Annotated in this window: 110 protein-coding genes, 2 pseudogenes and 3 riboswitches (2 of these 115 only partly in view); of the genes and pseudogenes, 79 read left to right on the forward strand and 33 right to left on the reverse strand. The window is 44.4% G+C overall.

Annotated elements, in window-relative coordinates; translation table 11 throughout:
- A protein-coding gene (locus FOF60_RS04120) for a DNA topoisomerase III (protein WP_192469640.1) crosses the window boundary here: on the reverse strand, positions 1-159 show its start. 1,938 nt of this gene lie to the left of the window's left edge; only the first 159 of its 2,097 coding nucleotides appear in the window; it begins with the start codon at positions 157-159; the stop codon falls past the left edge of the window.
- Between the two features lie 155 nt (positions 160-314).
- Here FOF60_RS04120 and FOF60_RS04125 point away from each other — a divergent pair.
- Positions 315-746 (forward strand): annotated as a pseudogene (locus tag FOF60_RS04125) (NUDIX hydrolase); the annotation flags it as partial.
- Between the two features lie 69 nt (positions 747-815).
- Positions 816-1,220 (forward strand): GNAT family N-acetyltransferase, encoded by a 405-nt coding sequence (locus tag FOF60_RS04130; RefSeq protein ID WP_264647688.1) that lies wholly within the window; start codon positions 816-818, stop codon positions 1,218-1,220.
- 46 nt (positions 1,221-1,266) lie between these two features.
- On the opposite strand, the gene FOF60_RS04135 is transcribed toward FOF60_RS04130, so the two are convergent.
- Together FOF60_RS04135 and FOF60_RS04140 are read right to left on the reverse strand one after the other, a co-directional pair.
- Positions 1,267-1,584, reverse strand: a complete 318-nt coding sequence (locus FOF60_RS04135; RefSeq protein WP_192469639.1) for a YbjQ family protein — start codon at positions 1,582-1,584, stop codon at positions 1,267-1,269.
- 131 nt (positions 1,585-1,715) lie between these two features.
- Entirely contained in the window at positions 1,716-1,880 is a 165-nt protein-coding gene (locus FOF60_RS04140; RefSeq protein ID WP_192469638.1) for a hypothetical protein, read from the reverse strand.
- A gap of 199 nt (positions 1,881-2,079) precedes the next feature.
- Here FOF60_RS04140 and FOF60_RS04145 point away from each other — a divergent pair, with 199 nt between their 5' ends.
- The 3 genes from FOF60_RS04145 to cydB all read left to right on the forward strand — a co-directional run bounded on the left by FOF60_RS04145 (position 2,080) and on the right by cydB (position 5,297).
- Positions 2,080-2,691, forward strand: a complete 612-nt coding sequence (locus FOF60_RS04145) for a peroxiredoxin (RefSeq protein ID WP_225649760.1) — start codon at positions 2,080-2,082, stop codon at positions 2,689-2,691.
- Between the two features lie 235 nt (positions 2,692-2,926).
- Complete coding sequence (locus FOF60_RS04150) at positions 2,927-4,279, forward strand: cytochrome ubiquinol oxidase subunit I (protein ID WP_192469636.1); 1,353 nt, start codon at positions 2,927-2,929, stop codon at positions 4,277-4,279.
- Complete coding sequence (cydB, locus tag FOF60_RS04155; protein ID WP_192469635.1) at positions 4,269-5,297, forward strand: cytochrome d ubiquinol oxidase subunit II; 1,029 nt, start codon at positions 4,269-4,271, stop codon at positions 5,295-5,297. Before FOF60_RS04150 ends, cydB begins: the two co-directional genes overlap by 11 nt.
- Before the next feature lie 527 nt (positions 5,298-5,824).
- Here the strand turns inward: cydB and FOF60_RS04160 are convergent.
- Positions 5,825-7,639 carry a solute:sodium symporter family transporter gene (locus FOF60_RS04160; protein WP_192469634.1) on the reverse strand — a complete coding sequence of 605 codons (1,815 nt, stop codon included), beginning with the start codon at positions 7,637-7,639 and terminating at the stop codon, positions 5,825-5,827.
- A 175-nt stretch (positions 7,640-7,814) separates the two neighbouring features.
- On the opposite strand from FOF60_RS04160, the gene FOF60_RS04165 reads away from it, so the two are divergent.
- Positions 7,815-8,189 carry a DnaJ family domain-containing protein gene (locus FOF60_RS04165; protein WP_192469633.1) on the forward strand — a complete coding sequence of 125 codons (375 nt, stop codon included), beginning with the start codon at positions 7,815-7,817 and terminating at the stop codon, positions 8,187-8,189.
- Between the two features lie 75 nt (positions 8,190-8,264).
- Here the strand turns inward: FOF60_RS04165 and FOF60_RS04170 are convergent, their stop codons facing one another.
- Positions 8,265-9,746, reverse strand: a complete 1,482-nt coding sequence (locus tag FOF60_RS04170) for a methyl-accepting chemotaxis protein (protein WP_192469632.1) — start codon at positions 9,744-9,746, stop codon at positions 8,265-8,267.
- Between the two features lie 197 nt (positions 9,747-9,943).
- On the opposite strand from FOF60_RS04170, the gene motA reads away from it, so the two are divergent.
- The 7 genes from motA (at position 9,944) to FOF60_RS04205 (ending at position 16,787) form a co-directional block, all read left to right on the forward strand.
- A complete protein-coding gene (motA, locus tag FOF60_RS04175) occupies positions 9,944-10,738 on the forward strand; it encodes a flagellar motor stator protein MotA (RefSeq protein WP_192469631.1) in 795 nt (264 codons plus the stop codon).
- Positions 10,731-11,498 carry a flagellar motor protein MotB gene (motB, locus tag FOF60_RS04180; RefSeq protein ID WP_192469630.1) on the forward strand — a complete coding sequence of 256 codons (768 nt, stop codon included), beginning with the start codon at positions 10,731-10,733 and terminating at the stop codon, positions 11,496-11,498. The genes motA and motB overlap by 8 nt, the downstream gene beginning before the upstream one ends.
- 114 nt (positions 11,499-11,612) lie before the next feature.
- Positions 11,613-12,830, forward strand: coding sequence for an MDR family MFS transporter (locus FOF60_RS04185; protein ID WP_192469629.1), 1,218 nt, complete (start codon positions 11,613-11,615; stop codon positions 12,828-12,830).
- A 631-nt stretch (positions 12,831-13,461) separates the two neighbouring features.
- Positions 13,462-14,808: a nitrous oxide reductase family maturation protein NosD gene (nosD, locus tag FOF60_RS04190; RefSeq protein WP_192469628.1), complete on the forward strand. Its 1,347-nt coding sequence runs from the start codon at positions 13,462-13,464 to the stop codon at positions 14,806-14,808.
- Positions 14,805-15,269 carry a nitrous oxide reductase accessory protein NosL gene (locus FOF60_RS04195; RefSeq protein ID WP_192469627.1) on the forward strand — a complete coding sequence of 155 codons (465 nt, stop codon included), beginning with the start codon at positions 14,805-14,807 and terminating at the stop codon, positions 15,267-15,269. Before nosD ends, FOF60_RS04195 begins: the two co-directional genes overlap by 4 nt.
- Positions 15,266-16,084, forward strand: coding sequence for an ABC transporter permease (locus FOF60_RS04200; RefSeq protein WP_192469626.1), 819 nt, complete (start codon positions 15,266-15,268; stop codon positions 16,082-16,084). The genes FOF60_RS04195 and FOF60_RS04200 overlap by 4 nt, the downstream gene beginning before the upstream one ends.
- Positions 16,077-16,787 (forward strand): ABC transporter ATP-binding protein, encoded by a 711-nt coding sequence (locus FOF60_RS04205; protein ID WP_192469625.1) that lies wholly within the window; start codon positions 16,077-16,079, stop codon positions 16,785-16,787. Before FOF60_RS04200 ends, FOF60_RS04205 begins: the two co-directional genes overlap by 8 nt.
- Positions 16,788-16,909: 122 nt before the next feature.
- Here the strand turns inward: FOF60_RS04205 and FOF60_RS04210 are convergent, their stop codons facing one another.
- A complete protein-coding gene (locus tag FOF60_RS04210) occupies positions 16,910-17,542 on the reverse strand; it encodes a nitrous oxide reductase accessory protein NosL (RefSeq protein ID WP_192469624.1) in 633 nt (210 codons plus the stop codon).
- A 274-nt stretch (positions 17,543-17,816) separates the two neighbouring features.
- Positions 17,817-18,146: a helix-turn-helix domain-containing protein gene (locus FOF60_RS04215; RefSeq protein WP_192469623.1), complete on the reverse strand. Its 330-nt coding sequence runs from the start codon at positions 18,144-18,146 to the stop codon at positions 17,817-17,819.
- A gap of 225 nt (positions 18,147-18,371) precedes the next feature.
- Here FOF60_RS04215 and FOF60_RS04220 point away from each other — a divergent pair, with 225 nt between their 5' ends.
- A complete protein-coding gene (locus tag FOF60_RS04220; RefSeq protein ID WP_192469622.1) occupies positions 18,372-18,560 on the forward strand; it encodes a hypothetical protein in 189 nt (62 codons plus the stop codon).
- A 230-nt stretch (positions 18,561-18,790) separates the two neighbouring features.
- Positions 18,791-18,876: riboswitch (cyclic di-GMP riboswitch) on the forward strand.
- A gap of 29 nt (positions 18,877-18,905) precedes the next feature.
- On the forward strand, positions 18,906-19,034 hold the full coding sequence (locus FOF60_RS04225; protein ID WP_192469621.1) for an anti-repressor SinI family protein: 129 nt from the start codon (positions 18,906-18,908) through the stop codon (positions 19,032-19,034).
- A gap of 101 nt (positions 19,035-19,135) precedes the next feature.
- On the opposite strand, the gene FOF60_RS04230 is transcribed toward FOF60_RS04225, so the two are convergent.
- Positions 19,136-19,456 (reverse strand): helix-turn-helix domain-containing protein, encoded by a 321-nt coding sequence (locus tag FOF60_RS04230; RefSeq protein WP_192469620.1) that lies wholly within the window; start codon positions 19,454-19,456, stop codon positions 19,136-19,138.
- A gap of 294 nt (positions 19,457-19,750) precedes the next feature.
- Here FOF60_RS04230 and treR point away from each other — a divergent pair, with 294 nt between their 5' ends.
- Entirely contained in the window at positions 19,751-20,476 is a 726-nt protein-coding gene (treR, locus tag FOF60_RS04235; RefSeq protein ID WP_192469619.1) for a trehalose operon repressor, read from the forward strand.
- A gap of 118 nt (positions 20,477-20,594) precedes the next feature.
- On the opposite strand, the gene FOF60_RS04240 is transcribed toward treR, so the two are convergent.
- Positions 20,595-20,870, reverse strand: coding sequence for a late competence development ComFB family protein (locus tag FOF60_RS04240; RefSeq protein ID WP_225649759.1), 276 nt, complete (start codon positions 20,868-20,870; stop codon positions 20,595-20,597).
- 201 nt (positions 20,871-21,071) lie between these two features.
- Here FOF60_RS04240 and FOF60_RS04245 point away from each other — a divergent pair, with 201 nt between their 5' ends.
- The 14 genes from FOF60_RS04245 to FOF60_RS04310 all read left to right on the forward strand — a co-directional run bounded on the left by FOF60_RS04245 (position 21,072) and on the right by FOF60_RS04310 (position 39,202).
- A complete protein-coding gene (locus tag FOF60_RS04245; RefSeq protein WP_192469618.1) occupies positions 21,072-21,590 on the forward strand; it encodes a type 1 glutamine amidotransferase domain-containing protein in 519 nt (172 codons plus the stop codon).
- Between the two features lie 577 nt (positions 21,591-22,167).
- Complete coding sequence (gene ltrA, locus FOF60_RS04250) at positions 22,168-23,442, forward strand: group II intron reverse transcriptase/maturase (protein WP_264647641.1); 1,275 nt, start codon at positions 22,168-22,170, stop codon at positions 23,440-23,442.
- Positions 23,443-23,906: 464 nt separating this feature from the next.
- Entirely contained in the window at positions 23,907-24,656 is a 750-nt protein-coding gene (gene map / locus FOF60_RS04255) for a type I methionyl aminopeptidase (RefSeq protein ID WP_192469617.1), read from the forward strand.
- 183 nt (positions 24,657-24,839) lie between these two features.
- Positions 24,840-25,700 (forward strand): MurR/RpiR family transcriptional regulator, encoded by an 861-nt coding sequence (locus FOF60_RS04260; protein ID WP_192469616.1) that lies wholly within the window; start codon positions 24,840-24,842, stop codon positions 25,698-25,700.
- Positions 25,701-25,845: 145 nt separating this feature from the next.
- A complete protein-coding gene (gene gnd, locus FOF60_RS04265) occupies positions 25,846-26,748 on the forward strand; it encodes a phosphogluconate dehydrogenase (NAD(+)-dependent, decarboxylating) (protein WP_192469895.1) in 903 nt (300 codons plus the stop codon).
- A 126-nt stretch (positions 26,749-26,874) separates the two neighbouring features.
- Entirely contained in the window at positions 26,875-27,879 is a 1,005-nt protein-coding gene (locus FOF60_RS04270) for an ABC transporter substrate-binding protein (RefSeq protein WP_192469615.1), read from the forward strand.
- On the forward strand, positions 27,876-30,149 hold the full coding sequence (locus FOF60_RS04275; RefSeq protein WP_192469614.1) for an ATP-binding protein: 2,274 nt from the start codon (positions 27,876-27,878) through the stop codon (positions 30,147-30,149). Before FOF60_RS04270 ends, FOF60_RS04275 begins: the two co-directional genes overlap by 4 nt.
- On the forward strand, positions 30,121-31,461 hold the full coding sequence (locus FOF60_RS04280; RefSeq protein WP_192469613.1) for a sigma-54-dependent transcriptional regulator: 1,341 nt from the start codon (positions 30,121-30,123) through the stop codon (positions 31,459-31,461). The genes FOF60_RS04275 and FOF60_RS04280 overlap by 29 nt, the downstream gene beginning before the upstream one ends.
- Before the next feature lie 239 nt (positions 31,462-31,700).
- A complete protein-coding gene (locus FOF60_RS04285) occupies positions 31,701-32,660 on the forward strand; it encodes a nuclease-related domain-containing protein (RefSeq protein ID WP_192469612.1) in 960 nt (319 codons plus the stop codon).
- A gap of 388 nt (positions 32,661-33,048) precedes the next feature.
- Entirely contained in the window at positions 33,049-33,249 is a 201-nt protein-coding gene (gene tatA / locus FOF60_RS04290; RefSeq protein WP_192469611.1) for a twin-arginine translocase TatA/TatE family subunit, read from the forward strand.
- A 24-nt stretch (positions 33,250-33,273) separates the two neighbouring features.
- On the forward strand, positions 33,274-34,161 hold the full coding sequence (locus FOF60_RS04295) for a 4Fe-4S dicluster domain-containing protein (protein ID WP_192469610.1): 888 nt from the start codon (positions 33,274-33,276) through the stop codon (positions 34,159-34,161).
- Between the two features lie 12 nt (positions 34,162-34,173).
- On the forward strand, positions 34,174-35,466 hold the full coding sequence (gene nrfD / locus FOF60_RS04300) for an NrfD/PsrC family molybdoenzyme membrane anchor subunit (RefSeq protein WP_192469609.1): 1,293 nt from the start codon (positions 34,174-34,176) through the stop codon (positions 35,464-35,466).
- Positions 35,456-38,554 (forward strand): molybdopterin-dependent oxidoreductase, encoded by a 3,099-nt coding sequence (locus FOF60_RS04305; RefSeq protein WP_192469608.1) that lies wholly within the window; start codon positions 35,456-35,458, stop codon positions 38,552-38,554. Before nrfD ends, FOF60_RS04305 begins: the two co-directional genes overlap by 11 nt.
- A 21-nt stretch (positions 38,555-38,575) precedes the next feature.
- Complete coding sequence (locus FOF60_RS04310; RefSeq protein ID WP_192469607.1) at positions 38,576-39,202, forward strand: molecular chaperone TorD family protein; 627 nt, start codon at positions 38,576-38,578, stop codon at positions 39,200-39,202.
- Between the two features lie 110 nt (positions 39,203-39,312).
- Here FOF60_RS04310 and FOF60_RS04315 read toward each other — a convergent pair whose 3' ends face one another.
- Entirely contained in the window at positions 39,313-39,537 is a 225-nt protein-coding gene (locus tag FOF60_RS04315; RefSeq protein ID WP_192469894.1) for a DUF1128 domain-containing protein, read from the reverse strand.
- 96 nt (positions 39,538-39,633) lie between these two features.
- Positions 39,634-40,989, reverse strand: coding sequence for an alanine/glycine:cation symporter family protein (locus tag FOF60_RS04320; RefSeq protein WP_192469606.1), 1,356 nt, complete (start codon positions 40,987-40,989; stop codon positions 39,634-39,636).
- Positions 40,990-41,317: 328 nt separating this feature from the next.
- On the opposite strand from FOF60_RS04320, the gene FOF60_RS04325 reads away from it, so the two are divergent.
- The 3 genes from FOF60_RS04325 (at position 41,318) to FOF60_RS04335 (ending at position 43,113) form a co-directional block, all read left to right on the forward strand.
- Positions 41,318-41,680: a YtxH domain-containing protein gene (locus FOF60_RS04325; protein ID WP_192469605.1), complete on the forward strand. Its 363-nt coding sequence runs from the start codon at positions 41,318-41,320 to the stop codon at positions 41,678-41,680.
- A gap of 50 nt (positions 41,681-41,730) precedes the next feature.
- Positions 41,731-42,546, forward strand: coding sequence for a YihY/virulence factor BrkB family protein (locus FOF60_RS04330; protein WP_192469604.1), 816 nt, complete (start codon positions 41,731-41,733; stop codon positions 42,544-42,546).
- Positions 42,547-42,885: 339 nt separating this feature from the next.
- Positions 42,886-43,113, forward strand: coding sequence for a hypothetical protein (locus FOF60_RS04335; protein WP_264647642.1), 228 nt, complete (start codon positions 42,886-42,888; stop codon positions 43,111-43,113).
- Positions 43,114-43,328: 215 nt separating this feature from the next.
- Here FOF60_RS04335 and FOF60_RS04340 read toward each other — a convergent pair whose 3' ends face one another.
- Entirely contained in the window at positions 43,329-45,248 is a 1,920-nt protein-coding gene (locus FOF60_RS04340; protein ID WP_192469603.1) for a heavy metal translocating P-type ATPase, read from the reverse strand.
- A 192-nt stretch (positions 45,249-45,440) separates the two neighbouring features.
- Here FOF60_RS04340 and FOF60_RS04345 point away from each other — a divergent pair, with 192 nt between their 5' ends.
- Positions 45,441-46,379, forward strand: coding sequence for a DMT family transporter (locus tag FOF60_RS04345; protein ID WP_192469602.1), 939 nt, complete (start codon positions 45,441-45,443; stop codon positions 46,377-46,379).
- Positions 46,380-46,433: 54 nt separating this feature from the next.
- Here FOF60_RS04345 and FOF60_RS04350 read toward each other — a convergent pair whose 3' ends face one another.
- On the reverse strand, positions 46,434-47,612 hold the full coding sequence (locus FOF60_RS04350; protein ID WP_192469601.1) for an MFS transporter: 1,179 nt from the start codon (positions 47,610-47,612) through the stop codon (positions 46,434-46,436).
- A 151-nt stretch (positions 47,613-47,763) separates the two neighbouring features.
- On the opposite strand from FOF60_RS04350, the gene FOF60_RS04355 reads away from it, so the two are divergent.
- The 5 genes from FOF60_RS04355 to ggt all read left to right on the forward strand — a co-directional run bounded on the left by FOF60_RS04355 (position 47,764) and on the right by ggt (position 52,768).
- Positions 47,764-48,150: an OsmC family protein gene (locus FOF60_RS04355; RefSeq protein WP_192469600.1), complete on the forward strand. Its 387-nt coding sequence runs from the start codon at positions 47,764-47,766 to the stop codon at positions 48,148-48,150.
- Between the two features lie 220 nt (positions 48,151-48,370).
- Positions 48,371-48,988 carry a YczE/YyaS/YitT family protein gene (locus FOF60_RS04360; protein WP_192469599.1) on the forward strand — a complete coding sequence of 206 codons (618 nt, stop codon included), beginning with the start codon at positions 48,371-48,373 and terminating at the stop codon, positions 48,986-48,988.
- A gap of 155 nt (positions 48,989-49,143) precedes the next feature.
- Positions 49,144-49,977: a YfkD famly protein gene (locus FOF60_RS04365; protein ID WP_192469598.1), complete on the forward strand. Its 834-nt coding sequence runs from the start codon at positions 49,144-49,146 to the stop codon at positions 49,975-49,977.
- Positions 49,978-50,148: 171 nt separating this feature from the next.
- Positions 50,149-50,949, forward strand: a complete 801-nt coding sequence (locus FOF60_RS04370) for a YtxH domain-containing protein (protein ID WP_192469597.1) — start codon at positions 50,149-50,151, stop codon at positions 50,947-50,949.
- 133 nt (positions 50,950-51,082) lie between these two features.
- Positions 51,083-52,768: a gamma-glutamyltransferase gene (gene ggt / locus FOF60_RS04375; protein ID WP_192469596.1), complete on the forward strand. Its 1,686-nt coding sequence runs from the start codon at positions 51,083-51,085 to the stop codon at positions 52,766-52,768.
- A gap of 39 nt (positions 52,769-52,807) precedes the next feature.
- Here the strand turns inward: ggt and FOF60_RS04380 are convergent, their stop codons facing one another.
- Positions 52,808-53,311: a DUF421 domain-containing protein gene (locus FOF60_RS04380; RefSeq protein ID WP_192469595.1), complete on the reverse strand. Its 504-nt coding sequence runs from the start codon at positions 53,309-53,311 to the stop codon at positions 52,808-52,810.
- A gap of 233 nt (positions 53,312-53,544) precedes the next feature.
- On the opposite strand from FOF60_RS04380, the gene FOF60_RS04385 reads away from it, so the two are divergent.
- Together FOF60_RS04385 and FOF60_RS04390 are read left to right on the forward strand one after the other, a co-directional pair.
- Positions 53,545-53,676, forward strand: coding sequence for an SE1561 family protein (locus tag FOF60_RS04385; RefSeq protein WP_413632885.1), 132 nt, complete (start codon positions 53,545-53,547; stop codon positions 53,674-53,676).
- Positions 53,677-53,900: 224 nt separating this feature from the next.
- Entirely contained in the window at positions 53,901-55,454 is a 1,554-nt protein-coding gene (locus tag FOF60_RS04390; RefSeq protein WP_225649757.1) for a fumarate hydratase, read from the forward strand.
- A 106-nt stretch (positions 55,455-55,560) separates the two neighbouring features.
- Here FOF60_RS04390 and FOF60_RS04395 read toward each other — a convergent pair whose 3' ends face one another.
- On the reverse strand, positions 55,561-56,571 hold the full coding sequence (locus FOF60_RS04395; protein ID WP_192469593.1) for a DUF3231 family protein: 1,011 nt from the start codon (positions 56,569-56,571) through the stop codon (positions 55,561-55,563).
- 119 nt (positions 56,572-56,690) lie between these two features.
- Here FOF60_RS04395 and pdaA point away from each other — a divergent pair, with 119 nt between their 5' ends.
- From pdaA to rlmD, 3 genes are all read left to right on the forward strand, one after another.
- Positions 56,691-57,500 carry a delta-lactam-biosynthetic de-N-acetylase gene (pdaA, locus tag FOF60_RS04400; RefSeq protein ID WP_192469592.1) on the forward strand — a complete coding sequence of 270 codons (810 nt, stop codon included), beginning with the start codon at positions 56,691-56,693 and terminating at the stop codon, positions 57,498-57,500.
- Positions 57,501-57,840: 340 nt separating this feature from the next.
- Positions 57,841-58,701: a DNA-3-methyladenine glycosylase family protein gene (locus FOF60_RS04405; RefSeq protein WP_192469591.1), complete on the forward strand. Its 861-nt coding sequence runs from the start codon at positions 57,841-57,843 to the stop codon at positions 58,699-58,701.
- Positions 58,702-58,905: 204 nt separating this feature from the next.
- Positions 58,906-60,300: a 23S rRNA (uracil(1939)-C(5))-methyltransferase RlmD gene (rlmD, locus tag FOF60_RS04410; protein WP_192469892.1), complete on the forward strand. Its 1,395-nt coding sequence runs from the start codon at positions 58,906-58,908 to the stop codon at positions 60,298-60,300.
- Between the two features lie 33 nt (positions 60,301-60,333).
- On the opposite strand, the gene FOF60_RS04415 is transcribed toward rlmD, so the two are convergent.
- Entirely contained in the window at positions 60,334-60,888 is a 555-nt protein-coding gene (locus FOF60_RS04415; protein WP_192469590.1) for a TetR/AcrR family transcriptional regulator, read from the reverse strand.
- Between the two features lie 163 nt (positions 60,889-61,051).
- On the opposite strand from FOF60_RS04415, the gene FOF60_RS04420 reads away from it, so the two are divergent.
- The 9 genes and pseudogenes from FOF60_RS04420 (at position 61,052) to FOF60_RS04460 (ending at position 72,777) form a co-directional block, all read left to right on the forward strand.
- Positions 61,052-63,109 carry an efflux RND transporter permease subunit gene (locus tag FOF60_RS04420; protein ID WP_192469589.1) on the forward strand — a complete coding sequence of 686 codons (2,058 nt, stop codon included), beginning with the start codon at positions 61,052-61,054 and terminating at the stop codon, positions 63,107-63,109.
- 2 nt (positions 63,110-63,111) lie between these two features.
- Positions 63,112-64,899 carry a YhgE/Pip domain-containing protein gene (locus FOF60_RS04425; RefSeq protein ID WP_319801567.1) on the forward strand — a complete coding sequence of 596 codons (1,788 nt, stop codon included), beginning with the start codon at positions 63,112-63,114 and terminating at the stop codon, positions 64,897-64,899.
- A gap of 204 nt (positions 64,900-65,103) precedes the next feature.
- Positions 65,104-65,607, forward strand: a complete 504-nt coding sequence (locus FOF60_RS04430) for a ferritin (protein ID WP_192469588.1) — start codon at positions 65,104-65,106, stop codon at positions 65,605-65,607.
- Between the two features lie 333 nt (positions 65,608-65,940).
- Positions 65,941-66,324 carry a hypothetical protein gene (locus tag FOF60_RS04435; protein ID WP_192469587.1) on the forward strand — a complete coding sequence of 128 codons (384 nt, stop codon included), beginning with the start codon at positions 65,941-65,943 and terminating at the stop codon, positions 66,322-66,324.
- A 152-nt stretch (positions 66,325-66,476) separates the two neighbouring features.
- Positions 66,477-68,551 (forward strand): annotated as a pseudogene (locus FOF60_RS04440) (catalase).
- Positions 68,552-68,619: 68 nt separating this feature from the next.
- A complete protein-coding gene (locus FOF60_RS04445) occupies positions 68,620-69,249 on the forward strand; it encodes an NAD(P)H-binding protein (protein WP_192469586.1) in 630 nt (209 codons plus the stop codon).
- A 15-nt stretch (positions 69,250-69,264) separates the two neighbouring features.
- Complete coding sequence (locus FOF60_RS04450; protein WP_192469585.1) at positions 69,265-70,881, forward strand: FMN-binding glutamate synthase family protein; 1,617 nt, start codon at positions 69,265-69,267, stop codon at positions 70,879-70,881.
- A gap of 111 nt (positions 70,882-70,992) precedes the next feature.
- A complete protein-coding gene (locus FOF60_RS04455; protein ID WP_192469584.1) occupies positions 70,993-71,655 on the forward strand; it encodes an oxidoreductase in 663 nt (220 codons plus the stop codon).
- Between the two features lie 156 nt (positions 71,656-71,811).
- On the forward strand, positions 71,812-72,777 hold the full coding sequence (locus tag FOF60_RS04460) for an MBL fold metallo-hydrolase (RefSeq protein ID WP_264647689.1): 966 nt from the start codon (positions 71,812-71,814) through the stop codon (positions 72,775-72,777).
- 86 nt (positions 72,778-72,863) lie between these two features.
- On the opposite strand, the gene FOF60_RS04465 is transcribed toward FOF60_RS04460, so the two are convergent.
- Positions 72,864-75,923, reverse strand: a complete 3,060-nt coding sequence (locus tag FOF60_RS04465; protein ID WP_192469582.1) for an efflux RND transporter permease subunit — start codon at positions 75,921-75,923, stop codon at positions 72,864-72,866.
- Positions 75,924-76,256: 333 nt separating this feature from the next.
- Between FOF60_RS04465 and FOF60_RS04470 the strand changes: the two genes are divergently transcribed.
- Positions 76,257-77,006: a 2-phosphosulfolactate phosphatase gene (locus FOF60_RS04470; protein ID WP_192469581.1), complete on the forward strand. Its 750-nt coding sequence runs from the start codon at positions 76,257-76,259 to the stop codon at positions 77,004-77,006.
- A gap of 39 nt (positions 77,007-77,045) precedes the next feature.
- On the opposite strand, the gene FOF60_RS04475 is transcribed toward FOF60_RS04470, so the two are convergent.
- Positions 77,046-78,464: a glycoside hydrolase family 18 protein gene (locus FOF60_RS04475; RefSeq protein WP_192469580.1), complete on the reverse strand. Its 1,419-nt coding sequence runs from the start codon at positions 78,462-78,464 to the stop codon at positions 77,046-77,048.
- 241 nt (positions 78,465-78,705) lie between these two features.
- A complete protein-coding gene (locus FOF60_RS04480; RefSeq protein ID WP_192469579.1) occupies positions 78,706-79,191 on the reverse strand; it encodes a QueT transporter family protein in 486 nt (161 codons plus the stop codon).
- A 6-nt stretch (positions 79,192-79,197) separates the two neighbouring features.
- Positions 79,198-79,242, reverse strand: a riboswitch (PreQ1 riboswitch).
- Between the two features lie 181 nt (positions 79,243-79,423).
- Between FOF60_RS04480 and FOF60_RS04485 the strand changes: the two genes are divergently transcribed.
- From FOF60_RS04485 to FOF60_RS04520, 8 genes are all read left to right on the forward strand, one after another.
- Positions 79,424-80,269 carry a pirin family protein gene (locus FOF60_RS04485; protein WP_192469578.1) on the forward strand — a complete coding sequence of 282 codons (846 nt, stop codon included), beginning with the start codon at positions 79,424-79,426 and terminating at the stop codon, positions 80,267-80,269.
- A 67-nt stretch (positions 80,270-80,336) separates the two neighbouring features.
- A riboswitch (cyclic di-GMP riboswitch) is annotated at positions 80,337-80,420 on the forward strand.
- 89 nt (positions 80,421-80,509) lie between these two features.
- Positions 80,510-81,790, forward strand: a complete 1,281-nt coding sequence (locus FOF60_RS04490) for a DUF5667 domain-containing protein (protein WP_192469577.1) — start codon at positions 80,510-80,512, stop codon at positions 81,788-81,790.
- Positions 81,791-82,199: 409 nt separating this feature from the next.
- The gene (locus FOF60_RS04495; protein ID WP_192469576.1) at positions 82,200-82,325 is read left to right on the forward strand and encodes an FbpB family small basic protein; all 126 of its coding nucleotides are present in this window, start codon (positions 82,200-82,202) and stop codon (positions 82,323-82,325) included.
- Positions 82,326-82,345: 20 nt separating this feature from the next.
- Positions 82,346-82,744, forward strand: coding sequence for a sporulation protein (locus tag FOF60_RS04500; RefSeq protein ID WP_192469575.1), 399 nt, complete (start codon positions 82,346-82,348; stop codon positions 82,742-82,744).
- A gap of 52 nt (positions 82,745-82,796) precedes the next feature.
- Positions 82,797-83,411, forward strand: a complete 615-nt coding sequence (locus tag FOF60_RS04505; RefSeq protein ID WP_192469574.1) for a protein kinase family protein — start codon at positions 82,797-82,799, stop codon at positions 83,409-83,411.
- A gap of 279 nt (positions 83,412-83,690) precedes the next feature.
- On the forward strand, positions 83,691-84,539 hold the full coding sequence (locus FOF60_RS04510; protein WP_192469573.1) for an STAS domain-containing protein: 849 nt from the start codon (positions 83,691-83,693) through the stop codon (positions 84,537-84,539).
- Positions 84,540-84,651: 112 nt separating this feature from the next.
- Positions 84,652-85,104: a GNAT family N-acetyltransferase gene (locus tag FOF60_RS04515; RefSeq protein ID WP_192469572.1), complete on the forward strand. Its 453-nt coding sequence runs from the start codon at positions 84,652-84,654 to the stop codon at positions 85,102-85,104.
- Positions 85,105-85,256: 152 nt separating this feature from the next.
- A complete protein-coding gene (locus FOF60_RS04520; RefSeq protein ID WP_264647690.1) occupies positions 85,257-85,916 on the forward strand; it encodes a DsbA family oxidoreductase in 660 nt (219 codons plus the stop codon).
- 27 nt (positions 85,917-85,943) lie between these two features.
- Here the strand turns inward: FOF60_RS04520 and FOF60_RS04525 are convergent, their stop codons facing one another.
- From FOF60_RS04525 to FOF60_RS04535, 3 genes are all read right to left on the reverse strand, one after another.
- Positions 85,944-86,570 carry a nitroreductase family protein gene (locus tag FOF60_RS04525; RefSeq protein WP_192469570.1) on the reverse strand — a complete coding sequence of 209 codons (627 nt, stop codon included), beginning with the start codon at positions 86,568-86,570 and terminating at the stop codon, positions 85,944-85,946.
- A 166-nt stretch (positions 86,571-86,736) separates the two neighbouring features.
- Positions 86,737-87,459 carry a DUF3784 domain-containing protein gene (locus FOF60_RS04530; RefSeq protein WP_192469569.1) on the reverse strand — a complete coding sequence of 241 codons (723 nt, stop codon included), beginning with the start codon at positions 87,457-87,459 and terminating at the stop codon, positions 86,737-86,739.
- 509 nt (positions 87,460-87,968) lie between these two features.
- Positions 87,969-89,177: an MFS transporter gene (locus tag FOF60_RS04535; RefSeq protein ID WP_192469568.1), complete on the reverse strand. Its 1,209-nt coding sequence runs from the start codon at positions 89,175-89,177 to the stop codon at positions 87,969-87,971.
- 295 nt (positions 89,178-89,472) lie between these two features.
- Between FOF60_RS04535 and FOF60_RS04540 the strand changes: the two genes are divergently transcribed.
- The 4 genes from FOF60_RS04540 to FOF60_RS04555 all read left to right on the forward strand — a co-directional run bounded on the left by FOF60_RS04540 (position 89,473) and on the right by FOF60_RS04555 (position 91,244).
- Entirely contained in the window at positions 89,473-90,093 is a 621-nt protein-coding gene (locus FOF60_RS04540) for a cell wall hydrolase (protein ID WP_251614525.1), read from the forward strand.
- Between the two features lie 176 nt (positions 90,094-90,269).
- A complete protein-coding gene (locus tag FOF60_RS04545) occupies positions 90,270-90,563 on the forward strand; it encodes a hypothetical protein (RefSeq protein WP_192469567.1) in 294 nt (97 codons plus the stop codon).
- An 11-nt stretch (positions 90,564-90,574) separates the two neighbouring features.
- Positions 90,575-90,703, forward strand: a complete 129-nt coding sequence (locus tag FOF60_RS04550; protein WP_264647643.1) for a hypothetical protein — start codon at positions 90,575-90,577, stop codon at positions 90,701-90,703.
- A gap of 22 nt (positions 90,704-90,725) precedes the next feature.
- A complete protein-coding gene (locus FOF60_RS04555) occupies positions 90,726-91,244 on the forward strand; it encodes a GNAT family N-acetyltransferase (protein ID WP_192469566.1) in 519 nt (172 codons plus the stop codon).
- Positions 91,245-91,290: 46 nt separating this feature from the next.
- Here FOF60_RS04555 and FOF60_RS04560 read toward each other — a convergent pair whose 3' ends face one another.
- Entirely contained in the window at positions 91,291-91,737 is a 447-nt protein-coding gene (locus FOF60_RS04560; protein WP_192469565.1) for a GNAT family N-acetyltransferase, read from the reverse strand.
- Positions 91,738-91,873: 136 nt separating this feature from the next.
- Between FOF60_RS04560 and FOF60_RS04565 the strand changes: the two genes are divergently transcribed.
- From FOF60_RS04565 to FOF60_RS24540, 5 genes are all read left to right on the forward strand, one after another.
- Positions 91,874-92,506, forward strand: a complete 633-nt coding sequence (locus FOF60_RS04565; RefSeq protein ID WP_192469564.1) for a pyroglutamyl-peptidase I — start codon at positions 91,874-91,876, stop codon at positions 92,504-92,506.
- Positions 92,507-92,534: 28 nt separating this feature from the next.
- The gene (pxpB, locus tag FOF60_RS04570) at positions 92,535-93,251 is read left to right on the forward strand and encodes a 5-oxoprolinase subunit PxpB (RefSeq protein WP_192469563.1); all 717 of its coding nucleotides are present in this window, start codon (positions 92,535-92,537) and stop codon (positions 93,249-93,251) included.
- Between the two features lie 5 nt (positions 93,252-93,256).
- Positions 93,257-94,024, forward strand: coding sequence for a LamB/YcsF family protein (locus FOF60_RS04575; protein ID WP_192469562.1), 768 nt, complete (start codon positions 93,257-93,259; stop codon positions 94,022-94,024).
- A complete protein-coding gene (locus FOF60_RS04580; RefSeq protein WP_192469561.1) occupies positions 94,021-94,953 on the forward strand; it encodes a 5-oxoprolinase subunit C family protein in 933 nt (310 codons plus the stop codon). The genes FOF60_RS04575 and FOF60_RS04580 overlap by 4 nt, the downstream gene beginning before the upstream one ends.
- Before the next feature lie 342 nt (positions 94,954-95,295).
- Entirely contained in the window at positions 95,296-95,595 is a 300-nt protein-coding gene (locus FOF60_RS24540; RefSeq protein WP_413632886.1) for a CBO0543 family protein, read from the forward strand.
- 259 nt (positions 95,596-95,854) lie between these two features.
- Here the strand turns inward: FOF60_RS24540 and FOF60_RS04585 are convergent, their stop codons facing one another.
- The 5 genes from FOF60_RS04585 to rluF form a co-directional block, all read right to left on the reverse strand.
- Positions 95,855-97,063, reverse strand: coding sequence for an MFS transporter (locus FOF60_RS04585; RefSeq protein WP_192469559.1), 1,209 nt, complete (start codon positions 97,061-97,063; stop codon positions 95,855-95,857).
- Between the two features lie 15 nt (positions 97,064-97,078).
- Positions 97,079-97,525, reverse strand: a complete 447-nt coding sequence (locus tag FOF60_RS04590) for a MarR family winged helix-turn-helix transcriptional regulator (RefSeq protein WP_225649754.1) — start codon at positions 97,523-97,525, stop codon at positions 97,079-97,081.
- Between the two features lie 214 nt (positions 97,526-97,739).
- Positions 97,740-98,639 carry an ABC transporter permease subunit gene (locus tag FOF60_RS04595; protein ID WP_192469558.1) on the reverse strand — a complete coding sequence of 300 codons (900 nt, stop codon included), beginning with the start codon at positions 98,637-98,639 and terminating at the stop codon, positions 97,740-97,742.
- 12 nt (positions 98,640-98,651) lie between these two features.
- Positions 98,652-99,560, reverse strand: a complete 909-nt coding sequence (locus tag FOF60_RS04600; RefSeq protein WP_192469557.1) for an ABC transporter permease subunit — start codon at positions 99,558-99,560, stop codon at positions 98,652-98,654.
- 235 nt (positions 99,561-99,795) lie between these two features.
- The gene (gene rluF / locus FOF60_RS04605) at positions 99,796-100,509 is read right to left on the reverse strand and encodes a 23S rRNA pseudouridine(2604) synthase RluF (protein WP_413632887.1); all 714 of its coding nucleotides are present in this window, start codon (positions 100,507-100,509) and stop codon (positions 99,796-99,798) included.
- A 155-nt stretch (positions 100,510-100,664) separates the two neighbouring features.
- Here rluF and FOF60_RS04610 point away from each other — a divergent pair, with 155 nt between their 5' ends.
- The 8 genes from FOF60_RS04610 (at position 100,665) to buk (ending at position 110,962) form a co-directional block, all read left to right on the forward strand.
- Positions 100,665-101,099 (forward strand): SRPBCC family protein, encoded by a 435-nt coding sequence (locus FOF60_RS04610; protein WP_192469556.1) that lies wholly within the window; start codon positions 100,665-100,667, stop codon positions 101,097-101,099.
- An 86-nt stretch (positions 101,100-101,185) separates the two neighbouring features.
- Positions 101,186-102,256 (forward strand): lipocalin-like domain-containing protein, encoded by a 1,071-nt coding sequence (locus tag FOF60_RS04615; RefSeq protein WP_192469555.1) that lies wholly within the window; start codon positions 101,186-101,188, stop codon positions 102,254-102,256.
- Positions 102,257-102,452: 196 nt separating this feature from the next.
- Positions 102,453-103,754 (forward strand): DUF2254 domain-containing protein, encoded by a 1,302-nt coding sequence (locus FOF60_RS04620; RefSeq protein WP_264647692.1) that lies wholly within the window; start codon positions 102,453-102,455, stop codon positions 103,752-103,754.
- A 178-nt stretch (positions 103,755-103,932) separates the two neighbouring features.
- Positions 103,933-106,173: a sensor domain-containing protein gene (locus FOF60_RS04625; RefSeq protein ID WP_192469553.1), complete on the forward strand. Its 2,241-nt coding sequence runs from the start codon at positions 103,933-103,935 to the stop codon at positions 106,171-106,173.
- 257 nt (positions 106,174-106,430) lie between these two features.
- Complete coding sequence (locus FOF60_RS04630) at positions 106,431-107,555, forward strand: NADH-dependent flavin oxidoreductase (RefSeq protein WP_192469552.1); 1,125 nt, start codon at positions 106,431-106,433, stop codon at positions 107,553-107,555.
- Positions 107,556-107,877: 322 nt separating this feature from the next.
- Positions 107,878-108,948, forward strand: a complete 1,071-nt coding sequence (locus tag FOF60_RS04635; protein ID WP_225649795.1) for a Glu/Leu/Phe/Val family dehydrogenase — start codon at positions 107,878-107,880, stop codon at positions 108,946-108,948.
- Between the two features lie 20 nt (positions 108,949-108,968).
- A complete protein-coding gene (locus FOF60_RS04640; protein ID WP_192469551.1) occupies positions 108,969-109,889 on the forward strand; it encodes a phosphate acyltransferase in 921 nt (306 codons plus the stop codon).
- Positions 109,890-109,903: 14 nt separating this feature from the next.
- The gene (gene buk, locus FOF60_RS04645) at positions 109,904-110,962 is read left to right on the forward strand and encodes a butyrate kinase (protein ID WP_192469550.1); all 1,059 of its coding nucleotides are present in this window, start codon (positions 109,904-109,906) and stop codon (positions 110,960-110,962) included.
- A gap of 279 nt (positions 110,963-111,241) precedes the next feature.
- On the opposite strand, the gene FOF60_RS04650 is transcribed toward buk, so the two are convergent.
- The 5 genes from FOF60_RS04650 to FOF60_RS04670 form a co-directional block, all read right to left on the reverse strand.
- Complete coding sequence (locus tag FOF60_RS04650; RefSeq protein WP_192469549.1) at positions 111,242-112,180, reverse strand: ketopantoate reductase family protein; 939 nt, start codon at positions 112,178-112,180, stop codon at positions 111,242-111,244.
- A 154-nt stretch (positions 112,181-112,334) separates the two neighbouring features.
- The gene (locus tag FOF60_RS04655; RefSeq protein ID WP_192469548.1) at positions 112,335-112,487 is read right to left on the reverse strand and encodes a hypothetical protein; all 153 of its coding nucleotides are present in this window, start codon (positions 112,485-112,487) and stop codon (positions 112,335-112,337) included.
- A gap of 2 nt (positions 112,488-112,489) precedes the next feature.
- On the reverse strand, positions 112,490-113,941 hold the full coding sequence (locus FOF60_RS04660) for a carbon starvation CstA family protein (RefSeq protein ID WP_192469547.1): 1,452 nt from the start codon (positions 113,939-113,941) through the stop codon (positions 112,490-112,492).
- Positions 113,942-114,100: 159 nt separating this feature from the next.
- On the reverse strand, positions 114,101-114,832 hold the full coding sequence (locus FOF60_RS04665; RefSeq protein WP_192469546.1) for a LytR/AlgR family response regulator transcription factor: 732 nt from the start codon (positions 114,830-114,832) through the stop codon (positions 114,101-114,103).
- A gap of 3 nt (positions 114,833-114,835) precedes the next feature.
- Positions 114,836-115,343 carry the 3' portion of a sensor histidine kinase gene (locus FOF60_RS04670; protein WP_192469545.1) on the reverse strand. It continues 1,226 nt past the right edge of the window, so 508 of the gene's 1,734 nt are visible here — the last part of the coding sequence; its start codon lies off the right edge, out of view — the gene reads right to left on this strand; its stop codon occupies positions 114,836-114,838.

Below are 115,343 nucleotides of genomic sequence, written 5' to 3' on the forward strand. Positions count from 1 at the left end.
ATAATTCTCTGGCATCTTCAATTCAATCAAGTGGCCGAGCGCCCAGGTGACGATATATTGATTTCCTTCAAAATAACTTTTATGAGTTTTATTGCAGCCAAGTACACGCGCAAGTTCGCGGGCAACACTTGGTTTTTCTGCAAGTACTAATGATTTCATGTTTGCTCCTTTCAAAAAACAACAGTTTTACGTATGCTTTACTTATAATATCAGATTTATATAATTCCGGCTTCGGAAAGCTAAAGTGCCAAAGTAGGGCCCTGCGCTTATCTAAGTATAATGGAAACAACGGAATTTTTGTAATGGGGGAGAGCATGAGCGATTATATTAAAGAAATCCGTGAACTTATTGGGAGCAGGCCATTCATTCTGGTGGGTTCTGCTGTGCTTGTTTTTAACAGGGATTATGAAGTGCTGCTGCAGCTAAGAACTGATACTGGCAGGTGGGGGATTCCCGGAGGAGCGATGGAGCCGGGCGAAAGCTTTGAGGAAACAGCTCGCAGGGAATTGTTCGAGGAAACAGGGCTTCATCTTAAGACTCTGAAATTTTTGGATGTGGTTGCCGGTGAAGAGTATTATTTCCGATATCCAAATGGCGATGAAATCTATAACGCGATTGCCCTCTATGCTTGTGAGGAGTGGGATGGAAAGCTGCAGATGCTTGATTGTGAAAGCAAGGAGCTTCGTTTTTTTCCATTAAACAATCTGCCTTCGTTAACAGAGAGGCAAGAGCTGATTATAAAAAAGGTTAATGACAGCAGGTATCTGCCTGAATTCAGAGAAATCCATCTTAATGTGATTTTGGAGTGTGCCGAAGTGCTGGATCTGCAGAGAAAATCATACAAAATAGAAGCAGAGCTTATCGGTACAGATGAAATCCCTCCATTAAAAGAAACATTCGAGCAGCTTCAGGAGTGTGGCGAAACCTTTATTGGTTGTTATATAGAAGGCAGGCTCGCTGGGGCGGTCTCTTTTAAAAAAGAAGGAGAAGTAATCGATATCCATCGCATGATGGTTCACCCTGATTTTTTCCGCAGGGGAATTGCGCGAAAGCTAATTGCTAAATTAGAACAGATTGGCTGCTCTGAAATGATTGTTTCAACCGGGGCAGCGAACACACCAGCACTGAATCTATATCAAAAGCTGGGTTTTGAGCGCAAGCATGATTCAGTAGTGGGTAACGGACTGGTGATTGCCAATTTTAAAAAAGAGCGAATATGATTACTCTAAACAAAAGGACCCGGCAGCAGGCCTGGTCCTTTCAGCTTTACTCTTTAATTTTTACTGCGGTACCCGTAGCGATGCACATCATCATGCCTTCTCTTAATGTTTCAAAATCAAGGTCGACACCTATTACGGCATTCGCACCCAAACGGCGGGCTTTATCCTCCATCTCGCGAATGGCAATTTCCCGGCCTTCGGCGAGTTTGTTCTCATATGCCGAACTTCTGCCGCCAATCACATCGGTGACACTTGCCAGAAAGTCGCGCACCACATTGGCGCCCATGATAGCTTCCCCGGAAACAATACCCAGATAGTTCTCGACTTCTTTGCCTTGCAATGTTGAAGTTGTTGTTACGATCATGTTTATATTCCTCCTCAATTTTTTGTAGCCGGCTGTTAAAAAGCTGTGAATAACTACATATACGATTCCCTTTGAAAAAAGTTTCAATCAAAAAAAGAACCCAGCGATTATGCGCCAGGTCCTGCGATCATTTACACTTCATCTTCCTCTACGCGATTTTTGAATGCCTCCTGGACGACGAGGAATTCCTCATCTTCCTGTGCTTCGGTCTCAGGCCGCTTTGGTTTCAGTGCACCTGACGGCAGGTCGCCAGGATGGCCTTTTTTCTTGTGATTGAACTCTTTGCCTCTGCTCATTCATGAACCCTCCTTTCTTTGATAAAGCATAAGCTTCTGACACTTAGATTAGTGTCCAGCTCCAGCGCTTGTCGGAGCTGACCAAGGCGCTTTCGCTTTTCTTATCCAAAGTAGTTTTTCCTGTTGGAAGCTGAAATATAAAAAATCAATTGCATATGATTGTATAGAGATAAATTTTACTAAAGAAAGGGCGACTGAAATGGACGAAAAATTGTACGCTCAAGAGTTGGTTGAGTGCCCGACTGTTTTTTGCGCAAACCGGGATGACCAGGCTCCGCTTTTTACAGCAGATGCGTTGATAAATGGTGATATAAAAAAGATTAACCTTGAGGATTATCGCGGGAAGTGGGTTATTTTATTTTTCTACCCAAGCGATTTCACCTTTGTCTGACCGACAGAACTGGCGGCGGTCGCCGCTGTTTATCCTTATATTCAAGCTCTTGGTGCTGAATTGCTGGCCATCAGCACAGACAGTGTATATTCGCACAAGGTGTTTAAGGAAACTTCTCCATCATTGAAGAATGTTACGTATCCTATGGTAAGCGACAGGACACAGGTCATCAGCCGTGCTTACCGTGTTCTGGATGCAACGACCGGGGCCTGCTTCAGGACATCGGTTTTCATTGATCCAGAGGGCATTATCAGGGCAAAGCTCACATATCCAGGAAATGTCGGCCGAAACCTTCCTGAGCACGTAAGGATGCTGCAGGCTTTCGCGTATGCCAAACAAACAGGGAAGGGTGTACCGGCGAACTGGGTGCCCGGCCAGCAAGGAGTCAGTACAGACCCATCAAATATAGGGAATATTTAAGGCTTGCAGGTCCGGTTAAAGGGACCTGTTTTTTGTTATATAAAATTTGGATTATTAAAGACCAACTCAACAGTGGAGCATGTGCTTTTCTTGTCTGTGACCAGCATCACACTCAGTGGATAAAAATGTCACAAATTCTCTACAAAAATCTTCGATATCACTCACAAAGTTTTTTTAAAATAGAATTGAGATTATGTTAAAAATTTCACAAACATTAAATAGGGAGGTACCAAAGATGGATGAGGTCCTGATATTAAGCCGGATCCAGTTTGCTGTAACTGTGTTTTATCACTTTTTATTTGTCCCATTAACAATTGGTTTAGTTATTCTCGTTGCCATCATGGAGACAAAGTATGCGCGCACCCTGGACCAGAACTATAAGCGAATGGCCGATTATTGGGGAAAACTGTTCGCTATCAACTTTGTGCTTGGTGTGATTACCGGCATCACGATGGAATTCCAGTTTGGCACGAACTGGTCTGAGTACTCAAAATATATGGGGGATATTTTCGGATCACCACTTGCCATTGAAGCTTTGGTCGCATTTTTTCTTGAATCAACCTTCATGGGGATTTGGCTTTTCGGCAAGGATAAGTTTTCACCGAAGCTGCGGGCTTTTTCAATCTGGATGGTCGCTCTTGGCACGAATATTTCTGCGCTCTGGATCATTACCGCCAATGGTTTCATGCAAAATCCGGTCGGCTATGTCCTGAAGAACGGACGTGTCGAGTTGAACAGCTTCTCGGAGCTCGTCACCAATCCGTATGCCTGGTATATGTTTGTACATACAGTTGTGAGTGCCTATATTGTCGGGGCGTTCTTCATGATGGCCATCAGTGCCTACCACCTGCTCAGGAAAAACGAAACGGCATTTTATAAAAAGTCATTCAAATACGGTCTGGCAATGGCGTTGTTTTCTGCCACTCTGACGCCATTTATCGGCCACCAGTCGGGGGTGTTCGCGGCTAAAATGCAACCGGCAAAAGGAGCGGCTATGGAGGCAGTCTGGGAGACGCAAAAGGACATGCCATTCCATCTCATCCAGATTCCCGATCAGGAAAACGAGCGTAATGCATTTGAGGCAATCAGCATACCGAAATTGGGCAGCTTCTTCTACACCAACTCCTTTGGTGGGGAAGTCACTGGTTTGAAAGACATTCCCAAGGATGAACGACCGAACGTGGAACTGGTCTTTTACGCGTTCAGGGTCATGGTCGCTCTCGGAGTCTTTTTCCTTGTTGTTTCCTGGTACGGCTTGTACCTTTATCGGAAAAACAAACTGGAGAACTCACCAAAATACTTGAAGCTGGTCCTATATTCTGTACTGCTTCCATACCTGGCGATCAATGCCGGCTGGATGGTAGCAGAGGCGGGACGACAGCCATGGGTTGTGTACGGATTGATGAAAACATCGGAGGGTGTGTCGCCAATCGCAATGTCTCAGGTGGTATTCTCTTTGGCGGCTCTCGTCATTTTCTATACGGTTCTTCTGATAGCAGATGTTTATTTGATCATTAAATACGCGAAAAAAGGTCCGGAATCAGAAGTTAAATATGGCCTTAAAGGAGGCGTGAAGCATGTCTCATGATACACTGGCAATCATTTGGTTCGGTTTGTGGGGATTGATTTGGACGGTTTATTTTATCCTCGATGGTTACACGCTTGGTACTGGGATGCTGTTCCCGTTCATTGCTAAAAACCGCCAGGAGCGTAACCAGCTCCAGGAGGCTGTCGGACCGTTCTGGGGCGGGAATGAGGTCTGGCTGATAACAGCTGGAGGAGCGACATTTGCGGCCTTCCCGGCTGTCTATGCGGACATGTTCAGCTTTTTGTATACGCCATTGTTCCTGGTGCTGATTGCTTTGTTCATTCGGGCAATCGGACTTGAATTCATGCATAAGGACGACAACCCGCTATGGCAGGCAGCGTGCAAATGGGGCTTCTTCACCGGAAGCTTTTTGATCGCTTTCTTATTCGGCGTCACCTTTGCCAACCTGTACCGTGGTTTATTGATCGGCGCAAATGGTTATGAAGGGAATTTGTTCAGCCTGTTGAACGGTTACGGCATTTTGGGAGGACTGTTGTTTGTCTCCTTGTTCCTTCTATCTGGATCTCTATGGATACAGCTTAAGACAGCAGGACAAACTGCGGTCCGGGCTTACAGATTATCCCGGATTTTGGCTGGTGTGGCTCCAGCGATGCTGTCACTTTTCTTTCTGGCAACAGTGAACAGGACGCCCTTGCTGGATAATTACTCGCAGCAACCGGTCCTCTGGGTTGTGCCGGTAATCGCACTGGCTGCGATGCTCGCGGCAGTCTACTTTATTTTTAAAAAGAAAATCGGCTATGCTTTTACCGCTGTCTGCGTGACGATTTTTACCAAAATGGCCTTCGGCTTCGTCGGGATGTTCCCGAACATGCTGCCATCGAAGATAGACAATGCCTACAGCGTGACACTTTTTGATGCTGCAGGCAGCAAGCTCAACTTGACTATCATGTTCGTCGTTGCAGTCATTTTCGTGCCAATTATCATTGCTTACCAGTCATGGAGCTACACACTTTTCAAGGATAAAATCTTAAAGGAAAGTGCAAAAGGATATCAATAAGGAAAGGCGTCTGGGTGACCAGACGCTTATTAAATTTTGTGGAACGGGTTTCCAGCGGGGAGAGTTTCAAGATGGCTGATAGAAAGTGGATAATAGACATTTCCGGAGCATCGAGATCTTAAAATGTCTATTGGAAAGGATTTACTAGACATTTCCAGCAAAGAGCTGCCTCAAAATGTCTAATAAAAGGGGTTTAATGGACATTTCCAGCAAAGAGCAGCAGCAAAATGTCTAATAAAAGGGGATTAATGGACATTTCCAGCAAAGAGCAGCAGCAAAATGTCTAATAAAAGGGGTTTAATGGACATTTTCGGCAAGGAGCAGTCTCAAAATGTCTAATAAAAGGGGTTTAATGGACATTTCCAGCAAGGATCAGTCTCAAAATGTCTAATAAAAGAGATTTAATAGACATTTCTGGCAAGGACAGGCTACGAAATGTCTATTAACTATTCTCCTCGGGTTTAGTACGAATTCACCTGCATAAATAAATGAGACCTACCAGCACAATGATAGGTCTCAAAATACAATCAATATTCTGTTATGGTTGGTTTAAGTTTGGGTCTATCCAAGTTTTTTTCCTTGTGTGCTTTAACAGGATTTTCTGTCAAGAGATAACCAGCATAAGCTTTGTTCCACTTTTTGATTGCCAGATAAGATAGTAAGGCTGTTATCCCAAGTATACCTGCGATGATTGGCCAAAATGCTGAAGAAACATAACCCCCATCGTAGGCTAATCCAATTGGCGAGAAGACGATATACAAGATCGCTACAAGCGCTAGCAGGACAACAGATACAGGCAAGGAGTATTTCCATGGTACCATGTCGACTGCTGCCTCGGAGCGGAACGTATATGGCTTTGCTGTTGGTTTCCACAATCCGATAGCGATCATGATTGCCACTTCAACGACAAACAAGATTGCGTAAATGTGGATAAAATGAATTGGTATAGCAAAATCGAACAGATGCTGCGTACCCCAAACGAGCATATAGTAAGTGATCACGTGGAAGATGATCACGACTTTGGCTGCAAGCGCGGGTACTCGTTTTGTGAAAATCCCGACGAGCAGGATGACGATGATTGGAATATTGAAAAAGCCTGTGAACCTTCTGATCAAATCCCATAATCCTTCTGGTGCGTTCATCAGCAGCGGGGCGATACATAAAGATACGACAGCCAACAGTGTCCCAGCAATTTTACTTATCGAGATTAATTTACGGTCATCTGCTTCAGGGTTGAAACGTGCTTTATAAATATCAAGCGCAAACATCGTTGCTGCACTGTTTAATAATGAGTTGAATGAACTTAATACTGCGCCAAGCAGGACAGCCAGGAAGAAGCCGGACATCCAGGTTGGCAATACATCGGAAATCAACGCGGGATAAGCCAGGTCAACTGACTTCAGCCCATCTCCGTACATATGGAAGGCAATGACGCCGGGAATCATCATCGTCAGCGGCACTAGCAGTTTGTAGAATCCGGAAATCAAAACGCCTTTTTGGCCTTCTGCCAGGTTTTTCGCCCCAAGTGTACGCTGGATGACATATTGGTTTGAAGCCCAGTAGAATAAGTTAGCAAAAATCATTCCGGTAAAAATGGTGCCGAATGGAACGGAATCTTGCTTTGTTCCAATCGAGTTCATTTTTTCTGGGTTCGTAGTAGCGATTTGCTTCATCCCATCCCCGAAGTTTCCATCGCCAAGTGCAATCAGGCCTAGTATTGGGACAAGAAGGCCAATGATGATCAAGCCAATCCCATTCAATGTATCCGAAATCGCAACAGCCTTCAGTCCGCCAAAAATCGCATAGATGGCCCCGATGATCCCGATGATCCAGATGACAATCCAGACAGAGGCTTCATACGAGATGCCGAACAGCTCTGGAAAGTTGAAAAGCTGCAATACGGCAAGTGCACCTGAATAGAGCATCGAAGGAGCGGTAACAAGAATGTATCCAAGCATGAATAGAAGAACGGTATACTGTCTGACACCTTCATCATATCGCTTGCTCAGAAACTCAGGCAGTGTTGTGAAATTGCCGTGAAGATACTTTGGCAGCAAATAGATGGCCATGATGATGATGGCAAAAGCAGCTGTCACTTCCCAAGCCATGTTGGAAAGATTGGTACGGTAGGCTTGTCCATTCAGTCCTACCAACTGTTCTGCGGAAAGGTTGGTGAGCAGGAGAGAGCCTGCAATAAAGCCGCCGGTCAACCCGCGTCCGGCTAGAAAATATCCAGCTGAATCGCTGACTTCTCCTTTTGTCTTTACATACGAATACCATGCGACCAGCCCCATGAAAAAAGCGGCAGAAATCAGAGTAAATCCAATACCCCCAAAAATCATCTTGTCGACACCCCTTGATGTGTAATTATTTTACATACTAAATAACCTGCTTGCTAACTCTTTAAACCTTTAGTGTGTTAAAATAATATTTTCATATATTTAAATTAGAAATAATTGGATGAAAGTAATATACTAATAGTAGAAATGATGAATTTAATGGACGGGAGTGGTTCAGATGGATTTTTCCATGGTGGTGTCGGAGGATCGAATCAAGCGTGCATATAAGGACGGAGAGTTTGAAAACTTGCCTGGCTACGGGAAGCCTTTGAATTTGGAAGATATGTCAGCCGTGCCAGAGGACCTGAGAATGGCCTACAAGATGCTGAAAAATGCCGGTTTTTCTCCAGAAGAACAGAGGCTCAGGCAAGAAGTGATGTCCATCGAGGACCTGATCCGCACATGTGAAAATCCAGAAGAAAAAGACCGGCTGAACCAGGAGCTTAGTCAGAAGCTTCTAAGGTACAATAAAATCATGTCCAGCAGGGGAGCTAAAACAAACTCCTCTCTATTTAAAAATTACGAGCGAAAGATTGAAAAGAAGCTGTTATAAAATAAAGGGCCAGGCGGAGAAAACTCCAGCCTGGCCCTTCTGTTATTAAGATGTATCAATCAACCACGGATTTGCTTACGCTCCGAGCGTTTTGATTTTTTCAGCAGCGGCTGCTGTTTGGCTGACATAAGCTGCGATTGTCTGATTATCGTCGTTCAATGTTTCAATTGTTGCGTTCATTTCTTCCAGGCCTGCTGTTGCCTGCTCGATGATGGCCGCCAGCTCACGTGTTGAGGCTTCAACATCGCCTGTCTGATTTTTTACATCACTGACAGTCAATTCGAATTGGCTGAATTGGTTCGTCAATTCACGAAGGGTGCTGCCGACTTCTGTGAAGAAACCGGAAACCTCTCCGACTGCGGAACGGCTCTCTGCCAGCTTTTCACTGCTGTCGTTCATTTTTTCCAGAGCGGCTGAGTTTGTTTCATTAACAGAGGTAAGGTTCTCGGTAATCTGGATAGCTGTTTCTTTCGTCATTTCCGCCAGCTTGCGTATTTCATTTGCTACAACCGAAAAGCCTTTGCCAGCTTCACCGGCGCGTGCAGCTTCAATTGAGGCATTGAGCGCTAGCAGATTCGTTTGCTCTGTGATGTTGCGGATGTTGACGATGAAGCCGTTCGTTTCTTCGATCTTCTTCGTGAGCATGGAGAATGTCTGGCTGAGTTCGGAGATTGAAGCAGCCAGCTCTTTCATGTCGCCTTGGAGCTCGGTGAGTTTCACGGAGCCGCTCTCGGAAGCTTTTGCAGCCTGCAAAGTATTGTCAGAGAGCAGGACGGACATATCGGACATTTCATCCATTCTTTGCTTTGTCATTTCTGCATTTTCGGAAATTTGGTTGATCTGTTCCGTCTGAACCTGGCTTCCGGCAGAAATTTCATTTACAGCGATTTTCATTTCTGTTTGCGAAGACAGATGGGTCTGGATTTGTTCATTAATCTTACCAAGACTTTCAGTAACGACAAGAAGTTCACCATGGAGCAAAGCGCTGTGCTGTTCTTTACGGACCTTTTCGGTTTCTGAATCCGCAAGGAAGGTCTCCAGCGATTTAAAGGCATTCCTGTTCAAGCGGATCAAGACGAACAGCACGACGCCGATCAGAATATAACAAAGCAAGATTGCCGTGAAGGTGCTGCTTAAAAAATCCTGGTTTTCTGTAGCGAGCATGGTATTCATTACAACTGCAACAAGGCCGAGGCTGAATCCGGTAACAAAGATTTTTATATCGAAATGGATGGCTGAAAAGACCGCCAGGAACAGCAGGACGAGCAAAAATGCACCGTTGCCTCCAAACATTCCGATATAAAAGAAGTGATGGATGAAGATAGCTGCAAAAGCGGCATAAGGGAACAAGGACTCCTTCTTAAGCCATAGCTGGAATATCAGGAAAAACAAGACGAAAAATGCTAATTCACTTACATAAACCGCTGTTTTTAAAAATATTTCTTTTTCGATGATGGTGTATGCTGCGGTCGCAATCAAGGATACCGAATAGGTACTGAGCATCAAGACGTTTTTCTTTTTCGTATCCTGCCTGCGGAGAGTTTGAATAGCCTCCACGTAAAAGCCTCCTTAGATGTTCTTAGTTCTTTCTTATACTATATCGGCATAAGAAATCTGAATCTTTATTGTTCATGAAAATTTATTTTTACCGGCCATCGCTTAAGATTTTTAAAAATATGTCGAAATAAAAAGAGATATTATGAAGTTAAAATCTAAAGACACAAATAGAAGTAAAGCAGACAGGGGAGTCGTACATGGATAAGTCGTCGATCATTGGTGTCATATTAGCGATCATTGCGGTAGGAGTCGGGATGGTGTTTAAAGGCGTAAGTGTGAGCGCGCTTGCCAATCCAGCAGCGATCTTAATTATAATAGTGGGTACTGTCGCAGCGGTGACAATTGCTTTTCCTGCAAAAGAGTTGAAGAAAGTGCCCAAGCTTTTCAAGATCTTATTCAAGGAACAGGAAAGTGCCGACTTACCATCCTTGATTCGTTTATTTTCTGAATGGGCTCAGCTGGCACGGAAAGAAGGTTTGCTTGCACTAGAAGCGAAAACAAGTGAAATTGATGATGAATTTCTCAAGAATGGACTTTCGCTTGCGGTAGACGGCCAGAGCGCTGATTATATCAGGGACGTATTAACAGAAGAAGTGGAAGCGATGGAGGAACGCCACCTTTCAGGAGCGGCTATTTTTACCCAGGCTGGCACATATGCCCCGACACTGGGTGTTCTTGGTGCGGTAGTTGGTTTGATTGCAGCGCTGAGTCATATGGACAATACAGATGAGTTAGGTAAAGCGATCAGTGCAGCTTTCGTTGCAACATTATTGGGGATTTTCACTGGTTATGTTTTATGGCATCCATTTGCCAATAAATTGAAGAGAAAATCAAAGCAAGAAGCACAAGTAAAATACATGATGATAGAGGGAATCCTCTCAATCCTTGAAGGGGAAGCACCAAGAGTGATTGAACAAAAACTTGCTTCTTATTTGCCAGCAGGCGAACGGAAACTGATCCTTGAGGAAAGCGGCGTGGCGAAGGATGAGTAGGAAAAGGAAGAAGAAACATCACGAAGAGCATATGGACGAGTCCTGGCTGATTCCGTATGCGGATTTGCTCACCCTCCTTCTGGCACTATTCATCGTTTTGTTTGCGATGAGCTCGGTTGATGCCGTCAAATTCCAGCAGCTATCAAAGGCATTCAACGATGTATTCGCCGGGGGGACAGGGGTATTCGAGTTCCAGAGTCCGATGCCTGAAGGTCAGATGGAATCGCCGGACGTGCGCAAGGAAGATGTCGAAAAGAATGATCAGGATGAAATCGCCAAGGATCAAATGGAGCTTCTGGCCATCCAGCAGAAGGTCAACTCTTATATAAAAGAGAAAAGGCTGACAGATAAATTGGATACGAAGCTGACAGATGAGGGACTGCTGCTGACGATCCGTGACAATGTCCTGTTTGAATCGGGACGGGCAGAGGTCCGTACTACCGACATAAATATCGCCAACGAAATCGCGGACTTGCTGGTCATGGAGCCTCCGCGCAATATCATTATCAGTGGTCACACGGATAATGTACCAATCAGGACAGCCAGATATGAATCGAACTGGGAACTCAGCGTCATGCGTGCTGTCGAATTCATGAAGATCATTTTGAAAAATGAACAGCTTGACCCACGCTGGTTCAGCGCCAAGGGTTTCGGTGAGTTCCAGCCAGTCGCCACGAATGATACTGTCGAAGGCAAAGCAAGGAACAGACGGGTAGAAATTTTAATCCTTCCGCGGACTAGCAATAATCCGGGACAATAAGACGAACAACCGCTGCCATGTTACTTGGCGGCGGTTTTTATTTTTCAAAAGGTATTTTCATAAATTTGGATATTTGCTATGATTTAGGAATCCAAATTTACGAGGTAAAAAGAGATGAATAAACTTAATAACTATTACCGGCAATTCCACCCGATTGTCTGGGTGCTGCTGAGCGGGACTGTTCTCGCAAGAGGTTCAGCGTTTGCTACACTGCCGTTCCTTGCTATCTACCTTTCAAGGAATCTTGATTTGCACCCTGTTTTGATCGGGATCACGATTGGTATCAGTCCGTTATCAGGTGTAATTGGCGGCTTTCTGGGCGGCCAATTATCAGACAGATACGGCCGCAAGCCAGTCATGATAGGTTCCTTGTTTTCAATGTCGCTAGTCTATTTTGGCTTCATGGTTGCTGATACACCAGGCTGGTTCATTATCCTTAATGCATTGAATGGTTTGAGCGGGTCATTTTTCGAACCAACGAGCCAGGCGCTGATTGCCGATTTGACGGAAAAGAGCAAGCGAATGAGAGCCTTCTCTCTAAGGTATACAGCGATCAATATCGGAGCATCGGTCGGTCCGCTGCTCGGTGCCTATCTTGCAGTGGTTTCAGCTAAATCAGCTTTCATGGTGACAGGGATCATGTATTTCATCTATGTACTGATTCTGGCGCTGATGATGAAAAAATACCAGCTGGGAAATCCGGCAGGTGAAATGGCCTCTAAAGTCACGATTGCCAGCTCCCTGAAGATCATTAGCAAAGATAAGGCGTTAAGGTATTTAATATTAGGAACCATCATCATTAACTTTGGATACTCCCAGATGGAATCGAATGTTCCTCAATATCTTGAGTCTTCGATTGCGAACGGAGTATTCGTTTATTCCGTGATGTTGTCCATCAATGCAATTATGGTCGTGTTGCTGCAGATGCCGATCAGCCACTTTGCAGAAAAATTCAAGACGATGCAGGTGATGATGGCAGGAGCAGTCTTCCTGTCGGCGGGCATGCTGGCATTCGGGTTTGTAACGGGTTGGTATACTGGCATACTGGCAATCGTCTTCATCACAATAGGGGAAATCTTGATCTTCCCCTCTAGCAGCTATCTTGTCGACCAGCTCGCAACAGATGAACTTCGGGGAACCTATTTCGGGGCAGCTCAGTTCCGGAGAATCGGCCATTTTCTCGGTCCGATTGCGGGAGGATATTTATTGAATGAAGCAGGAGGAACTGTTTTATTCTCGTTCATCGCCCTTGCAGTACTCGGTAGTATCATCTTTTTCAATCAGGGGAACAAGATATTTGTGAAAACAGCTGCAACAGTCGTTAAAGGATGATAAAAAAGCAAGATTCCTTGTGGAATCTTGCCTTTTTTTTGCAGTCTCGCTGTATATCAGGCATTAGTGCCTCGAAAAGTTAGGTTGAAAGGGCAGTTTTTTTAGCGGGGGAACCTTTATATATCGAAAATTTAATTTATATAGCGACTTTTTTATTTATATAGCGAAAAACTCCATTTTATAGCGAATTTTTCAATATTATAGCGAAAAATTCTTTTTTATAGCGAAATGGTAATTGTATGTCTTAATTACCATCTTTCTGTAAAAAAGCCGCCGTCATTCGGCTTCCTGTTCCGGTGTATCCGGCTGGCACATTTTATCGATACCGACACCGATCACGAGCATCATAGCAATCGGAATGGAGAAGTTTAAAATATGAACAATAGTCATGTCCAAGTCCTCCCTTAACCTTAAAAAGGTTTACATATTAATAACATTATATTGCATTTGTCACAGAATAGACACATTTACTTTTGATTATTCTGAAAACTTCGCAATTCTACCGAGTTAACTTCTATTTTCACTATAATTCTCATTTTTAACTTCAACGATTCCCAACAAATATTTCAAGGTTTCATCACATTTATTTGCTAGTTTTAAAAAGAGAATAATGCCGGGAGGAGGCAGCTGTATGTGGAGGCTGAAAAAGCCATTTGCAATCTATATCTTTTTGCTTCTTTTGCTCGTCCCTGTTAATGCCTTTGCCGAAGAGTTCAGAGTGGAGAGCGGCCGATCGATCCAGAGTGCCGTCGAAGATGCTGGAAATGGGGATACCATCCTGGTCTCTCCTGGAGTATATAAAGAAAATGTGATGATCGATAAGGAAATCACCATAAAAGGAGAAGAAGGAGCGATAATTGATGGCGGCGGAAAAGGAAATGTCATCATCGTCACAGCTTCAAATGTGGTTCTTGAAGGACTCACGATCCAGAATGGCGGTACTGGTCAGGAAGACAGCGGGATCTTCATTAAAAAAGCCCATCATAATGTGATCAAGAACAATACATTGAAAAATGTCCAGAATGGAATTTATATAGCGAACAGCAATGAAAACAAGCTGCTTGGCAATCGCATTGCAAGCAATGAATCTCATTTCTCTGAGCGTGGGAACGGAATCCATATGTTTAAGGGAGAGGGCCATTTGCTGAAAGAGAATGAAATTGCCAAGGTTCAGGATGGAATTTATTTTGATTTTACGAAAGGCATCAAGCTGCAAGGGAATCACATCAGTGAATCCCGCTATGGCATGCATTTTATGTTCAGTGAAGGCATACTGGCGGAAAGAAACCATGTAGAAAAAAATGTGACCGGCCTCATGGTGATGGACTCAGCACGCATTGATTTTATTGAAAACAAGGTGACCGACCACTTTCACTTCCGCGGCTATGGAATCCTGATTTATGAAACAAAAGAGGTCCTCGTTGAGGGCAATGAAATACTTCGGAACAGCACAGGACTGTCCCTGGAATATGGGGTCGATACCCTGATCAACAGGAATCAGATTGCCGCCAATCAAGTTGGCCTTGAATTCATGGGAAAGAATGAAAATAACACTTTTTCCAAAAACAATTTTATTGGAAATGTCGTCCAATCAAAGATATCAGGGGAAGATATGAGGCTCGATGATGGAGTGAAGGGAAATTACTGGGATGACTACAGCAGTTTTGACCTTTCAGGTGATGGTGTGGGAGAAGAAGCATACAAGGCAGGGTCTCTGTACGATCGCCTTTTGCGCAAACAGCCTTACTGGCAATTCTTTTTTGAAAGTCCATCGATCAAGCTGTGGACCAAGGCGGAAGCGTTGTTTCCATCGTTTGGATCAGCAGATGTGTATGATGCCCGCCCGCTCATCGAACCAGTTATCATGCTTCAGGAAACCGAACAGCTCAGTAAAGACCGCGGAATCCCCGGAATTATAGGCATATTGTTTATTTTGTTCTCGATACTTGTCATTGTGAAAGGAAGGAAACTGCGATGATCAAAAAGCTTGGAGTTTTATTGATAATGTCAGCAGCGGTAATATCGGGCTGCAATAACAGCACGATGGAACCGGAGGAAATCAACCCGGAAATTGATGTGTGTGAGGTGTGCAATATGGGTCTTGCACATGAGCACTATGCTACTGAGGTCGTCACTGCTGATGGGGAAGTGTATAAATTTGATGATATAGGATGTATGGATGAATTCATGGAGATGGAGGCACATCTCAAGGAAGAAAATGCTTCAAAAAAATATGTGCGTGATGTGGACACAGGGGAATGGGTCGAGCTTGAAGAAGCCTTCCATGCGTACCACCCTGATTTCTGGACGCCAATGGCGAATGGTGTTGTCAGTTTCAAGGATAAAGAGAGCGCTGAAAACTATGTTAATGAACAGGGAATGGGCGAAGTGCTGGATTATGAGTCATTAGAGAATCATGAGTGGAGTTGGGAGCAATGAGGTACATCGCGAGGCAGCAAATGACCTTGATGATGAGAAGCCATTGGCTTGCCGGCTTTGGCTTATTGTTCTCATCCCTGGCTGTGATGGTCGCGTTCCTAGGCAATACCGGCGGGACTGGATTTGATGGTTTTAACCGGATGACGGCCAGCTTGCTGAATATCAACTTACTGCTGATTCCCTTGCTGTCTTTGCTGATCGGCAGCCTGTTTCTGTCAGGCGAAAAGGAAGACCGTGGGCTGCTACTGCTGCTGACCTATCCGATCTCGCCGTGGTCGGTTATCCTTGGAAAGTATGCAGGACTATTCGTTTCCGTCTGGTCTGTTTTGACGTTTGGATATGGTGCAGCCTTGCTCGTCATTTTCTTCGCCGGCGGAGGAGTCTCTGTTTCCTTGCTGATATTATTTTATCTATATTCAATCCTGCTCGCGGCTATCTTCCTGTCGCTGGCAATGATGATTGGCATAATCGCTAAAACGCGATTCCAGGCACTGGGGATAAGCCTGATTGTCTGGGCTTTCCTTGTGCTTTTCTATGAATTTATCATTATGGGATTAAGCATGTTCTTGATGAAGCAATGGCTGCTGACAATGCTGACTGTGTCCATCTTTCTGAATCCGGTGGAGTTGATCCGTGTCCAGTCAATTTTGTCGCTGGACGGAGCATCAGTATTCGGTCCGCGCTTATATGATCTAACTATCTGGGCAGATGGATGGATTGGGAAAACGTTGTTTGTACTTGCCGTTTTGCTCTGGACGGTACTGCCTGTCCTATACACAGTGTACAGGACGAAACGGGGGGTTAGTGATGAATAGCAGCGAATGGATCAGGATTGAAGGACTGGCAAAACATTATAGTGAGACGAAAAAGATTACCGACATTAACTTGACCATCAACAAGCCTGAAGTCTTTGCGTTATGCGGCGGAAACGGCGCGGGCAAGAGTACGTTGATTAAGATGCTTACAGGGATGATGAAACCAACTGCCGGAAAAATTCTGATGGACGGTAAGGTAATCGACCCGCAAAAACAAGGATTCAAAAAATTATTTTCCTATATGCCGGATGAAATGCTCTTTCCCCGCCAGCTGACAGGTTTGGAGATTTTGACCTTTTTTGCAAGGTTAAGAGGAATAACTGATGAAAAAGTTATGGAAGCTCTTAAGCAGGTTGGGTTATTTGAAGTACGAAATATGCAGATTAAACAATACTCTAAAGGAATGCAGCAACGTCTCTCACTGGCGCAAGCGCTATTGCCGGATGTCCCTCTTCGGATCCTTGATGAACCTACCAATGGGCTGGATCCATTGTGGGTGTTCCGCTTCAAGGAAATTATCCTGGAAGAGAAAAAGCAGGGCAGGACGATTCTTTTTACTACTCACATCCTTAGTCTCGTTGAGGAATTGGCAGACAGGGCTGCGTTCATGCAGGAGGGGCAGCTGCAGTATTGTGATTCAGTAACATCACTTGTAGAAAATAACGGTGTCTATACGCCGCTTGAAAAAGTCTTCTTTCATTAATTCTTGATTGTTTCCGGAGTTCGAGTGAAAATCGATCCTACATGCAATGCAAAAAAATCCCGGCGCTGATTTCGGCACCGGGATTTATTAAAGTGTTCATGGCCTTTCGAGACTCCACTAACTTAATGGCCGCTTTCCTCTTCGCCTTCGCCATCCATATCATTTTCCTGATCCTTATCCATATCCATGCTATCGCTGTTCATCTTCATTTTTTTCATGTAGCGTTCTTTAGAGATTTGGTCAATCTGTTCCCATGATGCCATTGCGGGATTCTTGCCGTTGTTTTCTGAAATGAATTTCTCGGCGCTTTCATTATCCTTGAAGAAAGCATAGCCATATTTCATAGGTGTTTTCAGATCTGCTTTCACAGGAATCGAGGAATTGGCATCGATCCATTCAGATGTAATGTAATCGCGTACCCACTTTTCTTCAAATTCGACATCATCACGCCGTGTGATATTCAACAGACATCCGGAGTCGTCAAAGAATACATACTCTCCGTCTTTCGTTTTGGCCTGAGCTGTAAAAACACCCATTGGGTCAGCTTCCTCGTATACCTTCATATTGCAGAAGGCACAAACATCATCAGCGCCGGGTTCATGAGGACCATCTCCATGATCATCCTCCTCGTGTTTCACTTCCGTTGCCGCAGTCTCCTGACCGTCTTTCTGCTCCTTTTCAGCTGCTTCATCTCCGCAGGCAGAAACAATTATCATTAAAAAGAATGCCATCATGACAGCAGATAATTTCTTCATTTTATTCTCCTCCTTTGATCGATTTATATCCTATCAAGGAGTTGTGATTAAAATGCGAAAAATCAATGGTGAAAACGTGATAAGCTCACTGTTTTTATGAATATTTTGTGACAATTATTCCACCATCGTATATGGTTTGCCAGATTGCAGTGGCTGAACGACTAATTATGTACTTTATTAGTTCAAACTATATCCTTTTGTGTTCCTGAAGCACAATGAATGTGAAAATAGATGGTCTAAAGAGCGAGCTTGCATTGTAATTTATATAAAAGCTTTACTGTTTATCCTGTTTATTCATGCTTTTAAACTTCATGAAATCCAGATAGTAAGCAAAGTCTTCCTTGCTGATTCCATTTTTTATTGCCTCATCAACGAGTCCAGCCCATTCCTCATCAACAGGTATCATTTGCTGTCCCATTAAATACTCAACCGTTGTATCAAGATTGTCTGCTAGTCTGGAAAGCACCTGTAGAGAGGGGTTTCCCTGGATCCCCCTTTCGATGTAACTGAGATAGGATTTGGACACATTCGCTTTTTCTGAGAGTTCGCTAATAGAATACTTTTTTTCAAGCCTTAAGCTTTTAATTTTCTCGCCTACGCTCATATGGGAAGCTCCTTTAATTCACTATTAATTCATTATAACGAACAAAACAGTTCTTTTAAAAATACAAGAAACTGAGATAAACGGAGTATTTTCTTAAAAAAGAACGATTTTTGTTCTTTTTTAAGAAAATTAGCCATATTTTAGACTTTTTCAGAATTGGTACAAATGAACTATACTTCAATGGAATAATGCAGCAAGTCACTTAAAAAAGGGGGCTGGATGGCCGTGTACAGAAAAAATTGTGATCGATGCAATCGTCCTTCGTTTAGCAGCAGCGAGGTTGGGGAGTGGCTGTGCCCGATTTGCGGAAATGATTTAACAAGGTATCCTTTCTTTAATGCCGTCAGCCTTGAAAAAGTGGCCATTTTATCAAACTGGAAAAAGCAAAGGTATAAGAAATCTACCCACCCATAAGTTTATGGGGGTAAATAAATAAAAAGAGTTCAACAATTAAAGATATTATTTGACAAAATATAGTGTTTAAATGGTTGTAATTTTCAGAAAAATACTATTTCTAGCTGTGATTTTGTAATTGTTTGGAAGAAAAAAGAAAAAAACCTTCTAATGCTGGCGACAAATAGTTACATGTTAAATATATAGAACAAGGTACAATGACATTGGGAGTTAAGAAGTGAGTAAAAAGATACAGAAAAAGGCAAACTTGTTGAAAAACTAGGACGCAAAGTCACGGATCTAAGGTGCAATCGACTATGATGGCCGGACTGCCTGGAATACTAACTGTATTTTGGGGGGAAGAACTTGATTAAAGAGCAGGTAGTTTTCGAAGAACTGGATACAGAATGGATGCAGCTTATAATGGAAGCATTAGAAATGGGAATTAACAAAGAAGAAATCAGGGAATTTTTAATGAAGACAAAAAATAGCTAAGTGATTTATACATAGACAGTTTAAGTGAAATCGAGCAGCTCTTATGGAGGTGCTTTTATTTTTTGCATGAAAAAGGACAGCCATTAAAGCTGTCCTTAAAATTATTTATTGTTGAGTCTCCATTTATTGAATTCCAGGAACTCACGGAATTGGTCTTTTGTGATTCCTGAATCCATTGCATCTTTTACAAGATTGACCCAGTCTGAATCCATGTTCTCTTTATCGGGCTGCTCATGAATGAGATGGTCCACCGGTACATTCAGTACTCCAGCTATCTTTTCTAAAAATTGGATTGAAGGATTTGTTTGAAGATTTCGCTCCAGGGAACTCAAATATGATTTGGCCACGCCAGCTTGTTCTGCCAATTCGGATAGGGACATTCTTTTCTCTTGTCGAAGTTTTTTGACGCGTTCACCGATCAATGTTATCCACACCTTATCAATTTATAGTTATATCATAACAAATCTGATAAAATAGTTCCATATTGAGAACAACTTATAGAACAATTATAACCAAACACAAACTATTTTTCGTCTGCTTTTATTAAAAAACATGTTGGGAAAAAACTCGTTGCTTTTATATCGGCCATTGAAGTGGTCAGTTGTACATCATTTTATGGATTGTTTATGAAAAATCCATACACAGTTGTCCATTGTATTCAAACGGACATAAAAAAGGTAAAATGGTAGCAATCAGACAAGGTACGGTGATGTTTTATGCAGAAAAAGTATTTATTGATCTATGAAGAAATTTCGAAACAGATCCAGGAAGGAGCTTATCCTCCTAAAACAATTTTGCCATCCGAAAACGAATTCGCGGATATGTACCAAACTTCGAGGGAAACCATCCGCAAAGCACTGAATCTGCTTGCTCAAAATGGATTCATCCAAAAAATTCGCGGCAAAGGTTCGCTTGTACTGGATTTGAAAAGACATCAGTTTCCGATAACCGGATTAATCAGTTTCAAAGAACTGGCGAAGAACATGGGCGGAAAAGCGAAAACGACTGTGGAAGAATTCACTCTCGAGCTCGCAGGCCGGGAAATTGCCAGGGAATTGAATATAGCTGATGATGAAAAGGTTTGGAAGGTAAAAAGAGTCCGGCATATTGATGAAGAACGAGTGATTCTCGATAAGGATTATCTCGTAGAAAGGCATGTGCCAGGACTGTCGAGCGAGAAATGCGAAAACTCGATATTTGAGTACATTGAAGGTCAGCTTGAGAAGAAAATCAGCTTTGCGAAGAAAGAATTCACGGTGGAGGAACCCAGTGGGGAAGACCGGAAGCTTCTTGATATGGAAGGATTTCATGCAATCGTCATCGTGAAAAACTATATTTATTTTGATGACGCGACCCTGTTCCAATATACAGAATCAAGGCACCGTCCCGACAAGTTCCGGTTCGTTGATTTTGCCAGACGGATGGATACACAGACTCTATGAAAAAAAGAAGCTGCCATTGATGCCGGATTAACCAGGCAATCAAATGGCAGCTTTTATTTTTAGTAAAGAAAATAGATATTTCACTTAGAGGCGTTCCCTGCTCCATGCATTCTTCTGATTAATGTTTCGGGTACTTCCCGACAAGATGGATGGCGCTTATGATTCTCTTATTGATCCAGGTCCTGTTTTCCTGGGTATTAAGCTGTTCATAGACCATCTTCCGGCCGTCTTCTGTAGTGACATAGTGACTTGGAAGAGTGTTCAGGCTGATGGCGATGATATCGTTCCGGCATTTCTGGCAATTGCAGAAAGTCTGGTAATCCGGGCTCATCATCAGCACATTGACAAGAGTCGAAACGACCTCTTCCATTACATTGATATAACTAAATTTCATGATGCCTCTCTCCCTATTGATGTCCTAAGTTAAATTATAGTTGAATGACAGAAATATAAAATCTTTTTTTTATCTTTGCTATAAGATAGGTCGAATTACACTGAATTATATAAAAAAATGGAAATACAGCTGGATGTTTCATAGTTGGAGGACAGGGAATTTTAGATAGTGGAGAATTTTTAAAAAGGAGATGTTGAAACTATGGGTAAAAAAATTGCCTGTGTAATAACAGATTTATTTGAAGATGTAGAATATCTTGAGCCTTCACGAGCTTTTACCGAAGCAGGGCATGAAGTTGTAACAATCGAAAAAGAAAAAGGGAAGACCGTAAAAGGCAAGCAGGGTAAAGCCGAGGTCAAGATTGACGAGAGCATTGACAACGTCAAGCCGGAAGATTTCGATGCATTATTCATTCCTGGCGGCTTCTCTCCGGACCAGCTGCGTGAGGATGAGCGATTCGTGGAATTCGCCAAGTACTTCATGGATGAGAAGAAGCCAGTCTTCGCGATCTGCCATGGACCTCAGCTGCTGTTGACAGCCAAGACACTCGAAGGCAGAGGCGCGACAGGCTACAAGTCCATCCGCGTCGACATGGAATATGCCGGAGCGAAATACATGGATAAAGAAGTCGTCGTATGCTGCAATCAGCTGGTAACAAGCAGGGAGCCGAAGGATATCCCGGCGTTCAATCGCGAAGCACTAAAAGTGCTGGAAAGATAATATTAAGAACCCTTTTGCTGAAGCAGAAGGGTTTTTTACTGCGTGCGTGCCCAGGTAAGCCGTTAATTGCTAGTTGGTGAAAGTCCAATCTGAGTAAGTGCCAAGACGCTCAGTAGCTGACAGGCAGCTGGTGGAGAAATCCTAAGGTTGAAGCCCTGTGACAAAGTAACTCCCTCCGCGGAGTGCGAGCGACCTGACAGGTTGTAACATAAAGTGAATCCTGCCGTCTCGTCAAAAGAACCTGCTCTCGGGCAGCCAAAGAGATGTCGAGCCTTGATGTAGTAGGCGAAGACCATGGAAGGTGTGAGGAACTTGGAAACAACACCGAAGAATCTCTCGGGGTAAGGGGAGCGACATGTCAGGAAAGTAATTAACGGAACTGGGGATACCCTCCTCGTCACTTTCTTATGAAAGTAAAGCTGAAACCTATAAGTGAAAACGAAGTGGTGAAGGGATGAGAGGGAGTCGGAAGGGGTCATAGTACCAATGATGACAATGACAACACAACATTGTCTAGGGAAGGACGGCGAATGCCAGTACCCTACTTCGTTCATATGTCCAAAGGAGGTAAGAGTCAGTGAATGCCAGGAAAATGGCTAACTACACCAATAATGATAAAGCTCAAGAACTCTGGAAGACGTTATATCTTTGTGCTAAGGAAAGTTCATCTCGAAGATTTCACGCACTATATGACAAGATTCATCGGCCTGACATCTTATGGGAAGCATGGCAGAATGTGAAACGGAAGAAAGGAAGTGGCGGTGTCGACGGACAGACGATTGAACAAATCGTCCTGGATTACGGGGAAAGGAAGTTCATGAATGAAATCTTCCTTGAACTGAAAGAGAAACGTTACCATCCTAGTCCGGTGCTCCGTACCTTTATTCCGAAGGAAGACGGAAAACAGCGTCCACTGGGAATTCCAACAATTAAAGACCGGGTAGTCCAGACGGCAACGAAAATGGTCATTGAACCGATATTCGAGGCTGATTTCCATGACTGCTCATTTGGATTCCGTCCGAAAAAGAATGCCCATCAAGCCATGGCGAAAATCAGGAAAGCGAGTAAGAACTGCTTTTGGGTAGTCGACGTCGATATCCAAGGGTACTTCGACAATATCAATCAAGGAAAACTGATGAAACTTCTGGAACAACGCATAAGTGACAGAAGGGTATTGAAACTGATTCGCAAATGGCTGGAAGCCGGCATCATGGAGGAAGGAAACATCAGGAATCCGACAACAGGAACCCCTCAAGGTGGTGTCATCTCTCCATTACTCGCCAATATCTATTTAAATGTCATGGATAAATTATGGCAGGAGAGATTTGGAGAACTCGGAGAATTGATCCGGTATGCGGACGACTTCGTCATCATGTGTAAAACGAAGAAACAAGCAATGGAAACCATCCGAGTCATCCAGGCGATCATGGGGAAGCTGGATTTGACCATCAATCGGGATAAATCCAGACTGGTCAATATTTGGAATGACACAGACGGATTCGATTTCCTTGGCTTCCATAATCGAAAATTCCCTATCCGCCGTAAAGGCGGCAACACGTTCTATGTCATGAACCACATACCGAAAAGGAATGCCCTGAAGAAAATGCGAGCGAAAATAAAAGCATACACGGAACCGAGAAACAAACTTTACTTGGATATCTGTGACTTGGTCAAAGGCTTGAACAGGAAGTTACAAGGGTTCAAGAACTATTACCAACTTTCACCGCAAGGAAAGAAATGGCTGAATCGCATTGACTGGTATGTTCTTGAGAGATTGGTCTTGTTTTACAACAAAAAAGAAGAACAATCCCAAGAAGCACGGGAACCTGAAAGATGTAAGGAAAGAAGTTGAACATATATTAGTGAAATTGGCGAGTTAGACCAGTACGTACTGCCAAAGAAAGAAGAACGTCGGAAAGCCGTATGAGGGAAAACCTCACGTACGGTTTGATGAGGAGGAGCTGAAAGTAAAAGAAGAAGCCAGGAAGGCTCCCTCTTTGAAATCAGTTTCTTACTCTACTTGGAAACTGGAAAAAACGCGTGGAATTTCCAATTCGCTATAAAAACTAAAATTTCGCTATAAAAATGAAAAAGTCGCTATAAAAAAGAAATTTTCGCTATAAAAACGTGAAACTCGCTATAAAAGATTATTTCAGAGATTTGTTTAGGCTGATTTACCAAGAAAAGTGGGTACCACATGACTTTATTCAGTAAACTAAGGCTATTTTCATTTTACACATCGATGAACTGGTTCATTTTGCGAAATTATACGTATAAGATAATATAGAAGATGAAATGAATCAGGGAGATGAAGGAATGATTGTTTTAAAATCAGCACGTGAGATTGAAAATATGAAGGCAGCGGGCAGGCTGCTCGCTTCCGTACATAAAGAATTGCGCAAACTCATCAAGCCGGGGATAACCACTTGGGAAATCGACCAGTTTGTTGAGGATTACTTGAAAAAGCATGGAGCCACTCCTCAGCAGAAGGGCTACCGTAACTATCAATATGCAACGTGTGCCAGCATCAATGATGAGGTTTGCCATGGCTTTCCTCGGAGAGAGGCGTTGAACGATGGCGATATCGTCACGATCGACATGGTCGTCAACTTGAATGGCGCCCTCGCCGATTCAGCCTGGAGCTATGCAGTCGGCAATATCAGCGAACAATCGCAAAGGCTGCTGGAGGTAACAAAAGAGGCATTATATCGTGGCATTGCTGCATCCGTACCAGGCAACCGGGTCGGCGATATCGGCCATGCGATCCAGTCCTATGTGGAGGGTGAAGGCTTTTCTGTTGTGCGCGAATTCATCGGCCACGGCATTGGCTCCGTGATCCATGAAAAGCCTGATATTCCGCACTATGGCCTTCCAGGCAAGGGGCCGAGGCTAAAGGAAGGCATGGTGTTCACGATCGAGCCGATGGTCAATGTCGGTGAGTGGAAAACAAAGATGGACGATAATGGCTGGACAGCAAGAACAGTGGACGGAAAGCTGTCTGCCCAGTATGAGCACACCATTGCGATCACGAAGGATGGGCCTGTCATTTTGACAGAACAGGATTAAAAATGCTTCGGGCTAAATCGTAGTTTGGTCCGGTCATTTTAACAGAACAAGATTAACTATTTCATCGGGCTGAACCAAAGTTTGGCCCGATCATTTTATCTTTTTGTGAAAAAAATTTTCATTACCCGTAAATAATGATGAAAATTCTTTGGTAAAATAAAGTGGTCAGAAAGGGGCGGAAATATGGCCAGTGAACTGAATGGACAAAATGTCATCGTAAAAATAAATGCGATCTACTCATCTCTTTCCTCAAAGGAAAAAACGGTCGCAGATTATATATTAAATAATACTCAGGAAATCATCCATCTATCGATCACCGAATTTGCGGAGCAAGCCTCTGTTGCCGAAGCAACGATTTTCCGCTTTTGCAAAAGGCTTGGATTCAGAGGGTATCAAGCTTTCAAAATCGCCCTTGCGAGTGAGCTAGTGGAACCGATTAAGAATATCCATGAAGAAATAAAGGAAGAAGATGAGGTCGTAACCCTTGCGCAAAAAGTTTTCGCGGGGCATATCGAAGCAATGAAGGAAACGCTGAATCTATTGGATGCCAAAGTACTTGAAAGTATCATTGATGTTCTTGGCAAAGCCTCGAGAATCGATTTTTACGGATCAGGAGGGTCATCGGCCATTGCGCTTGATGCCTACCATAAATTTCTCCGGACAGGCATTCATTGCAATGCCCACAGTGATGGCCACCAGCAAATTATTTCTGCAGCGCTGCTCGGGCCCGGGCAGGCGGCGATCGGCATTTCGCATAGCGGCAGCAATAGAGATGTCATAGAAGCATTGAAGATAGCAAAAGCTAACGGGGCAGCGACCATCGCGATCACAGGCCATTACAAGTCGCTTTTGTCGAAAGAAGCGGACTATGTACTGTATACCACATCACGAGAAACACTTTTCAGGTCTGAAGCCTTGTCGTCAAGACTGGTTCAGCTAAGCCTGATTGATGTGCTTCACGTCGCCGTATCTGTCCGCAGGCAGGAACAAACTCTTGGCAACCTGCAAAAAATCAGGGAAGCGATATCGATTAAGAGATATTGATGATGAAAAATATTTTCATAAAATAGATATACATACGAAAAAATATTTGATACTATCAGATTATAACGAAGCTCTTTTCGGAATCACAGAGATTAGTCGGGAAATTCAATCGAAAAAGAGCACTGACGAAAAGGAGTGCATCACAGTGAAGCTAGGAATGGTTGGCCTTGGAAAAATGGGTTATAACTTGGTATTGAATTTAATGGAAAATGGCCATGAGGTTGTGGCGAATGATATAAATGAGGAAGCAATGCAGAAAATCAAAGCAGAAGGTGCTGAGATTGCTGCTGATTATAAGACAATGGCTGAGATGCTGCCAAAGCCGCGCGTGATCTGGCTGATGATTCCTGCCGGTGAATTGATCGACCAGGTGATCGAGAAGTTCACGCCATACTTAGAGGAAGGCGACATCCTGATTGATGGCGGTAACTCAAACTATAAGGATACGTTAAGGCGTGCTGAAAAGCTTTCTGCTTCAGGAATCCAGTTTATGGACGTAGGAACAAGCGGCGGAATGGAAGGCGCGCGCAATGGTGCCTGCACAATGATCGGCGGCGACGCAGAAGTTTTTGCCCATGTTGAGCCAATCTTCAAGGACATTTCGATTGAAAAAGGCTACCTTTACACTGGAAAGGTCGGAAGCGGCCACTTCCTGAAAATGGTGCATAACGGAATCGAGTACGGAATGATGCAGGCAATCGCTGAAGGTTTTGAGATTCTTGAAAAAAGCCCATTCGATTACGACTATAAGGAAGTTTCACGTGTATGGAACCATGGTTCCGTCATCCGCAGCTGGCTGATGGAGTTAATGGAAAACGCATTCGATAAAGAACCGAAGCTTGAAAGCATCAAAGGTGTCATGCATTCATCAGGCGAAGGAAAGTGGACGGTCGAAACTGCACTCGATCTTCAAACCGCTGCTCCGGTCATCGCACTGTCATTAATGATGAGATATCGCTCTCTGGAAGAAGATACTTTTACAGGTAAAGTAGTTGCTGCGCTAAGAAATGAGTTTGGCGGGCATGCTGTTGAAAGAAAAGAAAACTAAAAACCAGGTTCTCCTCTATATGAGGGGAACCTTTTTTATGTTCATAAAATTATCCTTTTTATCAAGATGGCTACGTTGCTTTTTCCGTTATAGTGGAAGTGAATACTGGAAATGGGGGCGCAGGCTGTGAAAACAAAGTGGTATTTCTTCTTTCTGACAACGATAGCCATTTCGGCTCTTTTATATGCTTTTCTTGGAATCAGGGGGGATAAACCGACAGAAGTTGGCGTCTTGATGATCGGCGAAAACCGTTATGAGAAATTCACCGGTCTGGAAGCGGGATTGAAGGATCTGGGATATAGCGCCAAGGAAGTCCATTTTACGGTGAAAAATGCACATGATGATGAAGAGCTGATTGACAAGCAAATTGATCAGCTTCTAGAAGAAGATCCCGACCTGATCGTTACGCTCGGCGGAATTGAAACCCTTAGGCTAAAGGAAAAAATGGATGAGGCCAATATCGAGATTCCGGTTGTTTTTGCAGGACTTGCGGCGCCGAAGGAACTTGGTTTGATCAAAGATTACAAGTCGCCAGGTGGCCTTTTTACAGGAATTAATAACTACCATGCCAGCATCTCTGGCAAGCGTCTCGAGATGCTGACTTCACTCGTGCCCGCTATTAGCAGGGTGCATGTGATTTATGACAGCAAGATTGATGTCAGCAAATTAAGCCTTGAGGAAACGAGGCATGCAGCCAGTGAGTTGGGGGTGGCCATCGCCCCATGTGATGCTTCAAAACAATGTCTGGATACTCTATGGAAATCGGTTGGTGAAGGAGAGGCAATCCTTGTCCTACCCAGTTTCAGGATCGAATCTCTGACAGAAGAGATTGTGAAACTGACCGAGGAGAAAAAAATACCGGCTATGGGATTGTATGATTTTGAAGCAGAGAAGGGGCTGCTGGCAAGCTATGGGTCTAGCTTTTATTCACAGGGCTACCAGGCTTCAAGGTTCGTCAGCCTGATACTTCAGGGGAACAAGCCGGGGGAATTGCCTGTCGAACTGCCAGATGGGATTCGCTTTGTAGTCAACCAGCAGACGAAGGACGCGCTTGGAGTCGCCATTAATCAGGATTTGCTGCATATCGCCGAACTGATCCATCCTGAAGTTCAAGGAGGCAGGGAGCGATGAGAGTTCTGATTGATTTCATGCACTCGCAGACAATTCGCAACAAGGTCCTTGTATTTGGAGTAGTGATGTCGACGATTCCGCTGCTGCTAATCAGTTTATATTACTATTCTTTTGTAAAAGCGGATTTGGAAACAAGAATCGTCGAAAAACAGCATTTGGTGCTCGAGAATCTGTCTCGTGAAATCGAGTATGAATTCAGCCAGACCTTCCAGCGGATCCATGTCCTTGCATCTCTTAATCTTTTGGATGAAAAACAAAGCGCGTTATATGAACTCCTGCAGCAAAGCGAATCAATCGAGGAGGTCATCATTGCGGATGATCAGGGCTTTGTGGAAAAAAGGGTGTCCCGCTACGAACTCAATATTGCAGGGAATAACGAGCGCTGGTTCACGGATGATATGTGGTTCCAACTGCAAACTCGTGACAGGGTGTATGGCCAGGTAGAGTTCAACCAATATGGCCAGCCTGTCATGAAACTGGCGATTCCTTTTTACGAAGATGAGTCGAAAAAAGCGATTGGGGTCGTTGTCCAGCTCCAGAAGATCATCGGGAAAATTTCCTCGATGCGGCAGGACCATTCCTCATATATTTATTTAGTCGATGATAAAGAACGGGTCATTGCCCACCAGGATTACAGCAAGCTCTGGCAAAAACAGGCATCTGGAAGCCAGGACGAGATTGGTGTAACAGCAGAAATTGCTGACTTGAACTGGGTGCTGGTGATGGAGCAGCCGAAAACAACGGCTTTTGCCCCAATCAACAGGATGCTGCAAAGCGGCATAGGCGCAGTCGCCCTGCTGATTTTAACCGTCAGCTTGATCAGCGTTTGGGCAGGGCTTTATTTTACAAGGCCAATCGTTTCAATTGACAGGGAAATGAACAATTTGAAGAAAGGCCGCAAAATTGAGCCGGTTAAGATGAAACGGACCGATGAGCTGGGTAAGCTTGCTGATTCGTTCAATGATATGAGCAAGGAGTTGCTTGAAAAATCAAGGCTGCTCGAGCAGGAGAAGGAAAGGCTCGATGTGGTTGTCAACGGGATTGGTGCCGGGTTGGCGCTCGTGACGAAGGAATACCGAATCACCTGGATGAATCCGATTTTAAAAGGGTGGCTGAAGGAGGACCGGTTGACCCTGCCTTGTTACGCGGTGATTGGCGGGGAGAATATGCCTTGCCTGAATTGTCCGATTACTTGTCCGGACCTTGATAAAATCGCCGACGAAGTCATGAAGTTCAAGGACGGTGCAAATGGCGAGCGGATTTTCAGGCACAGAGTTTTTCCGCTTAACCACGCGATCGAAGAAGAGGGGGAGTTCCTCGTCGTGCTTGAGGATATCACCGAGCAAAAACAAATGGAAGAAACGATGATCCAGACAGATAAACTAAGCGCGCTTGGAATCATGGCTTCGAGCTTCGCGCATGAAGTCAATAATCCGCTGGCGACAATCAATGTATACGCAGAAGATTTGATCGACAGAATCCAGGGTGGTGACGAGGACCTTGATGAAGAAGAAATGGAACATTATCTTCGTAAAATCAAGGAAAATACCGAGCGCTGCAAACGGATTACAGGTAACCTGCTTAATTTTTCCCGGAAGAATGATTGGACAGATGACCGAATTCGAGTGAAGGAAATCATTGGAAATAGTGTCAGCCTGGTTGAGCATCAGCTGAAAAAGCAGCGAATCCAGCTTGAAATTCATGTTGATGAAGGGCTCCCAGCCGTGAATGGGGATGGCCTTAAGCTGATGCAGGTCATCGTCAACCTGATCAATAACGCGGTGGATGCAATGGAAAGCGAAGGAAAACTGATCGTTTCCGCGTCAGTATGCAGTGGGGAAGCAGTTTCAATAAGAGTGACCGACAGCGGTCACGGAATCCCTGCCGAAGCGATGGATAAACTGTTTGACCCATTCTTTACGACAAAGCCAGTCGGCAAAGGAACCGGCCTTGGTTTGTCAGTATGCTACGGAATCATCCAGCAATTCGGCGGGAGCATCACCATTGACAGCAAACCATCAGAAGGAACGACGGTAGAAATCCAACTGCCTGCAGGGCGTTCCATGAGTGCAGCAGGGGATGTGGAAAATCAGCCAATAGAGATGGATAATAGTATCGGCAGTCGTGAAGAATTTGCAGTGGACCACGGTATCAGCAGTCGTGTCCCAGGAGAAAGAATAGCAGTGGACCGCGAAGAGAACGGCGAGCCGTCGGAACAAGAAACAGTGGAGGTGGGCTGTGATGTCAGCAACGAGATTGCTAGTCGTTGACGATGAACAGGATTTGCTTGATCTTTTGGTAAGAAGGCTGAAGCGTAAAGGATTTGACGTGGACAGCGCTGGCACGGCCGAGGATGCCCTTGAACTCATGAAGAAGAATGAATACGACATTGGCGTCTATGATATCAGGCTGCCGAACATGGACGGCATCGAGCTTTTAAAAGAAACAAAGAAAATCCAGCCTGATGTGGAAGTGTTGATCCTGACGGGGCACGGGACGATTGATACCGCGATTGAAGCGATGAAGGTGGGCGCCTTCGATTATATCACCAAGCCTTACAATCTATCAGAATTGGAATTGACGATTGGCAAGGCTGCGGAAAATAAGGCGCTCAAAGAGAAGAATGCTTCGATGAAAAAGATCATCGCCCAGCATAATGAGTTCAACATCATCGGTGACAGTGGCAATTTTAAAGAAGTGCTTGAGATGACGCGGCGGATTGCCGACAGTGATGTGCCTGTCCTGATTGAGGGCGAAAGCGGCACCGGGAAGGAGCTGTTCGCGAAGGCCCTCCATTACTGGAGCAGCCGTGCTGATGAACCTTTCGTGCCGGTGAACTCCGGTGCGCTTCCAGAGCATCTGCTGGAAAGTGAATTGTTCGGGCATGCCCGCGGTGCTTTTACTGGAGCGAGCCAGGATAAGAAAGGCTTGGTTGAAGCAGCGAAGGGCGGCACGCTGTTTTTGGATGAACTCGGTGAAATGCCGCTGGCGCTTCAGGTAAAATTGCTGCGATTCCTAGAAACGGGAGAATTCCGCCGGGTCGGCGATGTCAGGGAGAGGCATGTTACTGTCCGCGTCGTCGCTGCCACGAACCGCGACATGGAAAAAGAAGTTGCTGAAGGGCGTTTCCGCGAAGATTTGTATTACCGTTTGAATGTTGTGAAGCTGACGATCCCGCCGCTGCGTGAACGGAAGAGTGACCTGCCTGCGCTGATTGACCATTTCATCGGGAAAACCAAAGATCCATCGAAGCGGCTGTCGGCAGAAGCACTGGCAGCGCTTGAAGAGTACGATTTTCCGGGGAATGTCCGGGAGCTCAGCCATCTGATTGAACGCGGTGTGCTTCTATCGAAAGGAAGCATGATCCAAGGTGATGACTTGCTTTTGCCTCATTCTGCAAAAATAAAGGCTGAGATAGAAGTTCAGCTTTCTCCGCTATGCTCCTTGGAAGAAGTCGAAAAAGTGCACATCGAAAACGCTTTGAAACAGATGAACTGGAACAAAACGAAGGCTGCGGATGTGCTGGGGATCAGTGTGCGGAATCTTTATCGGAAGATTGATCAATATGGGTTGAAAGAGTAGCTTTGAGGTGGGCGGCGAACTGGAAAAAATCGCTCAAAATTTCCAGTTCGCCAATATAATTTGATTTTCGCCAATAAATAGGGTCAAATCGCCAATAAAATCATTTTTTCGCCAATAAAACGAAATTATCGCCAATAAAGTTGTGAACATCGCCAATAAAAATTGTCACAATTAAATAAGAGGTAATTTAAGCACAAATATCGAATGATTAGGAGAATTATATAGAAGGAGTGAAGCTTTTGATAGCGAAAAATCGATCCATTCCAAAAGAAATAGAGATGTATGAGGCCATAATAAGGCGATTACCGGCAAATCATCCACGAAAAGCAGAATTTGAAAACAAGTTATCCCGAAAAAAGGCAGGCTACAAAGGTGAAAAAGAATTAGATTACCACATCTCTCAAATCAACCACTCTAGTTTTACCATCCTGCATGATATCAGAATCCCCTACAATGATACTCACTTCCAAATAGACACCTTATTCATCTCCAATTCCTTAATGATACCGATTGATTCCAAGTATTATGCCGGGACGCTCGAATTTTACCCTGAGTTCAATCAAATGATCCAATATTTAAACGGAAACGAAAAAGTATACCCTGATCCTATCCTCCAGACTAAAATACAAGGCCGACAACTCGAAGCATTTCTACGAAGTCATCAATTTTCTCCGCCTCCGTTTGAACCGCTCGTTGCCATCACCAATTCACAAGCCCTGATCAAAAACCCAACCCAAAATAAGGAGGTCAGCTCAAGAGTTTTCAAGTCCCCAGGCATCTTGTATAAAATCAGACCGTATCTTGAAAAATATCAAGAAGAAGTACTTACGGATCAAGATATAAAGAAAATAGTCAAACTTTTGTTGAGGAAACATTCACCTTATCTTCCGGACTTAACAGAACTTCCTTATAGTGATTTTCAGAAAGGAGTGGAGTGCCCAGCCTGCAATACAATTGGCATGGAAAAGTTTCATAGCCTATGGGGATGCAAGAAATGTGGACATACTTCAAAGGATGCCCATGTTGCTGCCTTAAAAGATTACTTTCTCATTAATGGACAGTCGATTACTAACAGGCAATTCAGGGATTTTCTTGGAATTCCCTCCATCCACCAGGCTAGGAGACTGCTGTCCCAGCTGGACCTGATAATTACCGGCGAGAAGAAAGGAAGAGTCTATACCCCAGGTAAAAACTTCTAAGCATTCAAGCTCATTCCGTGCCCGTGCAGGATACCACGCCTTCCTGCACGCCATGCCAAAGTGCAGTACCAAGCAAAAATGTAATATGCCAAGCTAGCAGTACCAAGCTATAATGTACCCTGCCATTCCTACACACCATGCCAAAATGTCACATGCCAAAATTGCAGTACCATGCCAAAATGTCACATAACCAGCGGATGAGATCGAATCAAAAATTCGATTTCATCCGCTTTTTCTCGTTCACAAAAGTGTCACGATTTCCCCGCGCCTTACTCCCTCAAGCACTCCACCAGTCCGAACCCCTAATAATCCACCATGCCAAAAAAGTTGGCACGCAGCTTGCATTATAAATAAGCAAAGAAAAAAATAAAAAAAAGGATGTGGCATTATGCTATCCAATATTGGGATTCCTGGTTTGATTTTAATCCTTACTCTGGCGCTGATCATCTTCGGTCCGAAAAAGCTGCCTGAAATAGGCAGGGCGTTCGGACAGACGCTGAAGGAATTCAAGAAATCGACTCGTGAGCTGACAAGTGATATTACCGATGATATCGCGGATGACCTTAAGGAAATCAAAAAAGAAATCTAAACGCATAAAAAGAGGTGATTGGAAATGGGTCTTTTTTCAAATGAGAAAAAGGTAGATTACGATAAAATCGTCGACAAGATGCTTCCAGATGCTAAGAAGGAAATGGATGAATCACAGTATGACACAGAGCTCGGCCTGAACATGGCGCGCGATGCTAGGAAGGTCATCAGCGGTAAACTGAAAATCGAAGACTTCCATAAAGTCTATTCTTCATCACTGACAAAGGAATTCGGCAACTACTACGCTTCAGCTGATGGACCGGATATCAGGAAGGGTGACGGGCCGAAATGGGCGATGGTCATCGACCTGAAAAAATGCGTTGGCTGTGATACATGTACTGTCAGCTGTAAGGCTGAGAACAGGACGCCGCCGGGGATTTCCTACAATGTCGTCATGGAATCACTTGAAGGAGAATTCCCGAACATCAAGGCAGTCAACCTGCCAAGACCGTGCATGCAGTGTGACAAACCGGCTTGTGCCCAGGTTTGTCCGACAAGAGCGACTTATAAAATGGAAAACGGAATTGTCGCAATCGACAATGACCGCTGCATCGGCTGCCGCTACTGCATCGTTGCCTGCCCTTATGGCGCGCGCTCCTTCGATTTCGGCGAAAGCTATGAACAGGAAATGCAAGGCGCGAATGATGTCACAAGCCCAGAATACGGCGTTGAACGCGGAACTCGCGAAAAAGGCAAGACGCCGATCGGCACAGTCCGCAAGTGCAGCTTCTGCTTCCACCGCCTGGAAAGAGGCGAAGAGCCGGCATGCGTGGAAACGTGCATTGGCGATGCCCGCTTCTTCGGTGACATCAGTGACCCGAACAGTGTGGTATCGAAGCTTGCTGCAAGTCCAAGAGCATTCCGCCTGAAGGAAGAGCTTGGAACACATCCGAATGTCATTTATCTAAGATAGGAGGGACTGGCGATGGCCAATCTTGCTGTTGATTTAAAAGAGAAAAGCACATCAAAATCAAAAGTCAATGTGACCGTATCGAAAGCTTTTAAAATATGGATTTCAGCCCTAACTGTTGCCTTTTTGATCGGTGGTTACTTTATCGTCGAGCGCTTCATCACCGGGCTGGCGGCTACGAATCTATCAAGCATCACCCCTTGGGGTGCATGGATTGCTTTTTACATCTTCTTCGTTGGTTTGAGTGCGGGATCGTTCCTGCTATCAACCTTGATTTACGTTTTCGGGATGGAAGAGTACGAGAGAGTCGGTAAGGCGGCGCTTTTCACCGCGATTGTCTGTATGATCGTCGCGCTGACCTTCGTGCTGATGGACCTTGGACGTCCGGAGCGGATGCTCAATGCGATCATCTATTGGAATGTCACTTCACCACTTGCCTGGGAGGTCCACTTTTATCTAGTCTATATCGGACTTCTGGCAGTTGAGCTTTACATCGCGATGAGGGAAGACCTCGTCCGCGCTGCAAAAACGAATTCATTAAAAGGCTTTGTCGCAAAATTGATTACGTTCAAAAACGCAACCATCAATGCAGCGACGAAAAAGCGTGATCATATGTGGATGAAAATCCTCGGTACCATCGGGATTCCGCTGGCCATCCTCGGGGTGCACGGCGGAACAGGAACCATCTTCGCTGTTGTAAAAGCAAGACCAGCATGGCATACAGCTCTTTTCCCGATCATCTTCGTCGTATCAGCAATGGTTTCGGGAACGGCTCTTCTTTTAGCCATGTATATCATCAAGAAAAAAGTGCAGAAACAGCCGATTGACCAGGGCATGGTTGTATCACTGGCAAAACTGATGGTCGGCTTCCTGATCATCGACCTTGGTCTTCAATTCTATGAATATCTGATTGGCTGGTACGGCCTTGAGGCAGAACACCTTGATACGCTGGCAACGATGATGGCCAGTGAAAAAGCCTGGTCGTTCTGGATAGTCCAAATGTTCCTTGGAGCCGTCATCCCGATCACAATTGTCTTCTGGAAAAAAACAAGCCAGAACGTCAATGCACTGCTTGCAGCCGCGGTACTGATAGTTATCGGAATCATCGGCGTCCGCTTCAACATTGTTCTGCCGCCGCTTGTGGTGCCAGTGTTCCACGAACTGCCATGGGGCAATTACGCGCCGACAATAAAGGAATGGATGGTCAGCGTCGGTGTTGTCGCGATGGGGCTATTAATCTACTCATTCGGTGAGCTGCTGCTGCCAATCGAAGAAACTTCTGACGAGGTGAGCCATAATGGAAAATAAACCAATGAAACGCCGTGGGTTTTTAAAAGCGCTCGGAACGCTCGGAGCGGTCGCATTCGTCGGACCGGCATTCGTCGGGCCAATCAAGCAGGTCATGGGCGACGTCTGGATCGATACACCGCACGGAACCGGTACGGATTATCAAGATTACACGGCCGAAAACGTTATTTTCACGTCATGCCAGCAGTGTAATGCGACATGTACGATCAAAACCTATATCACAGCCGGAGCGGCAGGAGGGGCATACTCCTCCATCGTCCGCAAGATTGCCGGAAACCAGTACAGCCCGATCAATATGGTGCAAATCGGCCATATCAACTACGACACACCAGTATCGCAAGCGGTAAAAGGAACCGGGGATGTTGCCAAGATGGGTCGCGGACTACGCGGCGGACGCACCTGCTTGAAAGGGCAGGCTGGCATCCAGACAAACTATGATGCGTTCAGGATCCAAAAGCCATTGAAGCGTGTAGGCGAACGCGGCAGCGGCGTGTGGAAAACAGTCAGCTGGGAAGAGGCCTACAAGGAAATCCTCGAGGGCAGCAAGGACCTTCGCACTCCTGGGTTAAAAGAAATGTGGAAATACGCACCGGAAGCTGCCGTCATGGCGGATTGGGATAAATTGAAGGCTGGCGAAATGACCAAAGCTGATTTTGATAAAAAATATAAGGATGTCCTAATTGATACGAATCATCCTGATTTTGGACCAAAGGCGAACCAGATCGCCGTCATGTCAGGACATAGACGTGAATTCATCGAGCGTCTTGCAGCCAACAGCCTTGGTACAGCGAACTATTATGATCACGGCGGCTACTGCGGCATCACGAGCGTAATGGGAAATGTCCGCTCACATGATGCTGAAAAGGCGAAGAAGCGGATGATTCCGGATTATGACAATGCGGAAATGGTCATCGTCTGGGGAACAAACCCGATGGTCGCAAACCGCGGGCCAACCACATTCGCGCCGCAAATCACAAATGCGATCGACCGCGGCATGAAAATGGTCGTCATCGATCCACGCTATAGCAAGACAGCAGAGAAAGCCCATGTCTGGGTTCCGGTAAAACCGGGTGGCGACGGAGCACTAGCGATGGCAATGTCCCGCTGGATCATTGAAAACAACCGATATGACGATATTTACCTTCGCAATCCGAACCAGGAAGCAGCGAATGAGGATGGCGAAACAACATGGAGTGATGCCTCTTTCCTTGTCAATGTCGGCGAAAAGAAGCGTCCGTTCGTCCGTGCCCAGGACCTTGGAATCGGTGGCGAGGAGTTTGTGGTCATCGAAAATGGCAAGCCAGTTTCCCATGCGAAGGCAAGAAACGGCGAGCTTGATGTGGATACGACCATAAATGGCATCAAAGTGAAATCTGTCTTCCGTATTTTTAAGGAAAGAGTCATGGAAAAATCGATGGAAGAATACGCAAAGCAGGCCGATGTGCCAGTGGACCAGATTGTCCAGATTGCCCGTGAATTCACATCCCATGGCAAAAAGGTCGGCATCCATTCTTACCGTGGACCGGCGATGCATACGAATGGCTACTATAGTGTACGCGCCATCAATATGCTGAACCACCTTGTCGGCAACCATGACTGGAAGGGCGGCGACACTGTCCTCGGCGCCAAGTACAAAGCAACCGAAGGACGATACGATCTTGTAACGGTGCCAAACGCTAACAAAGGCTGGGGCATCCCGGTCACAAGACATAAAGTACCTTATGAAAAAACATCATTATTCGAAAAAGATGGCTATCCGGCAAAACGGCCTTGGTATCCATTCGGCAATAAACTGATCCATGATGTCCTTCCAAGCTCGGCTGAAGGCTATCCATACAAAATCAGGGCATTGCTCATCAACAGGACATCACCGGTAATGGCTGGTCCAAGGTCAGAGATGCAGGCGAAATTCATCAGGGATCCTAAAGTGGTTGAACTGGTAGTGGCATCAGATGTCATCATTGGCGAGACTTCCAAATATGCAGACTTCATTTTACCGGATCTTGCGTATCTTGAAAGCTGGAATGCGGAGGATATCTTCCCAATCCTGAAACATAAGTTCGCAGGCGTCATCCAGCCGGTAACGAGAGTTGTACCTGACGCACGGCCAACGGAGCAAGTTTATATCGATTTACTAAAAGGTTTGGGCCTTCCAGGTGTCGGCGACAAGGCTCTTGCTGATGGCTCGGCGATACACACACCGGAAGATTATTACTTAAAACGAATTGCGAATATCGCCTTTGACGGCAAGAAGCCGGTCAAGGACGCAAACGCTGAAGAGCTGGCGATTTTTGAAAAAGCAAGGCAGAAAGCGCTCGGCAAATATTTTGACATCCAGAAACTGAAAAGTGCTGTCAAACCGGAAGAGTGGAAGAAAGTCGTCTACGTATTGAACCGTGGCGGACGCTTTGAGGCAGCAGGAGATGAATATATCGGCAACAAGCTCAAGTATCAATGGGCAAAACAGGTTTATTTTTACGATGAAAAAGCAGCAGGCTTCAAGAGTGCCTACACAGGAAAATTCTTTGAAGGTCTGCCGGTAGCAGAGGAAATCAAGACTTATGACGGCGAAGTTTATAAGCCAAACAAACCGCTGCAGTTCATCAACTGGAAATCAAGAAATATGGCAACGCACCGTACTGAAGGAAATGCCTGGCTCCGTGAAGTGAAGCCGGAAAACTATCTGTGGATCAACCCGATCGACGCGAAGAAAAAAGGCATCAAAACGGATGATGAAATCTACATTACATCCAATAACTCAAGAGTAAAAGGCCGCGCGCTCGTAACACCAGGAATCAAGCCAGGTGTCGTCGGAGCAAACTTCAGCTTCGGCCATGATGCTTATGGCTCTAAGGCAGTCAAAGTAGACGGCAAAACAATCGAGCCAGCCGGAAAATACGGCCACACAGGCTATGAATTCAATAAACCGCTTCATGAAGAATCAGGCTACGCGAAACCGCGCGGACTGGGCTTCTCGGTCAATGCCTTATCAGACCGCGATGGCAGCTATTTCGAAGGCTATCTCGCAGACTTGCTGATCGGCGGACCGGCACAGCAGGACGTATTCGTGGACGTGGACAGAGTGTAAAACAACATCGGGGGATGCCTGGTGGGCACCCCTGAAAACTTGTTGAAAATGAAGGTGGAGACAATGATGGAAGAACGATATGGAAAGCTGGCGATTGCGAATATCATGACAAGCATCTGGCTGGGGGACTGGGACACCTATGAAGCATTCATGAATGATGTCCCTGAAGGAATGCGTAAGGAGCTCTCGTTTCATTCCTTATACAATCGGGATGAAGTGCAGCTCTGGTATGACAATCACTTCTTCATACCGGGAGATCATTTTGTCTCCCCTTACTTTTCTTCTTATACGAAAAATAATGAAGATGAAGAAGCCCGCCGGCATGAATTGCTTTGCCTGATCGGCCTTTATGAAAAAACAGCCTTTTACTTCCCGCTCCAGCAAGATCGGCTGCCAGACCACTTCGGCAGCATGACAGCGTTCATGAGCTCGATTTTACAGGGAGAGATCAAAGCGGAACAAGAGGGCGGCCGCGAACACCTCCAGCAGCTCGAAGAAATAGAGGCAGAGATGCTTACAAGGTTCATCAGGCCGGTCCTGAAACCATTGCTCGAAAATGCAGAGTTGAAAATCAAACATCCATTCTTTATAGAGTTCCTCGGCTTTTACGCGGAAATGATGAGTGAAGAGTGGAAAGTGGCAGCGTAAATGAAGAAACGGTCCTTAAAATGGGACCGTTTCATTTTTATGCCTGATAGCACACCGCAGTCTGAGTCTGACCGCAAAAAAACAGGCACATTAATGTGTGCCTGCTCCAATTACTGCTTTCTTAAGTTACCAAGCTCTTCAGCGATCGCTTGCATTTCATTCGGGCTGAAGGTATTTTTTCGCATGATCATATCATAGATTTCTTTCAGTTCTTCATACATCTCGCCGTCAAAATGTGTCGATTTAATCGCGCCAAGGTTCATGACATTCAATTTTTCCTTGATTTTTTCGATCATGAAATCAACGTTTTCAGGGGAATTTTTAGTTAAGTCCACTCCGTTCAATCCTTTCAATGGTTGTACAACCATCTTTCCACGTCCGTCAAAAAAAGTCAATTACAAATCCGGCGTCTTTCGGACACCGGATTGTGATCAGGCACTATATGTGTTTGCTTCGTTCTTTTCTTCTTTAATCGCATTCAGGATATTCCTGGTTTCAACAACCACCACACCGGATAACCCGAGAAGACCAATCAGGTTCGGGAAGGCCATCAACCCGTTCATGACATCGGCAATGCCCCATACAATTTCTAGCTGGGAAATTGCTCCGATGAATACAGCTGCGACAAACGCGATTCGATAGTAAAACACGACCTTTTTGCTGAATAGATACGAGAAACACTTTTCCCCGTAATAAGACCAGCCGATGATTGTCGATGATGCGAAGAACAACAATCCGACCGCAACGATTACAGAGCCGGTCTGGCCAAGGAACTTGCCGAAGGTCGCTGAAGTAAGGTCGGCTGCTGTTGTATCTCCTGTGTACAGTCCGCCCATGACAATGGTAATTCCCGTAATTGAACAGATGACGATGGTATCAATGAACACCTGGGTCATCGATACAAGTGCCTGTCGTCCAGGTAAGTCTGTCTTGGCTGCCGCAGCAGCAATCGGTGCGGAACCAAGTCCTGCTTCGTTTGAGAAGACACCACGGGCAACACCCATCCGGATGACTGTACCGAGCGCACCGCCTGCCACAGCCTCTCCAGTGAAGGCATCTGTAAAAATAAGTGCAACGGCAGCTGGCACAAGGTCAAAGTTCATGATCATGACCACAAGGCCAGCAAGAAGGTAAAATGCTGCCATCACTGGTACGAAAAGAGCAGTGACTTTTCCGATGCTTTTGATTCCGCCAATCAAGGCAAGTGCAGTGAAGATCGTCAGTACAAGACCAGTTACCCAGGCAGGCACTGAAAATGTTGATTGTACGACGCTTGCAACCGAATTTGATTGAACAAGGTTGCCAATCCCAAAAGCAGCTATTGCGCCAAATAATGCGAATAACACACCAAGCCATTTTTGGCCAAGTCCGCGTTCCAAATAATACATTGGACCGCCAGACATCTCGCCATCCTTGTCCTCGACCCGGTATTTAACGGCTAAAACAGCTTCCGCGTATTTCGTCGCCATTCCGAAGAATGCAGTAATCCACATCCAGAATACAGATCCAGGTCCGCCTGTGAAAATCGCTGTTGCGACCCCGGCGATATTTCCGGTGCCTACTGTCGCAGCAAGTGCGGTCATTAATGCCTGGAAATGAGAAATATCTCCTTCCGATTTTTTGTCCTGTTTCTTAGTAAATGCCAGCTTGAGTGAGTAAGGCAGCAGCCTCATTTGCAAGAAGCCAATGCGGAAGGTAAGATAGATCCCCGTCCCAACAAGCAGGATTAATAGAGGTGGGCCCCAAACCCAGCCGCTTATTTTTCCAACCCATTCTTCAAATGTCATAGTGCTCCCCCTTAAAAATTATATTCAGAAAATGTTCTTCAACAAGAATATTCTGATAATTAGGGTTAAGTCAAGCGATATCCATTAGGTAAAACTTAGAAGGGCAGGTGAAATCATACGTGAGCAGCCGTCACTAAGGGATTTTTCCTTTTAAAATATTATTCAACTTTTAAAATTTTTATAGAGTAACTTAATTATGATTTTAATTGGATATTTAAAAAAGTTTTCACAACACTTGCATTAAGTGTTGGCAATCGTGGAAAATGTTAGTTAGGAGGCAGGCAAACAGACCTGCAATACGAAAAGGAAGACTTTAGGAGGAGAAAAAATGGGCAGTTCGAAAAAATTCTGGATGGGCATGGTTTTAGGCGCGATGGCCGGCGGAGCGGTTACTCTTTTGGAAAAATCGACCCGGCAGGCAGTAAAAGAGGATTTCAGCAAGGTATCGAATGGTGTTATGTATGTTGTCAAAAATCCAAATGAATTTATTGAAGACCTGAGGGAAACAGCGAATAAAGTGCGGACTACCGTGGAACAAGTAACAGAGGACGTGGCTTTTATCACCGAGAAGGTCGAAGAAATAAAGGATGTACCGCCTCAGGTTACTGAGCTTGTAAAAGATACAAAAGAAACGCTGAGGAAGATTGCCGCATCTGGGCAAACACAGCAGCATATAGATGAAAAAGAATAATGATTGACAAGCCCATGACAGGACAAGGAAAGCATAAATGAGGTGAATCAATGGTTGATATATCATTTTTCAGGCATATGTGGCAGAGGATACAGGAGGACGATGTTCCGGCACTTGCCGCGCAGCTTGCATATTTCTTTTTGCTCTCCTTGTTTCCGCTGTTGATCTTTTTGGTCACATTGGTCCCTTATTTGCCCATTTCAGAAGTGGATATCCTCGGTTTTTTTGATGATTATGCTCCAGGTGAATCGATGGAACTGATTAAGAAAAGTCTGGAGGATATCATGAAAAAAGACGGGAAATTGCTGAGCTTTGGTTTATTGGCGACAATTTGGTCAGCCTCGAATGGGATCAATGCAATTGTCAGGGCATTTAACCGTGCATACCGGGTAGAAGAGACCAGGTCGTTTATCGTGAGCAGATTTATGGCGATCTTTTTGACATTTGCGATGATTTTTGTGTTTCTGGTCGCTTTGATCCTGCCGGTGTTCGGAAAAGAAATCGGCAGCTGGCTTTTTGCGAATTTCGGACTGAAAGAAGAATTCCTTTACGTCTGGAATATGCTTCGCTGGGTGATCAGTATTTTGATTTTATTCATTGTTTTTCTTGGCCTGTACTGGATTGCTCCCAACAAGAAGCTCACCTGCGTGAGCGGTATACCGGGATCGATTTTTGCGACCGGAGGATGGGTTCTTGTATCTCTGGGCTTCTCCTACTATGTCAGCAACTTTGCTTCCTACACTGCTACTTACGGCAGTATCGGAGCAATCATCGTCCTGTTGATTTGGCTCTATTTGTCCGCATACATCATCATCATCGGCGGAGAAATCAATGCTTATTACAGTGAAAAGAAAGCAGGCTGCTGATGCCATTATTTATCCTGAAATTACCTCAGGTAACCTCTGCTTTTTTAGCAGAAGATACTGTAGAGGCTTGCTCCTCACTTCTTATGAACAGGGGGAATTCAGGATGGCAAAGAAGACGAAAAAAGACGGAAGCACGAAGCAGAAAGGCAAGAGCAACCACAGCCAAAAAACATCCGGTTCAGCAAACGGATCAAACGGATATCACTAATGGAAAAGCGCCCCACTCGAGGGGCGCTTTTCTGTTGCGGAAGTGCTTATGGATATAAGCGGAGAAATGACGGACAGAAATCGGTGGAAACAAAGAAAAAGTGTCCGTCATCAGAGCGATGATGGACAGAAATGGTTGGAAACAAAGAAAAAGTGTCCGTCATCAGAGCGATGACGGACAGAAATCGGTGGAAACAAAGAAAAAGTGTCCGTCATCAGAGCGATGATGGACAGAAATGGTTGGAAACAAAGAAAACGGACAGAAATCGGAAGAAACAGAGAAAAAGTGTCCGTCATCAGAGCGATGATGGACAGAAATGGATGGAAACAATGAAAAACTGTCCATCATCAGGGCTATGATGGACAGAAATCGGAAGAAACAGAGAAAAAGTGTCCATCATTAGAGAAATGACGGACAGAAATCGGTTGAAACAAAGAAAAAGTGTTCGTCATCAGACTCATGACGGACAGAAATCGATGAAACCAGAGAAAAAGTGTCCATCACCATTCAAGCAACATTGTCCATCCGTCCACAAGAAAAAAACTCCCACTGGATTTTCCCAGTGGGAGCTATATTACTTCAACAGCCTCAAGCTATTTAATATAACCAGAATCGTACTGCCTTCATGGCCGATGACGCCGTATGGCAGGTCGAGCAGCTGCAGGAAGTTTGATGCGATCAGCACCATGATGACCAAAATCGAAAATACGATGTTTTGTTTGACGATCCGGTTCATTCGGCGTGACAGGTTGATGGCTTCGGCGATCTTTGGAAGATCGTTTTTCATCAGGACGACGTCCGCTGTTTCCAGGGCGACATCAGAACCTTCGCCCATTGCGATGCCTACGTTCGCGGTTGCGAGTGCCGGCGCGTCGTTAATGCCGTCTCCAACCATGGCAACCTGGCCATATTGTTCTTTCAACTTCTTCAATTCCTGCACCTTTGTTTCAGGCAGGCATTCAGCAATATATCCTTCCACATGGCTTTCGGCAGCGATTGCCTTTCCAGTGTTTTGGCTGTCGCCTGTGAGCATGACGGTGTAGATGCCTCCTGACTTCAACAGGTCGATTGCCTGTTTCGTTTCTTCACGGACAACGTCTTTCAAAGCAATCAAACCCGCAAGCATCCCATTCCGTTCAATAAAAACGATCGTCTTTCCTTGTGCTGCTAGCTTTACCGCTGCTCCGCCAGAAAATGCTTCAGCGGCGGTCCTTCCTACAAAGTCGGCTTTTCCGATTTTCCAATCATCATTTTCAAAATGAGCCTTCACGCCCCAGCCTGATACATCCTCAATGCTTTCTGGGTGAACCAGCTCCTTGCCAAGCTTCTCCTTTGAGTGTTTCACGATTGCGTTGGCCAAAGGGTGGTTGGAGTGGCTTTCAATCGATGCTGCTTTGAGAAGCACTTCATCAGGATCCAATCCCTCCGCTACAATCACATCCGTCACTTCCGGCTTACCCTTCGTCAGTGTTCCTGTTTTATCAAAAGCAATGGCCTTAAGGTGGCTTAGATTTTCCAGGTGGACGCCGCCCTTAAACAAGATTCCGTGCTTCGCGCCATTCGATATCGCGGATAAAGTAGCAGGCATGATCGAGGCAACGAGTGCACATGGTGAAGCGACGACAAGCAAGATCATCGCGCGGTAAAATGTTTCTGTCCAGCTCCAGCCCAGGAGATAATGCGGAACAAACATCATAAGCACAACCACTGCCAGAACAACTTTTACGTAAGTGCCCTCAAACCGTTCAATGAACAGCTGGGAAGGCGACTTTTCACTTTGCGCATTCTGTACGAGCTGGATAATTTTTTGGAACAGGGTTTCGTCATTCCGTTTTGTGATTTCAACGGTAAGTGATCCGGTCAGGTTGACTGTACCGGCAAAAACATCGTCACCGGAATCCTTTGAAACCGGAATTGATTCCCCGGTGATGGCAGCCTGGTCAATCGTGGTCTGCCCCCTGGCTACTTTTCCGTCAGATGGAATTCTTTCACCTGGTTTCACCAAAATCAAGTCGCCAATTTCAAGCTCTGAAACATGCACTCTTTCCTCAACGCCATCCGTAATCCTCAAGGCTTCCTCCGGCTGCAGCTCCATCAAAGAGGAAATTTCCTTATGGCTTTTGTTCATCGTATACGTTTCAAGCGCTCCGCTCATCGCAAAAATGAAAATCAAAATTGCGCCTTCTGTCCAGTAACCAATGATGGCCGAGCCAATCGCAGCAAAAATCATCAACATCTCGACGTTCAATTCTTTGTCTTCGATTGTGGCTTCAATACCTTCCTTCGCTTTAGCGAAACCTCCGATTACATAGGCCAGGATAAAAGCGATGACAGCTGCCGTTTGTGAATCTCCCTTGCTTAAAATCCAGCCTAAAACGATCAGGATTCCGCTGATACCGGCGGCGATCAGTTCTGCGTGAGGCTGTATTTTTTCCAAAAAGCTTAATTCAGGAACCGAGTTTTTCTTTGCTAATGCATTTGCTCCCTGTGCCATCCTTTTCTCCTCCTTTGAATCTCTAAATGATATTAATAATCACAATCAATCCCCTTAAAAAACACGAAAGCTGCCACCAAATTGGTGACAGCGAGAATCCAAGTCAAAAAATACATATTGTGTTCACTATTATGTTACCATACAATATATGCTTTTTGAAAGAATAATGCGTCTGTCTAAGGAGATAGTTTAATGACAACAAAAGACTTTTTTACCCACCCGCTTGGAATTGCTGTTTCGGCTGTCGGTGCGACCTTCCTATGGGGAAGTGCGTTCCCGTTCATAAAGCTGAGCTATAACAGCCTTGATATCAGGCCGGAAGAGATGGGTGAGCAAATGCTGTTCGCAGGATACCGTTTCCTGCTTGCCGGGCTGCTGATCCTGATCATGTTCCTCCTTTTGAAAAGGAATATGAGATTCAGGCCGGAAACGACCAAGTCTCTTCTGAAAATTGGCCTGTTCCAGACGTTTTTACAATATGTCCTGTTTTATATCGGACTTAGTTATTCCACCGGAATCCAGGGATCGATCATTGCCGGAACAACTTCGTTTTTCCAGATCCTGCTCGCGCATTTTCTTTACCCTGATGACAGGATGAGCCGTTTGAAGGTAGCTGGATTGATGGTCGGTTTCACCGGAGTCATCTTCGCAAACTGGCCTAATGGGGATTATGAAATCAGCTTTGGCATCGGAGAGATCCTGCTGATGGGAGCGATGATGGCTGGTGCCTATGGAAATATCCTCGCCAAACAGGGAAGCGGAAAGATGGAGGTCATTTATTTAACAGCTTACCAGATGATTTTGGGCTCCCTGGGTTTGATTGCGATTGGAGCTTTTTCAGTGGGACTTGTTCCATTCGATTTCGACCTTAAGTCTGGTTTGATGCTCCTTTATCTGGCATTCCTATCAGCAGCAGGCTTTATTTTATGGAACAATGTCATGAAATACAACCAGGTCGGCAAAGTGTCATTGTACCTGTTCCTAGTCCCGGTCTTCGGCGTGATATTATCAGCAGTCTTGCTTGCTGAACCAATCCATTACTTTGTAATAGCCGGGTTAATATTTGTGGTCGTCGGCATCGTTTTAGTCAACCGGCCCGCGCGTAAAAGAAACAGCCTCCCTGCGAAATAGGGAGGCTGTTTTGCATTGTTTAGAAAATCGAACAGAGCGCTTGCGCTTTTCTTATTACACAGAGTTTGCCTGTTGTGTCGAACCATCATGCCGGACCGCAACAAGGGCGATGAAAATCAACAGCAGCATCGTGCTGATCACATAAAAGAAGCTGATGCCTTTCAGCCACTGTATCGCCAGTCCGCCAATGAACGGACCGCTGATGCTGCCAAAGCTGAAGAAGATCCCGCACATTAAATTACCTGCCGGAAGCAGCTGTTTCGGCAGCAAATCGGCCATATAGCTGATGCCGAGAGAGAAAGTGGAACCTACCACCGTTCCCGCTAAAAAGAAGCAAATAAGCAGACCGATTGTTGAATTCTCGAGCAAGCCAGCGGCGGTAAAGCTGATGAAACCGGCTAACGTGACGACGATCAAAACATTCCTCCGGCCGAGTTTATCGCTCAATACGCCTAATGGAAGCTGGGAAAGGATCCCGCCGATTGCAAATGCCGGAAGCAGGAGTGCTACTGCATCAACGCCGATGCCAGATCTCATGGCGTAGACAGGGAAGTTGCCATTTAGGCTCGCTTCCAAAAATCCATAGCCAAATGGAGGAAGGAATGCGACCCAGGCATATTTAAATACTTTTCCAAACCTTTTCATGGTCCCGAAGAAAGAACTGCTGTCAGTATCATGTTCAGGACGCTCGTTATTCAGCAGCCAGACGGTGAGCCATGCGGCAAGGCTGATAGCGGAAGAAATAATGAAAGGCAGCGTCGTGTTTATTTTTACAAAGCCTGTCATCAATGGGCCAGCCGCGAAGCCCAATCCGAAAAACAATCCATAGAGCGAGATATTCCTTCCAAGTCGGTTTTTAGGCGAAAAGGAAGTAATCCACGTCTGTGTCGCAAAATGAAGCATGTGATCGCCAATCCCGATCGCCAGCCTCAGCAGAAACCAGAACCAGAATGATTTCCATAATGGAAACAGGGCAAGTGAGATGGCTACGGTAAAACCGCCGATGAGAATGATGGGCTTGTAACCAAATCGGCGGAGCGGAGCCTCCATCAATGGCGAGGCAATCAATATTCCCAGATACAAGCCTGTGGCATGAAAGCCGTTCATCGAGGATGACACACCATCCTGCTCAAAAATAATTGCAATCAGTGGAAGCAGCATTCCCTGTGAAAAACCTGAAATCGCAACAATGCTGACTAAAATCCAGAAACGAAGCTTAATACTTATATTCATATGATAAAATCTCCCTGAGTACTTAATACTCTTTAGATGTTAACGATATAAAATTTTATGTGCAACGGTTTTTATTTTTAATTACGGAAAAAATAGTGTAATCTCATGGTAATAGTCAAATATAACTGGTTGATCAGAGGGAGAGAGTAACATGGAATTCAAAATGAAACCGGATGTAGGTTTTTATACAGAAACAGGTTTTGGCAGGCTTGATGTAGCTGGTGATGATCAGTATGGTTTCAGACCCTACCAGCTGCTCGTATCATCAGTGGCGGTGTGCAGCGGCGGAGTTCTTCGCAAGGTACTCGAAAAAATGAGGATGGACATCAAGGATATTCATATCCAGGCTGATGCTGAACGTGTCGAGGAGGAAGCGAACAGAGTAAGCAAGATAACGGTCCATTTCCGCATTTCCGGCAACAATCTCGATGAAAAGAAAATCGAAAAAGCAATAGCTTTGACAAGAAAAAACTGTTCAATGGTTCAATCCGTAGTTGGCAGCATTGAGGTTGAGGAAACGTTTGAAATCGTTCAATAAAAAGCCAAAAATGCGAGTTACACCTTTAATACAATATGCTATAATGAGTATTGGATTTTGTCTGTCTTAATATAATAGAAACAATGAACTCTGTTCCGGGAGGACAGGGTTCTTTTTTCGCTGTATGGAACAAAAATTCTACGAGCGATCCTGTGTTAGTTAGGAACTGTTCAAACTTAAATACCTATAGAACGGTTAAATAAGAAGGAGAATATGTAATATGGCTTTTGTATATCGCACTCTATTTTACATCATCGGGTTAGTCATTCTGTCTTTTGGAGTATCGATGACCATTAAAGCTGGATTGGGAACGGGCGCCTGGGATGCACTTAACGTCGGTTTATCAAAAACTGTGGGGCTTACACCTGGCAGCTGGGTTGTGATTGTTGGAATTGTTATGATTTTCGTCAATGCAGCTCTAGTAAAAAGACGTCCGGATGTGGCTGCGATCATCACGCTTCTCATCACCGGTGTGCTGATCGACTTCTGGCTTCTGCGTGTGTTTGATGATCTGGTTGTAACCGGCTATGCAAAACAATTTGCCATCTTTGTATTGGGGATGGTCGCGCTCAGCTTTGGACTGGCCGTATATCTGCAGCCGAAGTTCCCGTTAATCCCGATAGACAATTTCATGATGGCGTTAAGGGAGCGGTTTGGTCTCAACCTGATGGTAGCCAAAACGCTTGGTGAAGTATTTGCCTTGTCCGCTGCATTCATTTTCAAAGGACCCATCGGAATCGGTACATTGATTGTAACGTTCGCAATTGGCCCGCTGATCCAATTGTTCTACCCTTACTGTGAAAAACTTTATAATAAGCTGCTCACGTCTGCACGATGATTTTTGAGGCTCTGTCATGGACAGGGCCTTTCATTATGCCTATATAACCACAAACTTTCCGAAAGCATCTTAAACTTTGGATAAAGTTAATCATCTCCGAAAACACTATAAACAAACTTATAAGTTTCCTGTAGTGAAAGGAGAAAACAACACCAATGAAAAAAACAGCAGCTATCCTTGTTATGACGATTGTTTTCATGATGTCCATTTTAGCGCCTGGGTTTGCTGAGGAAGGGAAAGGCAAAAAGGCTCCGCAGCCTAAGCAGGCGGAAAAGGCAAAGTATACAATTCCGAATTCAGTTATGAATATCACAAAGGATAATACCTATCCAAACCCGACGGAGGATTTACCTTTTCTTCAGCCAAGCGAACTGACGAAGAATCTATTGAAAACGTCAAAAGTGAAGATTGAGAATCCTGATTTGATCCGAATGCTGAATGAAACTTCCATTAACAGCACTCCTTTTGCAATTGGCTATCGCGCGATTGTTTACCTTGGGGAGTGGCCGTTGAATTATGTATCGACAGAAACTTCACCGAACTGGGAGTTCCAGAAAATCAATACGAACTACTATGATAATCGCGGCGGGAATTCTATTTATCAAATCCATTATGTACAGGAACAGCAAAAGGTTGTAAAGGGCGGCCTTACAGCAAAAATCAACAACGCTGAAGATGTGCAGAAAATGATGCTTTTAAAAGCAGCGAAGAAAACAGGATTGCCTCTTGCGTTTGAAACGATTGTCGGCGCTGGTACGAAAAAAGATCATATCTATAATATCCAGCCTAAACGCCTCGGTTATCTTTATGCTTATGCCCCGGCAATCAATGAAAAGGGCAAGGTAACATATGGCGAGGTCTATTTGATGCTAAAAGGGAGCAAGAAATTCATCGTCGTCAAAAATGTTGTCTCGCAAGGGATTGGAGCATGGATCCCGGTTCAGGATCATGTCAGTTTCGGTTTTGTTTCCAGCGAAAGACCGAGATAAATATCAAACAATAGAGCCTTATTCCTTTAAAAGGAGTAAGGTTCTTTTTTGTTTATAGTAATTTTTTCCTCTTGACAAAAGGTAGATATATCCTGTTTATCAGTTGTCCGACCCGGGAATTAGATAGACATAACAAATAAAAACACCAAACATTAAAGGAGGAAATATATTATGTCTGGAAATATTCTTGATAACAATCAAAACTCAATGGGTAACACATCAAACTCATACAATATGAACAACAATATGTACAGTTCTTCAACGGAAAATGCAACGTATGATACTACAACTGGCACAACGACGTATGCAAGCACAACTTCAGGTGATTCGTATTCTAACAATTCTTCAATGGGCGGTTACTCAAGCAGCTACGGAGTAAACAGCTCAAGTAACTCCAGTTCATCAAACGGCAAGCTTATGAAGGGTGTGCTAATCGGCGCTGCCATTGGCGGTGCGATGGCAATGCTTGATTCGAACACTCGTACAAAGGTGAAGGATAAGGCTGTCAATGCAAAAGACACTTCAATGAATGTAATCAGCGAAGTCAAAAACAATCCTTCTGATGTAAAGGAACAAATGATGAGCAGCTTCAAGGAAGCATCTAGCATCCTAAAAGAAGCAATCAGTGACGCTCAAAACCTTTACCAGCGCCTGAATGATGATGTGTTCAGCAAGATGGGTGACGCTAAATCCATTTCTGGAGATGCGGTCTCTACTGTGATGAACGCAAAAGAAGACTTGAAGGACGTTGGCTCAAAAGTGAAGGAGGCGGGTTCTGTCGCAATGGACAACCCAGTGGTGAACTCTGCGTCTGAATCAAGCTCTACAAACTCCGGTACAGGTACAAATGGTGCCGCGGACGCATATGCTACAGGCATGGAGAGCAAGCCTTCTGATACAACAGGTTTAGGTAATACTTCTAACACCTTTACTGTATCGCCTGAAAACCAGAAGAACGATAACAACCGATAAACTTATGTGGAAAACCAGTCCTGACTTCCAGGACTGGTTTTTTATTGTCTTTTCTCCCATATATTTGTTTGTTTCTATATTTCGATAAGGGGGTAGTTATAAGTACAAGTAGTAACTTGGGAGGTAACAGCCAATGGATAAGGAATTTAAACCACGCTCGGACAAGTGTGATTATGATAGAGAAACAGCAACAGGGAAAATCGCGATGGCAGCTTCGGCTCATCCGATCGCCACGAATGCCGGGGAGAAAATCCTTCGTGAAGGCGGCAATGCGATTGATGCAGCTATCGCAATCCAATTCGGCCTGAATGTCGGGGAACCGATGATGACTGGCATTGGGGGCAGCGGCTTTTTTATGGTCTATCATGCCGAAAGCAAGACAACGAAAATTTTTGATGGTCATACTAGAGCTCCAAAAGCAGCACATGCTGAACTTTTTTTAGATGATAAGGGAGAGGTAATTCCGTTTAAAGAAAGGTCGACACACGCAATTGGAGTTGGTGTTCCTGGAATCCTGAAAGCAATGGAAGCGGCAAGGAAGGAATATGGAACAAAGCCGCTGGCGGAATTGATTGAACCCGCTGCCCAGGCAGCTGAAAAAGGCGTGGAGGTTAACTGGGTGATGGAAGAAATCCTCAACACCTTTGATTACCGCCTTGGCGATCATGCGAGGGAATTGTTTCAGCCTGGAGGCAAGTCCCTAAAGGAAGGGGATGTATACCAGAAGGAGCATCTTGCGAAAACATTCCGCATCCTTCAGCGCGATGGCATCGAAGCCTTTTATGAAGGGGAGATCGGGGAGGCTCTTATCTCAACCCTAAAAGAACTTGGCGGGATCATGGAAATGTCTGATCTTAGAGACTATGAAATCACAGTTGATGAACCCGTTTGGGGAACGTACCGGGATTATCAGATAGCTTCGTCGAATATGCCTAGTGCCGGCGGAACTACGATGTTGCAAATTCTAAAATTGCTTGAAGGCTTTGATCTCAGTAAGTATAACGCGAAATCGTGGGAAAAATACTATCTGTTTACTGAAGCAATGAGGATTGCTTTTTCAGATAAAATCGCTTTTTCAGGAGACCCAGATTTTGGAGGTATCCCGTTAGAAGGGTTGCTTAGTGACGAGTATCTTGCAGACCGCCGCAAGCTAATTAATTTCGAACGAAGAAATGACGCAGTTGACTTCGGAAATCCATGGGCTTATACGGATGGGGACGAAATACAGGTGATTCGCCAGCCGTTCGAGCCTGAAAAGGAGAGAAGCGAAACGACCCATTTCACCGTCATGGATAAATGGGGCAATATTGTTGCCTGCACATCTACGGTAGAGCATCCATTTGGTTCTGGAATTATGGTTAAGGACCATGGATTTGTATTAAACAACGAATTGACTGATTTTGATGCGGTCCCGGGCGGCTTGAATGAGATTCAGCCAGGCAAACGTCCGGTAAGCTGCAAGACGCCGACCATTGTATTCAAAAATGATGAACCTGTATTGACACTTGGTTCACCAGGTGGTCCTACGATCATCGGTTCCGTATTCCAGACATTAGTCAATGTTCTTGATTTTGGGATGGACCTTAAAGATGCTATTGAAGAGCCAAGGATTTTTAATAGTACCGGCCCGCTCGTTGGCTGGGAATCTGGAATCAGCATGGAGGCGAAGGGTGAAATGGAATCGAGGGGCTTCGAGTTCGCCGATGGACCATTCCCCCTCGGCAATGTCCAGGCAATCAAGATTGATCGTGAAAAAGGTCTCATCTATGGTGCGGCTGATTCGAGCCGGGAAGGAAAGGCTACTGGGATTGATGAATAGATGAAATAAAAGCAGGCTGATTGTATTCAGCCTGCTTCTTTATTGGTCGACACTAGCCAGAGTATTGGTCTCGGAATCGGATTTTTTTATGACGGAAATGCGGCCGTCTGTTTCGAGTACAACAGCTTCCACTTGATCCATTGAGTTGATTCCGCTAGAACGAGCAGCCTGCAGGATTTCAACTTCCAGCACCCGCTCTTTTATGATATTTTCTTTTAAATATTTGCCTTGATAAAATATTAATTTCGGGTCTGACTTGATTAGCCTCTTAAAGCTGTCTGAGCGTATGGAACTCCAGGCAACTGCATATTGAAGGGCTATTAGAATGAAGAATGCAGTGATCCCCTCTGCTAACGCCACTTTTTTATTTAATAAGATTGTTGCCAGCGTAGAACCAAGTGCAACTGTTACGATTAAGTCGAAAGCATTCATTTTAGAAAGTGTTCTTTTTCCAGATATACGTAACAGTAAAATAAGTGCGGCATATGCGAGTACGCCAACAATCAATGTTCGCCAAATATTATCCCATGAATTAAAAAACATTTAATCACCTCATATATGTTTTTTCCTAAATAAGCCGGGGCAAACATATGGGAAAGGGGGAATACTATCCAATAGATCGGATAAGCCTTATTCCCATGAGGTGTTAACTATTAGCCGTTATATTGCACATTCGCCCATTTTTAGGTAGGATGTTAATGGTAGTGAAAGGAGCGAGAATTTTGGGTAATCCGATAAATGATAAAAATACGCAGGTCGTATTTCTAAAGCAGCGTCTGGATATGTTTGCAGAGCTGCTAGAAGCAATAGATCCAGAGGAAGCAGACCTGGAGGATATCGACCGCATGATCCAGATTGTTGAAGAAATGGACGCAAAATGCCGTGAGTTCAAGCATCGCGAATTGTAAGAGGCCTTAAGCAGGGTCTCTTATTTAGTTTCATTAACTTATCTTTGTCAGCTCCAACGCTTGTCGAGGCTGACCAAGGCGCTTCCGCTTTTGGTTATTTGTAACCGATTCCACTTTCTATCTTTAAATACAAAGGTGATAGGAGTATAATGATATCGGAGAAATTGTTATAAAATTTACACATATAAAGAGCTTTTGAAAGACAAGGGGAGAGGGGAAGTCAGATGAATATCGAAAAGTTTCAGGAAAGCATGTATGAGCTGATTGTTGAAACATCCACGAACCTGCCGAAGGATGTGCGCAGGGCGATCAAGGCGGCGGCGGAGCGTGAAAGCGCAGGAACCCGTTCGGCGATGAGCCTTGATACGATCACTAATAATATTAAAATGGCGGATGATAATGTATCGCCAATCTGCCAGGATACTGGACTGCCAACCTTCAAAATCAAAACGCCGGTTGGCGCGAACCAGCTTGAAATGAAAAAAGCGATTTACAACGCGATTGCTCAGGCAACGAAGGATGGAAAGCTTCGTCCGAACTCTGTAGATTCGCTGACTGGGGACAATAGCGGTGATAACCTTGGCGGCGGCACTCCTGTCATCAAGTTCGAGCAATGGGAAAATGACTATATTGACGCTCGTTTGATCCTTAAGGGCGGCGGCTGTGAAAATAAAAATATCCAGTACAGTCTGCCAACTGAGCTTGAGGGACTTGGACGGGCCGGTCGTGACCTTGACGGTATCCGCAAGTGCATCATGCACTCTGTTTACCAGGCACAGGGACAAGGCTGCAGCGCCGGCTTCATCGGTGTTGGCATCGGCGGCGACCGTTCTTCCGGGTATGACCTTGCGAAAGAGCAGCTGTTCCGTACGGTAGACGATGTGAATTCGCATCCTGACCTTCGCGATCTTGAAGAATATGTAATGGAAAATGCGAACAAGCTTGGAATCGGCACAATGGGACTTGGCGGCGAAACGACGCTTCTTGGCTGCAAAGTCGGTGTCATGAACCGTATTCCTGCAAGCTTCTACGTATCAGTTGCCTATAACTGCTGGGCATACCGACGCCTTGGTGTAGCCGTTAATCCTGAAACAGGGGAAATCAAGGAATGGATGTATCAGGAAGGTGAGAAGATTGACTTCGCACAGCCTGCAGCACAGGAAATTGCGGCAGCTGTTGAAGCACCAGTTGAACAGAATGTTGTCACTCTGACTGCTCCGATCACCGAAGAACAGATTCGTGAACTAAAAGTCGGCGATGTTGTCAGGATCCATGGGATGATGTACACCGGACGCGACGCGATCCATAAGTATCTGTCAGACCATGATTCACCGGTTGATTTGAATGGCCAGATTATCTACCATTGCGGCCCGGTTATGCTAAAGGACGAAGAAGGAAACTGGCACGTGAAGGCTGCCGGCCCGACGACAAGCATCCGCGAGGAGCCTTATCAGGGCGATATCATGAAGAAGTTCGGCATCCGGGCTGTCATCGGCAAAGGCGGAATGGGCGCGAAGACGCTGGCTGCCTTGAAGGAGCATGGCGGTGTTTACCTGAATGCCATCGGCGGAGCTGCCCAGTATTATGCTGACTGCATCAAGTCTGTAGAGGGCGTTGACCTTATGAACTTTGGAATTCCTGAAGCAATGTGGCACCTGAACGTCGAAGGCTTTACTGCCGTCGTCACGATGGACTCACATGGAAACAGCCTGCACGAGGATGTTGAGAAATCATCCCTTGAAAAATTGGCACAGTTCGCTGATCGAGTTTACAAATAATACCAACAAAAGGAGACTCGCTTTGAGAGTCTCCTTTTATATTGTCTAGCTGCGGCTCATGTATCCTTGAGATGCTTGTAAGCGTTGGACTGTCGCTTTCGCTTTTCTATTTCTTCTGTTTTGCCAGCTGGTCTCGGTCCACATTGCCTGGAGGGCTTTCCATCCACTCATTTTCGATTTGAATATTTCCCCCATCTTCAGCGAAATTCGCTGTCTCCATCAGGAATCTTGCGTAGGTCGACCCCAGATCATGCCGCGGGCTTACTGCCATAGAATCCCCAAAGTTACGCACCTTTGCGGAAGACAGATTTGAAATATGGAAGAGCATCAGTTTATCAGAGTATGGAGCCTCAGTAGAATCGGTAATCATAAACTGGCTTGGGATCGAAACAGGCAAGTCTTCTTTATACATGATTTGGGAAAGTGTGTTGTGCTGTTTGATATTGATTTTTTTCCCTCGTAAAAAATAATTCCTTACTTCTTCATTCTTAGCCACCTGGCTGAATCCCATGACAAGGATCGTTTTGATTGCATTGACCTGGATGTTCAGGAATAAATGGGTTATTTCCATTGCTGAAAGAGGCCTTTTATCGCCAAAAAAGCCATTAAAAAAGCTTTGTTTTTCAACAATAGATGTCTCTTTCGGTATCGGGATGTATGGCGGCCTGACATGCAATCCCTTCCTTAGCATCATTTCAGTTACCTTATTTGAAAGATTAAGCGTAGAAATTTGGATATTCGTGATTGAATGGCGCAGGTCCATCTTCGAGAAACCAGGCAGAGCAACGCTGTAATAGAGCGCCCCATATTTGACCATCATATCAAGATAGTTCAGGTAAAAACTATCTGAAAACAGCCTTGGAGCCTGTTCGTTCACGTCCGCTCCTGAAAATCCATTTGGTATTGCCATTCCTTCGGTTTTAAATAGTTCTTCCAGTTCCGAGAGGATCTTCTTGCTCAATTGATCCGCCGATACCATGCAATCCTTAATCTCCTCGTCTTCCACGTTCAATAGAAAATGCCGGAACATGCAGGCAGCCATTGAGTTAGCCATGTATATATTCCAAAGGTTGCCGACTTCACCAGATGTCCAATTGATTTTTTGTTCTTCTGACATAGCTTTCTCCTTAGTGTTTTGTATGTTTTTACTATTCGCCATTTATTTTGAGATATACTTATAAGAATTTTTTTGACAAGCTGACGAACACTAAGGAAAAACATCAATGGAGGAACATCATGAAAAAGATACTTAAAATTTTGCTTGCTTCAGCGATGCTGCTGTTGATTACTTTGCCAGCGACAATTGGTGCGGAGGAAAACTCAAACTCACCATTGCACTGGGGTTTCAAGAAGGGCCGCAACGGAAGGCAGGCAGATGCAGGCAGGATGTTTGAAGTCATCCTTGAAGACCACGGAGCAGTCTACAAAGGCGACAAAAATTCAAAGGATATCTATTTAACCTTCGATAACGGATATGAAAATGGCTATACCGAAAAAATTCTTGATATTTTAAAGGATGAAAAGGTGCCGGCTGCTTTTTTTGTGACAGGGCATTATCTTGAGAGTGCACCCGAGCTTGTTGCCCGAATGGCCAATGAAGGCCATATCATTGGCAATCATTCATGGCACCACCCTGACATGACAAAAATCAGTGATGAGAAAATTAAAAAGGAACTGGAAATGGTCAGGGCTGAAACGGAAAGAATTACTGGGAAAAAGCATATGGCGTATTTGCGTCCGCCGCGCGGAATTTTCAGCGAAAAGACGATGGCAGTCGCGAAGGAAGCCGGCTACACCCATGTATTCTGGTCGCTCGCCTTCGTTGACTGGAATACCGACCAGCAAAAAGGCGCTCAATACTCTTATGATAAAATCATGACGCAGATCCACCCTGGCGCAGTCCTGCTGCTGCATACGGTATCAAAGGACAATGCTGATGCTCTTGGAAAAGTAATCAGGGATTTAAAAGAACAAGGCTACAAATTTAAAAGCCTGGATGATCTGATGCTAAGCAAAGGCGGAATGAAAGACCCGATGTTGTACTAGTGAGTTTGTTTGTCCCGGTACCTTTTTTCTGGGTGCCGGGATTTTGTAATTGGAAAAAAACCTTGATAATTTCCAATTCGCTATAAAAACGAAAAAGTCGCTATATAAATGGAAAAGTCGCTATAAAAACAAAAAAGTCGCTATATAAATGGAAAACTCGCTATATAAAAGAAAAACTCGCTATATTATTATTTTTTCCGTTATAAAAACAACAGTACCCCCAATTCTTAACTTAATTTCAAACAAACAAATACAGTTTCCCATTAATTAATCCCCTATTTTCGTAAAAATCCTGCGAAAATGCTATAATACGGGGAAAATATTAAAGGGCGGTTTGTATATGTGGGAAGAAAAAGTGTCATTTTCAGGACCATATGATTTTGATCTTGCTTTAAGCAGGCTGGCGCTTGACCCTTTGCATTGTATTGATACCGAAAAGCGGCTTGTTAAGATTCCGCTTTCTTTTAACAATAAAAAAATCGTTGCAGAAGTCATCGGAACTGGGACTTTGGAAAACCCAGAATTCCTCATCCGTGCGGACAACGAAAAAGAAAAGACGCTCGAGCGACTGTCCGAAATTTTTCAGTGGGATGTGAAATTGATCCAGATTCATGAGCATTTCCAGACGACCGAGTTAAAAACCTTGTTCAATGAACATTATGGCACTCCGCTCGTCCTGGAATTTGACCCGTTCTCGAGTTTGCTCAAGAGCATTATCCATCAACAGGTCAACCTTAAATTCGCTTTTACTTTGACTGAAAGGTTCGTGAAATCTTTCGGCGAGGAACTGGATGGCGTTTGGTTTTATCCGTCCCCTGAAAAAGTGGCGCAGCTTTCGGTTGAACAGCTGCGCGAATTGCAATTCAGTGGACGGAAGGCAGAGTATGTAATCGGAATCGCCGAACTGGCAGCATCCGGTCAGCTTGATTTTGAAAAAATGAAATCGAAATCTGATGCAGAAGTGGCACAGGAATTGATCAAAATTCGCGGCGTCGGTCCATGGACCGTTGAGAACTTCCTTATGTTCGCGCTTGGGCGGCCGAACCTGTTCCCGATGGGGGACATTGGCATTCAAAATGCGCTGAAGAAATACTTCAATCTGGATGAAAAGCCGACTCCAGCACAGATGGAAAAGTATAAAGAACCATGGAGTCCTTATTTAAGCTATGCTTCGCTCTATTTATGGAGAAGCATTGAATAATTGGAGTGAAGTTTTATGAAAAAAGAGCAGCAATTAAAAGAAGATAAACGCACCAATAAAGGTCAATATTTAAAAGAGGATCAGCAGACCAAAAAGGATCAGCACAACAAGAAAGGTCCGCAAGACAAAGCCCAGCACAAAATAGGTGCGCAAAGTAAAGCCCAGCACAAAACAGGCCCGCAAAGTAAAGGCCAATATAAGAAAATGGGCCAGCAAAAAAACAAAGACCAGCAAACTGCAAAGCTAGAGCTGAAGCAAACCTTTCCGCTGACGATCAAGCGTCTTGGCATCAATGGAGAAGGCGTAGGCTATTTTAAGCGCCAGGTCGTGTTTGTGCCGGGTGCCCTGCCGGGTGAGGAAATTGTCGCGGAGGCGACAAAGGTCCACCCTAAGTTTGCTGAGGCGAAAATCAAGAAAATCCGCAAACAATCAGAGCATCGTATCAAACCGCTATGTCCGGTCTACGATCAGTGCGGAGGATGCCAGCTGCAGCATTTGCGCTATGACCAGCAGCTCAATGAAAAGCGGGATATTGTCATCCAGGCTTTGGAGCGCCATACAAAGCTGAAAACTGATGACCTGGATATCCGGCCGACGATTGGCATGGAGAATCCATGGGGTTACAGGAACAAGAGCCAGTTCCAGGTTGGCGAAAAGGACGGAAAAGTGCTTGCCGGCCTATATGGCCTGAACTCCCACAACCTGATCAACATCGAGCAGTGTGCGGTTCAGCATCCGGCAACGACCAAAGCTACAGAGGTTGTAAAAGGAATTCTGCAGGATTTGAAGATTCCGATTTACAATGAGAAAAAGCACAAAGGGCTCGTGCGTACAATCGTTGCGAGAACGGGAGTGCAGACCGGGGAGCTGCAAATTGTCCTGATCACGACCAAGAAAGAGCTGCCGAAAAAGGATATCATCATCCAGGAAATCCAAAAGCGTCTTCCTGAGGTTAACTCGATTGTCCAAAACGTCAATGGGGAAAAAACTTCGGTCATTTTCGGAAACGAAACTGCGACTCTGGAAGGCAGCGATTTTATCCAAGAGACCTTGGGCGACCTGCAGTTTGAACTGTCAGCTCGTACATTCTTCCAGCTGAATCCAGAACAGACTGTCAAACTCTACAATGAAGCGAAAGCAGCTGCCATGCTGACAGGTAAGGAAAAACTTGTGGATGCCTACTGCGGGGTTGGAACGATTGGCTTGTGGATGGCCGATCAGGCCGGCGAGGTCCGCGGAATGGATGTCATTCCGGAATCGATAGAAGATGCAAAGAAAAATGCCATTAAGCATGAAGTGAATCATGCCAGGTTCTATATGGGCAAAGCAGAAGAACTGCTTCCGAAATGGCTGAAGGAAGGCTGGCGTCCGGATGTGATCGTCGTCGATCCGCCGCGTACAGGCTGCGATGACGAATTCCTGAAGACCGTCCTGAAAATCCAGCCGAAAACCTTTGTGTATGTCTCCTGCAATCCTTCAACGCTTGCAAAGGATATCACGACACTGAGCTCAAAATATAAAGTTGAATACATCCAGCCAGTCGATATGTTCCCGCACACTTCACAGATTGAGAGTGTCACGAGACTAGTGCTGAAATAATGAAAGCGCCGGCCCGTATCCAGGGCTGGCGCTTTATCGTAAATTTGATAAACCCTTATTTATAAAGTTGTTGATGATTTCTGCCATCTCCCCAGGTGTTTTATCCATCCCGTTTTCCAGCCAATTTTTTATCACATAAATACTTCCGCTGACAACAAAAATATTGATATATTCAAATGTTTCGCGATCAGATTGGCTGTCTGAAATCCAGTTTTTGAAGATGAATTCCTGGGTGATCATCATTCCTTTTTTCTGGAAGTGGATATCACTGTTTTCGCTTAGGAGTGTCTGGCATACATCACTTTTCTTCGCAATATACTCAAGAATCTTCTCTGTCATCTTTAAAGCTTCTTCTTCTTTGGAAAAGTTATATTGATTAAGCGTTGAAACCATGTCTTCAATGAATTCTTCTTCAATTGCATTCAGCAGGTCATATTGACTGGAGTAATGAGAATAGAATGTGGAGCGGTTGATGTCTGCCTCTTCACAGATTTCTTTGATCGTGATGTTTGAAATGGGCTTATTTTTCAATAATTCCATCAGGCTTTCTTTTAAAACCATCCTGGTATACTTTTTTCGGCGGTCCATTCCCTAACACCCTTCCTTTATCTGTAAAATAGTGACTTAACCAACATAAAGTAGTGTTCTGTTGCGAATTAAACGTAATGTGCACAACTGTTTGTTGAATAGACAACACGGTGTTTATATAATGATAAAGTGAAATGGCAAAAGACTCAAGTGAGGTTGAAGAATGATAAGCATTGCTGAAAAAATCATCAAACATAAGAAAGCTGTTGTAATCGCGTTTGTATTATTTGCGTTAATTTCGACGGTGGCGCAATTTTTTGTGTCGGTCAATTATAATATGGTGGATTATCTGCCTGAAGATGCCCAGTCAACAAGGGCAATGGAAATCATGGAAAAGGAGTTCACTGCTGAGGTACCAGATACGAGGGTGATGGTAAGGGATATATCCTTGCAGGAAGCGCTCAGCCTTAAAGAGGAATTGTCAGCGATTGATGGAGTTGGTGACGTCATCTGGCTTGATGATGTGGTGGATTTGAAGACACCTCTTGAAATAGCAGACAAAGAGACTGTCGAAAACTACTATAAAGATGGAAACGCTCTGTTCTCGATCAGTGTGCGTTCTGGTGATGAGGTTCCAATCACCGAGGCGATTTATGACTTGATTGGGGAAAACGGAGCGATTGCAGGCGAAGCCATCAATACGGCATCATCACAAAAAATGGCTGGAACAGAATCTATGTATGCGGCTGTTTTGCTTGTTCCTATCATTATTTTCATTCTCGTCGTCTCAACTACGTCGTGGATTGAGCCTTTATTCTTCCTGACGGCAATCGGAGTTTCGGTCCTGATCAACCTGGGCACGAATATTTTTATCGGCGAGGTTTCCTTCGTTACCCAGTCGGTCGCTCCGATCCTGCAGCTGGCGGTTTCACTCGATTATGCCGTATTCCTGCTTCACAGTTTTTCTGATTATCGGAATAAGACCAGTAATCCGGAAGAGGCTATGCAGCTAGCGATGAAAAAGTCATTCCCGGCAATCACCGCCAGTGCGGCGACAACATTTTTTGGATTCATCGCCCTGACCTTCATGAAATTTGAAATAGGCTCGGACCTTGGAATCAATTTGGTTAAAGGAATTGTGCTGAGCTTTATCAGCGTCATGGTGTTTTTACCGGCGTTCACTTTACTTTTCTATAAATGGATGGACAAAACGCAGCATAGAAGTTTTGTTCCAAGCTTTACTGGGATCGGTAATTTTGTGGTCAAACTTAAGATACCAAGCTTGCTGCTTGTTTTTGCGATTCTCGTTCCAAGCTTTTTGGCGCAAAGCAATACGGCATTTACGTATGGCCTTGGCGAACAGCCGGAAACAACACGAGCGGGCAGTGATTTTATCGAGATAAAAGAAGCGTTTGGAGAAACGACTCCGATTGTTCTTTTGGTTCCTAAAGGAGATCCAGCGAAGGAAGCAGAGTTAGTCCAGGAGCTGGAGGATATGGATTACGTTACAAGCGTTATTGCTTATGTTAATATGGTTGGCTCGGTTATTCCGCCTGAATACTTGGAAGAATCCATCACCAACGAATTCTATTCGGAAAATTACAGCCGAATCATCATCAATACGAATCAGGGGACAGAAGGGGATATTCCTTTTTCGATTGTCCAGAAGGTAGAAAAAGCAGCTGCAGAATATTATGGTGATCAGGCAATGAGCCTGGGAGAAAGCGTAACACTGTATGATATCAAGAATGTCGTCAACAAGGATAATATCGTCGTGAACGTGTTGACGGTCGTGACAATTGCTATTGTCCTGCTGGCAACCTTTAAGTCGATCTCGATTCCGCTGGTGCTGCTGATCACGATCCAATCAGCTGTCTGGATCAACCTGTCGATTCCGTATTTTACAAGCTCATCGCTGGTGTTTGTCGGATATTTGATCATCAGTACGGTACAGCTGGCGGCAACAGTCGACTACGCGATTTTGCTGACGGAAGCATACCAGCATAACCGCCAGGAAATGTCCGCGAAAAAAGCAATCGTGAAAACATTGGATGAAAAAACGTTCTCCATCTCCATATCTGCAGCGATTTTATCGAGTGTCGGATTTATTTTATGGTTGACGTCTTCCAACCCAATTGTTGGATCCATCGGCCTGTTATTAGGAAGGGGCGCATTGCTTGCGTTCGTGATGGTCGTATTCTTCTTGCCGGCTATGCTGCTGGTGTTCGATAAGTTCATTAAAAAGACGACCTATAAAGCAAACTTTTACGAGGAGAAATGATGATGAGTACAAATAAATTACTTCCTGCTGCTCTCGCATCGATGATCATCTTGCCTTCATTTCTAAGTTATGGAGCAGCGGCAGAAGCTGGAGGGAAAATCACCTCCAAGGACGAAGTCGTATACGCGACATTAAAATCCAATGGAGACCTTGATGATATATATGTCGTCAATACATTGGAGGTAGCGAAGGCTGGAGAAATTCTTGATTATGGGATGTACAGCAGTGTCAAAAACTTGACTGACCTGTCCGACCTTGAGCAGAATGGGCAGGCTGTCCAGATAGATGCCCCTGAAGGAAAGTTTTATTATCAGGGAAACATGGAAGACAATACAGAGCTGCCATGGGATATTGAGATTTCCTATTTGCTGGATGGGCGCAAGGTAGAAGCATCCGAACTTGCTGGAAAAGAAGGCAGTTTAGAAATAAAGATCAATACTGCTGCCAATGAAAAAGCAGATAGCGTATATTTTGAAAACTACTTATTGCAAGTTTCCCTGCAACTGTCAAATAGCTATCAAAATATAGAAGCGGATGGCGGCATGGTTGCCAATGCCGGCAAGAACAAGCAAATTACTTTCACAGTAATGCCTGGCCAGGAGGAAGAGTTCATTGTCGAAGCCGATGTGGAGGATTTTGAATTCACAGGTGTCGATATTGCAGCCGTTCCGTCGACCTTGCCGATCGACACTTCGGAAATGGAGAGCATGACCGATGATATGTCGGCATTGTCAGACGCAATCAGGGATTTGAATAATGGCGTTGGCGACCTGAAAAAAGGTGTTTCGGAATTGAACAATGGCGCAGCAAGCCTGCGTGATGGTTCGGCAAAATATAAAAACGGCATAAGCGAGCTGAATGGTTCATCCTCGAAAATCGTCAGTGCATCGAGTTCCATTGGCGATGCATTGAAGCAAATCAGCACGTCACTTTCCGTGGATTCAGCTCAAATGGATGTGACGAGCTTGAATGAACTGCCAGCGGTCCTGACTCAATTAGCCAGCGGGATGAACCAGGCTGCCGATGGACTGACAGCTTTGCGTGAAAATTACGCAATGGCGTACGGCGCACTTGATGGAGCGATTAAAGGCATCCCAGCTCATCAGATATCTGAGGAAGAAATAAAAGCATTATCCAGCAGCGGCGCGGATGCGAATGTTGTCAACAAACTGGTTGAGTCCTATTCTGCTGCCCAGAAAGTCAAAGGTACTTATTCACAGGTGCAGGAAGCATTCGCAGCTGTTGACCCTACACTGAAGCAGGTCAGCGGGTCGGTAACCGAAATGAGTGCAGGACTGACAGCGATAGCCGATGAACTGTCTGCATCCCTTAAGGACATGGATATGAGCGGCCTAGAACAGCTGCAGAAGGGCCTTGCTGAGTTGTCCGCTAATTACGGGGAATTCCATTCCGGCCTTGTTGGTTATACAGGAGGAGTGAGCAAGCTGGCAGCTTCCTATAACCAGCTGCATTCAGGTGTTGCCGGTCTGGCGGATGGCACAGGACAATTGAATAAGGGAGTTGGCGAACTCCACAATGGAACAAGTGAGTTGCATCAGGAAACGAAAGACCTGCCTGAGCAAATGCAGCAGGAAATCAATGAAGTGATCAAGGAGTATGACAAATCAGACTTCGAGCCAGTTTCTTTTGTGTCTCCGAAGAACGAGAACATCACTTCCGTACAATTCGTCATCAAAACAGAAGCGATTGAAAAAGAAGAACAAGAAGAGAAACAAGCAAAGCCTGAGAAAAAGAAAGGGTTTTGGGATCTTTTAATGGATTTATTTTAATTGATCAAGGGCAGTTCAGGGGGCTAGATCACTGGCTTCCGGGCTGCCTTTTTACTGATGCCCTTTGGATAAGCTGGTTTTAACAAGTGTCCATTGGATAAACATGGTTTTAAACAGCACAAAAGGGTAAAATTCAATTGTGAAGGCAAAATAACTATGTTAGCGTAAAAAGAAAAGAGCTGCATAAATTGAGGAGGAATCACAATGATCAGCGATAAGTTGGTTAATGGTTTGGTCGAACAAATGAATTATGAATTTTATTCTGCTCATGCGTACATGGCAATGGCTGCGTATTGCTCGGCGGAAAATTTAGATGGTTTTGCGAACTTCTTTTTAGTACAAGCTGAAGAAGAACGCTTCCATGCGATGAAATTTTACAATTTCATCAATGATATGGGTGAGCGCGTGACATTCGACGGCTTCCATGCTCCATCAAACGAGTTCGAGTCTGTTCTTGATGTTTTTGAGAAAGGCATGGCACATGAGAAGGAAGTGACGCGCCGCATTTACAATCTTGCGGATATCGCACTTGATGAGCGCGAACACGCGACGATGACATTCCTGAAATGGTTCATCGAAGAACAGGTTGAAGAAGAAGCATTGTTCGACAGCCTTATTCAGAAGCTGCGCCGGATTGACCAGGACAGCAACGCATTCTTCATGCTCGAAAACGAACTCGCACAGCGTTCATTCACTGCACCAGAGTGAAAATAAAGAGGTACAGCAGGATTCCAGGGTCGGAATCCTGTTTTTTATTTATTGAAAAATAAGCGAATTATAGCCGGAAGGGGAAATGAGTACTATTTTGAAGAAAAATTACCGTAAATAGAGAGTGAAGTTCTGGCCGGGACGGAAATATTCCCGGTTGCAGAGAATATATTCCGGGTTTCAAAATTATTATCCCAGTGATAGTTTTATGGCAATTGAAAAAATGATATTGCGCCTTTTTTGCCAATTACATCCAACTAGTCTCAAACCCTTTTTTCGCCAGGATAATAGGGTATAGAGATGATAAGAGAATCTTACAACAAGGAGGATCTTATGAAGAAACTATTTATATCTTTAGCAGCGGCTGGAATTCTTGCTGGATGCAGCGCTGATGATAGCGAGATTGGCCAGGAGGGTCCGCCGGAAACGGAAGTGAAGACCGAGGAGAATCCGGTGACTACGGATTATCTGCAGGAGAGGTTTGATGAAGGAATGGATTACGATGCCTACGCAGTGGAAATCCAAACGTGGGTAGATAAGGGGCAGGCAACGATTTCCGACACTGTCAAAATTGACGGACAAGAAAATGCATCTGCTGACATTATCCAGGTCGCAGACGGGTTCCTTGCAGTTGCAAATGACAGCAAACAGATTACCCTAGTGAAACCATTCGCCTCACCAGAGGATGCGAAGGAATACTTGAATGAAAACTTATAAAAAGCAAGCCCGCTGACTAATCGTTTAGCGGGCTTTCGCTTGTGGTATACGTCCATATAGGAGCATGGCCAATCATGGTGAAATTAAAGCAACTTGAGAGGGGTTACATATTTGTCTGCATGCTCCCACATCAAGAATGGAGGAATGAATCAGTGAAAGATGAGAAAAATCAATCTGTGAACGAGAATTCAAAGGATCAGCAGCTTGAGCATTTCAGGTCTGGACATAATGGTGAAGCAATGACAACTAACCAGGGGCTGCGTGTTTCTGAAGACGAACATTCCTTGAAAGCGGGAACCCGTGGTCCAACATTGATGGAGGATTTCCATTTCCGTGAAAAATGACTCATTTTGATCATGAGCGCATTCCGGAGCGTGCTGTCCATGCGAGAGGGTATGCGGCCCACGGATATTTTCAGGTGTACGAGCCTATGGCTGAATATACGAAAGCGAAATTTTTACAGGACCCGGGCAAAAAGACGCCGGTCTTTGTCCGTTTTTCAACTGTGGCTGGTTCACGAGGTTCAGGTGATTCTGTCCGCGATGTCCGCGGGTTCGCAACCAAGTTTTATACAGAGGAAGGCAATTACGACCTTGTCGGAAATAATATTCCTGTCTTCTTTATCCAGGATGCCATTAAATTCCCTGATTTAGTGCATTCTTTCAAGCCGGAGCCACATAATGAGATGCCACAGGCGTCGACCGCACACGATACATTCTGGGATTTTGTTGTGAATAATCCAGAGTCTGCGCATACGGTCATTTGGGCGATGTCCGACCGAGCCATTCCGCGCAGCTATCGGATGATGGAAGGTTTCGGCGTCCACACCTTCCGCTTTGTCAACGAACAGGGCAAGGCCCGTTTTGTGAAATTCCATTGGAAGCCAGTACTGGGAGTGCACTCACTGGTTTGGGATGAAGCCCAAAAGATTGCCGGGAAGGATCCGGATTTCCACCGTAAAGATCTTTATGAAGCGATTGAGAAAGGTGATTATCCAGAATTTGAGCTGGGCGTCCAGATGATTGAGGAAGAAGATGAGTTTAAATTTGATTTTGATGTGCTGGATCCTACAAAAATCTGGCCAGAGGAATTAGTACCCGTCAAGATTATTGGAAAAATGACTCTGGACCGAAATGTCACGAATGTTTTTGCTGAGACAGAGCAAGCCGCTATCCACCCGGGTCATGTTGTCCCAGGGATAGACTTTACGAACGACCCGCTCCTGCAGGGAAGGCTGTTCTCTTATACCGATACCCAGCTGACACGCCTTGGCGGCCCGAATTTCCATGAGATCCCGATCAACAGGCCGGTGTGCCCGTTCCATAACAACCAGCGTGACGGAATGCACCGGATGACGATTGACCGAGGACAGGTTTCCTATCATCAGAACTCCTTGCAGAATAATAATCCAAAGCCAGTTCCTGCGAACGAGGGAGGATTTGAGCATTATCAGGAAAAAGTGGAAGGCAGGAAGGTCCGCCAGCGCAGCGACAGCTTCAATGACCACTATTCACAGACAATCCTTTTCTGGAACAGTATGTCAGATGTGGAAAAACAGCATATCATTGATGCCTATAGCTTTGAGCTTGGGAAAGTGAAGAGCAAGGACATCCGATTGAAGGTTGTCGATATGCTCGGCAATATTGATTCCTTCCTTGCTGAGCAGGTGGCTGGCAATCTGGGAATACAGGCTCCGTCAGACAGCAAGCCGATGGAAGTGACGATGACCTCACCAGCGCTTAGCCAGATGAATACGGTGAAGCTGCCAAATACAAGAAAAGTAGCGATTCTTGCTGACAATGGCTTTAATGGCGCTGAAATTTCCGGCTTGATGGAAATGCTGCAAAAGAGCGGCATCACCGTGGAAGTCATCAGCCAGAAGCTCGGCATGCTAAAGGGCGATGACGGTTCAGAAATAGAGGTGCAGCACACTTTCCTTACCAGCAGTTCTGTCCTCTATGATGCTGTTTATATCGCAGGCGGCCAGCAAAGCGTGGACAGCCTGAAGCAGAAGAAAGAAGCTGTGTATTTCGTCGATGAGGCATACAGTCATTTCAAGGCAGTCGGTGCTGGAAAAGAGGCATCTGATCTATTCAAAGCGGCAGGGATAAATGCGGAAGGTGCTCCTGGCGTGGTTATTTTCGAGAGCAGCGAGGAAGTTGCTGGAGAAAGCCAGAGGTTCATCGATGCTGTTATTGCCCATCGCCATTGGAGCCGGATGATGTAATTTCTAAGTGATCCAAAAAGAGAAACGGATATAATCTGTTTCTCTTTTTTACAAAGGAGGGAACTGACATGAAAGTAATCGTGATTGGAGCGCATAGTAGCGTCGGGGAGTTTGTTGTCAGCAAGTTGATGGAAAATGGATATACATCCTGCGCGGTCGTCGGCGATGAGAATCAAATCGACCTGCTGAAAAAGAGAGGAGCTACAGAAGTAGTCCTTTATGAAGAAAGGATCCTGCCGACTTTATTCCACGGATATGACGCTGCCATTTATCTGACTGGCATCAATCCAAAGGCTAAAACTGGCCGGACAGTAATGGTAGACCATGAGTCGGTCATTGAGACTGTAAAAGAAGCAGAGAAGCAGGGCGTCAAACGCTTTGTGATGATGAGCGCCATCATGGCCAATGAAGCGGCAGGAGATGACAGCAGGGAAATTGGCGCGAAAGAGATGCCCGATGAGTTGCTGCGGCAATCAAATTTGACATATACCATCGTGCAGCCGGGAGCGTTTACAGACAAACCAGGTAATGGCAAAATATCTGCGGGTGAAACTTTGGATTCGAATGAGCTTGAAATTTCACACGAGGACATCGCGGAGGTATTGGTCATGTCGCTCGAAAACGAGGCTGCTTTTAACAAAACTTTCGAAGTGGCAGAAGGAGACACAGTCATAACAAAAGCTTTATCTTCATTATAGGAAAGGAGGATTTCTATGGGTTTGACGGACTATCTAGTGATCGGCTTGTTTATATTCATAGCTTTGATTATCCTGGTGCCGGTCCTTCTATTTATCTATTTATATATTAAAGACGATAACCAGCAGCAGCATTCAATTTTAAGGAATTTCCCCGTGCTTGGAAAGGTTCGTTATTTTACCGAGCATATTGGTCCGGAGCTAAGACAGTATTTGTTTAACGCTGACAATGAAGGGAAGCCTTTTTCACGCAAGGAATACCAGGATGTCGTCAAGGCGGGCAAGTATAAAGAAAGGTTAATAGGTTTTGGGTCGTTGAAGGATTTTGAGGCTGAAGGCTTTTATATAAGGAATACACTTTTTCCTAAATTGACGAATGAAATGAAGGTCGATAATGCGGAAAAAATTAAAACAAGAGTTTACAAGATTGATGGCGAGGGTCTTTTTACAAGGAAAGAGCATAGCGAGGAAAAGCTGGCTGACCCTTATTATCTGAAGGATGATGATGCCGTCGTGCTTGGCGAGTACACCTGCCGCTATCCATTCCGTGTAAAAGGACAGGTAGGCCAGTCTGCGATGAGCTATGGGGCACTTGGGGAAAAAGCAATCCAGGCGATGTCCAAAGGCCTCGGACTGGCGGGCGGAACATGGATGAATTCAGGTGAAGGCGGGTTGTCTGATCATCACCTCGCCGGAAATCCGGATATCATGATGCAAATCGGGCCGGATTTATTTGGAGTCCGCAAGCCGAACGGCGAGTTTTCGTGGGAAGAGTTCAAGAAGAAGAGTGAAATGCCGCAGGTTAAAGCTTTTGAAATCAAGCTTGCCCAGGGAGCGAAAACACGCGGGGGCCATGTTGAAGGAGAAAAGGTAACCGAAGAAATTGCAGCAATCCGCCTTGTTGAAGTCGGGAAGACAATTAACAGTCCGAACAGATTTTATGAGTTCAGCGATGTCCCTTCCATGTTTGATTGGATTGAGGAATTGCGTTCGGTTGGCGGAAAGCCGGTTGGAATCAAGATTGTCGTCGGTGATATGGATGCGCTTGAAAACATGATTTCCTACATGAAGGATAGCGGGAAAGGCCCTGACTTCATTACGGTTGACGGCGGTGAAGGCGGTACGGGTGCAACCTATCAGGAGCTGGCTGACACGGTTGGCCTTCCGATCAACTCAGCGCTTCCTGTTGTGGATGAAATGCTCCGCCAATATGGAATCAGAGACAGAGTGAAGCTGATTGCATCAGGAAAACTGATTACTCCTGATAAAATCGCCATTGCCCTGGCTATGGGAGCGGACCTTGTGAATATCGCCCGCGGGATGATGATCAGCGTCGGCTGCATCATGGCACAGGTATGCCACTCGAATACATGCCCTGCAGGTGTTGCTACTACAGATAAAAAGCTGCAGGATGGGCTGGTTGTAGAAGAAAAAATGTACCGGGTTGCCAACTATATCATTTCCCTGCGTGAAGGACTCTACAATTTGGCAGCGGCTGCTGGAATTGACAGCCCAACACAATTCGAAAGGAAACATATTGTTCATAAAGACGAACTTGGACGTGTATCTCCGGTAGAAGATTTGATCATCGCAGCAAGAAGGGCCCAGTTACAAAAGGAACGAAAGGTAAACTAAACTCAATTCAGCCAGTCCAAATGCGGGCTGGCTTTCCTGCTTTTAAAATTTTCTTATCAGCCAAATTGTGAAATAATAGAGTATCATGCTATCTATTAGGGGGTTACTTGCTTGGCGGGTAAAGCAGCTTTGATTGCCGGTGCGACCGGTTTGATTGGAAAAGAACTTTTGCAGTTTTTATTGAATGGTAATGAATACGATAAAGTTGTTGCGATTGTGAGAAGGCCGGTTGAGATTAATCATCCTAAACTGGATGAACGGATTGTGGACTTCGATCAACTGGATCAATATAATGAGGTTTTTTCTGTTGATGATGTCTTCTGCGCCCTGGGGACGACGATCAAGAAGGCGAAGACGAAGGAAGCGATGTGGAAAATAGATGTCGATTATCCAGTGGCGATTGCCAGATTGGCCAGTTCACAGGGAGCGAAGAAATTTTTGCTTGTCAGCTCGATGAATGCCGATCCTGAATCCCCAATCTTCTATCCGAAAATGAAAGGGAAGCTTGAAGAAGAAATAAAGCAAATTCCTTTTGAAACAACAGCAATCTTCCGTCCATCATTGTTATTGGGAGAGCGGGATGAATTTAGGCTTGGTGAGAGTGCGGCAGCCGCTATTTTTACAAAAGTGCCTTTTCTCTTTAAGGGGCCACTCAAAAAATTCAAAGCCATCGAAGGCAGGACAGTAGCGTCAGCCATGTATCAAGCGGCCCAGAAGGATGCGCCCGGACTTACCGTATATCCTTCTGAAAAAATCCATGAAATGGGCCGATGATCAATCAGCGCTAATGAGGTAGAGATCATGTTAAATATACTAATAATCCTGACTGTGATTGTATTTGCAGCCTTTGCAATTTTGAAGTACTATCCGGCTTTTGGCGGTAAGCATACGAAAAAAAGAAAATCCATATACGCGAGGTCTCCGCAATATGTGAACGGCAAGTTTGCCAACCAGGTGGAAACTTCATGGGATACAAGCTTCAGCTCGATGATTTCAATGATGAAGGACTTTTTAAAAGGAAGTCCGGAGAGAAGGCCGGAAGCACCACTTCCGATGGCAAGTTATGTACCTGGATCAAAAAAAGAGGCAGCAGCGAGAGTCACCTGGTTTGGTCACTCCGCCTTCCTGCTGGAGATTGAAGGCAAAACTCTTTTATTCGATCCGATGTTCGGAAAAGCGCCCACTCCTTTCCCGGTGAGAAATGAGCGGTACAGCAGGGAGCTGCCTTTTAAGATAGAAGAACTGCCGGTAGTAGATGCAATTGTGCTTTCACACGACCATTACGACCATCTCGATTATGGTTCGATCATGAAGCTAAAGGACAAGGTGAAAAACTTTATCGCTCCACTCGGAGTAGGAGCACATTTGCAGCGCTGGGGAATCTCTCCAGAAGTCATTCAGGAGCATGACTGGTGGGATGAATTCACCTTCGAGGGGCTCCAGCTTGCCTGTACTCCTGCCCGTCATTTTTCAGGCCGAAGTCTTACTGACAGGAATGCCACGCTTTGGTGCTCCTGGGTCATAAAAGGCCGGGAGACTAACATCTTTTTCAGCGGCGATGGCGGATATGGTCCGCATTTTAAAGAAATAGGCGAAAAATACGGTCCCTTTGATTTAACCCTGATGGAATGCGGCCAGTATGACGCTCGCTGGGCGGCGATCCATATGCTGCCGGAAGAAACTGTACAGGCACATCAGGATGTAAAGGGAGGGCTGCTCGTTCCGGTGCATTGGGGAGCCTTTACCCTGTCGCTTCATGCATGGCATGATCCGGTCGAGAGGGCAGTCCGGGCAGCGGCAGAAGCAGGAGTTGATATCGCCACACCAAAGATAGGCGAGAGTATTACAGCAAGTGCTGATGAACATTCGAAATCAGCCTGGTGGCGTATTGAATGAAGATTCTAAAACCAAGAAATGACAGAGCAGTGCTATCTCCATAAAAAAGAGGCAAAACGATGAATTAATCGTTTTGCCTCATTTATTTAACTCAATACTTCTGGAATAGTTGTGATGGCTTCTTGCTTTTTCCTGGCTTTCCTGCTGAGCCAGCTGCGCTTTTCAGCATTTCTTGTGAAAATGCGGTAAACAGCCGGGATAAGCAGCAAAGTGATCAGTGTTGCAAAGCTCAGGCCGGCAATAATGGCTGTAGCCATTGGTGCCTGGTAATTGCCCGATCCTCCTGAAGCCAATGCCAGTGGCAGCATGCCGCCGACTGTTGTCAGTGTTGTCATCAAAATTGGGCGGATGCGGTTTTTGCCTGCTTCGACAAGTGCTTCCTGAACAGTGCACCCTTCGTTTCGCAGCTGATTCGTGCGGTCGATCAATAATATCGCGTTGTTCAAAACAATACCAATCAGCATGATGATGCCCATTCCGGACATGATGCTTAATTCCTGCTGAGTCAGGAATAATCCAAGGATGACTCCGACGATGGTCATCGGAATGACGGACATGACGATCAGCGGGTGGCCCAGGTGGTTGAACTGGACGGCCATGACCAGGTAGACAAGGAAGATGGAAATCGCCAGGATCAGAACCATATCCTGAACCATTTCCTGCTGCTGCTCCAGATCTCCTGCAGGTGCGATGCTGTAGCCTTCTGGTACATCATATTTGTCCATTAGCTTCTGGACTTCACGGTTGATGGTCCCAAGGTCTTTTCCTTCAATATCCGCCGAAATCGAGATATATCGTTCGCCATCCTTGTGTGAGATTTCGTTTGGATTTTCTACGCTTTTCAAAGAGATGAACTCAGAGAGCTTTTTCTCACCTGAAGGAGTTGGGACTTTCAGGTCAAGCAAAGCGGATTTGGTTGTCATCTCTTCATCCCACTTCACTTTTAACGGAACGTTCTCCTCGTTGATTTTCAGTTCACCTACAGGCATCTGTAAAAAGGCCTGCTCGATGAATTGCTTGATCTGCGGCTGTGACAATCCTGCTCTTTCAATTTCAGACTCATTCAGTTGGACGACTTGTTCAACTGAAGTCCTTTCAATTGAATTTTCGACCGCGACGATTCCTTCAATAGACTTAAGCTCTTCGATAAACCCATCAGCGATTGTGTTGAGTTCATCAAAGCTTTCGCCGGAGATATTGATTTGAACAGGGGACCCGCCGCCTCCAGACATGGCTGCTGCTGCGCTCTTCAAAGGAACCTTCTCCTCAAGACCTCTTAATGACTTGAGAATTTCTTCATTTACGTCTTTTTGTTCTCTTGTAATTTCATCGCCTTTTGTCATGTTGATGATGGTGTACAGCATGTTGCCATTATCCATTACATAGTTTGATTCAACATCTTTAATTCCGTCTAATGTTTTGTTCATTTCAGTTACGATTTCCTGCTTCTCTTCCAGACTCAGTCCCGGTTCGACGGTCACCAAAAGTTCAGCATAACGGTTCATCATGTCCGGCATGATGGTCATTGGAATCTTTGTCACCAGCATCAGAGATCCAATGAGCATCAGGAAGAACAGGCCGATGACAGCAAAGCTGTGGCGCTTTTTCTTGATGGTCCAGGAAATCATATTGCTGTACCCTCGTACAAGCCGGCTTTCCTTGCTGTTCTTTTCTTTCTTTTTCAGCTTCAGGAACTTTTCGGATAAAGAAGGAATCAGAGTGAAAGAAACAATTACAGAGCTAATGAGAGTGATGGCGACGACAACAGAAAGGATGATCATGAAAGATCCCATCTCACCGCCAAGCAGGCCGATTGGTGCGAAAACGACAATTGTCGTCAGCATCGAAGCCAGAACGGCTGTGGCTACTTCCAGGGTTCCTTTAATGACTGCCTCCAGACTCTTTAAGCCTAGCTCCTTCTTACGGTAAATGGATTCGAGAATAACGATGGATGAATCGACCATCATTCCGATTCCAAGTCCGAGACCGATCAGGGTCAGCATATTGAAGCTGTAACCAAAAACCCACATAGAAGCGAAAGTGAGCAGCACCGATGTTGGAATCGATAGTCCGACGATCAATGTAGCGCGGATATTTCTTAAGAACAGCATCAGGATGGCAACGGCAATAGCAGCACCAATCAGGATATTGCTCGTCACTCCATCAATTGAGTCCTTAACATAGTCCGCCTGAGCGACCATTTCATTCAATTCCACGCCGCTGATCAAGCCTTCCTCGCGAATTTGTTTGATTTCTTCACGCACAGCTTCCGCCATCTCGATTTGAGTGGCATCGGCTACTCTGCCTACCTGGACAAAAATGAAATCCTTGGAGCCATTTTTCCAGACGAATGAGGAACTTTCCAGTGGCTGTAGTTTTACGTCAGCAATCTGTGATAATTTAATATAACCGTTCGCTGCCGGGACCTGCAGGTTTTTAACATTCTCAACAGATTCCAGCTGTGTATTCCATCTAAGGGAAGGAGAGTTTGTTTCATTGTTCAGCTGGCCCAGGGTTGCTTCATTGTTTGCCTGCTGGATTGCCCCTATCACCTGTGCTGCATCAAGCCCATTTTTAAAAAGTTCGTCACGCTTTAGTTCAACTGTCACTTCTTTTTCAACGCTGCCTGACAGCGAGACATCATGTACTTCAGGGAGAGCTTCCAGTCTCGGTTCCAGTATGTTCTTAGCGAAGGCTGTCATCTTCTCCATGTCAGTGCCAGAAACATCCATGAAAAAGTCGTAAGCCTGACTAGTGCCAAATTGTCCGGTCATCACGTCTTTGACACCGCTTATATCGGAGGTAGTGGAATTCACCACTGACTCGACTTCCTTGAATACTTCCTCACCGCGCCCCCGTTCAATCGTCAGCTGCATGGAGCTCTTCCCAATGTTGCTGCTTGAAAGGACTTCTTCAACCCCTTCAATTCCAAGAATCTTTTTTTCAAGCGGGGAAGTGATTGATCTTTCGACTTCAATCGCCGGCATCTCCCCAGCATAGATTTCTACATAAGCACCATCCATTTTAATCGATGGAAAGAGCTCCTTATCCAGCTTTAAAACTGAAAAGCTGCCAATCAATAAAACTAATACAACCATTAAACTGACTAAAATCTTTCTTTGGACAATAAACCTTAATAAATTCATAAAATCCTCCCAATATTATCGTAAAATAGGAATGTAAAAAATTTCTATTTTATGCACCCGAAGACAGATTATACACACTTTTATAGGAAAATATAACTATAATTTTGTAAATTTATAATTACATTTCCATAAAAATACCTAATTAAGTATGGGAAGCTGAGTGGAAAATAGAATTTTTTTTAGTTCCTTTAAGATATTTCCATTTTATCCCTTGATGTAGAGTCCCATAATGAGCCAGAGACAGATTTTAATATAGGGCTGAAGACTGAGAAGGAGTAGGCTGCAAAAAGGAGAATAAATAACATCCATAGAAAAATGAGAGGGTGGGTTCAAATGTTCAGTCAGTCTCCTTATGAATGCAAACTGGAATGGGGAAGGCGCGGGGCGAGAGATGCAGCGGAGCGTGGAGACATAATCATCATTGTTGATGTACTTAGCTTTTCGTCCACCATTGTCGCTGCATTGAGCGCAGGGGCAGTGATCTTTCCATATCCACCAAATCTCGACGGGAAAAAATACGCGAGCAGCATTGGGGCAAAGTATATACTTGGCAGGGCAGAAGCAGCAAGGAGGGGATATCCCACCTTATCGCCGGTGACATTTAATGAGGAGCATCGGAACGAGCGGTATGTTTTAACTTCTCTTAATGGTGCATATTGTTCGTGGATTGCTTCCAGGGTGCCGGCGTTATTGATTGGCTCATTCCTAAATGCTTCAGCAGCAGCTTTTCTAGCCGATAAGCTGCAGCAGAAAACAGGAGCAGACATTACAGTCATTCCTTGCGGGGAAATGTGGAATGATGCTCGTGAAAATGAAGATCGGCTCAGGCCTTCGATTGAAGATTATTTAGGAGCCGGGGCAATCCTTGCAGAACTTGGCGGCAGGAAATCCCCGGAAGCTGAGGTATGCGCTGGAGCTTATAAAAGTTCGGAATCTCGATTAAAGGAATTGGTTTGGGATTCAGGCAGCGGACGTGAATTGCGCGAGAGAGGTTTTGAGGAAGATGTCCACTATTGCAGTCAATTAAATCTTACGGACATCGTGCCCGTTTTAAAAAAAGGAAGGTTTATCATATATAAATAGAAAGTGCCTGGCTTGAAGCCAGACACTTTCAAACAGAAGCTATGTTAATTTTTTTATATTAAAGTTATCCTCCAGCAATGCCCAGTTTTGCGGGAATGGATAGCCGAGCACCCAGTAGCTGACGCCGCGCAGGTTGTACTGTTTGATCAAATCAAATTTTGCCTGGGCACTTCGGGCGTCTTCGAACCATACTTCGTGCTGCCGGCCCTGTTCATCGGTATAGCGGAAATATGGTGAGGCGGCCACTGTGTCATACTGGATCGCTGCTCCATATTTGATGGCGCGGCTGACTGCTTCCTGCGGACTGTATGTTTCAGCTTCCTGGCCCTGAACATGCGGGATGATCCAGTCCCTGGCATATAGCTGAAAGCCCATTAGAATCTTATTCCTTGGAATCGCAGTAACCGCATAATCAAGCACTCTGCGAATTTCATTCAAAGGTGAAACAGCCTGAGGTGAACCATAGCGGTATCCCCATTCATAGGTCATTAATACGACGAAATCTGCTATCCTGCCGTGTGCGGGATAATCATGCGCTTCATACAATAATCCTTTCTGGTCTGCCCTGACTTTCGGCGCAAGGGAAGTTGAAACGAAATAGCCTTCTTTATGAAGAGCATCAACGGCTTCCTGAAGAAATGTATTATAAAGCTCACGGTCGGCAGGAAGGACATTTTCAAAGTCGATATTAAGGCCCCGGTAACCTTTTTCACGCATGACGGAAAGGATATTATTAAGGAGAGTGGCGCGATTTGCTTCACTGGCGAGAACCTCATGGGCAATATTCTCTCCGGCTTCAGTGGCTGTAAAGTTGGTGATCGACATCATTGGCAGTGCCCCTTGTGCCAGTCCTGTCTGGATAGCTTCGGTATCATCCTTCATATAAAGGACAAGCGATCCGTCAGGCTGGATGACATAAGCGAACGGAGCGATATAGGTCATCAGATCGGCAACTTCGCCGACCAGCTCAATGGCCTTTTCGTCAGAATGGTAGGTAAAGGCATTGGATTCAATCGTTGGTTTAGGTTTTGGAATGACGAGAATCGTCCCTGGATACAGCAGATTCGGATTTTGGATTTGATTGGCCTTGATGATTGACTGTACGGTTACACCATAACGCTGGGAAATTTGCCATAGGGTTTCGCCACGTTGAATGGTGTGGCGGGCTGCGGGTATACGGAGAACGGTTCCAGGATAGATCAGAGCAGGGTTGGTGATGGCATTGGCCCGGATAATGGCATCTACGGTCGTTCCGTAACGCTGGGCAATTGACCACAATGCCTCACCATATTGAACTGAATGGAAAGCATCATAAGATGGAATAAGCAAAGCCTGGCCCACGGCCAATTGGTTTGGATTTTCCAGGCCATTAATTTCGCTGATTTGTGTTACGCTGACCTGATATCTGCTTGAAATCTGCCACAGAGCTTCCCCTCTTTGCACAACATGAATGATCATAATGAACCCCCTCAGGAAAAAGTCCTACAATATGCTATGAGCAAAAAAGGAATTATATGTTGAAGGAGGATCGTTTATTAATCTCTAAATAGGATTTGAAAAAAAATTTTACGGCGAGGAAATTGAAAAAACGAAAGAGAAGATATTAAAATCGCTGACTTGTATGGTGAAAATCTTGTTGGAAACTGGTTCAGCCCATAACAAAACGCATGGACACCCTGTCCATGCGTTTTCATCTATCTTAAACTAGTTTTTCAAGGTTTACTCGTTTGTGAATCGCAAGCATGACAGGTATACCTATGGCCATTACCGTGAATTCACCTGCAGCCGTTGTCAGCCATGTGAACCAGAATGGCAATTGGAATGCCAGGTTCAGTTCAATCGCAATCAGGAACATCGTGAACGTGAAGACTAATGTGTTCACAATCATACGGCCGATGATACTTTTAATATATTTGGCTGTGAAAATCGTAATCAGCAGGGATAATACTGACTGGCCGACTCCAAAGACGAGGTCATAGGCGACCATTGGCGAGAAAAGCAGGTTTGTTAAAAATACACCTAATACTATTCCGAAGAAATACTTCTTATTGAAAACAATCAGGTGATTAAACATTTCCGACACGCGGAACTGTACATTGGTAAAGCCAAATGGCTGGATGACGGCAGAAACGGCAATATATAAAGCAGCCAGAATCCCGTTCCGGACAATCGTTCTAGTATTCATTTTTCATCTCTCCTAGTTTTTTTACGTGGGATGGTTACGAACCACGTTATTTAAAAGCCAATTTAATATTATATAGGATAAAAGGCCTTCTCACAATATAATTTTTCTTAGAATAATAGATATTGGGCCAACAATGAATATCTCAGTTTAAAGTATCTTTATTTTAAAATATGTCGCGGGATTGTTATAATTTAGGGATAGTAACTACAGTTCGTTAAAAGGGGTTTTCAAAATGTTCAAAAGAGATGTCAATAAACATTGGACAGTTCAATATGAGGAAAGAGGGATGCCGCATGTCCAGGCAGGACTTGTGCTGAATCCCCAGAACTGGAGGGAATTGGACCCCTTCATTTTAATGGCGGAGGACTGGTTTAAGCGTGGTACTTTTTCCGATCACCCGCATCGCGGCTTCCAGACAATCACGTATATCATTGATGGCAGGCTAGAGCACATTGACAACCATGGCGGCCACAGCATCCTGGAGTCTGGTGACATCCAGTACATGAACGCTGGCAGTGGTGCGCGGCATGCTGAAGAGGCAGTAGACAATGACATAGCGCATACACTGCAGCTCTGGCTGAATCTGCCTAAGGATTTAAAAGGGACAACCACTTCTTACCAAAATGTGTATTCCGAACACGCTCCTGTAGTCCAGTTCGAAGGCGGTACCTTAAAGGTGTACTCAGGAGAAACTGCCGGAGTGAAAGGACCACTCGAACCACTGGTACCTTTTACCCTATCAGAAATTCAGCTGGCTGAGGGAGCGGAGTTCGCATATGAATTACCCGAAGGACATAACGCATTCCTTTACGTACTTTCAGGTGATATAGAGGCAGGTTCAAGCCAAACAAACCTTAAAAAGTCTTCCGCAGCAACATTGACCTTTAAAGACGGCGGCGAAGGCCTAAGTGAAATTTTACTAAAAGCAAATCAGCGATCCCGCGTTTTGGTATACTCCGGTAAGCCAATCAAAGAAGAAGTGGTCGCCTACGGACCGTTCGTGATGAATTCGATGGAGGAGATTCGCCAGGCTTACCGTGATTATCAGGAAGGGAAATTCGGCAAGGCGGCTGAATAACCTAAACTTTTTAAAACTTTCTATTTATTTTTCTCTGTCGAAAAAGTAAGATAAAAGTAGAATTAAAATCCGATAATGGCAAACCCAGGGAAATCTGGGGACGCAAAGCTACAGGGGCTAAAGTCATCGACCATGCCAGCCAGTTGCCGAAGATTCACATATCTTATGTATGTGCTGCTCTTCGGACAGCACTTTTTTTGTCGATTTTAATTCCAATATGGTAAAAGTGGAGGTATTGGAATGAAGAAGATTTTAGCATCAACATTATTGACAGGAATGCTGGCTTTTGGAACAGGAGTCTCTGCAGATGAGATAGTCGAAACGGTAGATCCGGGTACGACTCCTGACGAGTTTTTATTTACGTTTGATCAATTGTTTGAGGAATTGAAGATTCTGGTAACCTTCGATGATGAACAAGAAGCCCAGCTTTTGCTTGAATTCGCAAACGAGAGATTGGCTGAAGCCACAGCGATGTCAGCTGAAGAAAAAGCAGAATTCGTTCAAGCTGCCTTTGAGGAATACTTAGCGGCACTTGAGGAAGCCCAGGAAAAGGTAACGGAAGTGATTGTAGAAGATGGGACCGATGCTGAAGGGGAAGAAAGTCTGACGGAAGGGCTTGAAGAAGCATCTGAAGTTGAAGATGAGTTGACTGAAGAACTTGAGGATGAGCTGAAGGAAGAGGTTGAAGAAGCAACGGAACAAGCAAAGATCGTTGCTAATGTAGTGGAAGATTTGGACCAGGAAATGGTTGCTCAGCTGCGTGAACAGGAGTTGGGATATGGCCAAATCGCCCAAATCTTCTGGCTGGCAGAAGCAGCTGGTAAAACAGTAGAGGAAATCACTGCTTTATATACAGAAGAAAAGATCGGATTCGGCCAGGCAGCCAAGCAGCTAGGTGTCCATCCTTCGCAAATGAAAGGTCTCGCATCAGGCAAAAAACAGGAATCTGAAGAAGAAAAAGATGAAGATACAGAAACTGATGAAAATACCGATGCGTCCGAAAAAGAGAGCAACACAGAAGATACCGAACAGCAAGTGGAGGAAACTGAAGCTGTAAATGAAAATGAAAGTGATGAGACAGCCACTGAAAATTCCACTGTCGAGCAGGTAAGTGCTGCTTCAGCACAAAGTATTGCAAAAGATGAAAAGAAGTCTGAAGAGAAGCAAGCTATAGCATCGAAAAATGCCGAAGAAAAACAACTAGAGAAAGAAAAGAAAGCAGAATCCAAGCAAAAAGAGGCAGCCGAAAAAGCTGAAGAGCAACAAAAGGAAGCTGCCAAAAAAGCTGAAGAGCAACAAAAAGAAGCTGCTAAAAAAGCTGAAGAAAAAAAGCGTGAAGAAGCTAAAAAAGAAGAAGAAAGAAAGCGTGAAGAAGCCAAGGAAGAAGAAGAAAGAAAACGTGAAGAAGCCAAGAAAAATAAAGAAAAACAAGAAGATGAAGCCAACGAAGATGATGATGAGCAGGACGATGAGGGTGATGAAAAGGGAAACAAGGAAAAAGGCAAAAATAACGGTAAGTAAAAGTTATCAAGAGTCAATGCTAGAACACTACCTCCCAGTTTGATTCCAATCAATTGACGGAATGCGCACTGTCATGTATCATAATCGTATACATTTGAATAGTTTCTCCTAAAGGGGAGTAGCTTTCACAACAGAGTCGTCATTACGGAGATCACTCCCGGCTTTGTTGGCAACGATAGTTGTTAGCAAGACCTTTGCCATATTTGGTGAAGGTCTTTATTTGTTTTCAGACCTTCACCTGAGCGGGTGAAGGTATTTTTATGGGTAACCTTATAAGATCAAAAAAAAGGGTTTCCCACAAGCATGTGCAAGAGCAAGGAATGTAGAAACATTTTATAAATCTTCTATAGATATAAAGAGGCATTTTCCTAACGATCAACATAAATTTAAGTATTGGAGTGTGGATGTTGTGAAGAAATTAAAGATTAGTTTTAATGAGCTTGTCAAAAAGAACAAGGAAGAATTGTTAGCAGACCAAAAGCGGATCGAGATAATTGAGAAGCGGCTTGATGACAAATACACCAATCCAAAATAGTTAATAGACGGAGGAACAGGATGTTATTAAGGAAGTATATGTCTTTGCTCGGAGTAGGATCCGCCCAGATTGACCTGATTTTGGAGAAGGATGTTTTAATCCCTGGGGAGTCAGTGAATGGAAAATTCTTGATCAAGGGCGGAACGGTTGACCAGGACCTGCAGTTGATTGAGTGTGCTCTTGTCATGGTTAACCTGAAGTCGGAAGCTGAAAAGGTACTGGATACTGTAACAATTGATGTGCCGTTAAGGATCCAGCCGAATGGGAATGATGATGTGCCGTTCACCTTCCTGCTGCCAGATGATGTTCCTCCTTCAAATAAGGATATTTCTTATCATTTTAAAACCAAGCTTGTTTTTAAGCAGGGAACAGAAAGCTGGGATGAAGATATGATCAAGGTGGTAAAAGGGAATCAGTGAGTATGAAAAAACCTTTTTCACCTTTTAGGGAAATAGAGAAGGGAGCAATAGAATGAATCAATATGGACACTTGGCAAACAGTGTTGTTTATTCAATCCGAGGATCAAAAGCAGCTTTAGTTCATAAAGATTCATCACTAAAGCTGGTTGGAGAAGGTAGAAGTGCATTCGCTTTCAGAATCAAAGGAACGGATCTTGTTTTAAAGGTTTTTTTTCCACAGTTTGAAAAGGTTGCAGCAGAAGAAGCGGGGATTTATAAGGAGCTTGCTGGAAATCCCTTTTTCCCTGCTCTTCATGAATCGGGAAGTAATTATCTGGTAATGGATTATGTCCGGGGTATGACACTCTATCAATGCTTGGTGAATGGCATGCCGATTGCCGCGGGCCACATTGAGGAAGTCGATCAAGCCCTTAAGCTTGCAAGAGAGAAGGGATTGAACCCATCCGACATACATTTGCGGAACATTATCATCACTCCAGATGATGAAGTCAAGCTTATAGATGTAGCTCGATTCAGGCAGACAAAGCGATGTTCCCAGTGGGAGGACTTAAAAACTGCCTTTTATAAATTTTACAGGCATGACCGCTTTCCGAAAAAAATGCCAGAACCTGCTATGAATATAATTGCTTTTATTTATAAAAAAGGACTGCTGCCATCTATTAATTAATGCATGGCTGCAGTCCTCTTTTTATTTTTCTCGATGAGCTTTCTACGAAGCAAGGTATAAGAAACAGTCTTTATTCATTACATATTCCTGTACGGAGCGCCAGAAGGCAAAAAAGCTGCCTCACTCGTCTAGCAGAACAAGATGGCCCATGGGCTATAAGTTCAAAAACTTGTCCTGCATTCTGAACCTGCGTTATGATGGTTTATAACAGTGCATTTTGGAAGATAAATTGTAGAAGCATATATATTAAATTGTCATTGAACACATGGAGGAATCTAAATGACCACAGAACTGCAAGCATTAGGAGAAGCAATTGTCAGCAGGAAGCATGAAATCGCTAAGGCTGTTCACGAAGATAGGTATTCTGAAGCAGTTTTAACGGAAGCACAGAAATATGACCTTGGAAAAATTGAACAGCAGATTCTTGAGATCCGAGCGAACTTCATTGAAATTTTCGGCCAGGCATTGATTGAACATGAAGACCAGGAGAAGGTTTTTGGGGAAATTACAAACTGGGGAAAAGAAACCGGAGAGTATATTTACAAACTCGGTGCATCATTAGATGAAGCACTAAAAGATACAAGCTATTACAGAGAGCATATCTGGAAAGCAATCAAAGAAGAAGCGAAGGATATGTCCGCTTCTGCCATCTTTGGTGTATTAGATATAATTGATCCATTAATGGACCATGCTATATACAGCTTCAGCCTAACGTTTGTCGACGCGCACCAAAAGAGCCTTGAAAATGCCAAAACAGCGTTGCTGGAACTGTCAGTGCCAGTCGTCCCATTAATGCCTGGAGTCGGTGTATTGCCTCTTGTCGGGAACGTTGATACTGAAAGAGCCCAGCTATTGATGGAAGAAACATTGGACCAGGCTGTAAAACTCAAACTTACTCACCTCATCTTTGATGTGTCCGGGGTAATGATTGTGGATACGATGGTTGCGGACCAGCTGTTCAAGGTCATCAACGCCCTGTCACTTGTAGGGGTACAAACAATCATGACCGGTATCCGTCCAGAGGTTGCCCATACAATGGTAACGCTTGGTCTGAACCTTGAGGGCATTATGGTGAAATCAAATCTTCATCAGGCATTCAAAGAGATCCAGACTCTGCAAAATGCATAGATTCGAAAAAGCTGCTCAGGCAGCTTTTTTTGCGGTCAGAATAAAGAGGATTTGTCTTTCAAAAAGAGAATATCAAAAGGATAAATTTCTAATTAATAATGGAGGCAAAACTATGGCTGAGCTGATTTTTCGTACGGTTGAAAAAAGAGATATTCCAGATTTATACCATCTGATGACACGATACATTGTCGAATTTTACAAGAAACCCAAGCCTGAAGAAGCTCAACTGATTCATTTAATTCAACATGTAATGGAACATCCAGACTCAGGTTTGCAGTTTGTGGCTGAAAAAGAGGGGAAGCTTTTGGGGTTTGCCACATTATATTTTACATTCAGCACCCTACAGGTAAAAAGGGCAGCCATTCTGAATGATTTATTCGTTGCAGACGACGCAAGAGGGCAGAAGATAGGCGAGCAGCTCTTTGAGAAATGCCTCAACTATATCAGGGAGAATGGATTTGCCTATATGACATGGGAAACGGCCAAGGATAATTATATTGCCCAAAGCCTTTACAATAAAATGGGGGGAAGACAATCAGACTGGATGGTTTATGAAATAGAATAGAACCACTTCTGGATTGGTAAGCCTGCACTCCCCGAGTCGAATTTCGTGTATTTTACAAGGTTAACACCTATACTATATTGTGAAATAACCAACTGGAGGGATCCGACATGCAAATTGAAATGTGGACTGACTTTGCTTGACCGTTCTGCTATATTGGCAAAAGGCGTCTGGATGACGCTATTAAACAGATTGATCACCCGATTGAAGTGACATATCGATGCTTTGAACTTGATCCGAACATGAAGCGGGATATTGATTATAATATGTATGAAGCTCTTTCAAAAAAATATGGGATGAGCATTGCCCAGGCGAAAGCAAGCACGCAAAATATGGTGCAGATGGCAAAGGAATCAGGCCTGGAATATAATATCGACACGCTCATCTTGACCAATACATTTGATGCTCACCGTTTGACGATGTTTGCGAAAAAGCATGGGCTTATGGCAGAGATGACCGAAAGAATATTGCGCGCTTATTTTACCGATTCGAAGCACATTGGCGATCATGGAACATTGACAGAATTGGCTGTTGAAGTGGGGCTGGACCGTGAAGCAGTAGAGAAAATGCTTGCCAGCGATGAAATGGCCGATGAAGTCCGTGCAGATGAAAGTACTGGCCAGCAGTACGGCATCACAGGTGTACCATTCTTCCTGATCAATAAAAAGTATGCGATTACCGGTGCACAGCCGACTGATGTGATTGTTCAATCACTGAAGAAAGTCATTGCCGAGAATGAAATCACCGTTTTGAGCGGCGATGACGGGATGATTTGTGATGACGATGGTTGTGAAATTCCTAATAAAAAGAACTAGTCCTGTGACTAGTTCTTTTCTTTGTCTTTATATAAATTCCACGATTTCCTCAACCGGTATACGGGTTGTAGGATGTCCTGGCACAGCCGCCTTTCCGATAGGGAGGAGAAGGACTGGCATATAGCGCTCATCAATGTTGAATTTTTCGATGAATTGTTGCTTGTTGAACCCGCCCATTGGAACTGTATCATAACCTCGGGCTCTGGCAATCAGCATGATCTGCATGGAAATAAGGCCGGCATCGAAAGACGCGATGTTCTCCCTCATTCCGACGGGTGCAGCAGGGTATAATTTATTGGTATTCTCAATCATTCTGTTCATTGTTGTTTCGTCCATATATCCAGCTTCAAATGAACTGCGGTATACTTTTTCGCCGTTACGGTACATTTCTCTGTCAGCTAGAACTGCAATCACAGCAGAAGAAGTTTCGACCTGCTCCTGATTATTGGCGATCATTCTCAGTTCTTTTTTTGTTTCCTCGTCCTGGATGACGATGAACTTCCATGGCTGAAGATTGCTTGAAGATGGTGCAAGGGCAGCTTCTTTTAAAATATCTAAAATCTCTTCCCGTGACATCTTGAAGTCAGGGTCATATTTTCTGACAGAACGCCGTTCACTTATGACACTGGACAGGCTTGTCTCAGATGTATTCATTATAAATTCCTCCAAAGATGTAGTTACTTTTAGTAAGCAGTATATAGGTTACTATTAGTAAGTGATGAAGTCAAACAGTATGACCGGAATCTATCATTCCAATAACTGACTTTGGGAAGTTAAAGGAGAGTCACAAATTAAGGGTGCCCGTTTTCACGGGACACCCTCACTTAGTCTTTTCAGACAGTAATTCATACCATTCTGCCGTTTCTTTCGAACTCTTGCTATTGATAAATATCTTATCATGATCCGTTTCTATAAATAAATAAGGCTGCGAATCTTTGTGGATAAAGAGCAGGCTGCTCCCGTAATCCTTTACCTTGAAATGGCCCTTTGCCAACGTTGCAAGGCCGAACCCATTTTCTTTCCATGTCACTTCGGGCATTTCCTCCAGAAGTTCCACATGACGAATGTCTGCGTAGTCCCATTCTTCGCCATACATGCCTGTGATTTCAAAAGAATCACCATAGTCCTTAAGTTCAAAGTCCTGATACCCCAAAAAGTAAAGTCCCACCACAAACCCAATCGTTCCAATAGCGAGAAGGCTGCTGAAGAGATAGCTTCGCTTTCGCTTCTCCCTGACTTCATATTTGGACAGGTAAACCAGACCGCCGAGTAAGAATAACATCATGAAGCCAAACTGGACTTCCAGCGAATATGGAAAAGAGGTGAAACTTAATGGCAGCAAAATGGCCATTCCCGCTGCCGTGGCGAGCATCAGCTTCCCGACCCTTTGTGGATAGCCATTCTTGATTAATTGCTGCTGCTCATCCTTCGGTTTGCCATTGAAGTTGGATATCAGCCAGTACCACTCCTTTTTCACAATCGCCCAGCCGAAGAACAGGAACAGAAGGACCATAAAAAGCTGGATCCCAATAAATAAAGTCATCAAAAACACCTCCAGAACAATTCCTTTTCTTATAATACGGATTGCCAGGAACACAAGTTTCACATACGGGAAAAAATTAGGTAATAGAGAAGAAAAGTGTCCGTCATGCGTTTGATGACGGACAGAAATTTGATATTTGAGAAGAAAAGTGTCCGTCATATGCTTGATGACGGACAGAAATTTGATATTTAAGAAGAAAAGTGTCCATCATGCCCTTGATGACGGACAGAAATTTGATACTTAAGAAGAAAAGTGTCCGTCATACGCTTGATGACGGACGGAAATTTGATATTTAAGAAGAAAAGTGTCCATCATGCCCCCGATGATGGACAGAAATTTGATATTTAAGAAGAAAAGTGTCCATCATGCCCTTGATGACGGACAGAAATTTGATATTTAAGAAGAAAAGTGTCCGTCATTAAATTAATTAGCAGCAACACGTATTTACTAACTCACTTAATGCCAAAGATAAAAGCTGCCAGTTTCTCTCCATGGCAGCTTTTACAGTTTTATGAGCTTATGCTTTGCTCGGTTTCTGCGGAGGCTCTTAAATTGCGTGATTTCAGGAAAAAGACCGTGGTCATCGCGATCGACAATGCACCGAACATGACGCTCATATTCTGAAGGCCAACTGCGTCTAGCAAGAATCCGGTCATTAACAGGACAACCTGGAAGAAGACGCGGTCCATCATATTCCGGAACGAGAAGAAACGGCCATGAAAGTCTTTTGGCACTCTTGTCTGGAAGATGGTAGCAGCTGTCGGGAAGAAGCAGCCTACAGAAAATCCGAACAACAGAAAGGCGATGATCGTCGTCACTGGCTGGTTGGCAAAATAGAGCATAAGCTGGGAGAAGCCGATCAGCATCGAGCTTGCAAACAGAATTTTATATGGTGAAAACTTATAGCTGATTTTTTTAATCAAAAATGCACCGCTCATGAAGGCGAGACCTTCCGCGGTATAAATCCATCCCTTGATGGCAGTACTGTCCTGGAGTTCACTGATATTGATGACAACCAGGTTGAAGCCTCCCAGGAAAATCAGCGGAATCAAGGTCAAAATCAAGGTCATCATCACAATCGGCAGTTTGACGATGACAGGAAACACGTCTTTAAAGCCTTGTTTTTGCCCGCTTTCTTTAACAGCAGTGCTTTTCTTGTTTTCATCAAACTGCAAAAACCAGGTCAGTCCGAACAGGACGATGTAGGCAGCCATTGAAAGGAGATAAACTGCATTTAAAGGAATGGCCACAAGCAAAATTCCTGCAGCAGCAGTCCCGATGATACGAGACAACGTGGACACATTCATATGGACTCCATTGAGCTGTAATAAGTCCTTCTCACTAACAACAAGCGGGATTGCTGCCTGGAGTGCCGGAAAGTAGAAAGCGGCAGATATTTGCAATAACACGAGGAACACAAGCATCCACCATACTGAACTGGTTTGAAGGGCGATCAGCATGAAAACGACACTGATTATCCGTACGAAACCGGATACCAGCATGACCGTCTTTTTGCTGTGTTGGTCGGTCAACCTTCCAGCGAGTGGGCCGACAGCAATGCCCGCCAGTAATCCCGCAGCCAGCAGAAGCGATTTTAAAAAGTCAGAAGGAATTTGTTCCTGCATAAACTCAAGATTTCCTATGATTCCAAGCCATAATCCTAACCCGGCAATAAACTCGCCGGTTAATAAAATCCAGACATTCTTATTTTTCCACATACTGATAGTGCCTCACGGTTTCTAATGAATTTTTTCATATGTTCAATTATCTGATATTAGTGAAACTTCGTAAAGCTAAATATTTTTAATAATGTATTCTCATAACGTTAACTTGATGAAAAAAGATACGGGACTGAGAAATTTTTACCATTTGAAATAACGATTTCCATTCTTTTGTACGAGTTTTCCTTTTGTAAAACAGGGAAATGTAAAGGGGTTATATAAAAAGGGGGTGTACTGCTAGGTATCTGGTAAAAACATACATAATAAGTGAAATAGAAGAGGGAGTGGGAAAGTGAAAAAGTACATAAAGAGGATGGCAGCAGCAGGATTGATTGCTTCTGTACTTGGCTTTGGGCAGACAGGAGCTCAGGCAGCAAGCATTGGAATGGGTTCAGTTGGGACAGATGTTACATATGTGCAGTCTATTTTGAAAAATCTCGGGTACTTTAACACGACGACAACTGGCTATTATGGACCAATCACTGTTGAAGCAGTGAAGCAGCTTCAAAGGGACTTTGGCCTCGAACAGACTGGAGGCGTCGGTCCGAAGACGTCCAAACTGATTCAGGAAATCGAGACGATGGCTCATGTGGTATATGGAGAATCCCGGGGTGAGAGTTACCAGGGACAAGTTGCCGTGGCTGCGGTGATTTTGAACAGAGTAGATTCTAATGATTTTCCAGATAGCGTCCATGATGTCGTTTTTCAAAGAAATGCCTTTACAGCGGTAAATGATGGCCAGTACAATCTTCAGCCGAATGATACAGCTTATCATGCAGTAAAGGACGCAATGCTCGGATGGGATCCTTCCTATGGCTCCGTTTATTACTTCAATCCAAAGCTTGCGACTGATCAATGGATTTTTACAAGGACAGTGACCAAACAAATAGGCAATCACCACTTTGCATATTAAAGAGTACGACCTGCACCGGTTTCTTAGAAACCGGTGCTTTTTATGCATTTCGCGGTAAAAAAAGGAACAAACTATCTTTTAAACTAGGCACTTTTTACAGCAGATGCCTTATAGCTCAACTCTGGAAAAGCTGCTTATGTATGATGCGTCAAGCCTATAAAAAAGGGGTGTGAAGTTTGAATATAGATATAGACCAAATTGCTGCGAGCCTGGATGATTTCAGTACTCATGAGGAAGCAAGGGAATGGTTTGCGAACCGGTTCGGAGCTCAATTTATCCAAAAAGAAGAAGATATTTCTGAAGGAAAACGAGTTTACTTTTACCACATAGTAAAAAATCGTGATGCTTATAATCAGTATATGGCATCGTTGATGGATGATGGGAAGATAGAGTTTAAGAGCATGGAGCCTTTTGAAAGCTATTCAACAGTTGAAATCAGCGAGGATGGCGATGTGAGTATTTCAATTTAGGAGGAATTAGGATGGAAAAAAGGGACAATCAATTCAAGTTAAGTTATGAATCCGATGGGAAAATGGATAAGAAGAAAAACGAAGAAAAGAAGAAGAACAAGAGTGCAAACTTTTTTAACGTAACGCCTGACAGCGAATAATCTGCGGTGAAGGAGTAAAATTATGGCTGTAGAACAAATTGAACGGGCAACCGAAGAGGATTTGCTTGTCATCGGAACAATGTTTGCGGAATGCAAAGAGTACCTTGAATCGAGAGGCATTCTGCAATGGGATGAGCAATATCCCAACCACGAATACTTTGAAAATGCGATGCAGGGTGAAGAGTTGTTTGTATTGAAAAAAAGAGAATCCACAATAGGCGTGATGGTCCTCGATGAGTGGCAGGCTCCTGAATGGGAGAATGCAAATTGGTCAGCAACAAAAGGAAAGCCGTTGATTCTCCACTCGTTCTGTGTTGACCCGTCTGCCCAGGGTGGCGGATATGGCAGCAAGATGCTACAGTTTGCAGAGGACTTTGCGAAGGATCACGGCTATGGTGCCCTTCGGCTGGATACGTATTCCGGTAACGAAGGTGCGGTCCGCTTTTATGAAAAAAGGGGCTATAGAATCACCGGAAAAGTAATGATGAATGGAAAGCCTGAAGGACATGAGTTATATGTTTGCTTTGAGAAATTGTTCTGATTTGAAATGAAACCCTGCACACAAGTCAGGGTTTCTTTCTTTAAGCCTATATTTCAATCCTCATAAATTTGCTGACATCTTTGAATCCCAGCTTTTCGTATAAACGAATTGCTTTTTCATTAAATGAAAATACATTCAGACGGACATCATCATAGCCAAGGTGCTTGAACTCCACCAGGCTTTGTTCAATCAACGATTTTGCGACACCATTCTGCCTGTGCTCTTTTTTTACATACACATCACTGATCCAGCCGATTTCCTTATGCGTGAACCAGTCCAGGCTTCGGTCCACCAGTACCCAGCCAATCAATGAATCCTGAGTTCTCGCAACAAGAAAATAAGCCCCATGGTTAAGCGAATCGGAATAAGATGATATCATCTCTTCTTTGTTATTATCAGCCTGAATCCCTGTAGCCTCTGCTCTATTAACACCCGCCATGCTGAAAATTTCTTGCAATTCGAGTTGTGTTGCTTTGCCGTATTCTATTTCCATGTCATCACCTATATTATTGGAATATTTAAACTAAACCTAATTTTACGAGTTTAAAAGGTATATATCCATAGTTAACTATAGTAAAATTTTTAATACATCGAAATTTGAGTTGAAACTGAGAAACGAGGTTTGCTAAATGAAAATACTTATTTCCGGCTTTGAGCCGTTTGGAAAAATGAAGATTAATCCAACTGAGGAATTGCTGCTGGAAGCTGAAAAGTTTGAGATTGAAAATGTGGAAATCTCTACGATTCTGTTGCCAGTCAATTATGATGAGTGCGCAGAAGAGTTGATTAAAAAGGTGGACGATTTCCAGCCTGACGTGGTGATATCCTGTGGACTGGCAGCAGGCAGGACGGCAATCACTCCAGAACGGATCGGAATCAATGTGAAGGATACAGGATCCGGTGATCCATATCCAGATAATAAAGGCAATATCCCGACAGATGAAATGATCGATGAGAATGGGCCAGACGGATTATTTGCTACCCTGCCGAATCGTCTGATTGAGAAGAATCTAAAGGCGTTGAATATTCCTGCTGCGGTGTCGAACAGTGCAGGTACCTTTATCTGCAATAACACCTTATACGCTGTTTTAAATCATATCCGCAAAAATAATCTAAAGACCATGGCTGGGTTCATCCATTTTCCGGCATCTACTAAGATGTCAGCACTCAATCCATCCCTTCCTTCATTGCCACAAGAAACGATAGCTGAAGCATTGAAGGTGATCGTTGAAACTTGTGTCATGGTTGAAGTGCGACAGTAAGTGAAGCTTATTTAAAAGGAGGGATGATATGGAGTTTGTAATCTCGCCTCTTGGTGATCTGGCAGTAGTATTGTCGTTTGGAAATGAAATAAATGAAAAAACGAACAGGCAAATACAATCCTTCGTTAGCAAACTGGAAAAAGAAAATATACGAGGCATTGCAGAATGGGTGCCTGCCTATACGTCTCTGACAATTTATTATCACCCTGAAGTCATACCCTATGATTCTCTCAAAGATGAGCTTGAAAGAGTGGGCATGTCCACGGGCCAATCTGAACCAGACAGGCCGCTTGTCTATGAAATTCCGGTCTGTTATGGCGGTGAATGGGGGCAGGATCTGGCTTATGTCGCTAATTATCACGGCCTGGACGAACAGGAGGTCATCAAACTTCATGCAAATCGTGAATACCTAATCTATATGATGGGTTTCATGCCCGGGTTTCCCTATCTGGGAGGCTTGCCTGAAAAGCTGGCTGTACCAAGGCTTGAGACGCCAAGGCAAAACGTGATGCCGGGTGCTGTCGGAATTGGCGGGAATCAGACAGGTATTTATCCTGCCGACGTTCCTTCAGGCTGGAGGATCATTGGCACCACTCCGGTAACCTTGTTTTCTCCAGAGAAGGAGGAGCCGTTCCTGTTCAGCTCAGGTCATTATATTAAATTCGTGCCAATTAGTGAGGAGCAATTTTTAACGATAAAACAACTGGGCGATGGATACGAGGTAAACAGGTTTGAAAAGAGGTGAGGTAAATGTTATCTGTGGATCTTAACTGTGATTTAGGTGAAAGCTACGGAATATTTAAAATTGGAAACGACAGTGAAGTGTTAAAGCATATCACTTCAGCCAATATCGCTTGCGGCTATCATGCTGGTGACCATAATGTCATGATGGAAACGGTAAAAATGGCAAAAGCGCACGGTGTGAGGATTGGCGCGCATCCTGGCTTTCCAGACCTGCATGGTTTCGGCAGGAGAGAAATGAAGATGAGTGCTGAGGAAATTTATAATCTGATTATTTACCAGATTGGCGCTCTTTCGGCAATCGCGAAGGCTCGCGGCACTAGGGTTGTTCATGTGAAGCCTCACGGTGCGCTGTATAATATAGCCTCAAAAGATAAAGAAATTGCGGATGCTGTTGCTACTGCAGTCGCCGATGTCGACCCTTCTCTCACTTTATTCGGTCTCGCAGGCAGTTCCCTTGTGAAAGCAGGGAAGGAAAGAGGTCTGCTGGTGGCGGAGGAAGTGTTTGCTGACCGAACCTATCAGCAAGATGGTTCGCTGACGTCTCGTACACAATCAAACGCGATGATCCATGATCCTGATTTAGCGATCAGCAGAGTAATCCGGATGATACGGGAAGGAAAAGTTGAAAGTGTTGACGGGACAGATATTGAGATGAAGGCAGATACAATTTGCATCCATGGTGATGAACCTCAGGCACTTCATTTTGCGGTGAAATTGAAGGCAGCTTTAAGGGCAGAAGGCATCCAAGTCGGCAGAGGCTGGGATGAAAAATGACAGAACCCATTTTTAAAATCCTAAAGTCCGGACTTCAAACAACTGTACAGGATTTAGGGACAACAGGCTATCAGCAGTATGGCATCAGTCCTTCTGGTGCAATGGATTCTTATTCCATGCAAATGGCGAACCTGCTTGTCGGCAACCCGCTTGGTGAAGCCGTGCTGGAAGTTGCCGTGCTTGGCCCGAGGCTTGAAGCATTGACTGAGGTATCCATCGCTATCTGTGGGGGGGACCTTGAGCCGCTGGTGAATAGCAGTAAAGTCTCGATGTGGAAAAGCTTTGTTTTAAAAAAAGGAGACATCCTTTCATTTGGAACTGCTAAAAGTGGCGCAAGAGCTTACATAAGTTTTGCCGGTGGCATTGATGTTCCGGTTGTTCTAGGCAGCAAGTCCACGTTTATCAATGGAAGGCTTGGCGGCTTCAAGGGCCGTGCATTAGTGTCAGGAGATATTGTATACGGAAGCCCTTTTGTCAGGAGAAATTGCTTTTTGCATTCGAGCCTGATTCCTGAGTACGCAGAGGAAATGGAAATTCGGGTAATCCTGGGACCTCACTCTGATAAATTTTCACAGATTGCAAAGGATCGATTTCTATCAAGTCAATATACGATAACTTCCCAATCGAATAGAATGGGATATCGGCTTGAGGGCCCAAAGCTGGCGCCAATCGGCGGGTCTGACATCATTTCCGATGCTATCCCGCTCGGAGGGATACAGGTTCCGTCTAACGGGCAGCCGATCATTCTTATGTCAGAACGGCAAACAACCGGCGGATATGCCCGAATAGCCACTGTGATTTCTGTTGATATTCCATTGCTTGCCCAGGCAATGCCAGGAACAAAGATCCGCTTTAAGGAAATCACGATAAGAGAAGCACAAGAACAGTATCTGAAACAGAAAAAATTATTCAAGTTCCTGTCTGTTTAAAATCCCTGTGGCTGCAGGGATTTTTTGTTTCGGTTGAATATGCCATCAAGATAATAAGAGTATGGTATAAAAAAGTTTCTCCCGGTAATAACTGATAAAATCAGTATTTTTGGGGAGAGAGAAGCATGTATTTATTATTGGTCATAGCAGTATGGATTTTTTTCGCTTATAAATTTATAGACTGGTCGCAATGGAAAAAGCAATACTCGACGATTTTATTTTTCATGATGGTGAATCTGCTGTATAACACGCTTTACTACAACCATACATTGTGGGCGTTTCGAGGGATAACGGCAGACTGGCTGAACCATTCTATCATCAATATCGCATTCACTTTTTTTTATTTGCCCAGTCGGGTTGATCATTTACCTCCAGCGTTTTCCCGAAACAAGGCGAAACCAACTGATCTATGTGGGTGTATGGGTAGGCTTTTATACGATCATAGAGGCTTTATTTGCTCACAGGGGAATGTTTATTTATGATAATGGCTGGAACAGCTGGCATAACATTTGGCTTAATTTAATTTTGTTTGTGATCTTGTGGATACACTATCGGAAACCGGTAATTGCATGGATCCTATCAATCCCGCTTGCAGTTATTTTCTATTTATTATTTCCGTTTCCGCTGGACAGCCTAAAGTAAAAGAGGTGGCTTAACTTGTTGATACAGAATGTATTGTCAGCGCCGGTATTTCTAGTTCTGCTTTTTCTGACCTATATCACCATGTGGATGTATATCACAAGACATGAAGTCAGGCGGGAAAATAAAAATAAACAGTAAACAGTGTTATTTCAGCAGGCTATGAAAACAGCGAAAAGGAAAAATAGCAAGCATTCATGAAACATAAAAAAATCAGGTTCGAAAGGCAAAAAACACGGCGGAAAACCTTCCACCGTGTTTTTTAAAATCCAACCTCTTCAGATGCTTTAACAAATTGATCTTCAGGTTTCTTTCTCGCAACGAAAATGAAAGTGTAGGCAATCAGCAGTCCGACCAGGAACACGACCGAAAATCCATAAATGAAATGGTAGCTGGTGTAGGAGGCGAGCAGTCCTAGTCCGGCAGAACCCAGAGCCATTCCAAGGTCCATGGAGGAGAAGTACATCGCATTTGCTGTTCCTTGTTTCTCCTTTGGTACCGCGCTTACCGCAAGGGCCTGAAGGGTCGGTGCTACTGTCCCATATGCCAACCCGTAAAAAACGGCAGCGATTAAAAGTGTCATGGTATTTTGAGTGATGGCCAAAAGTGTCAGTCCAATGATCCCTGAAATCACAGCAGGGTAGATGATGAATTTATGACCGAAACTATCGTACATTTTTCCAGAAACGGGCCTGATAATGACCATCACAATTGTCAAGACCAGAAAGAATAAAGAGATTGTTGCCCCAAGGTTTGCCTCTTTTCCTAATTCCCGGAGGAAGCTTACTACTCCGCCAAGTGTGATGGAGAAGAACGCTGTAAGAATCGCTGGTGTAAAGGCATGACGGTCAAAGGCATGCTCCCTGAAATGGCCTTTCTTGACTGTCGCCCTTGCTTGGACTTGCTTGCGCGGGCTTTTTATAAACAAGTTCAAAAACAAGGTGAGCAGAGTCAAGCTTACCGAAATCATGATCAGGATGTTAAAAGAAAATCCCTCCAGCAAAGCGAGCGCCAGCATCGGCCCAAGACTTGTCCCTACACTGGTGGCCATTCCGTAATAGCCGATTCCTTCACCAAGCCGATGCGCAGGGATGATATTGGTTGCCATTGTCGAGAAAATCGTCGTAATGATCCCAAAACCTGCACCATGGATCACTCTGAGCAGTAGCAATAGCAGCACGGAATCCTGACCGAAGCTCAAGGCTACAGAAACGGCTATAAAGCCAAGGGAAATAAGGCTTAATTTCTTATTGTCCAGTTTCTGCATCAAGGAAGGTACAAAAGGACGAGTCGCGATGGCAGATACCATAAAGACAGTTGTCATCAAGCCACCCTGTGCAGGATTGTTTTTAATGTCAGTGATGAAAGCGGGGAAGCCGGCAGTCAAAAGCTGCAGGCATAGGAAAAATAAAAAAGCCATTATCACAATGGCCGTAAACTGTGCTGTCCATAACTTGGATGTTTTGTTCATTATATTGCCTTCTCTCTAGTTGTTTTCCTCCAGAAGTCCATCGATATTGTCTTCCATTGTAAGTAAAACCTCTCTGAAGATTGCGAGCCTTTTCTCATCTATTCCATTTGTGATCTTGATGAAGATTTCTTCAAGGTAAGGTGTCACTTCCTCCACAAGGTTTGCGCCTTTCGGAGTGATTTTCACCAAAAAGGAACGGCGATCGAGAGGGTTGGCGAGCCTTTCAACATTTTCCTGTTTCACAAGAAGGTCCAGGATTTTCGTCAAAGTCGCCTGGTCTTTATCCGACCGGATCGATAGCTCTTTTTGTGAAATTCCATTACCCTCGTTCAGAGTGCGCAATACACTCCACTGTTCCGTCGTAATCTGATAAGGCTTTAAGTAATAGTTAATGATGCGTGTAAGCTTCTTGCTCAAACGAACAGATGCTGAGCCAATTGCTTTATCCATAGATATTTCCATGAACAAGTCCTCCTCGTATGCTATATAAAAATGGTAGCACGAAAATTGTTTAGTGTAAATATAATTTGTATACAAACTATTATTGAGTAAAAAAAATACCTGGACTCAGCCAGGTACCTTTAATCGATAACTCTTGCGACCGCATTGCCGCAGTTTTTGCATAGGTTATTACACCATATATAAGTTATCCGCGCCAGTCCCGCATCACAGCGTTTTAATTTAAGTTCGAATGTCCTCCTTTTTCAAAATACCGCCTTAGCCCTTCACCAAGAATATTGAATGTCAGGATCAGGTAGGTAATTGCACTTGCTGTGAAAAATGGAATCCAAAATGCTTTTAATAAATCGCCTCTCGCCTCCCCCAGCAGTGTTGGCCAGTTAAGGCTTGTATTTCTCAATTCACCAAATCCATAGCTTGTCTGGACGAATAGCTGGGTAACAAAGATGCTGAAAATACCGAGCTGGCCAAGCAATAGTGCTACCCTTCCCAAATCAATGCAAAAGTTCACGATGAGATCGGGCAATAGATTAGGGATATAATAATCTTTGAAAAAACGGACCGGTCCGCTTCCGATTGTGATGCCTGCCTCAACAAAGGGAGTTCTGGAGATTGAGAGTATTTTCTGCTGCATGATATAGCTGACTCTTCCCAATTCAACCAGTGCCAGAATGATGACCACCCAGACCACACGATTGGGACTGAATGTGAAAATGGGAAGTGTGATGAATAAGATTGAAGCGAAAATGATCGGCAGGCCTGAAGATAGCTGATTCCACCAGTTAATTAGCCAGGTAAATGGCTGTTTCCATATGAATGATAGTAAGACCAATACCAGTGACAATACATATCTGATTATGGTGATGGCAAAGATTAAGAGAATCGTATCCTTTGCCCCGGCAATGAGGATGCTGAACAGATCGCGTCCATCATGGTCTGTCCCTAGAAAATGTTGGGATGAAGGGGGAAAGGGAGCCCTCTGGAATTTTCCATTTTCCATTACCATGCGATTTTCCTGTAGACCTTCTTTTATATAGGGAAAATAGGGCCCAATTAAAGTTCCTATTAAAAGGAAAGACAATAATATGGTTCCAATGATTAAATGCCAGTTTCTCAAGTCACAAACCTCCTACCGGGGATCAAGCCGTTTGCTGAGCAGATGACTGCAAATTTGAACAAATAACACAATTGCCATGAAACAAATTCCAAAGGAAATAATCACGCTAGGTTCATAGAATGATTCCCTGCCGATAAAAATCCGCGGCTCAAAGTCGAGAGCCAGCCAGAGGCGGTACGCTGCTCCTTTATAGTCGAGCAGATACTCCAAAAACAGCAGGTTCGAGAGTATGTAAATCATCATGGTCGGCACATTATTCAGGATTGTGCCAGCACAGTTTCTTAAAATATGTTGATGGATGATGAGCTTTTCATTGAATCCCTTAGCCTTTGCCACCTGGACATATTGCTTCCCGGCCTCACTTGAAATAGCACCTGAAGTGATCTTGCTGATATACATTGCGGGATAGATGGCAGCCAACAGAGCAGGGATGAAGAAGTTGAACCATTGTTCATGACCAAAGATATCAATCCAATTGACATAAAAGATGATGATCCACTGGACAAGCAGGATGACGAAGAAATCAGGAATGGACATAAGGAGCCATGTTGTCCAATTTCCGAAGATTTTTCTTCGTTTAAGAGAGTTTTTATAGTCAAAAACCCCTTTAACGATCCCTGCTGCCAAACTGAAGAGAAAAGCAGGAAGAATGATTTTTAAACTGCGGGAAAAATAGAGGATGACTTCCTCCTCAACTGGCTTTTTGTATCGGGTTTCGCCAAAGCTGGTATCCCTAACCAATCCCTCAATGAAAACAGTGATATTGTTTTTGTATTCCTTCCAGGAAAAGTCGTAAGTATACACTACTTTTGCTGCCCGGCCTTCTCCAGTCACCATTGCTTCTCTTGGGAACAAAGCGATCAATACGAGGCAGATGCTTACTATGATGAAGAAGCCCACATTGTATAAAATCTTTTTCAAAGCTTACTCACCTCTTCAGAAATTCCTTTTGTTTCCCAATTCTATTTTAGAAAGGTGCAAAAAAGTACTTATTCATTAAATTTTAGTGACAGAAGTAGAAGAGGAAATTCATTCTCAAATGTTCCTCTTGGGTGAAGAAAATAGACTGAGGACTGCTTCGTTTTAGAAAGTAACGATCAATGCAAACGCAGCTATAGAAAAGCAAAAAAAGGATGAGCGGCAGATGCTCATCCTTTTACCATTCCTTAGGCTCGTAATTCAAGTCGCTGAATAGCTGCCTTTTCTCTTTCTTATTCAAGTCACGCCATTGCCCAATTGGCAGGTTCCCGAGATGGATGTTCATGATCCTGATGCGCTGCAGCCTGACAACTTGATAACCAAGAGTTTCGCACATGCGCCGGATCTGTCTGTTCAATCCTTGTGTAAGGATGATATTGAACTCATATTTTGATAGTTGGACCACTTTTGCGGGAAGTGTTTTTGTTCCAAGGATCCTCACGCCTTCTGACATCGCCTTGACGAATTCCGGCGTAATAGGCTTGTCTACTGAGACTATATATTCCTTTTCATGCTTGTTTTCAGCGCGGAGAATCTCATTGACGATGTCTCCGTCATTTGTAAGAAGAATTAAACCTTCGGAATCCTTATCAAGCCGTCCGATGTTGAAAATCCTTAGCGGGTGATTGACAAGGTCGATGATATTGCCCTTCACATGCCTTTCAGTTGTGCTCGTGATGCCGACCGGTTTATTCAAAGCAATATATACATAGTTTTGTGCCATCCTGATCTCTTCGCCATTCAGGCGGACAACATCTCCAGGCTCAACCTGGCTGCCGATTTTCACAACCTTCCCATTGATTGTCACACGCCCTTCCTCAATGAGCCGATCAGCGCCGCGCCTTGACGTTTTACCAGTTTCGCTGATGAATTTATTGATACGCAGGTTAATCCCATCCTTAAATATGAAGTATACATTTAAGGATATTCCACTGCAGATTTATTTTCAAGCTTTCGGGCAGGATGGAATAAAAACGGCAAGATTGAGTCGATTCAGGCTCAAATTATATTATAATGTAAAAAATGCTTGGACATGGAGGAATTATATTGGTTAACGTCCTGACAGAAATAGAAATTAAATCCCCGGTTGAGAGGGTTTCTGAATATGCAGCGAATCCTGACAACGCTCCTGAATGGTATGTGAATATTGACAGTGCTGAATGGCTTACAGAGAAGCCGTTGGTTATTGGTTCAAGGATTGCATTCAAGGCAAAGTTCCTTGGCCGGGAACTTGCGTATATTTATGAAATCGTAGAGTATGTCCCGGGAAAGAAATTGGTGATGCAAACCTCAGAGGGTCCATTTCCGATGAAGACTACATACACATGGAAAGCAATTGACTCAAACACAACAAAGATGACCTTGAGGAACCAGGGAGAGCCATCAGGTTTTTCGAAACTGGTTTCACCTTTTATGGCTTCGATGATGAAAAAAGCAAATATGAAGGACCTGAAAAAATTGAAAGAAATAATAGAAGGGTAAGAAAAACATCGAAGAAGGGAAGGACTTCTTTAATGCTTTTTTAATCTCCCTTGCATACCTTACTAAAAAAGAAGGTGTGTTCTGGGATGAATGAAGAACGGTTAGAAAAGATTTCCCTTCCAAAGGATGCAGGTCCGCATGGTGATTCCAATATTGAATGGTGGTACTTTTTCGCTTTTCTGAATGGAGACAGGGGCGGCCGGTATGCTGTGATGGCCTCATTTTTCAGGGTGGGTGAGCTTGAGATTGGCAAAGGGCATTATATCATCCATACTTTGATCGACCTGAACAGGAAAAAACGCTCTAATTTTTCAAGTTTTGATTCAAAGGTGAAGCTAGCGATGCTAGCCATCTATCTGCCTTTCTACCTTTTGCTCCATCCGACAGACAAGAGAATCTGGAGACTCTACAAAAAGTTGCTTAAGGGCGATATACCTCCTCCGCATACATTTCTTAAGGTTGCGAGAATAAATCCGGATCCCCTTAAATTGATCTATGGGAGACATCAGCTTAACTTCAAAGGGGAAGATGCCCTGGGTTTTGATGTGCTTTTAAAGGAGGGAATTTCGGAAGTCGAGCTTGAGTTCACCCCAATGAAGCCTGCCGCACTGATAGGCGATGATGGAAAGCCTGATGATTTGTACTATTACTCTACTACGAGAAATGCTGTGAATGGAAGAATAAAGACAGATTCAATAAGTGAAAATGTAAACGGTACTGGCTGGTTTGATCATCAATGGGGACGTGATTACTCTTTGGTCAAAGGATCCGGCTGGGACTGGTTTGGGATACAGCTTAGCGACGGGCGCGAGCTGCTGCTAAATCAAATGTCCCCCGGAAAGCCAATGGCAAATGTTATTGAAAAGGACGGCAGTATTCGTTTTACGAGAAATATAACTTTCCAAAAAATAAAGCATTGGAAAAGCCTGAGAACAAATGCCAGGTATCCAGTAGAATGGGAGATTCGCATTCCTGAATACGGAATTGACCTTCATGTCGAAGCAGAATTCCCAAACCAGGAAATGCTCATCATCGGCCCAATACAGGCTATTTGGGAAGGGACATGTAAAGTAATCGGCAGAGAGAGGCTGGCTGATGGAAAAAGCAGGCCACTATCCGGAAAAGGTTTCATGGAACTTGTTGGATATGCAAATTGAAAAATGGGAACCTTGCTGCTAGTGGCAAGGTTTTTGTTTTACTGAGAATAAATCAAGCAAGTTCGTTAGGAAAAGTGAAATATCATCGGGAATTTGGCCATAAATCACTGAGAATAGACTATATAGGATTAAACCTGCCCCAAATGGTCTAAATAAGTAAGGAAAGAGTTGGTAACTAAGGGGCTGGGAAGTTTTGGTGAAAAAATTCGCTTTACGAATAAGGGAAAGTATATGGCTGAAGCCGGTTATCTATAGCGTACTGGCATTCCTGCTGGCATTAGCCGTGATTTACATCGATCATAACGAATTGGCACATGGTATAGTCCCTTCGTTTTTGCTGACGAATGTAGAGCTGGCACAGACGATTTTAGGTTCGATTTCTGGTGCTCTGCTGACGATGACGACGATTACTTTTTCAACGATCATGGTCGTACTGACTACATATTCATCTCAATTTTCTCCGAGGACGCTGAGTAACTTTGTCGAGGATCCCGTGACGTTACGAGTGCTCGGAATCTTCATGGGAGGATTTGTTTACTCGATCTTATCTTTGCTGTTCATGAGTGAAACCTGGTATGAGAGCGAGGTAATCTCGGCAACGGTTGGAGTCTTCATTGCGTTCATCTGTCTTGCATTCTTCGCTTATTTTATCCATAATGTCGCCACTTCCGTCCAGGTCAGCACGCTGATCAGGGAGATCACTGAGGGCGCTTTAAAGGTCATCAGAAGACAGGAGGATACACTGGAGAGCGAATACACAAATGTGATTGATGACAGGAAAGATGCAGGATTCACTTACGAATTTGTCCGGGATGTAAAATGCAGGGGGTACGGTTATGTTCAGCTTACAGATTATCAGGGACTATTGAAATATGCATCTGAAAACGAACTCGGGATTGAAGCTAACTTCCTGAACGGTGATTTTCTGACCGAAGACAGCATTGCCTTCAGAGTCCACCATAGTGGTGAAATCAATGAGGATATTGATGCTGTCTTAAATCAATACTTAAGGCTCGGAAAAGAGCGGTCATCGATCCAGGATCCTGAATTTGCGCTGCAAAAGATTGTCGAGGTAGCCTTGAGGGCCATCTCACCGGGTATTAATGACCCGAATACCGCTAGAGTCTGTATTTCCTATCTAGGTATGGCCCTGTCTCATTTATGCCGAGTCCGTTCAAATGGACGGTATATAGCTTATTATGATGAAGATATGCAGCCAAGAATCATCGGGAAGCAAAAGCGCACGATGGATATCCTGTATTTATCCTTTTATCAAATTGTCCATTATGGGAGCCAGGACTTTTCCATCCTTACCGCTTTAATAGACGCTTTTCTGCTGATTGGAAGAACAGCCGACGATTCCTTGAAGAAAAGCATATGGGAGCTGTATATCTACAGCATGGAAAAATTCGATTCGAACGAATTGAAGGAGCTCGACCAGATCTATTTGAACGAGAAAAAAAGAGAACTATCAACAGTGCTGGGGATCGCTCTTTAATGGATCCCCTGCCTTTTCTAGACAAAAAATGACAAAATTCATCAATTTTATGGGTCATATGTAATAATTCCGTTGTGCGATACCTGGTTTGTTTGTTATTTTAATAGTGGAACTACTTCAGAATATTTAAAATTTACATCAGACATTCATGCAGCTAGGCACAGGAGGATTTATTTTAATGGGCAATGAAGGGAAGATACAACGATACACCGGTTTAACTATAATTATTTTTCTTCTGTTCGCGGAGCTGATTGATTGGCTGACTTCGTTTTATTTTTCCATAAATGAAGCGGAAGGCTTTTTGATTGATTTGGCTGTGTCCTTTGTTTACATCACATTGGTTTTCCTTGTATTTAGGGGATTAAAAAGTGCAGCAGAGGATCTGGATGGGCACAAAAAAAGACTTAAAAACATATTTGATACCCTGGATGTAGCGATTTGGTCCCATGATTTAAAATCGGGTACATTGCTGATCACAACTGGTATCGAAAAATTATACGGACATTCATCTGAAGAATTTTATCAAGATAACACGCTCTGGAAAAAGGTTATCCACCCTGAGGACCTGCACATTTTAACGGAGAGAGAAGCGGGGTTTTCAAGAGGGGAAGCTGTCACCAGTATATATCGGATCATTCGTCCTGATGGTGAGGTGCGCTGGATTCAGGATAGAGGCATTCCTGTCATAGATGATAATGGGAATTTCGTTGATTTTACCAGTGTCCTTTTCGACATCACCGACCGTCAGGAAAGTGAAGGACGCTACCGCAGCCTTGTGGAAATGTCGCCTGACTTGATTGCTGTCTACAGCAGAGGGAAGCTGGATTACATCAATGAGGCCGGCTGCAGGCTGTTCAAGGCGGAAAGTCCGGCAGAATTAATCGGACAGCCGATCTCCAAATTGATCCCCTCTGAAGTACTGTCCCGGATCAAAAACCGTGAATTGACAATAGATGAAGATCCTGAGGAAAAACTGTGGTTCAAATTTAAGGCGACACAGACAGACGGGCAAGAGATAGATGTCGAAATGTCCGCAATGCCGATTTTATATGAGGGAAGAATGGCTGAGCAAATTGTCGGCCGCGATTTGACGCAGCGTAAGAAGGCGGAAAAAACCATTAAATATATGGCCTATTATGACGTGCTTACCGGGCTGCCGAATCGAAATATGGTAAGAAAGCATCTGAATGCAGCACTATCAACCGGCAGCGAGATGCTCGCAGTACTCTTCCTTGACCTCGACCGTTTCAAGATTATCAATGATACTAAAGGACATCGTTTTGGCGATCTATTGTTAAAGGTTGTTGCCAGCAGGCTGAAGAATGCGATCAACGACCAGGGGCTGGTATCGCGCCAGGGTGGTGATGAGTTCATCATTGTACTCAAAGCTGTCAGCAGGGAACAAGTCATTGAAGTTGCGGACAGGATTTTGAATGAGTTTAATGAAGGGATCACCATCCAAGGCCAGGAGTTATTTGTGACGCCGAGTATCGGAATCAGCATGGCACCAGAGGATGGCCAGGATGAGGAAACGCTGATCAAACATGCGGATACGGCGATGTACCTGGCGAAAGACAGCGGAAAGAACAATTACCAGTTTTACACGACTCAGCTGCACGGACTTTCATCACGAAAAATGGAGCTGGAGAATGGTCTTAGAAAAGCATTGGAGCAAAATCAGCTTATGCTTCACTATCAACCGCAGTTTAATATGGAAACAGGGGGAATCATCGGAGTAGAGGCACTTGTACGCTGGATGCATCCAGAGAAAGGTCTCATATCACCTGCTGAATTCATTCCCCTGGCCGAGGAAACAGGGTTGATCGTCCCGCTTGGCAAATGGGTGTTGGAGAAGGCGGCGGCGCAAAACAAAGAGTGGCAGGAGAAAGGCTGCAAACCAATACCGATTTCAGTGAATATTTCTGTGCGGCAGCTCCAGGAAGAGCGATTCATTGATACGGTAAAACAGGTATTGAACGATACGCAGCTTGCCCCGGATTTTTTGGATTTTGAAATCACAGAAAGCGTCATGCAGAACAGTGAGAAGACAGCGAGGATCCTGGACCAGCTGAAGGAGCTTGGCATAACGCTTGCGATTGACGATTTTGGTACCGGCTATTCATCGTTAAGCTTACTGAAGCATTTTCCGATTGATAAAATCAAAATCGATAAATCATTCGTTGATGATATCATCCATCATTCCAATCAAGGGGCGATGGTCAAAACAATCATTGATATGGGACATAATCTGCAATTCGATGTTATTGCTGAAGGTGTCGAGGAACAGGAGCAGGTTGCATTTTTGCTCAAAAATGGCTGCGTGATTGGACAAGGCTATCATTTCAGCAGACCTTTGCCAGTAGAAGAAATGGAAGAATTGCTATTTAAAAATACGAAGCATGAAGGCATTCTGCAGTAGCGGAGTGTCTTTATTTTGCAAACTGCAAAGGATGACGGAACAGCAGGTAAAAACAATTATGGCAGCGATTGATATGAGAAGTAAATAAGATAAGAAGGTTTAATTGTGAGGATACAAGGAAACGTACACAGCAGCAAAACAGCGGAATTAAATTTCGCTGTTTTTTTTCGAGTAGAATACAAATAATAATCAGGATGTTTAACAGGAGACTGTTTGGGCTATTACACTTTCGTATACAAAGGAGGAGGAACATAGTAATGAATGAAAAATATAAACCATTATTTGATACTTTTACGTTCGGGAATGGCATTAAACTGAAAAATAGACTTGTCATGGCGCCGATGACCAATTTTTCGTCGAATGAGGATGGAACTGTAACTGACGCAGAGGTAGCGTATTATGCCCGCCGTTCGCAAGGCGTCAGCATGGTGGTAACTGCGTGTACATATGTAACCCGGAACGGGAAAGGATTTCATGGAGAATTCGGTGCCGATACCGATGAAATGATCCCAAGCCTTAAGAAGCTGGCAGCTGCGATCAAAGCTGAAGGAGCAAAAGCGATGCTGCAAATTTTCCATGGCGGCCGCGAATGTCCTCCCGAGCTTGTGCCAAACGGTGATATCGTCAGTGCGAGCGATGTTCAATCAGAGCGCAATAGCGCAAAAGCACCACGAGCATTGTCTGGAGAAGAAGTGGAACAGATCATTGCGGCGTTTGGCGAGACAACTCGCCGAGCGATTGAAGCAGGCTTTGATGGCGTCGAGATCCACGGAGCCAACGGCTATTTGATTCAGCAATTCTTTTCGCCTCATTCTAACAGACGTGATGATCAGTGGGGAGGCTCCCTGGAAAAAAGGATGGCATTTCCATTGGCTGTTGTTGATGAGGTGAAAAAAGTGACCGCAAAGCATGCAAAGGAACCGTTTATTGTCGGATACAGATTTTCGCCGGAAGAACCTGAGGAGCCGGGAATCACAATGGCAGATACTTTGGAGTTGATAGATGTCCTGGCAGATAAGGAGCTCGACTACTTGCATGTTTCGTTGAACGATTTCTGGTCGAAGCCAAGAAGGGGTGTCAATGATGACCGATCCAGAATGGAAATCATCCACGAGCGGGTCGGCAGCAAAGTTCCTGTCATCGGTGTCGGTTCGCTTTATAGCGCGGATGATGTAATCAAAGCGTTTGGAACTGGAGTACCACTGCTGGCTTTAGGCCGCGAACTAATCATTGACCCGGATTGGGTCGAAAAAGTTGCATCTGGCCGTGAAAATGAAATTGAAACAAAGATCGATACAGGTGCGCAGGCTAGACTCGTCGTACCGGATCCATTATGGCAGGCAATCGTCAATACACCAGGCTGGTTTCCAGGCATTCAATAAAAAAGTTGCATTTAAAAGAACCAAAGCTGCTGTTTTGGTTCTTTTTTTCGGTCATTTTAAGCGGATTTGCATTAGCTGAGAGTTTTATTGGCGAAAATAAAATTTTATTGGCGAACTGGAAATTATCCTCGTTTTTTTCCAGTTCATTTGCCATAAAAGTGTAAGATATATCACCGTAAGCAGCAGATGAAGTCTTTATAATGAAAATATGTAAGGGTTTACATTTGAACGAGACCTGAATCTACCTAGACTGACGCAGCTTTGCTAGGACCGATTACGGGAGGGGATGTTTGTGTTGCTGACGGAAGAACAGAAAATGGTGCTGGATATTTTTGAGGAAATGAAAAACCATGGGCATGAACAGGTGATTTTCAATTATGACAAGGCAACGGGATTGAAGTCGATCGTTGCGATCCACGATACGACGCTCGGCCCTGCGCTTGGTGGATGCCGGATGTGGGATTATGAATGTACTGAAGATGCGCTGCGGGATGTTCTGCGCCTTTCGAAAGGAATGACCTATAAATGCGGCGTTTCGGGGGTGACGTATGGAGGCGGGAAAGCGGTCATCATCGGTGATCCCAAGTCGGAAAAATCGGATGAGCTTTTCCAGGCTTTCGGCTCATTCATTGAAACATTAAAGGGACGATTTTACACAGGAACGGATGTCGGCACGGTTGGCATGGATTTCGTATCCGCATCAAAGCAAACATCGTATCTGGTTGGTCTGCCGGAAGAATATGGCGGCAGCGGGAACTCTGCTGTTATTACGGCCTTCGGTGTGTGGAAGGCAATCAAGGCAACTGCAAAAGAGATTTTCGGCACAGATTCACTTCTCGATCGGAAAATTGCTGTCCAGGGACTTGGCAAGGTCGGCCGATTTCTCGTTGGCCACCTTCATAAAGAGGGCGCGAAGCTGATTGTCACCGATATTTTTGAAGAGAATGTAAAAGAAGTCCGGGAGCAATATCCCGATATCGAAACAGTCGATCCTCTTGATATATACAGCGTAGGGTGCGACATATTCTCCCCCAATGCATTGGGGGCCGTCATCAATGACATCACAATTCCAAAACTTAAGTGTCTGGCAATTGCCGGAGCAGCGAATAATGTGCTTGCAGAAGAACGTCACGGCGACATGCTGCATCAGAAAGGGATCCTCTATGCTCCGGACTACGTGGCAAATGCAGGCGGTTTAATTCAGGTTGCGGATGAACTTCACGAGTACAGCAAGGACCGGGCTTTCAGGAATGCAAGCATGATTTACGACATTCTGGAAAAAATCTACAAAATCTCCAAAACTCACGATATACCAACGTATAAAGCTGCAAATATATTAGTAGAAGAGAAGATTGAAAAGATCAGCATGATTCAAAGCAAGTATACAGGCTGAAAAACTGGAGGTGGTACAGCATGCGCTATAGAAGCTTTGCAGAAGTCATTGAGGCTGCACAGACGAGGCCGCCTGTAAAAATGAGCGTCGCCGCCGCACACGACCGGGATGTGCTCGAGGCTGTCAAAGTGGCTGTGGAACTGGGAATCATAGAACCTTATTTGGTCGGTGACCCGCAGATAATTTTTGAGTTGGCTAAGGAAATCGCCTTTTCTGTAGACGAGTATCCAGTTTATCCTGCCTATACTGAAAAAGAGAATGCTTTTATTGCCGCTAAACTGGCAAGCGAGGGACATGTGCAGATTATCATGAAAGGGTTCGTGAATAGCACGCCATTTTTAAAAGGGGTCCTTCATAAGGAGCTTAATTTAAAAACTGGCTCCATCATCAGCCATATCTCCGTTTTTGATATCCCGGGGGCACAACGGCTGATCAGTATGAGTGATGGCGGCATCAATATAGCGCCGGATTTTCAGCAGAAGAAGCAAATCATCCTGAATGGTGCAGAGTTTCTTGTCAGAATTGGAGTCGACCGGCCGCGGGTAGCGATTTTGGCAGCCAACGAACGAGTCAGCGAGAAGATGCCTGTGACCGTCGAAGCCGACCATCTGGCCATGCTGATAAGAAATGAATCAAGTCTCAACCTACTGATAGAAGGACCGCTTCCGCTCGACCTCGCCATCAGCCGGGAGTCGCTCCTCCATAAAGGGCTGGACAGCGAGCTTGAAGGCGAAGCGGATCTGCTCATTGTTCCAACGATTGAGGCTGGAAACTTCCTTGGCAAGGCGATTACCTATTTTGCTCAGGGAAAAATGGCGGGAATAGTATTGGGTGCGAAAGTGCCACTCGTATTGAACTCCCGGTCAGATACAGCGGAGGCTAAATTGGCCTCGATTGCACTGGCCGTCGTTGCGGCATCCAATAAAACGGTCAGCGTCTAGATAGGAGAGGTATTATGAAAATCCTAGCGATAAATCCAGGGTCCACTTCTACAAAGCTTGCAGTTTATGAAAATGAGGTTTTACTTTTAGAACAGATTATCCGCCATCCTGATGCTGAAATCATGATGCTTCCGGAATTAGAAGACCAGCTGCCGTACAGGCTTGAGTCCATCGTCGAAACTTTACGGCAGCAGGATTTCAATCCTTCAGAGCTGGACGCAGTCGTTGGCCGGGGTGGAATGCTCAAGCCAATGGACAGTGGGACATACATCGTTGATGAGAATTTGCTGAATGACGCACGTTCAGGGAAATATGGAAATCATGCTTCGAACCTGGGGTCGATGCTTGCAGCAGAAATTGCTGACGCTCACCACATACCGGCATTTATTGTTGACCCAGTATGCGTGGACGAACTGATTCCGGAGGCAAGAGTTTCCGGCCTGGCTGATATTGAAAGAAAGAGCCATGTTCATGCACTCAATATCAAGGCCGTTTCCCGAGAAGCTGCAGCTGGGCTTGGGAAAGGCCTAGAAGATTCAAGTGTCGTTGTTGCCCATCTTGGTGGCGGTATTTCGATAGCTGCGGTGCAGAATGGACGGATCATAGACGTCAATAATGCTGAAAATGAAGGACCATTTTCACCTGAAAGAGCGGGCGGGCTCCCGGCAAAACAACTTGTCCAGCTTTGTTTTTCAGGGAGATATACCGAAAAAGAATTGCTTCAGCGGCTGATAAAGCAGGGTGGTGTGTATTCCTATCTGGGCACTAAGAATCTCATAGAAGTTGAGGAATGGGCCGCTGAGGGTGACATGGAGGCTGACCTTATTTTAAAAGCGATGGTACATCAGATTGGAAAAGAGATTGGGGCAATGGCAACCGTCCTGGAAGGGAAGCTAGACGGAATCATCCTTACCGGGGGAATCGCCCATTCAGATATGATTATAGAATTGATTAAGAAGAAAATCAGTTTTATGGGAAAAGTTTTCGTCCTGCCAGGTGAAGCGGAAATGGAAGCATTGGCTGCCGGGGCTTTAAGAGTGATGAAAGGGCAGGAAGAAGCGAAAATTTATTGAAAAAGGCCTGAGCATATGTGTTTTGCGAAGACACATAAAGGCTCAGGCACTTTTTTTTGACAAAAATAAAGGATATATATAGCAAGTTGATAAGAATTTATTAGCAGAAAAGTAAACTTGTTTGCAAAAATGAAAGTATTTCTGGCAACAAACTAGATTTATTAGGAAAACAATAAAATTTATTCGCAAAAAAAAGGATTTGTTCGCAGAAATACAGGTTTTATTCGCAAAAATAACATTTTATTCGCAAAAAAACAGGATTTATTCGCAAACTGGAAATTATCGCGGATTTTTTCCAGTACCTAGTCCACTCTCATAGATTTTCACATTAGCATAGATGGCAGAAAGAACAGGCGCAGCCAAATCCAATTCCTTGGCTTTCTCCAGCAAGTAGCCAAAGAGGTGATCAGCTTCTGTCAGTAGTGATTTTTCCATATCCCGCTGCAGGGAGGATTTCATTCCGTGCCCAATTTCATTCATTTTCCCAAGTGTGGCCTCAATAGCTCCTGATGCAAGCGGCGCGCCAATTTTCTCCATGATTGCCGCTGCTTCATGCACAAGTGTGTCGATTGTATTCCAGCCGTGCTCTTGATCGCGAATAGGACCGATTGGTGACCTGAACAGGGAGGTGATGCCGCTTAGGGAGGTGATAAATAAGTACTTGTGCCACATTTCCTGCTGAATTTTTTCAGAAAGGCGGAAACTTGCCTTCGTTCCGCTGAATGCTTTTTCCAGCTGTAAAATTCGTTCCGTTTTTTCGCCATTCCATTCACCGAATACGAAATCATGGATTGGGCTGGTTTGAACGATTTTTCCATCCTGATCCAGTGTTGTCTCGATAAAGCATAGGCCGCCTATTATTCTTTCAGCCCCAAAAGCCTCTTTCAGCACATCTACATGGGCAATTCCGTTCAATAATGGCAGAACCATCGTGTCATCTCCCACATACGGCCTGATATCCTCGATCGCGCCCTCCAAGTGGTAGGACTTTGTAGAGACAAAAACTACATCATATGGTTCCACATTTTCTCCTGCCAAAATCGTCGCTGGTTTCTGAACATGCATATTCCCGTGAATGCTTTCGACCAGCAATCCATTTGATTGAAGCTGCTGCTGGCGCTTTTCACGCACCAAAAACGTGACATCTTCTCCTTCTTCTAAAAGGCGTCCGCCAAAGTAGCCGCCAATCGCACCTGCTCCTACGATTAATATTTTCATTTCCGCTAACCTCCTAGTCTATGTAAAAGTGCACGCCTGGAATCAAGCGTGCACAAGGGTTTCTTTAAAATTATCAGAAAGGTTTGTTTGCTTCAACTTCGAGGATTGTCCAGCTTCAGCGCCTCGAGGGGCTGGAGCTGGAGCTTTTATAATATTATACAAGAAAGGCTGCGAGCAGCCCTCCTGCAGTAATGAGAACAATGATGATTTTTGCGAGAAGGGGAAGCTGCTCTTTCCCTTTCTCATTCACCTGACTTTCCTTCTCATTGACCGTTTTGCGGTATTCCGGACTGCAGCATCCGCTCATCGTTACGCCACCCTGTTATAGCTGGAGATATCTTCATCAAGCGGGATGTTATTAGCCCGAGCCTTCTTGGCAGCATTGAAGAAAATAACCGTGATGACAACTGTTACGATTAATGCGCCGATATTGGAAACTGTCAGAGACTGGCCGAATCCAATTTGTGCATTAAGGATATAAGAAGTGGTAGCTGCTGTCATAAACATGCCAGGAATCACGGCAATCCAGTAATTCTTCTTGGCGATGAATAGGTACATGGCACCAACCCAAAGCGCGATTACTGCTGTTGATTGGTTAGCCCAGGAGAAGTATCTCCAAAGAATCGTAAAATCTACTTTTGTCAAAGCGAAAGAGATTACGAACAACGGAACAGCGATCCAAAGACGGCTGGCAATTTTCTTCTGTGAAAAATTGAAGTAGTCAGCGATAATCATACGCGCGCTTCGGAATGCAGTATCACCAGAAGTGATCGGAAGTACAATTACACCAAGAACAGCAAGCGTTCCGCCGATTGCGCCAAGCATAGCTGTTGAAGCTTCACTTACGATTGCCGCAGGTCCGCCGTTAGCAAGCATATCGTTCAAGCCGTTGTAGCCATCGAACAGGCTCATTGCCGCAGCAGCCCAGATCATTGCGATTACACCTTCAGCAATCATCATGCCGTAGAAAATCTTACGGCCTTGTTTTTCATTTTGCGTTGTACGAGAAATGATCGGTGTTTGTGTTGCATGGAAACCTGACAGTGCTCCGCAAGAAATTGTTAAGAACAATAGCGGGAAGATCGCTGCATTATCAGGGTGGAAATTCGTTAAAGATAATTCAGGGATCGGTGCTCCAGTGATAACAAGCATTGCGCCTACTCCAACCGCACTGATCAACAGCAATGCGCCGAAGATCGGGTAGAAGCGGCCGATGATTTTATCAACAGGAAGAAGCGTCGCCAAAATGTAGTAAACAAAGATTGCTGCAATGATGATTCCCATTGTTACCTTTCCGTCCATTAATGTATGGAGCAAGCCAGCCGGAGCTGTGACGAAAACGGTTCCAACTAATAGTAAAAGAAGAATCGCAAATGCATTAACTACGTGCTTCATGACTTTGCCAAGGAATTTCCCTGCAAGTTCAGGAAGGTGTGCACCTCGGTTACGAATCGAGATCATACCTGTAAGATAGTCATGGACAGCACCAGCGAAAATAGCGCCAAGAACGATCCAAAGGAAAGCAACCGGTCCGTAAAGCGCGCCCATGATTGGTCCGAATATAGGACCTACACCAGCGATATTAAGAAGCTGAATCAAAGAGTTCTTTGCTGTGGACATTGGCACATAGTCAACGTCATCATTATGTGTATAAGCCGGAGTGGAACGGCCTTCGTTCACGCCGAATACCTTCTCTACAAATTTGCCATACGTAAAATAACCAATAATTAAAAGTGCGATACCAGCTAGAAAGGTATACATATGAAACCTCCTCAAAGTAAATTGTATGCGTTTACATTGAGTATAATAGAGAAGGTGGAATTATGGCTGTTTTGTGAACAAGATGCAGGAAAATGAGCTTGAAGTGCAAAAATTGTCGATTGAAATGCAAAAAAGCATCTCTAAGATGCTTTATAGAATCTATAATTCCAGCTGAATCCTAAGTGATTTTACATAATTCCGGCTGACTGATAGCAGTTCTTCCCGGCCTTTAATTTCCAGTTGATAGGCTCCATTGAACCATGGAGTGAGGCGGGTAACGTAATCGAGATTGACAATATAGCTTTTATGAATGCGGAAAAAAGAATAGGCTGTCAGCCTGGCTTCCAGATCCTTTAAAGGAATCTTGGTTTCATATTCCCTGGTTTCGGTCACGATTTTTGAATACTTTTCTTCTCTCGATATGTACAGGATGTCATTTGGGTCGAGATAAAAAATCTCTCCATCTCCCTCAACGGCTAGCTTGCCGGTTTGCTTGACTGACTCCTGTTCTGCTGGCGGTTGGAAATGCTTTTCAATCCTGAGGACCGTCTCCTTCAACTGATTCTCATCATAAGGTTTTAGCAGGTAATCAACTGCTTCGTATCTGAAAGCCTCGGCAGCAAATTGCGGATAGGCCGTTGCGAACACAATCAGCGGTGTTTTTTTAAGCTCCATCAGTGTTTTTGCTGCTTCCATTCCATTCATTTTCGGCATTTCAACATCAAGGAAAACAACATCGGGATGGAGCTGTAAGGCCCTCATGACTGCAGCTTCACCGGATTCAGCTTCCCCGACAACCTGGATGGAAGGGAAGGACTGCAATAAATGCTTCAGCTCCTCCCTGCTGTATAATTCATCATCAACGATTAAAGTGCGTATCATCTTGTCCATTTGTCATTCCTCCGCTTGGGGAATTGTAAAGGAAATCTTCGTGCCTATTCCTGGCTCACTTTCAATCCTCAAGGAGGCTGATTCCCCAAAATTCATTGTTAGTCTTCTATTTACATTAAATAGCGCGATTCCGCTTCCTGTTTCAGAATCAATTATTTGTTTACCTAACTGATTAATCCGTTCCTTGCTCATTCCCTGTCCATTATCTCTCACCATTACTAGCGTGCTTTTATCAACTTTATGAATCTCTATATGGATTTGGCAGTCATGATCCATATTCTTGATTCCATGTTTTACGGCATTTTCTACGATTGGCTGCAGCGTCAGCGGCGGGATTTTAACAGGCAAAGCGTCATCTTCAATATCATAGGTAACCTTCAATTTTTCTACAAATCGAGCCTCTTCAATAGCTAGATAAGCTTTCACATGGGCTAATTCCTGTTCTAGAGTTGTCATCGACACCGTCGTTGCTGTCAGGTTCTGACGCAGGAAGTGGGAAAGAGACACTAAC

The sequence above is a fragment of the Mesobacillus jeotgali genome, assembly GCF_014856545.2.
Classification (GTDB): domain Bacteria; phylum Bacillota; class Bacilli; order Bacillales; family Cytobacillaceae; genus Mesobacillus.

What these genes read in the sequence shown, in the direction of transcription:
- FOF60_RS04135 (WP_192469639.1), bottom strand. Translation starts at nt 1,584, where the DNA reads ATGATCGTAACAACAACTTCAACATTGCAAGGCAAAGAAGTCGAGAAC.
- FOF60_RS04140 (WP_192469638.1), bottom strand. Translation starts at nt 1,880, where the DNA reads ATGAGCAGAGGCAAAGAGTTCAATCACAAGAAAAAAGGCCATCCTGGC.
- FOF60_RS04150 (WP_192469636.1), top strand. Translation starts at nt 2,927, where the DNA reads ATGGATGAGGTCCTGATATTAAGCCGGATCCAGTTTGCTGTAACTGTG.
- cydB (WP_192469635.1), top strand. Translation starts at nt 4,269, where the DNA reads ATGTCTCATGATACACTGGCAATCATTTGGTTCGGTTTGTGGGGATTG.
- FOF60_RS04160 (WP_192469634.1), bottom strand. Translation starts at nt 7,639, where the DNA reads ATGATTTTTGGGGGTATTGGATTTACTCTGATTTCTGCCGCTTTTTTC.
- FOF60_RS04165 (WP_192469633.1), top strand. Translation starts at nt 7,815, where the DNA reads ATGGATTTTTCCATGGTGGTGTCGGAGGATCGAATCAAGCGTGCATAT.
- motA (WP_192469631.1), top strand. Translation starts at nt 9,944, where the DNA reads ATGGATAAGTCGTCGATCATTGGTGTCATATTAGCGATCATTGCGGTA.
- motB (WP_192469630.1), top strand. Translation starts at nt 10,731, where the DNA reads ATGAGTAGGAAAAGGAAGAAGAAACATCACGAAGAGCATATGGACGAG.
- FOF60_RS04185 (WP_192469629.1), top strand. Translation starts at nt 11,613, where the DNA reads ATGAATAAACTTAATAACTATTACCGGCAATTCCACCCGATTGTCTGG.
- nosD (WP_192469628.1), top strand. Translation starts at nt 13,462, where the DNA reads ATGTGGAGGCTGAAAAAGCCATTTGCAATCTATATCTTTTTGCTTCTT.
- FOF60_RS04195 (WP_192469627.1), top strand. Translation starts at nt 14,805, where the DNA reads ATGATCAAAAAGCTTGGAGTTTTATTGATAATGTCAGCAGCGGTAATA.
- FOF60_RS04200 (WP_192469626.1), top strand. Translation starts at nt 15,266, where the DNA reads ATGAGGTACATCGCGAGGCAGCAAATGACCTTGATGATGAGAAGCCAT.
- FOF60_RS04205 (WP_192469625.1), top strand. Translation starts at nt 16,077, where the DNA reads ATGAATAGCAGCGAATGGATCAGGATTGAAGGACTGGCAAAACATTAT.
- FOF60_RS04210 (WP_192469624.1), bottom strand. Translation starts at nt 17,542, where the DNA reads ATGAAGAAATTATCTGCTGTCATGATGGCATTCTTTTTAATGATAATT.
- FOF60_RS04215 (WP_192469623.1), bottom strand. Translation starts at nt 18,146, where the DNA reads ATGAGCGTAGGCGAGAAAATTAAAAGCTTAAGGCTTGAAAAAAAGTAT.
- treR (WP_192469619.1), top strand. Translation starts at nt 19,751, where the DNA reads ATGCAGAAAAAGTATTTATTGATCTATGAAGAAATTTCGAAACAGATC.
- FOF60_RS04240 (WP_225649759.1), bottom strand. Translation starts at nt 20,870, where the DNA reads ATGAAATTTAGTTATATCAATGTAATGGAAGAGGTCGTTTCGACTCTT.
- FOF60_RS04245 (WP_192469618.1), top strand. Translation starts at nt 21,072, where the DNA reads ATGGGTAAAAAAATTGCCTGTGTAATAACAGATTTATTTGAAGATGTA.
- map (WP_192469617.1), top strand. Translation starts at nt 23,907, where the DNA reads ATGATTGTTTTAAAATCAGCACGTGAGATTGAAAATATGAAGGCAGCG.
- FOF60_RS04260 (WP_192469616.1), top strand. Translation starts at nt 24,840, where the DNA reads ATGGCCAGTGAACTGAATGGACAAAATGTCATCGTAAAAATAAATGCG.
- FOF60_RS04275 (WP_192469614.1), top strand. Translation starts at nt 27,876, where the DNA reads ATGAGAGTTCTGATTGATTTCATGCACTCGCAGACAATTCGCAACAAG.
- FOF60_RS04280 (WP_192469613.1), top strand. Translation starts at nt 30,121, where the DNA reads ATGTCAGCAACGAGATTGCTAGTCGTTGACGATGAACAGGATTTGCTT.
- tatA (WP_192469611.1), top strand. Translation starts at nt 33,049, where the DNA reads ATGCTATCCAATATTGGGATTCCTGGTTTGATTTTAATCCTTACTCTG.
- FOF60_RS04295 (WP_192469610.1), top strand. Translation starts at nt 33,274, where the DNA reads ATGGGTCTTTTTTCAAATGAGAAAAAGGTAGATTACGATAAAATCGTC.
- nrfD (WP_192469609.1), top strand. Translation starts at nt 34,174, where the DNA reads ATGGCCAATCTTGCTGTTGATTTAAAAGAGAAAAGCACATCAAAATCA.
- FOF60_RS04305 (WP_192469608.1), top strand. Translation starts at nt 35,456, where the DNA reads ATGGAAAATAAACCAATGAAACGCCGTGGGTTTTTAAAAGCGCTCGGA.
- FOF60_RS04320 (WP_192469606.1), bottom strand. Translation starts at nt 40,989, where the DNA reads ATGACATTTGAAGAATGGGTTGGAAAAATAAGCGGCTGGGTTTGGGGC.
- FOF60_RS04325 (WP_192469605.1), top strand. Translation starts at nt 41,318, where the DNA reads ATGGGCAGTTCGAAAAAATTCTGGATGGGCATGGTTTTAGGCGCGATG.
- FOF60_RS04330 (WP_192469604.1), top strand. Translation starts at nt 41,731, where the DNA reads ATGGTTGATATATCATTTTTCAGGCATATGTGGCAGAGGATACAGGAG.
- FOF60_RS04335 (WP_264647642.1), top strand. Translation starts at nt 42,886, where the DNA reads ATGGTTGGAAACAAAGAAAAAGTGTCCGTCATCAGAGCGATGACGGAC.
- FOF60_RS04340 (WP_192469603.1), bottom strand. Translation starts at nt 45,248, where the DNA reads ATGGCACAGGGAGCAAATGCATTAGCAAAGAAAAACTCGGTTCCTGAA.
- FOF60_RS04345 (WP_192469602.1), top strand. Translation starts at nt 45,441, where the DNA reads ATGACAACAAAAGACTTTTTTACCCACCCGCTTGGAATTGCTGTTTCG.
- FOF60_RS04350 (WP_192469601.1), bottom strand. Translation starts at nt 47,612, where the DNA reads ATGAATATAAGTATTAAGCTTCGTTTCTGGATTTTAGTCAGCATTGTT.
- FOF60_RS04355 (WP_192469600.1), top strand. Translation starts at nt 47,764, where the DNA reads ATGGAATTCAAAATGAAACCGGATGTAGGTTTTTATACAGAAACAGGT.
- FOF60_RS04360 (WP_192469599.1), top strand. Translation starts at nt 48,371, where the DNA reads ATGGCTTTTGTATATCGCACTCTATTTTACATCATCGGGTTAGTCATT.
- FOF60_RS04365 (WP_192469598.1), top strand. Translation starts at nt 49,144, where the DNA reads ATGAAAAAAACAGCAGCTATCCTTGTTATGACGATTGTTTTCATGATG.
- FOF60_RS04370 (WP_192469597.1), top strand. Translation starts at nt 50,149, where the DNA reads ATGTCTGGAAATATTCTTGATAACAATCAAAACTCAATGGGTAACACA.
- ggt (WP_192469596.1), top strand. Translation starts at nt 51,083, where the DNA reads ATGGATAAGGAATTTAAACCACGCTCGGACAAGTGTGATTATGATAGA.
- FOF60_RS04380 (WP_192469595.1), bottom strand. Translation starts at nt 53,311, where the DNA reads ATGTTTTTTAATTCATGGGATAATATTTGGCGAACATTGATTGTTGGC.
- FOF60_RS04390 (WP_225649757.1), top strand. Translation starts at nt 53,901, where the DNA reads ATGAATATCGAAAAGTTTCAGGAAAGCATGTATGAGCTGATTGTTGAA.
- FOF60_RS04395 (WP_192469593.1), bottom strand. Translation starts at nt 56,571, where the DNA reads ATGTCAGAAGAACAAAAAATCAATTGGACATCTGGTGAAGTCGGCAAC.
- pdaA (WP_192469592.1), top strand. Translation starts at nt 56,691, where the DNA reads ATGAAAAAGATACTTAAAATTTTGCTTGCTTCAGCGATGCTGCTGTTG.
- FOF60_RS04405 (WP_192469591.1), top strand. Translation starts at nt 57,841, where the DNA reads ATGTGGGAAGAAAAAGTGTCATTTTCAGGACCATATGATTTTGATCTT.
- rlmD (WP_192469892.1), top strand. Translation starts at nt 58,906, where the DNA reads ATGGGCCAGCAAAAAAACAAAGACCAGCAAACTGCAAAGCTAGAGCTG.
- FOF60_RS04415 (WP_192469590.1), bottom strand. Translation starts at nt 60,888, where the DNA reads ATGGACCGCCGAAAAAAGTATACCAGGATGGTTTTAAAAGAAAGCCTG.
- FOF60_RS04420 (WP_192469589.1), top strand. Translation starts at nt 61,052, where the DNA reads ATGATAAGCATTGCTGAAAAAATCATCAAACATAAGAAAGCTGTTGTA.
- FOF60_RS04425 (WP_319801567.1), top strand. Translation starts at nt 63,112, where the DNA reads ATGAGTACAAATAAATTACTTCCTGCTGCTCTCGCATCGATGATCATC.
- FOF60_RS04430 (WP_192469588.1), top strand. Translation starts at nt 65,104, where the DNA reads ATGATCAGCGATAAGTTGGTTAATGGTTTGGTCGAACAAATGAATTAT.
- FOF60_RS04435 (WP_192469587.1), top strand. Translation starts at nt 65,941, where the DNA reads ATGAAGAAACTATTTATATCTTTAGCAGCGGCTGGAATTCTTGCTGGA.
- FOF60_RS04445 (WP_192469586.1), top strand. Translation starts at nt 68,620, where the DNA reads ATGAAAGTAATCGTGATTGGAGCGCATAGTAGCGTCGGGGAGTTTGTT.
- FOF60_RS04450 (WP_192469585.1), top strand. Translation starts at nt 69,265, where the DNA reads ATGGGTTTGACGGACTATCTAGTGATCGGCTTGTTTATATTCATAGCT.
- FOF60_RS04465 (WP_192469582.1), bottom strand. Translation starts at nt 75,923, where the DNA reads ATGAATTTATTAAGGTTTATTGTCCAAAGAAAGATTTTAGTCAGTTTA.
- FOF60_RS04470 (WP_192469581.1), top strand. Translation starts at nt 76,257, where the DNA reads ATGTTCAGTCAGTCTCCTTATGAATGCAAACTGGAATGGGGAAGGCGC.
- FOF60_RS04475 (WP_192469580.1), bottom strand. Translation starts at nt 78,464, where the DNA reads ATGATCATTCATGTTGTGCAAAGAGGGGAAGCTCTGTGGCAGATTTCA.
- FOF60_RS04480 (WP_192469579.1), bottom strand. Translation starts at nt 79,191, where the DNA reads ATGAATACTAGAACGATTGTCCGGAACGGGATTCTGGCTGCTTTATAT.
- FOF60_RS04485 (WP_192469578.1), top strand. Translation starts at nt 79,424, where the DNA reads ATGTTCAAAAGAGATGTCAATAAACATTGGACAGTTCAATATGAGGAA.
- FOF60_RS04490 (WP_192469577.1), top strand. Translation starts at nt 80,510, where the DNA reads ATGAAGAAGATTTTAGCATCAACATTATTGACAGGAATGCTGGCTTTT.
- FOF60_RS04500 (WP_192469575.1), top strand. Translation starts at nt 82,346, where the DNA reads ATGTTATTAAGGAAGTATATGTCTTTGCTCGGAGTAGGATCCGCCCAG.
- FOF60_RS04505 (WP_192469574.1), top strand. Translation starts at nt 82,797, where the DNA reads ATGAATCAATATGGACACTTGGCAAACAGTGTTGTTTATTCAATCCGA.
- FOF60_RS04510 (WP_192469573.1), top strand. Translation starts at nt 83,691, where the DNA reads ATGACCACAGAACTGCAAGCATTAGGAGAAGCAATTGTCAGCAGGAAG.
- FOF60_RS04515 (WP_192469572.1), top strand. Translation starts at nt 84,652, where the DNA reads ATGGCTGAGCTGATTTTTCGTACGGTTGAAAAAAGAGATATTCCAGAT.
- FOF60_RS04525 (WP_192469570.1), bottom strand. Translation starts at nt 86,570, where the DNA reads ATGAATACATCTGAGACAAGCCTGTCCAGTGTCATAAGTGAACGGCGT.
- FOF60_RS04530 (WP_192469569.1), bottom strand. Translation starts at nt 87,459, where the DNA reads ATGACTTTATTTATTGGGATCCAGCTTTTTATGGTCCTTCTGTTCCTG.
- FOF60_RS04535 (WP_192469568.1), bottom strand. Translation starts at nt 89,177, where the DNA reads ATGTGGAAAAATAAGAATGTCTGGATTTTATTAACCGGCGAGTTTATT.
- FOF60_RS04550 (WP_264647643.1), top strand. Translation starts at nt 90,575, where the DNA reads ATGGAAAAAAGGGACAATCAATTCAAGTTAAGTTATGAATCCGATGGG.
- FOF60_RS04555 (WP_192469566.1), top strand. Translation starts at nt 90,726, where the DNA reads ATGGCTGTAGAACAAATTGAACGGGCAACCGAAGAGGATTTGCTTGTC.
- FOF60_RS04560 (WP_192469565.1), bottom strand. Translation starts at nt 91,737, where the DNA reads ATGGAAATAGAATACGGCAAAGCAACACAACTCGAATTGCAAGAAATT.
- FOF60_RS04565 (WP_192469564.1), top strand. Translation starts at nt 91,874, where the DNA reads ATGAAAATACTTATTTCCGGCTTTGAGCCGTTTGGAAAAATGAAGATT.
- pxpB (WP_192469563.1), top strand. Translation starts at nt 92,535, where the DNA reads ATGGAGTTTGTAATCTCGCCTCTTGGTGATCTGGCAGTAGTATTGTCG.
- FOF60_RS04575 (WP_192469562.1), top strand. Translation starts at nt 93,257, where the DNA reads ATGTTATCTGTGGATCTTAACTGTGATTTAGGTGAAAGCTACGGAATA.
- FOF60_RS04580 (WP_192469561.1), top strand. Translation starts at nt 94,021, where the DNA reads ATGACAGAACCCATTTTTAAAATCCTAAAGTCCGGACTTCAAACAACT.
- FOF60_RS04585 (WP_192469559.1), bottom strand. Translation starts at nt 97,063, where the DNA reads ATGAACAAAACATCCAAGTTATGGACAGCACAGTTTACGGCCATTGTG.
- FOF60_RS04590 (WP_225649754.1), bottom strand. Translation starts at nt 97,525, where the DNA reads ATGGAAATATCTATGGATAAAGCAATTGGCTCAGCATCTGTTCGTTTG.
- FOF60_RS04615 (WP_192469555.1), top strand. Translation starts at nt 101,186, where the DNA reads ATGAATGAAGAACGGTTAGAAAAGATTTCCCTTCCAAAGGATGCAGGT.
- FOF60_RS04625 (WP_192469553.1), top strand. Translation starts at nt 103,933, where the DNA reads ATGGGCAATGAAGGGAAGATACAACGATACACCGGTTTAACTATAATT.
- FOF60_RS04630 (WP_192469552.1), top strand. Translation starts at nt 106,431, where the DNA reads ATGAATGAAAAATATAAACCATTATTTGATACTTTTACGTTCGGGAAT.
- FOF60_RS04640 (WP_192469551.1), top strand. Translation starts at nt 108,969, where the DNA reads ATGCGCTATAGAAGCTTTGCAGAAGTCATTGAGGCTGCACAGACGAGG.
- buk (WP_192469550.1), top strand. Translation starts at nt 109,904, where the DNA reads ATGAAAATCCTAGCGATAAATCCAGGGTCCACTTCTACAAAGCTTGCA.
- FOF60_RS04650 (WP_192469549.1), bottom strand. Translation starts at nt 112,180, where the DNA reads ATGAAAATATTAATCGTAGGAGCAGGTGCGATTGGCGGCTACTTTGGC.
- FOF60_RS04655 (WP_192469548.1), bottom strand. Translation starts at nt 112,487, where the DNA reads ATGAGCGGATGCTGCAGTCCGGAATACCGCAAAACGGTCAATGAGAAG.
- FOF60_RS04660 (WP_192469547.1), bottom strand. Translation starts at nt 113,941, where the DNA reads ATGTATACCTTTCTAGCTGGTATCGCACTTTTAATTATTGGTTATTTT.
- FOF60_RS04665 (WP_192469546.1), bottom strand. Translation starts at nt 114,832, where the DNA reads ATGGACAAGATGATACGCACTTTAATCGTTGATGATGAATTATACAGC.